The sequence below is a fragment of the Corynebacterium sp. ACRPE genome (assembly GCF_022347435.1).
Taxonomy (GTDB): Bacteria; Actinomycetota; Actinomycetes; order Mycobacteriales; family Mycobacteriaceae; genus Corynebacterium; species Corynebacterium tuberculostearicum_D.
Window position 1 is genome coordinate 1 of the sequence record NZ_JAKRNA010000004.1, and the last position, 115,343, is coordinate 115,343.

At 59.1% G+C, this 115,343-nt stretch carries 98 protein-coding genes (1 of these 98 running past the window's edge); 35 read left to right on the forward strand and 63 right to left on the reverse strand.

Features of this window, described 5'->3' with window-relative positions; translation table 11 throughout:
- Positions 1-335 precede the first annotated feature (335 nt).
- A complete protein-coding gene (locus tag MHY13_RS03205) occupies positions 336-923 on the reverse strand; it encodes a hypothetical protein (RefSeq protein WP_239280730.1) in 588 nt (195 codons plus the stop codon).
- Between the two features lie 272 nt (positions 924-1,195).
- Between MHY13_RS03205 and MHY13_RS03210 the strand changes: the two genes are divergently transcribed.
- A complete protein-coding gene (locus tag MHY13_RS03210; protein ID WP_239280732.1) occupies positions 1,196-1,564 on the forward strand; it encodes a hypothetical protein in 369 nt (122 codons plus the stop codon).
- A gap of 61 nt (positions 1,565-1,625) precedes the next feature.
- Here MHY13_RS03210 and MHY13_RS03215 read toward each other — a convergent pair whose 3' ends face one another.
- The 7 genes from MHY13_RS03215 to MHY13_RS03245 all read right to left on the reverse strand — a co-directional run bounded on the left by MHY13_RS03215 (position 1,626) and on the right by MHY13_RS03245 (position 10,933).
- Complete coding sequence (locus MHY13_RS03215) at positions 1,626-2,537, reverse strand: hypothetical protein (RefSeq protein ID WP_239280734.1); 912 nt, start codon at positions 2,535-2,537, stop codon at positions 1,626-1,628.
- Between the two features lie 138 nt (positions 2,538-2,675).
- Positions 2,676-3,803 (reverse strand): tyrosine-type recombinase/integrase, encoded by a 1,128-nt coding sequence (locus tag MHY13_RS03220; RefSeq protein WP_239280736.1) that lies wholly within the window; start codon positions 3,801-3,803, stop codon positions 2,676-2,678.
- A gap of 2,608 nt (positions 3,804-6,411) precedes the next feature.
- Entirely contained in the window at positions 6,412-7,059 is a 648-nt protein-coding gene (locus tag MHY13_RS03225; RefSeq protein ID WP_239280738.1) for a type I-E CRISPR-associated protein Cas6/Cse3/CasE, read from the reverse strand.
- Between the two features lie 15 nt (positions 7,060-7,074).
- Entirely contained in the window at positions 7,075-7,854 is a 780-nt protein-coding gene (cas5, locus tag MHY13_RS03230) for a CRISPR-associated protein Cas5 (protein ID WP_239280740.1), read from the reverse strand.
- Complete coding sequence (gene cas7e, locus MHY13_RS03235; RefSeq protein WP_239280750.1) at positions 7,847-8,941, reverse strand: type I-E CRISPR-associated protein Cas7/Cse4/CasC; 1,095 nt, start codon at positions 8,939-8,941, stop codon at positions 7,847-7,849. Before cas7e ends, cas5 begins: the two co-directional genes overlap by 8 nt.
- A 73-nt stretch (positions 8,942-9,014) precedes the next feature.
- Positions 9,015-9,542: a type I-E CRISPR-associated protein Cse2/CasB gene (gene casB / locus MHY13_RS03240; RefSeq protein ID WP_239280752.1), complete on the reverse strand. Its 528-nt coding sequence runs from the start codon at positions 9,540-9,542 to the stop codon at positions 9,015-9,017.
- The gene (locus MHY13_RS03245; RefSeq protein ID WP_239280754.1) at positions 9,539-10,933 is read right to left on the reverse strand and encodes a type I-E CRISPR-associated protein Cse1/CasA; all 1,395 of its coding nucleotides are present in this window, start codon (positions 10,931-10,933) and stop codon (positions 9,539-9,541) included. The genes casB and MHY13_RS03245 overlap by 4 nt, the downstream gene beginning before the upstream one ends.
- A 322-nt stretch (positions 10,934-11,255) precedes the next feature.
- On the opposite strand from MHY13_RS03245, the gene MHY13_RS03250 reads away from it, so the two are divergent.
- Both MHY13_RS03250 and MHY13_RS03255 read left to right on the forward strand, forming a co-directional pair.
- Positions 11,256-11,861 carry a toxin-antitoxin system HicB family antitoxin gene (locus MHY13_RS03250; RefSeq protein WP_239280756.1) on the forward strand — a complete coding sequence of 202 codons (606 nt, stop codon included), beginning with the start codon at positions 11,256-11,258 and terminating at the stop codon, positions 11,859-11,861.
- Between the two features lie 8 nt (positions 11,862-11,869).
- The gene (locus tag MHY13_RS03255) at positions 11,870-13,765 is read left to right on the forward strand and encodes a DEAD/DEAH box helicase family protein (protein WP_239280758.1); all 1,896 of its coding nucleotides are present in this window, start codon (positions 11,870-11,872) and stop codon (positions 13,763-13,765) included.
- Positions 13,766-14,491: 726 nt separating this feature from the next.
- On the opposite strand, the gene MHY13_RS03260 is transcribed toward MHY13_RS03255, so the two are convergent.
- The 4 genes from MHY13_RS03260 to MHY13_RS03275 form a co-directional block, all read right to left on the reverse strand.
- Positions 14,492-15,181 (reverse strand): hypothetical protein, encoded by a 690-nt coding sequence (locus tag MHY13_RS03260; protein WP_239280760.1) that lies wholly within the window; start codon positions 15,179-15,181, stop codon positions 14,492-14,494.
- A gap of 198 nt (positions 15,182-15,379) precedes the next feature.
- Positions 15,380-16,042 (reverse strand): hypothetical protein, encoded by a 663-nt coding sequence (locus tag MHY13_RS03265; RefSeq protein ID WP_239280762.1) that lies wholly within the window; start codon positions 16,040-16,042, stop codon positions 15,380-15,382.
- 237 nt (positions 16,043-16,279) lie between these two features.
- A complete protein-coding gene (locus MHY13_RS03270; RefSeq protein WP_239280764.1) occupies positions 16,280-17,545 on the reverse strand; it encodes a hypothetical protein in 1,266 nt (421 codons plus the stop codon).
- A gap of 300 nt (positions 17,546-17,845) precedes the next feature.
- Positions 17,846-18,865 carry a hypothetical protein gene (locus MHY13_RS03275; RefSeq protein ID WP_239280765.1) on the reverse strand — a complete coding sequence of 340 codons (1,020 nt, stop codon included), beginning with the start codon at positions 18,863-18,865 and terminating at the stop codon, positions 17,846-17,848.
- 471 nt (positions 18,866-19,336) lie between these two features.
- Between MHY13_RS03275 and MHY13_RS03280 the strand changes: the two genes are divergently transcribed.
- Positions 19,337-19,624: a hypothetical protein gene (locus tag MHY13_RS03280; protein WP_239280767.1), complete on the forward strand. Its 288-nt coding sequence runs from the start codon at positions 19,337-19,339 to the stop codon at positions 19,622-19,624.
- 52 nt (positions 19,625-19,676) lie between these two features.
- A complete protein-coding gene (locus MHY13_RS03285) occupies positions 19,677-20,000 on the forward strand; it encodes a hypothetical protein (protein WP_239280769.1) in 324 nt (107 codons plus the stop codon).
- A gap of 54 nt (positions 20,001-20,054) precedes the next feature.
- On the opposite strand, the gene MHY13_RS03290 is transcribed toward MHY13_RS03285, so the two are convergent.
- The 5 genes from MHY13_RS03290 to MHY13_RS03310 form a co-directional block, all read right to left on the reverse strand.
- Positions 20,055-20,630, reverse strand: coding sequence for a hypothetical protein (locus MHY13_RS03290; RefSeq protein ID WP_239280771.1), 576 nt, complete (start codon positions 20,628-20,630; stop codon positions 20,055-20,057).
- Positions 20,627-21,256: a hypothetical protein gene (locus MHY13_RS03295; protein ID WP_239280773.1), complete on the reverse strand. Its 630-nt coding sequence runs from the start codon at positions 21,254-21,256 to the stop codon at positions 20,627-20,629. The genes MHY13_RS03290 and MHY13_RS03295 overlap by 4 nt, the downstream gene beginning before the upstream one ends.
- 8 nt (positions 21,257-21,264) lie before the next feature.
- The gene (locus MHY13_RS03300) at positions 21,265-21,861 is read right to left on the reverse strand and encodes a hypothetical protein (RefSeq protein ID WP_239280775.1); all 597 of its coding nucleotides are present in this window, start codon (positions 21,859-21,861) and stop codon (positions 21,265-21,267) included.
- An 86-nt stretch (positions 21,862-21,947) separates the two neighbouring features.
- Positions 21,948-22,328 carry a hypothetical protein gene (locus tag MHY13_RS03305; protein WP_239280777.1) on the reverse strand — a complete coding sequence of 127 codons (381 nt, stop codon included), beginning with the start codon at positions 22,326-22,328 and terminating at the stop codon, positions 21,948-21,950.
- Positions 22,328-23,386: a hypothetical protein gene (locus MHY13_RS03310; RefSeq protein ID WP_239280787.1), complete on the reverse strand. Its 1,059-nt coding sequence runs from the start codon at positions 23,384-23,386 to the stop codon at positions 22,328-22,330. The genes MHY13_RS03305 and MHY13_RS03310 overlap by 1 nt, the downstream gene beginning before the upstream one ends.
- Positions 23,387-23,549: 163 nt before the next feature.
- Here MHY13_RS03310 and MHY13_RS03315 point away from each other — a divergent pair, with 163 nt between their 5' ends.
- Complete coding sequence (locus tag MHY13_RS03315) at positions 23,550-24,389, forward strand: hypothetical protein (protein WP_239280789.1); 840 nt, start codon at positions 23,550-23,552, stop codon at positions 24,387-24,389.
- A gap of 83 nt (positions 24,390-24,472) precedes the next feature.
- Here the strand turns inward: MHY13_RS03315 and MHY13_RS03320 are convergent, their stop codons facing one another.
- Complete coding sequence (locus tag MHY13_RS03320) at positions 24,473-25,324, reverse strand: RusA family crossover junction endodeoxyribonuclease (RefSeq protein ID WP_239280791.1); 852 nt, start codon at positions 25,322-25,324, stop codon at positions 24,473-24,475.
- A gap of 147 nt (positions 25,325-25,471) precedes the next feature.
- Here MHY13_RS03320 and MHY13_RS03325 point away from each other — a divergent pair, with 147 nt between their 5' ends.
- Positions 25,472-26,995, forward strand: coding sequence for a hypothetical protein (locus MHY13_RS03325; protein WP_239280793.1), 1,524 nt, complete (start codon positions 25,472-25,474; stop codon positions 26,993-26,995).
- Here the strand turns inward: MHY13_RS03325 and MHY13_RS03330 are convergent.
- Entirely contained in the window at positions 26,992-30,318 is a 3,327-nt protein-coding gene (locus MHY13_RS03330; protein ID WP_239280795.1) for a type ISP restriction/modification enzyme, read from the reverse strand. The two genes, MHY13_RS03325 and MHY13_RS03330, sit on opposite strands and share 4 nt — an antisense overlap.
- Positions 30,319-30,556: 238 nt before the next feature.
- Here MHY13_RS03330 and MHY13_RS03335 point away from each other — a divergent pair, with 238 nt between their 5' ends.
- From MHY13_RS03335 to MHY13_RS03345, 3 genes are read left to right on the forward strand one after another with little or no spacing between them, the layout of a single operon-like run.
- Positions 30,557-31,564 carry an iron ABC transporter permease gene (locus tag MHY13_RS03335; RefSeq protein WP_239281009.1) on the forward strand — a complete coding sequence of 336 codons (1,008 nt, stop codon included), beginning with the start codon at positions 30,557-30,559 and terminating at the stop codon, positions 31,562-31,564.
- A gap of 18 nt (positions 31,565-31,582) precedes the next feature.
- Positions 31,583-32,581 carry an ABC transporter substrate-binding protein gene (locus tag MHY13_RS03340; protein ID WP_239280797.1) on the forward strand — a complete coding sequence of 333 codons (999 nt, stop codon included), beginning with the start codon at positions 31,583-31,585 and terminating at the stop codon, positions 32,579-32,581.
- Positions 32,574-33,338 carry an ABC transporter ATP-binding protein gene (locus MHY13_RS03345; protein ID WP_239280799.1) on the forward strand — a complete coding sequence of 255 codons (765 nt, stop codon included), beginning with the start codon at positions 32,574-32,576 and terminating at the stop codon, positions 33,336-33,338. The genes MHY13_RS03340 and MHY13_RS03345 overlap by 8 nt, the downstream gene beginning before the upstream one ends.
- Positions 33,339-33,464: 126 nt before the next feature.
- Here the strand turns inward: MHY13_RS03345 and MHY13_RS03350 are convergent, their stop codons facing one another.
- Complete coding sequence (locus tag MHY13_RS03350; RefSeq protein ID WP_239280801.1) at positions 33,465-34,694, reverse strand: transposase; 1,230 nt, start codon at positions 34,692-34,694, stop codon at positions 33,465-33,467.
- A 19-nt stretch (positions 34,695-34,713) separates the two neighbouring features.
- On the opposite strand from MHY13_RS03350, the gene tnpA reads away from it, so the two are divergent.
- From tnpA to MHY13_RS03385, 7 genes are all read left to right on the forward strand, one after another.
- Complete coding sequence (gene tnpA / locus MHY13_RS03355; RefSeq protein ID WP_239280802.1) at positions 34,714-35,157, forward strand: IS200/IS605 family transposase; 444 nt, start codon at positions 34,714-34,716, stop codon at positions 35,155-35,157.
- A gap of 273 nt (positions 35,158-35,430) precedes the next feature.
- Positions 35,431-35,826, forward strand: a complete 396-nt coding sequence (locus tag MHY13_RS03360; RefSeq protein ID WP_239280803.1) for a hypothetical protein — start codon at positions 35,431-35,433, stop codon at positions 35,824-35,826.
- A 77-nt stretch (positions 35,827-35,903) separates the two neighbouring features.
- Positions 35,904-36,452 carry a single-stranded DNA-binding protein gene (locus MHY13_RS03365; protein WP_239280813.1) on the forward strand — a complete coding sequence of 183 codons (549 nt, stop codon included), beginning with the start codon at positions 35,904-35,906 and terminating at the stop codon, positions 36,450-36,452.
- Positions 36,453-36,750: 298 nt separating this feature from the next.
- Complete coding sequence (locus tag MHY13_RS03370; RefSeq protein ID WP_239280815.1) at positions 36,751-41,217, forward strand: FtsK/SpoIIIE domain-containing protein; 4,467 nt, start codon at positions 36,751-36,753, stop codon at positions 41,215-41,217.
- A gap of 114 nt (positions 41,218-41,331) precedes the next feature.
- Positions 41,332-41,553 (forward strand): hypothetical protein, encoded by a 222-nt coding sequence (locus MHY13_RS03375; protein WP_239280816.1) that lies wholly within the window; start codon positions 41,332-41,334, stop codon positions 41,551-41,553.
- A complete protein-coding gene (locus MHY13_RS03380; RefSeq protein WP_239280817.1) occupies positions 41,550-41,744 on the forward strand; it encodes a hypothetical protein in 195 nt (64 codons plus the stop codon). The genes MHY13_RS03375 and MHY13_RS03380 overlap by 4 nt, the downstream gene beginning before the upstream one ends.
- Before the next feature lie 102 nt (positions 41,745-41,846).
- On the forward strand, positions 41,847-42,626 hold the full coding sequence (locus tag MHY13_RS03385; protein ID WP_255726955.1) for a metal-dependent hydrolase: 780 nt from the start codon (positions 41,847-41,849) through the stop codon (positions 42,624-42,626).
- Between the two features lie 106 nt (positions 42,627-42,732).
- On the opposite strand, the gene MHY13_RS03390 is transcribed toward MHY13_RS03385, so the two are convergent.
- The 4 genes from MHY13_RS03390 to MHY13_RS03405 form a co-directional block, all read right to left on the reverse strand.
- Entirely contained in the window at positions 42,733-44,079 is a 1,347-nt protein-coding gene (locus tag MHY13_RS03390) for a hypothetical protein (protein WP_239280819.1), read from the reverse strand.
- A gap of 35 nt (positions 44,080-44,114) precedes the next feature.
- The gene (locus MHY13_RS03395; protein ID WP_239280820.1) at positions 44,115-46,802 is read right to left on the reverse strand and encodes a hypothetical protein; all 2,688 of its coding nucleotides are present in this window, start codon (positions 46,800-46,802) and stop codon (positions 44,115-44,117) included.
- Between the two features lie 18 nt (positions 46,803-46,820).
- Positions 46,821-47,795: a hypothetical protein gene (locus tag MHY13_RS03400; RefSeq protein WP_239280821.1), complete on the reverse strand. Its 975-nt coding sequence runs from the start codon at positions 47,793-47,795 to the stop codon at positions 46,821-46,823.
- A gap of 85 nt (positions 47,796-47,880) precedes the next feature.
- Positions 47,881-49,656, reverse strand: coding sequence for a hypothetical protein (locus MHY13_RS03405; RefSeq protein ID WP_239280822.1), 1,776 nt, complete (start codon positions 49,654-49,656; stop codon positions 47,881-47,883).
- 109 nt (positions 49,657-49,765) lie between these two features.
- Between MHY13_RS03405 and MHY13_RS12250 the strand changes: the two genes are divergently transcribed.
- A complete protein-coding gene (locus MHY13_RS12250) occupies positions 49,766-51,034 on the forward strand; it encodes an AAA family ATPase (protein ID WP_239280823.1) in 1,269 nt (422 codons plus the stop codon).
- A gap of 63 nt (positions 51,035-51,097) precedes the next feature.
- Here MHY13_RS12250 and MHY13_RS03415 read toward each other — a convergent pair whose 3' ends face one another.
- The 4 genes from MHY13_RS03415 to MHY13_RS03430 all read right to left on the reverse strand — a co-directional run bounded on the left by MHY13_RS03415 (position 51,098) and on the right by MHY13_RS03430 (position 56,166).
- Positions 51,098-51,331, reverse strand: coding sequence for a hypothetical protein (locus MHY13_RS03415; RefSeq protein ID WP_239280824.1), 234 nt, complete (start codon positions 51,329-51,331; stop codon positions 51,098-51,100).
- Between the two features lie 146 nt (positions 51,332-51,477).
- Complete coding sequence (locus tag MHY13_RS03420; RefSeq protein WP_239280825.1) at positions 51,478-53,880, reverse strand: AAA family ATPase; 2,403 nt, start codon at positions 53,878-53,880, stop codon at positions 51,478-51,480.
- 81 nt (positions 53,881-53,961) lie between these two features.
- On the reverse strand, positions 53,962-55,335 hold the full coding sequence (locus tag MHY13_RS03425) for a hypothetical protein (RefSeq protein WP_239280826.1): 1,374 nt from the start codon (positions 55,333-55,335) through the stop codon (positions 53,962-53,964).
- A 93-nt stretch (positions 55,336-55,428) separates the two neighbouring features.
- Positions 55,429-56,166, reverse strand: a complete 738-nt coding sequence (locus MHY13_RS03430) for a hypothetical protein (RefSeq protein WP_239280827.1) — start codon at positions 56,164-56,166, stop codon at positions 55,429-55,431.
- 630 nt (positions 56,167-56,796) lie between these two features.
- On the opposite strand from MHY13_RS03430, the gene MHY13_RS03435 reads away from it, so the two are divergent.
- A complete protein-coding gene (locus MHY13_RS03435) occupies positions 56,797-57,723 on the forward strand; it encodes a hypothetical protein (protein ID WP_239280828.1) in 927 nt (308 codons plus the stop codon).
- A gap of 63 nt (positions 57,724-57,786) precedes the next feature.
- On the opposite strand, the gene MHY13_RS03440 is transcribed toward MHY13_RS03435, so the two are convergent.
- Together MHY13_RS03440 and MHY13_RS03445 are read right to left on the reverse strand one after the other, a co-directional pair.
- Positions 57,787-58,101, reverse strand: coding sequence for a hypothetical protein (locus MHY13_RS03440; protein WP_239280829.1), 315 nt, complete (start codon positions 58,099-58,101; stop codon positions 57,787-57,789).
- Positions 58,102-58,180: 79 nt separating this feature from the next.
- Entirely contained in the window at positions 58,181-60,403 is a 2,223-nt protein-coding gene (locus MHY13_RS03445; RefSeq protein ID WP_239280830.1) for a DUF87 domain-containing protein, read from the reverse strand.
- Positions 60,404-60,609: 206 nt separating this feature from the next.
- Between MHY13_RS03445 and MHY13_RS03450 the strand changes: the two genes are divergently transcribed.
- Positions 60,610-61,725 carry a hypothetical protein gene (locus tag MHY13_RS03450; RefSeq protein ID WP_239280831.1) on the forward strand — a complete coding sequence of 372 codons (1,116 nt, stop codon included), beginning with the start codon at positions 60,610-60,612 and terminating at the stop codon, positions 61,723-61,725.
- Positions 61,726-61,893: 168 nt separating this feature from the next.
- Positions 61,894-63,084 carry a hypothetical protein gene (locus MHY13_RS03455; protein WP_239280832.1) on the forward strand — a complete coding sequence of 397 codons (1,191 nt, stop codon included), beginning with the start codon at positions 61,894-61,896 and terminating at the stop codon, positions 63,082-63,084.
- Here MHY13_RS03455 and MHY13_RS03460 read toward each other — a convergent pair.
- Complete coding sequence (locus MHY13_RS03460; RefSeq protein WP_239280833.1) at positions 63,081-64,139, reverse strand: hypothetical protein; 1,059 nt, start codon at positions 64,137-64,139, stop codon at positions 63,081-63,083. The genes MHY13_RS03455 and MHY13_RS03460 overlap by 4 nt on opposite strands.
- Before the next feature lie 606 nt (positions 64,140-64,745).
- On the reverse strand, positions 64,746-65,762 hold the full coding sequence (locus MHY13_RS03465) for a replication protein RepA (protein WP_239280834.1): 1,017 nt from the start codon (positions 65,760-65,762) through the stop codon (positions 64,746-64,748).
- A gap of 2,162 nt (positions 65,763-67,924) precedes the next feature.
- On the opposite strand from MHY13_RS03465, the gene MHY13_RS03470 reads away from it, so the two are divergent.
- The gene (locus tag MHY13_RS03470; RefSeq protein WP_239280835.1) at positions 67,925-70,906 is read left to right on the forward strand and encodes a cutinase family protein; all 2,982 of its coding nucleotides are present in this window, start codon (positions 67,925-67,927) and stop codon (positions 70,904-70,906) included.
- 88 nt (positions 70,907-70,994) lie between these two features.
- On the opposite strand, the gene mihF is transcribed toward MHY13_RS03470, so the two are convergent.
- The 18 genes from mihF to MHY13_RS03560 form a co-directional block, all read right to left on the reverse strand.
- On the reverse strand, positions 70,995-71,345 hold the full coding sequence (gene mihF, locus MHY13_RS03475; RefSeq protein WP_239280836.1) for an integration host factor, actinobacterial type: 351 nt from the start codon (positions 71,343-71,345) through the stop codon (positions 70,995-70,997).
- Positions 71,346-71,423: 78 nt separating this feature from the next.
- A complete protein-coding gene (locus MHY13_RS03480) occupies positions 71,424-72,125 on the reverse strand; it encodes a hypothetical protein (RefSeq protein WP_239280837.1) in 702 nt (233 codons plus the stop codon).
- Positions 72,085-72,957, reverse strand: a complete 873-nt coding sequence (locus MHY13_RS03485) for a DUF6882 domain-containing protein (protein WP_239280838.1) — start codon at positions 72,955-72,957, stop codon at positions 72,085-72,087. Before MHY13_RS03485 ends, MHY13_RS03480 begins: the two co-directional genes overlap by 41 nt.
- Positions 72,958-73,308: 351 nt before the next feature.
- A complete protein-coding gene (locus tag MHY13_RS03490) occupies positions 73,309-73,794 on the reverse strand; it encodes a hypothetical protein (protein WP_239280839.1) in 486 nt (161 codons plus the stop codon).
- A 100-nt stretch (positions 73,795-73,894) separates the two neighbouring features.
- On the reverse strand, positions 73,895-76,324 hold the full coding sequence (locus tag MHY13_RS03495) for an ATP-dependent DNA helicase RecG (RefSeq protein WP_239280840.1): 2,430 nt from the start codon (positions 76,322-76,324) through the stop codon (positions 73,895-73,897).
- 15 nt (positions 76,325-76,339) lie between these two features.
- Entirely contained in the window at positions 76,340-76,579 is a 240-nt protein-coding gene (locus tag MHY13_RS03500) for a hypothetical protein (protein ID WP_239280841.1), read from the reverse strand.
- The gene (locus MHY13_RS03505) at positions 76,579-77,988 is read right to left on the reverse strand and encodes an AAA family ATPase (protein WP_239280842.1); all 1,410 of its coding nucleotides are present in this window, start codon (positions 77,986-77,988) and stop codon (positions 76,579-76,581) included. The genes MHY13_RS03500 and MHY13_RS03505 overlap by 1 nt, the downstream gene beginning before the upstream one ends.
- Positions 77,988-78,473: a hypothetical protein gene (locus MHY13_RS03510; protein ID WP_239280843.1), complete on the reverse strand. Its 486-nt coding sequence runs from the start codon at positions 78,471-78,473 to the stop codon at positions 77,988-77,990. The genes MHY13_RS03505 and MHY13_RS03510 overlap by 1 nt, the downstream gene beginning before the upstream one ends.
- A gap of 1 nt (position 78,474) precedes the next feature.
- Positions 78,475-79,590 (reverse strand): ParA family protein, encoded by a 1,116-nt coding sequence (locus MHY13_RS03515; RefSeq protein WP_239280844.1) that lies wholly within the window; start codon positions 79,588-79,590, stop codon positions 78,475-78,477.
- A gap of 369 nt (positions 79,591-79,959) precedes the next feature.
- On the reverse strand, positions 79,960-80,274 hold the full coding sequence (locus MHY13_RS03520) for a hypothetical protein (RefSeq protein ID WP_239280845.1): 315 nt from the start codon (positions 80,272-80,274) through the stop codon (positions 79,960-79,962).
- Positions 80,275-80,372: 98 nt separating this feature from the next.
- Entirely contained in the window at positions 80,373-81,224 is an 852-nt protein-coding gene (locus MHY13_RS03525) for an LPD29 domain-containing protein (RefSeq protein ID WP_239280846.1), read from the reverse strand.
- Positions 81,225-81,439: 215 nt separating this feature from the next.
- Positions 81,440-81,988: a hypothetical protein gene (locus tag MHY13_RS03530; protein WP_239280847.1), complete on the reverse strand. Its 549-nt coding sequence runs from the start codon at positions 81,986-81,988 to the stop codon at positions 81,440-81,442.
- A 134-nt stretch (positions 81,989-82,122) separates the two neighbouring features.
- On the reverse strand, positions 82,123-82,527 hold the full coding sequence (locus tag MHY13_RS03535; protein WP_239280848.1) for a hypothetical protein: 405 nt from the start codon (positions 82,525-82,527) through the stop codon (positions 82,123-82,125).
- 187 nt (positions 82,528-82,714) lie between these two features.
- Complete coding sequence (locus MHY13_RS03540; RefSeq protein WP_239280850.1) at positions 82,715-83,017, reverse strand: hypothetical protein; 303 nt, start codon at positions 83,015-83,017, stop codon at positions 82,715-82,717.
- A gap of 223 nt (positions 83,018-83,240) precedes the next feature.
- The gene (locus MHY13_RS03545; protein WP_239280852.1) at positions 83,241-83,783 is read right to left on the reverse strand and encodes a hypothetical protein; all 543 of its coding nucleotides are present in this window, start codon (positions 83,781-83,783) and stop codon (positions 83,241-83,243) included.
- A 288-nt stretch (positions 83,784-84,071) separates the two neighbouring features.
- Positions 84,072-84,893 carry a hypothetical protein gene (locus tag MHY13_RS03550; RefSeq protein ID WP_239280854.1) on the reverse strand — a complete coding sequence of 274 codons (822 nt, stop codon included), beginning with the start codon at positions 84,891-84,893 and terminating at the stop codon, positions 84,072-84,074.
- Between the two features lie 271 nt (positions 84,894-85,164).
- Positions 85,165-85,356 carry a hypothetical protein gene (locus MHY13_RS03555; protein WP_239280856.1) on the reverse strand — a complete coding sequence of 64 codons (192 nt, stop codon included), beginning with the start codon at positions 85,354-85,356 and terminating at the stop codon, positions 85,165-85,167.
- An 11-nt stretch (positions 85,357-85,367) separates the two neighbouring features.
- Positions 85,368-85,742: a hypothetical protein gene (locus tag MHY13_RS03560; protein WP_239280858.1), complete on the reverse strand. Its 375-nt coding sequence runs from the start codon at positions 85,740-85,742 to the stop codon at positions 85,368-85,370.
- A gap of 100 nt (positions 85,743-85,842) precedes the next feature.
- On the opposite strand from MHY13_RS03560, the gene MHY13_RS03565 reads away from it, so the two are divergent.
- On the forward strand, positions 85,843-87,048 hold the full coding sequence (locus MHY13_RS03565; protein WP_239280860.1) for a transposase: 1,206 nt from the start codon (positions 85,843-85,845) through the stop codon (positions 87,046-87,048).
- 128 nt (positions 87,049-87,176) lie between these two features.
- Here MHY13_RS03565 and MHY13_RS03570 read toward each other — a convergent pair whose 3' ends face one another.
- The 12 genes from MHY13_RS03570 to MHY13_RS03625 all read right to left on the reverse strand — a co-directional run bounded on the left by MHY13_RS03570 (position 87,177) and on the right by MHY13_RS03625 (position 94,987).
- Complete coding sequence (locus MHY13_RS03570; RefSeq protein WP_239280862.1) at positions 87,177-87,641, reverse strand: hypothetical protein; 465 nt, start codon at positions 87,639-87,641, stop codon at positions 87,177-87,179.
- 222 nt (positions 87,642-87,863) lie between these two features.
- A complete protein-coding gene (locus tag MHY13_RS03575) occupies positions 87,864-88,595 on the reverse strand; it encodes a DUF2786 domain-containing protein (protein WP_239280864.1) in 732 nt (243 codons plus the stop codon).
- A gap of 391 nt (positions 88,596-88,986) precedes the next feature.
- On the reverse strand, positions 88,987-89,472 hold the full coding sequence (locus MHY13_RS03580) for a DUF4192 family protein (protein ID WP_239280866.1): 486 nt from the start codon (positions 89,470-89,472) through the stop codon (positions 88,987-88,989).
- 64 nt (positions 89,473-89,536) lie between these two features.
- Positions 89,537-89,917: a hypothetical protein gene (locus tag MHY13_RS03585; RefSeq protein ID WP_239280868.1), complete on the reverse strand. Its 381-nt coding sequence runs from the start codon at positions 89,915-89,917 to the stop codon at positions 89,537-89,539.
- A 340-nt stretch (positions 89,918-90,257) separates the two neighbouring features.
- A complete protein-coding gene (locus tag MHY13_RS03590; RefSeq protein ID WP_239280870.1) occupies positions 90,258-90,695 on the reverse strand; it encodes a hypothetical protein in 438 nt (145 codons plus the stop codon).
- A 250-nt stretch (positions 90,696-90,945) separates the two neighbouring features.
- Entirely contained in the window at positions 90,946-91,350 is a 405-nt protein-coding gene (locus tag MHY13_RS03595; RefSeq protein WP_239280872.1) for a hypothetical protein, read from the reverse strand.
- A gap of 365 nt (positions 91,351-91,715) precedes the next feature.
- Positions 91,716-92,138 carry a hypothetical protein gene (locus MHY13_RS03600; protein WP_239280874.1) on the reverse strand — a complete coding sequence of 141 codons (423 nt, stop codon included), beginning with the start codon at positions 92,136-92,138 and terminating at the stop codon, positions 91,716-91,718.
- Between the two features lie 364 nt (positions 92,139-92,502).
- The gene (locus tag MHY13_RS03605; RefSeq protein ID WP_239280876.1) at positions 92,503-93,144 is read right to left on the reverse strand and encodes a hypothetical protein; all 642 of its coding nucleotides are present in this window, start codon (positions 93,142-93,144) and stop codon (positions 92,503-92,505) included.
- A 306-nt stretch (positions 93,145-93,450) separates the two neighbouring features.
- Positions 93,451-93,933 carry a hypothetical protein gene (locus tag MHY13_RS03610; RefSeq protein ID WP_239280878.1) on the reverse strand — a complete coding sequence of 161 codons (483 nt, stop codon included), beginning with the start codon at positions 93,931-93,933 and terminating at the stop codon, positions 93,451-93,453.
- Between the two features lie 392 nt (positions 93,934-94,325).
- Entirely contained in the window at positions 94,326-94,514 is a 189-nt protein-coding gene (locus MHY13_RS03615; RefSeq protein ID WP_239280880.1) for a hypothetical protein, read from the reverse strand.
- Positions 94,511-94,741 (reverse strand): hypothetical protein, encoded by a 231-nt coding sequence (locus MHY13_RS03620; RefSeq protein ID WP_239280882.1) that lies wholly within the window; start codon positions 94,739-94,741, stop codon positions 94,511-94,513. Before MHY13_RS03620 ends, MHY13_RS03615 begins: the two co-directional genes overlap by 4 nt.
- A gap of 51 nt (positions 94,742-94,792) precedes the next feature.
- A complete protein-coding gene (locus tag MHY13_RS03625) occupies positions 94,793-94,987 on the reverse strand; it encodes a hypothetical protein (RefSeq protein ID WP_239280884.1) in 195 nt (64 codons plus the stop codon).
- A 238-nt stretch (positions 94,988-95,225) separates the two neighbouring features.
- On the opposite strand from MHY13_RS03625, the gene MHY13_RS03630 reads away from it, so the two are divergent.
- Positions 95,226-95,588: a hypothetical protein gene (locus MHY13_RS03630; protein WP_239280886.1), complete on the forward strand. Its 363-nt coding sequence runs from the start codon at positions 95,226-95,228 to the stop codon at positions 95,586-95,588.
- Positions 95,589-95,935: 347 nt separating this feature from the next.
- Here the strand turns inward: MHY13_RS03630 and MHY13_RS03635 are convergent, their stop codons facing one another.
- Positions 95,936-96,904 (reverse strand): hypothetical protein, encoded by a 969-nt coding sequence (locus tag MHY13_RS03635; RefSeq protein ID WP_239280888.1) that lies wholly within the window; start codon positions 96,902-96,904, stop codon positions 95,936-95,938.
- 2,395 nt (positions 96,905-99,299) lie between these two features.
- Here MHY13_RS03635 and MHY13_RS03640 point away from each other — a divergent pair.
- The 11 genes from MHY13_RS03640 to MHY13_RS03690 form a co-directional block, all read left to right on the forward strand.
- Entirely contained in the window at positions 99,300-100,580 is a 1,281-nt protein-coding gene (locus MHY13_RS03640; RefSeq protein WP_239280890.1) for a hypothetical protein, read from the forward strand.
- A 106-nt stretch (positions 100,581-100,686) separates the two neighbouring features.
- A complete protein-coding gene (locus tag MHY13_RS03645) occupies positions 100,687-100,953 on the forward strand; it encodes a hypothetical protein (RefSeq protein WP_239280892.1) in 267 nt (88 codons plus the stop codon).
- Positions 100,954-101,191: 238 nt separating this feature from the next.
- On the forward strand, positions 101,192-101,434 hold the full coding sequence (locus tag MHY13_RS03650) for a hypothetical protein (protein ID WP_239280894.1): 243 nt from the start codon (positions 101,192-101,194) through the stop codon (positions 101,432-101,434).
- Between the two features lie 100 nt (positions 101,435-101,534).
- Entirely contained in the window at positions 101,535-104,099 is a 2,565-nt protein-coding gene (locus MHY13_RS03655; protein WP_239280896.1) for a COX15/CtaA family protein, read from the forward strand.
- 67 nt (positions 104,100-104,166) lie between these two features.
- Positions 104,167-106,104, forward strand: a complete 1,938-nt coding sequence (locus tag MHY13_RS03660; protein WP_239280907.1) for a conjugal transfer protein — start codon at positions 104,167-104,169, stop codon at positions 106,102-106,104.
- 125 nt (positions 106,105-106,229) lie between these two features.
- A complete protein-coding gene (locus tag MHY13_RS03665; protein WP_239280909.1) occupies positions 106,230-106,553 on the forward strand; it encodes a hypothetical protein in 324 nt (107 codons plus the stop codon).
- A gap of 85 nt (positions 106,554-106,638) precedes the next feature.
- Positions 106,639-107,244, forward strand: a complete 606-nt coding sequence (locus tag MHY13_RS03670; protein WP_239280911.1) for a hypothetical protein — start codon at positions 106,639-106,641, stop codon at positions 107,242-107,244.
- A gap of 42 nt (positions 107,245-107,286) precedes the next feature.
- Entirely contained in the window at positions 107,287-110,421 is a 3,135-nt protein-coding gene (locus MHY13_RS03675) for an ATP-binding protein (protein ID WP_239280913.1), read from the forward strand.
- A gap of 119 nt (positions 110,422-110,540) precedes the next feature.
- Positions 110,541-113,852, forward strand: coding sequence for a hypothetical protein (locus MHY13_RS03680; protein WP_239280915.1), 3,312 nt, complete (start codon positions 110,541-110,543; stop codon positions 113,850-113,852).
- A gap of 26 nt (positions 113,853-113,878) precedes the next feature.
- A complete protein-coding gene (locus MHY13_RS03685) occupies positions 113,879-114,535 on the forward strand; it encodes a hypothetical protein (protein WP_239280917.1) in 657 nt (218 codons plus the stop codon).
- A gap of 363 nt (positions 114,536-114,898) precedes the next feature.
- Positions 114,899-115,343, forward strand: partial view of a hypothetical protein gene (locus MHY13_RS03690; RefSeq protein ID WP_239280919.1) — the 5' portion only. It continues 200 nt past the right edge of the window; only the first 445 of its 645 coding nucleotides appear in the window; the start codon lies at positions 114,899-114,901; its stop codon lies beyond the right edge, outside the window.

A 115,343-nucleotide genomic window follows, 5' to 3' on the forward strand; every position in this document is an offset into this window, starting at 1 on the left:
TGCGGCTTCACGCCGGTACTCCGGCGTGTACTTCTTGCGCTGTTGATTCACAATGAACATCCTCTCCTACGGACACAAGATCCGTACAAATAGGGTGTCCACTACTTGAGGGTAACCTCAGACCATAATGCGCGCGCAAAAAGTCCGCGTAGGTGGTGTAGCCCTCGGCGACCTCCTCGCCGTCATGCTCGTCAATTTCCTGGGCTATCAGGTCAGCTAACCGCTCATACCCACACGCTGCGCCCACCAAAGATGTGGGGGTCATGGATTCGTACGTGCGGTGCTGGTCGCAACTGTAAAGAAGATAGATTTCACTGTTCATGGTGAAGATTCCTTTAGTGGCTGACTGCGGGGCAAACGCCCAGCAGGTCAATATCGTGGGCTGCAAGGCGAGCGCAGGTGGTGTAGGCCAACGCCGCCAGGGTGTAGTCACAATGCGCGGGAACGTGGCTGCTGGAAACTACCTGCTCCACGTTGGGGATCTCGTCCTGGTATGACAGCACCACCCCATTCTGGCGGTCAGGAAAATACAGTTCGGCGTGGAGGTATTCGGCACAGCCACCGCTCCAGTCCAGCTCGCGGGTCTGGATAACTGGACGAGCTGCAAACAGGATGTTGTCGGCCAGCTCAAAATCGGCGGTGGCCTCCAGGATGGGGCGGGTGTCTTCAATCGCACAATAGAAGAACCGACCGTCCCACCACGGAGCAGGATCGAAATGCTTAAGGGCAGAGCTTTCCGGTTGGTACTCGGTGGTGAGGAAATGCGCGAGAGCGCGCAGCTCGACTCGTTGACCTGTGTAGCCTACGGTGGCTTTCCCGCCAGAAACTAGCTGGCCAACAGCAAACAGTAATGCTTGGTCGGCTTCGGTGTTATCGTCTGCGTGCAGTCTGTTGTAGAGAAATTCGATGTTGATGGATTCCACTGGTTTTTCTCCGTCGGCTGTGGGGTGAACACGGATTATGCTGCCAATACGTAGGAATCCAATGCCCGACTATCCTGCCTACCCGCGAGCGAGACCGGGGCTACAGTTGGCGGGGTTGGAGAAGAAATAGGAAACGACTCCGGCTCCGCGTCCATACGCAGTATTTAACATACCCATTTCATGTTCTAATATGGCCTGGTCAGAGACGTTTTTAGGGTGTATCCTCTTCTTATAAAAGAACCTATAAGTCACCGCCCACAATGGAGGAAAAGATGACCACCCAATTTGACCGTCAAGTAGAAGATGCAGAATCTAAACTTCGCAGCCTCATTCAAGAGGTTCGGAAAAACCACGACGACGCATTTGCTGCAAAATACCCACCCTACGACGATGATCCAGAGGTGTCGGCAACCAAACGAGCCATTGAGCTGGGAAAAATAGCTGCGGAGGTCAGGAAGCTGGAACAGGACAGTGTGGCACAGCTAGAAAACCTGCTTAACCTGTACCGCAAGCAGGTAGCAGCACGCCAAGCGCAAGGAGACGACAGGATACCCCAGTTTGATAAAAGCCTGCACTGCCTTAGCTGGTCACCACACCCAATTAAAAACAAACTGGAGTTTAAGCAAGAAATCACCGCTTAATCCCCAGTATGAATCCAGGATGACTAAGCGGTGCTGTAGATAGACGCGGGGGGGCAGCGGCCTAGAAGTCGTACTGCGCTTTAATGCGCCTGTATTCGTCTGCGACTTCTTCGGCCTTAGCCTTCGCAATGATGTTTTCGGCTTCTGCTTCTTGCTGGGCTAGATAGTTCTGCTTCTCGCGGTCAATCTTGGCCATCTGATCCGCATCAGCTTGATAGCTTGCGCAAGCAGCACGCAGCGATTCTGCCTTTGTTGCCATGTCCTCCACGATTGCATCGCGGGTGGGTTGGTCAGCATCCGGCCACAGCTTGGCAAACCTACTCGCCATACCTAAGTATTTTTCATGTTTTTCCAGCATGTGACGGGTGCTCTCGCCCGTATCGAGAATCATTGAGGATGCGCCCAAACCCTCCTCAAAGTCCTGTTTTTCATCAATCCCGGATTGCCTATTTTGCAAGGCAAGAATGGTGGTGCCGTACTCAACAAGCGGACTGTCTTTCGGAAACATCGGATGATGCAAATTAAATACCTGATAGGTGAAAGCAGCCCTAGTTGACCGATCACGTTCATCCTCTGCGCTGAAATTGTGCATAATTATGCCCAAAAGGCCCATAGCAAAAAATGCTGATGCCAAAAACGTCCACCAATTTTCGAGAAAATTCCCGGGTACAATCATTGCCCCTAGGGAACCAAACATGGAAATTGCCGAAATAAGGAAACCCAGCTCTAGTAAGGCTCCAACAATTGGCTGTCCCCCAAACGTGATTTGGAGTTTATCCGACTTGGCCTTTAGGGAGGAAACGTTTTTTCTCCAGCGTTGCCCCTCTTTCGCACTGGCAAACACTAGGTTCCCCCTTTCCCCAAACGGGTAGCAAACTGTGCCGTATTTCCCGATGATTGTCGGCAAGTCGTCATGTTCAAGATGAACAAAGGGGGTCTCATTAGGTGTGGTTTGATTGTTCAATTCCGTCATCTTGCCTCCATTGTATTAGCGGTTTGTTGGTTCCATTATCGCTATGCTCGGGTTCTCAATGCCCGACCGCATATTCCCGTGCCCAAACGTTCCCAACCGCCTACAAGTAACCCCACCTCATTTAGTCACTGTGACGTTCTATCCGACGGTGCTTCCTCCGCCCACAACCCGGTAAACAGGATTGCGTCGGGCCGCATCGCGGGTAGCTCTACCGGCACCAGCCGTGTAGCGCTCGGTGGACGATAGGGAAGAATGGCCCAAAAATTGCCGCAATTGAAACAACGTCACTTCCGGATCGTCTGCAAGGTTGGTGGCCAACGTGTGCCGGAGTTGGTGAACCAATGCGCCCTGTGCCCGGTATCCGTTAATGCCTGCCTCGCGGTAGGCCACCTCCACGCGGTAGTAGATCTGGTTGGTTGTCATGCGCTCGCCGTCGGCGGACACGAAAAGGGGATCGTCCATCTCCCAATGGCCCCAGGGGGTTTTCGCAGGTCTGCCTGTATGGGGTAGTCGTAGGTAGCGGGTTTCGAGGTAGTCTTCCAGGACTTTCACCGCAGGGGCCTCGATGCTTAGGAGACGTTCTTTGTCTCCTTTGCCGCGCACATTGATGTTGCGTGCCCCGTTGTAGCCGTAGGGTTCCACAATGTCCCCGAGGTTAACTCCACGCATTTCCGACTCGCGCATTCCGGTCACCAGGAACAACAGAATGAGCGCGTAGTCCCGCTCGCGCCATCGTTTGCGGACTTTACGGAGGTGCCCACCGTCGGCGTTGGGGTCAGCGAGGTAGGACAGTAGGGACTCCACGGCTTCTGGCGGGAGTGCTTTCGGGATGGTGCGTCCGCGTCGGCCGGAGATGGCGGGTATGCGATCCATCGGGTTTTTGTCGATGACTTCCTCGGCGGTAAGGAAACGACACAGGTTGTTCCATACGGATCGGGTTTGGCGTTGGGAGCTAATCGAGTGGGTGGCGGAGTACTCGGAGAATGCGTCTGCCAGGTCGTTGCGGTTTATTACGTCTAGTCCAAGTTGGTTGGGTTGTTGCTCGTTGAGGGTTCCGATGATGGAGCCAATGACGTTTATTCCGTTGCGGTAGGACTTAATGCTGTTGTGGGAGAGTTTCTGTGCCTGCTGTTCGGACAGGAACCATCGTGCGGCATCGCTAAGGGTTAGCACGGATTGTCCCCTGCGCCATCTGTAGCGCTCGTCCTCGGGTTGCTCCTCGATTACTGGGTGGGTGGTGTGCTGTTCTTTTTCTGTTTTAGTCATTGTCTCCGTCATTGCATTGTCGTGTGGTAGGGGCCATCGGAGGGGGTAATCGTCTGGTAACTATTTTAGTCACTGTTTGGGGTTTTGTGAAGCTCTATCGTGTTTGATGTTTCATTTACTATTAACCCCTTAGCGTTGCATTCATTAGTTAGTAACATCTGGTTCGCCGTAGCCTATCCAACACGTTATGTAGTATTTAATCTGTTGTGTCATATTTGTTTTTTCACGCCTAGAACATAGTGCTACGTGTCGCGCAACTGACGGTTTTTGCGGTTTTGTCTACCTTTGGGCGACCATGCGGCAGCGGCATTTGCGCGCCAATTGGAGCCTCGGCATGCCGAAGAAACAGCCATCGCCTTATACGGCCTTGCATCGCATTTGTGCTGGTCACAGGGTTGCATTTCTTGCCCCTTTCGGTACTTTCTGCCGTCGCCCCGGGAAGAAAATGGGGGACAGTAGGGGGTTAAGCAGGCGGATCTCTTAATGCAGGATAATTAAGATTATCCACTATTAAGCCGCTGTAGACAGTATTGTGACATTGAACACTGTTACATTACGTAATGTTTAGACCGTTATGTAGTAACTATGTCTGACAGTAATTATCTGAACTCTATGTGCCAACAACACCGCCACATGCTTCTATTGCCGCGTCAGTTTAGAAGCACTTACAGGACATAGTTATTTACCATGCGGTTGGTAACCTGTCCTGAAATAGCGAACGCCGAGCGAGTCCGCTAACCCAAGCACCCCATCGGCTCACACTCCGTCACATACAGCCCCTAAAGTGACATAACTACGCACACATCTGTTTATCACCACACAATGTAAATCAGAAAGCCACACCCCAACCTCGACACACCAGCATGCTGAATGCCCCGAAGATGAAACCCAATACCCAAAAAGAAACAACCCCACCATCACTAAAGCCACTACACAGATGACGATGACGCACACTCCTCCCCTCGAAGAATCCCCACGTATGTGAGGCAAACCGTCATCGGTCTGGGAACTGTATCAGCAACGGGACACCCCCACTAACGTGGGGAAATGCACGAACAGTGCTCCCGTCGCCTTACCCGACGTGGGCTATCCCCACGTGCGTGGGGCTTACGTGCGCGTTCACTACACCAGCTACCGCATTAGCCGAGCTATCCCCACGTGCGTGGGGCGTACTTTCCGAGGGAGAATCGAGAAGCCATGAAATCCGAGCTATCCCCACGTGCGTGGGGCTTACGGGGAGAAACGCGGCCTGCCCAAAGGCGGGGCGGAGTTATCCCCACGGTCGTGGGGCTTACCGCCACCCGGACTCATAATCCGTTGGCCCCGGGGAGCTATCCCCACGTATATGGGGCGTACCGGAAAATCTTAACGCATACGTGCGCGGAGTAGGCGTTATCCCCACGCATGTGGGGCTTACCAGCGCGGCCAAGGTGATGACTATGTACATTCCGAGCTATCCCCACGTGCGTGGGGCGTACGAGATGTTCCCACTCCCAGAGTTATTGATACTGGAGTTATCCCCACGTACGTGGGGCTTACGCTGATTAAGACCCTAACCTTCGGGTTGGGGTCGAGCCATCCCCACGTGCGTGGGGCGTACGTTTTCTATGCAGATGCCAGTTTCATCCGGTAGGAGCTATCCCCACACACGTGGGGCTTACGTGCTCGCGTCCTCGTCGTCATGTGGGTCAGTCGAGCTATCCCCACGTACGTGGGGCTTACTTTATGGTCTGTGTACTGCGGTTATGCGAGTGCGAGCTATCCCCACGTGTGTGGGGCGTACCCCCGTCTTTCGCGGCGGATTTTCAAAGGGCCTGAGTTATCCCCACGTGCGTGGGGCTTACATCCAAGCGGCCTGAATATCCGCGTCCATGACGGAGCCATCCCCACGTGCGTGGGGCGTACCTCCACAACTCCGGCGGCTCATTCTGATACTCCGAGCTATCCCCACGTGCATGGGGCGTACTTGCCCCTTTTCGACCCCCACGGGGTGGCCGGGGGGCTATCCCCACGTGCGTGGGACTTACGTGCACACCCTGCGTGGCTAGATTGTGGTGATGGAGCTATCCCCACATGCGTGGGGCTTACACGCCACTGACTGGACGACCCTGGGCGTCCACCGAGCTATCCCCACGTGCGTGGAGCTTACGATGAGGTCGCCGATGCGAAAGCGTGCCGCGTGGAGCTATCCCCACGTGCATGGGGCTTACAACTCCGCATTCTCATACGCGGCAGGCATCGGGTCGAGCTATCCCCACGTGCGTGGGGCTTACTCGTCGCTAGCCTGTTTGGCTGGGTGGCAGAGCGAGCTATCCCCACGTGCGTGGGGCTTACAACGCGCACCACGCGCAGACTCTCCGGAGAAAGGAGCTATCCCCACGTGCGTGGGGCTTACTGGGGAGTGGTCATCGCAATCGCGACAACGTTCGAGCTATCCCCACGTGCGTGGGGCTTACCCGCAGGGGTGACCCGGCTAGCCACCGGAAATAGAGCTATCCCCACGTGCGTGGGGCTTACCCTTGTCCACCTGCGGTGATGTTGGCGGGTGGTGTGTTTTTGATCCGACTTTTCACTGTTGAGTTTTCTTCTACTGCGTTTTGTCAACGTATCATCTGCCGGGCAGTGTGAGTAGGAGGCCGCAGCCGTAGGCTTTGCCGCGCCCCACCCCCTCGGTGAGTGCTTGGCTGAATTTTTCTTCGTTGACAACTGTTCCTACCCCGCCGATGCGGGCGGTGGCAAGCCGTAGTCCTGGTTTAGCGTGTGAGTGAAGCTGGCCGGTGGTGTGAATGTCTACGCGGTTTTCTGCGAGGTCGAGTCCGATTTTTTCGGCTTTGTTGCGCCACCAGTTCTCGATGTCGCTGGGGTTGGTCAGTGGTTGCCTGCTGCCGTGGTTGCGTTTGACGGTGGGGTTGGCCACGAGTTGGTAGTGCAGGTTTCCCTTGTTCGCTGGGGTGTGTTCGGTGGGGTGTGCGGGTTCGACGAGTGCGTCGGCGAGGCGGGTGCCCTCCCAGTTTCCGGGTATGTCGGCTTGCACCATAATCCACACGGTGCCGTCGTCGCGGTGGTCTACGGCGTGGAGGATGTGGTGGTCTGCGCGGTGTGTGGGGTGGGGTTTTACCCCGTCGGCCATGAAGTCGCGCTCGGGTAGGTGGTGGTCGAATCCTGCCATGACGGCCTGGTGCATGAGGTGTGCGTCGGCGATGATTTGTCGGGTTGTGCGGGTGGTGGGGTTGAGTTTGAGAACGTGTCGAAACATGGTCAAGGGTGTGTCCTAGAAGAAGTCGGATAGTTGGGTGTTGTCTCCCGTGGTGGTGGTTGCTTCCACGCGGGCGGTGCGCTGTGGTTGCGCCCCGAAACGGACGGGTTGGTCGTAGATGACGGTGCTGTCCGCGTTGTCGGCGGTGGTGGTGTACCAGATGCGGCGCGGCGAAGTGTTGTCTTCACCGTCGGTTGAAAGCGCGTCTACCGGGTCGGTGTGGCTGGTGATGCCAGCAAACAGTGGTGCGGCTGGTGGTTGCGCTTTTCTGCCCAGAAACAGTGCCCTGGCGGGGTGTTTGAGGGCGTGGGCCAGCTGGTCAATAAGGGTGTCGTCGCCGGTAAAGGCGGCGAGGAAGCTGGCATCGACGAGGTAGGTGTCGTCGATTTGTTTGGGGTTGGCTTTGCCTGCCGGTGGGGTCGCACCCGCGATGGGGGCGGGTTTGTCGGCGGCGACGTTTTTGACCGGCAGGTTAGCCGTCTGCGGGCGGTGCAGCCAGGCGGGTTTGTCGGCGGCAAGCCCGTGGTGGCGGTCGCGTGGTAGCGCGGGGTAGCTTCCTCCTCCTGCGGTGCGGTAGTCGCGTTCCAGGTGGCCGGGCCGGTCTGCTCGTACTGCGTAGGTGCAGGCGGCAATGTCGTCCACGTCGTCGTTGTAGTCGCGGCCTTGTGCGTTGGCTAGTAGGCCCACCAGGGCGCTTTTGGTGGGGCGCATGGCGGTGGTGCGTTGTTTGTTGCCGGTGCTGTTACCCCAGGTTTGTATCGGTGCTTCCAGTCGTATGAGCAGGGTTTTAGTCATGGTTGGCTCCGGTGGTGTTGACGGCGGTGACGAACTCGTCGAGGGTGTCTACCACGGTGGCTTCGGTGCTGTTTACTGCTTCGGCTGCGGCGGTAGATAGCGGCAGGATGATGGTGGTGTGGTTGACGAGCTTTGCGTCGTAGTCGAGCTGGGTGGTCAGGCGGTTAATGGATTCGGATACGGCCTCCTCGCCCAGGACGGGTTGGGTGTAGGCGTTGGCGGCGGATAGGGCGTGTTCGCCGATGGTGGCGACGAGAATGTCTGGGCGGGTGTGGGAGGCTGCGCTGCGGGCCTTGGCGGCGGGAACTGCCAGGGTGGTGTGGCGGATGAATGCGTCAATGGCGGGGGCGACCAGGTGGTCGGTTCCCTCCAGGTTGTGTTCGAGCTGGTCTACGTCGAGGTAGGCGTGGCGGTAGAGCAGTGGGGCGGTCAGGTCGGTAACGCCCAGGTTGCCGGAGACTGCTTCCCCGTCTGCGGCGCAGTCGTCTACGGCGGTGAAAAAGTCGGGTTCGACGGTGGTGGGGGTAACGCCGAACGGGTGGGAGTAGCCTGCTGCGCCGTCGATGCGCTTGGTGGGGATTTCGGCGAGCATGCGGCCGAACAGGGCTAGGTCTACTGCGCCGTTTACGTCGAGGGTGGCTACGGCTGCTTTCACCAGGGTTGGGTCGAGCTTGTCGCCGCTGGTGATGGCCTCGAAGTTGTCGTGGATTAGTTGTGCGAGTTCTTCGGCGGCGGTGGAGGCGGCGAAGATGGCGGCGGCGGTGTCGCCGTTGTCTTTGCGAGACAGCTTCATGGCCTTGAAGACGATGCCTACGGCGTGGTCGGCGGTGTCTGCGTCGTGGTCGTGCTGGTCGGTAAGCAGGGCGATGATCTGGCGTGGGAGGCGGTTGGTGCGGTTGGCCCATACGCCGCCGTCGATGGAGGTGGTGCGCATGGAGGTGCGTACTGCGCGCTTCCAGGACTGGGAGGAGATGCGGTCGCGGCGTACGTTGCCGATGGTGATGGCTTTGGCGGAGTTGTTGTCGTCGCGGTTGAGCAGGGAGGCGGGAACGGACTGGAGTACGTGCAGGTTGATGATGCGTGCCATGAGAATGGGGTTCCTTTCTTGGAGGGTGTGTGGTTGGTGTGTGATCGGGTGGGGATGCGGTGCATCCCCGGTGCTAGTCGGTGGTGACCGCCTCCTGTGGGGTGGCGGCTGGGGTGGCAAAACCTTGTCCCCAGGCCAGGCGTACCTGGTTGCGGGTGGCGGGGTTGAGCCAGTCCGCAAGGTCGGTGTGTAGTTGTTCCCAGTTGGGTGGGTGGTCAGTGTTGCGCAGCCTGTCCATGATGGTGACGAGGGTGCGGGCGAGTTGGTCGGCGGTGGCGGCGGCCAGCAGGTTGTCTGCCAGGCGGCGTGCGCCGGGGTCGTTGGGGCCGAATGCGCCGGGGCGGCCGAGTTGGCGCATGGCGCGGCCCAGGTTGGTGCCGGTTTTTCCGTAGTGCACTTCGCGGCGGGAGGTGTGCCAGATGGCGAATGATTGTGCGGTAAGTGCTGCGGCCTGAAACTCGCTGTGGGTGGCCCCTCCTGCCAGGCGGGTGACAGGGCCGGTGGGGTGGTCGAATTTCCAGCGGCGGATGTGGCTCATGTCGGAGTCTTTGGCGTAGTGGGCGACCGCCAGGCGGCGGATTAGTGGGTGGTGGGCGCTCATTTCAGGGTTCCTTTCCACGGGTAGCGGTTGGCTTGGGCTAGTCGGTTGGCTGTTCCTGCCGGGTGGGCGGTGGTGAAGCTGGTGGCATGGTCTCGTGCCGCAGCGACAAGTCGTTGGGCTTGGCGGTCGGCTTGTTCGGCGGTGACCATCCCGGCCATGCGGGAGGTGACGATGCGGCCGAGGTTGGCGGTAACTTCCGGCCGCATGGTGTCGGTGAGTGTGTCGCCAATGTTGGTGGCGGCAATGCTTCCCTCTTTGAGGGCGCGGGCGGTGATGTAGTTGTCTTTGGAGACGGCTTTGCGCACCTCGGATACCAGGCGGGAGAGTTCTTTTACTTCTTCCGTGCTGATGGTTGGTGTGGTGGCGTGCTGGTGGTAGATGCCGTCCACGCGGGAGGTGTAGGCGCTCATGGTGGTCAGCGTCAGGCGGGTTCCTGCCGGGAGGTGGCCAAGCAGTCCTGGGGTGTGGTCGAGGCTGTAGGCATCGAGGAGTTGTTGCCAGGCGGGGCGTGACAGGTGTGCTTTTCGTGGCTCTGGGCCTTTTTTGCCGACAGTCCAGGTGGTTGCAGGCCACAGTTCTGGGGTGAGTTGTTCGGCTTTTAGTCGCATGCCCTCGGCGTAGTGGGCGCGGTCTACCAGGCCGTCGGGGTTGGCAAACAGGCACATGGCGCGTGATGGGTAGGTCAGCACGTCGAGGATTCCTGGCTTGTCCAGCACTGTGCCCAGCGGCGCGTCGCTGTCTAGTCCCAGGTGGAGGGTTCCTAGTGGGGCATCACTGTCGGTGGCTGCCTGCGCCATGAGTTGGAGGTCTTCGGCAAGGGTGCCGGTGCGCGGCAGGATGATGGGGTGGTTTCCGTCGAGTGCGGCAAGTGCGGAGCTGGTGCCGCTGATGGTGCGGGCGGCGCGGGATTGGATGCCGCCGACGCTAAAGCGTTGGCGCACGAGGAGTAGTTGTGCTGCCTGGGCGGGGGTGAGTGTGGCGTTGCTGGTGGGGTTGGTCAGCGAGTCGTAGGAGGAAAACGCCACGTCTGCTGTGTCGAAGTTGTAAAACAGCGTGTTGATTTGCGGTGGGTTGTCCAGGTCTTTTTGTGGCGCGTATTGCGCGAATGGGCGGGTGGGGTCGAAAAGGTTGAGCTGGTGATGGTGCTCGTCTAGCCAGGTGTCGTAGCGGTGTTGACGCTCGGTGGGGTTGTCTGCCTGGTGTGCCTGGCTGTCCAGGGTGATGGCGAGGAGTAGTTGGGTGATTGCGGCATCGGCGAGGGGGTTGCCGGTGGCTATCTGCCTGATGGTTGGCAGGTTGGTCAGCAGTTCTCGCAGGGATGCGTCGTGGGTTCCGGTGGCATCGAGCACGCCCACCCACGCGTTGTCTGCGAGGTTGTATGCGTCTGTCATAAGCACCTCTGTGGTGTCTGTTTAGTGGTTTCTGATTTCTTTCTGGTTGCTATCTTTGCATATTTTTCTCGGTGATGCCCGAACTTGGTTTTCAAAACCTACCCCATATGAGTCACAATTTGCCTATATGGTGGCCTTTTGGGCTGCGTATGGGGCACGAAATGGGGGTGTTTTCTGTCTATTTTTTGGACAGTTGCAGCGGTGTGCAGGTGCTTTTTCTGCGCGACCAACGGATTTTATGTCCGTAGATGTGGTGTCCTAATTAGTTATTATGGTTTCACACCGGCTGGCATGTTTGAGTTTGTAAATGTAGGGTGGGGCTATGGCCCAACACACCCTGCGACTACCCGATCAGCTCCACCAGCAGTTAAGTGCCCTTGCCGCCGAGCAGTCGGTCAGCGTCAACCAGCTGGTAACCACACTCATTGAGCGCGCCGTTGGCGACCACTATGTCAACCGCGTTTTTGTAGACCACTGCGCCCAGCGCACCGCCTCCCCCACCCTTATCCCCAAGCACTGGGAGTTAACCACCACGACCATGCTTGATGCGGCAGGCGACTGTCTGCCGCATACCTCCATCTCCTGGCGGAATAAAGCGTCCATCACTCCCGTTGTCAACCAAGTCAATGAGTGGCTGCGGTATCGCCGACCGCACTCCATCGTCCGCGCGGCGGGACTGCTATTGACAGGGTGCGCTGCCTATTTCCCGTTTACCGAAGAAAACGTTGAGGTGGGGATACGCTTTGCTTTAGCCCTACTAAACGTCTACGGGCTGGAGACCATCGAACTGCGGGATGCAGACCTAGCCTCACTGCGCACTGTGGCTAATGCTGCAACCCATACGGGCGAGACCAATTCCGATTTGGTGGAAATCGCTTCCCGTACCCTGCTTCCCCTGCTGAAAAACCCACTCCCCGACACTATTTAGGAGCAGCAATGCCGACCCAGCTTCGTGACTACCAGGCCACCGCCCTCGACCAGATTCGCCTGCTACAAGCAGATGGTGTTTCCCGCGCCACCCTGCCGCTTCCCTGCGGCACAGGAAAGACGGTGGTGGCAGCGCACCTTATCCACCAGGTGGGTGGGTTGACGGTGATGTTTGTGCCCACGGTCGAATTGCTGGCACAAACGCTACGCAGGATACGAGTGGATAACCCCGATGTGCCCACCGTGGCGGTGTGCTCGGATAGTCACGTCGGGGAGGCTGTCACCGAGGAGGCGGAGGCTGCTGCCACGGGTGTGGAGGTAACCACCCAGGTCGATGACCTTGCGTTTTTATTAGAGTCCACACCTGACCAGCTGGTGGTGGTGTCCACGTATGCGTCTGCGCAGGTGGTGGCTGCCGCCACCGAGCGTGCTGGCCTGCGGTGGGATTTGATGGTGTGCGACGAGGCGCACCGCACGGCTGGCCTGTCGCGGCGTTTGTGGTCGCTGCCGGTTAGTGACGAGGCTATTCCTGCTGATTTCCGCCTGTTTATGACAGCAACCACCCGCACCATTCAGCCGCCGGTAGTGCCGGAGGATTGGCCTGATCCGGAGGATCTGGAGGTGGTGTCGATGGATTCGCTGGCTGATTATGGCCCGCACCTGTCCACCATCACCATGCGCCAGGCAATTGACCAGGGCATTCTTGCGGACTATGAGGTGGCGATTGTGGGGGTCTCCGGCACCGAAGTGCTGGAGCTTATGGCTGAATCCGGCGACAGTGGCAAGGGCGCGGAGTTGGACGTGCAGGCGGCTGCCTGCCAGTTGGCTCTGCTGCATGCGCGCGACACCCACCCCGAGCTGCGGAGCGTGCTGGCGTTTCACAATCGTGTTGCCGACTCGAAGCAGTGGTCTCGGCAGTTCCGCAGCCTTGCGGCCGTAGATGATCGTGCCGGTGAGGTTAACGTCTTCCACGTGGACGGCACCAGCGCCTCCAAGCACCGCACCCAGGCGCTTAACGCACTGGAACAGCCGGGGGATCGTATGACTGTGGTGTCGAACGTGCGCCTTTTTGGCGAGGGTGTGGATGTTCCCTCCCTGAATGCGGTGCTGTTTGCTGCCCCGCGTACCTCCACCAACGATATTGTGCAGATTGTGGGCCGGTCGCTGCGTAAAAACCCAGATAATCCTGCGGCGAAAGCGTTGATCGTGCTGCCGGTGGTCTTCGATGACACCTCCGGCCGTAATGAGGCTGTGGTAGCGGCCAACTCCTCGCATGCGGCCGCCTGGCAGGTGGTCATGTCGCTGGCGGATGTGGACGAGCACGTGCAGCGCTCATTGGTGCAGCTGCAATTCGACTTAATGGAGGAAAGCACTGGCCCCATCGCTAAGTCCGGCACGGTCAGTGTGGACACGTCCATGCTCGCGGTCGGCGCTTCCCTACCTTTTAGCCTGCGGATTTTGTCGAAAACCACCGGGCACCACCCGCAGACGGTGGCTCGTTTGAAGTCATGGGCGCAGGCGAAAGGCAACGCCAACCCACCTGCGCGAGCCGTGTGGCATGACTATCCGCTGGGGGCGCGGGTGAAGTCTGCCCGCGAGGCGAAGCGCCGGAACGATCTCGACGAGAAGATTGTGGCGCTCTACGAGCAGGTGCCTGGATTCCAGTGGGAGCCGCCGCGTCGTAGTGGGCGTAGCGCTGACAGCTGGATTGATTTGATGGAGCGCTATCTATCGGCCACGGGGGCTGCGCGGATTGAGAGGTTTTCGCAGGCGTTTGATCCCGCCACCGGGCAGAAGATGGCAATTGGGCAGAAACTGCACAGTTTCCGATGGGTGTCCGGCCTTTCCGTAGAGCAGAAACAGCGGTTACTTAAACTGGGTTTAGAGGTTCCCGGTTTGGGGTAAACGGCTTGGCCTACTGCTAGGATTATCCTCGTTAAAGTTGAATGAAAACTGGACAGTTGACCACCATTTGCGCCGGTAAAGAAGTATTTGCCCCACGTGCGTGGGGATGACTCGTCTCGACTGGATGGTGTGGAGGCCGTGACGGTATTTGCCCCACGTGCGTGGGGATGACTCCGCCACCAGCGCCTGCCAACGAGGAAGCAACCGATTTGCCCCACGTGCGTGGGGATGACCCCAGGCTCTGGGGTGTAGGCAGGCTCCGTTTCCAATTTGCCCCACGTGCGTGGGGATAGCTCCCCCTGCTCAACGAGCTCTTCCGCCACATGACAATTTGCCCCACGTATGTGGGGATAGCTCCGGCAGGTGCCAAGCAATCTGGATGATCGACCCATTTTCCCCACGTGCGTGGGGAAAGCTCGGCAGGGTGCCTGTCGATGACAGCGAGTCCCGAATTTGCCCCACGTGTGTGGGGATAGCTCTGCCCGCCATTTTCATCAGCATCGCAGCCGGGAATTTGCCCCACGTGCGTGGGGATGACTCCTTTGGCTTTGCACGCCATTCCAAGCATTATAAATTTGCCCCACGTGTGTGGGGATGACCCCCAGAATTATGCTTGCAGTTCGAGCTTGCAGCTGTGTGCCCCACATTCGTGGGGATGGCCCGCTACCGTGAGGGCACCTCCGCCCCAGGAGTATGTTTGCCCCACTCGCGTGGGGATTTGTTTGGCTATTCGGTTTCGCGCAGGATTTTGAAAATCGCGGATTGGGAAAGATGTGCCGTGCTGGCGATGTCGGCGCGGGGGATTCCCTCGCTGGCGGCTTCGCGGATTGCGGCGTAAAGGATCTGACGCTTGGTGTCTACCAGGTCGTCTGCCTCGTCGTAGTCGTCGCGGGCGTTTTGTACGGCAAGAAGTTCTGGGGTGACGGCGGATTCTTCCTCGGCCCACATTTTGGCGCTGGTGGCCAGGAATGTTGCGTCGTCGTCGGTGATGGCTTCATCGTCGATTTCTTTTTCTTCCAGGTCTTCGATCTGCTTTTTGTATGTCTCCAGGGTGCTGCGTGCGCCATCGTGGGTGAGGTCACAGCGCTCGGCGGTGAACTCGACTAGCTCGTCGAGGGTGGTGTGGTGGGCGCGGCCGGTGATGTGCGCGTGGGCGGTGTCCCAGACGCTGCTGGCTATGCCGAGGACGATTTCTTCCGTGGCTTCGCGCTGTTCGGGGGCTTTTTCATCATCGTCGAGGGTGAAGCTGTCGGGGTTGCTCCAGTAGACCTCTGGCCAGTAGTCGGCGGTGAGGTCGGCGCTTCCCCACCGGTCGTTGATTTCAATGAGTTGGCCTGCCAGTCCCTCCAGGTGTGGGGCGGCTAGTGGTTGGTAGCAGTCGTTGGAGTGGGCGGGGTGGCTGTAGAGGTAGAACATGGTGGTCTCCTGTGGTTGGTTTCTTGAACACCATCGACTATACCCGAGTGAAGTTCAATTAACTACACTCTGGTGGAGTTGTAGTGAGGTGAACCGTATTTGTGCAGGTAAACACACCAATAGAGCTAACAAACAGCGGACAGTCCAGCACCCACCCCTCATGTTGCCCAGCTGCGGTGCTGGGCCGAGGGCGTGCTTCTAGACGGAAGCCTCGTCGGGTTCCACCGCACCCCCGCAACCGAACTCGCGCAGGCAGGTGCGCACCAACAGGGCAGACCGCTCCACGTCGGCGATTACGCGATGCTGGGCGCACGTATCGGCCTGTGCTGGAAGACACTCGTGGGGGGTTGCCCCCAAGCTGCGCTCCAGCAGGAGGCACAGGGTGGTTGCGTCCACGCTGCGGTAGTGGAACTTGTCGAGGAGTGTAGGCATTTCCGCTGCTAGGAACATGCGATCCAGGGTGATGGAGCTGCCCAGCATGGGCAGGTTGAAAAACCCGTTGGATTCCACCCAGTCAACGGCGGCTGACTCTACTGCGGCTGGGGTGGTGTTGGCGGGGTTGTTCACGGTGGCCAGGTCGTGCCACAAGGAATTGTCGGTGTGCATTTTCTCCACCACCGCGTTGACTCGTCCTGCGGCGCGGTCGGTAAGGGAGGCTTCGGCGTTGACCAGGCGGGAGAACTGTGCGATGGGCTGTAGGCGCTTGTTGTAGGCAACCATGCCGATTTCGACGAAGATTCCCCCTTGCTCTCCGTCGCGGGCGAACTTTTTGGGGGTCAGTGCGGTGGTTTCCGCGTCAAACCCCAGGTAGGCTGCCCTCTCCCCTGCTGCGGGGCGGGTGGGAATGGTTGAGGTCTTCATGGTGGCTCCTTAGTGGTTGGCGGTGCTGTGGCTGGCTTAAACAGCTAAGCAGGCGGGGGCGACACATGCCCGATGTTTCCATTAAAAGAATGTTCGATTCATAGGTTGCGCTGCGCTTATCCCTAGTGTGGGGCGGACAGTTGTGGGCAGGGTTTGCCGGATATGACTATCCCCACCTGCCGGGGTTGTCGGGCAGGTGGGGTGCTGCACCCACCCTGTTTCCAGGGCGGGTGGTAGCTAGGCGGGTAGGCGGTGTGGCATCAGGATCTCGCGGTGGTCAACGGGGGCGCTGCGCAAGTCCAGTTCGCCATCTTCCAGCATTGCCACATTGTGGTCTGCATCGAAGAAGACTACCGGGCGGTGCGGGGCGGTAAGTGCCACCGCCATGCGCTCACAGTCAAACGCTTTCACCAACTGGAGCAGGAAGTCGGCAGCCAGGCCAAACGTGATGCTTTCTGTCTCGTCCACAGCAGCCAGGGTGGACTCCAGGTGGGTGGACGCGCGGCCCTTGCTATCGGTTTCCGTTGCGAGTTCCACTCGGTGTCCGCTGGAGTAGAACATGATGCGGGGGTTGCGGCCAGCCAGCTTGTCCAACTTTTTGGCGGCCGTTTCCAGGGTCTTGCGATCCACGGTGAACATGTGGCGGGCGGTGGCAGGCCACAGTGGGTAAATGTTGGGGAAATCACCATTGAGGTGACGGGCAATGACGGTGGTGTTGCGGGTGTCGAAACGCACTCCCGGCTTAGCGCCCATACCTGAAACGTTGATCAGGGAGATGGTCACCTCGGTGTCATCGTTGGGTAGCAGGGCGACAAGGTGCTTGTAGGCATCAGCGGAAATCAGGTGGGTTCCATGCTCGAAAGCGGCATCTTCCACGGTGGCATCCACCCTCTGTTCGGCGGCGCGGAAGCGGTCGGTGGCGTGGAAGACCAACTCCCCGTGGCGAAGTGTCAGGTTGATACCGCACAGCATGGGGAGGGTGTCGTCCGTGCTAACGGCGTGGTTGAGGCGCTTGTAGGTGGTATGCAGATCGGCGGCGGTGACGGTGGCAAGGGTGGCGACGTGCTCTGCCTTAGAGGTGATGCAGATGCCGTCTGCATCGGAATCATGCTCGTGCTGTGGGATGGACAAGTTCATGCCGTCAAAGCGGGTGGTGATCTCGTCATCGCGTACCGACAGCGGGAGGGTGGCGTTGTTGACGGCCTTGGTGTTGGAACCCAGCAGGTTGTTCAGGGTCTTGTTGAAATCGCGGGCGGTCACGCGCATGGTTCCGTTGGTGGCGTTGTCGGCGGGGAGCATGACCGAGGCGTGGAAGTCGATGCCGTCGTGGGCGACGGTGAGGGTGTCGTTGTTGACGGTGAGGGTCATTTCCTGGGAGGCCGTGGAAGCCTTGGGGTTGGTGGCGGCGGCGATGTTTTTGACGGCGGCGCGGAACTCACCAACGTTGACGGTGGCGGCGGTTGCGGTGGCGGCGGTTGCGGTGGTTGTGGTTGCGGTGGTCATGTGGTCATGTCCTTTCGGTTGGGGCCGTGCCCCGGTGTGGGGCGTTGGCCGTTGTGGCTGAACAATTCCTAGTGTGCCCCACCCCTTGAAAGTGATGCCCGACTTCGCTTTTGCAGACTCTGCACGATCGTCACCCCATTGTTCTTTTTATGCCTGTATGCAGCGGTATTGCCGCTTTCTTCGCGTGGTGTGTTGGCGGACAGTCGGGGTTTTAAGCGCGTGCATTACGCGTTGCACCACAGCGTGCATTACAGGGTGTAATTCACGGTGTAATGCAGGCTGTGGTGCACGGCGTGGTGTCTACTTGGGTGACTCCGCAAGGTTGCGCAGATGAACCGCCAGACGCTGCTCCCCCACCAACTCCTGGGTTAGCAACGTGAGCTGATATTCCCACCTGGGAAGATCACCGTCGGTGGCGATAACCTCCTCCAACTCCGCTAGATGCTCGTAGATGGCCAACTTTTTATCGGTGACTCGCTCCACAGCACTTACAGCGGCATCCGTTGGCGCATCGCCGGAAAGCAGCTCGGGGCGGCAGACCCGAACGGTAATGCCGGGAAGCTCCTCGCAGGCTTTCTCCGAGGCAATGCTTACCGTCGCTCCCCAACCGTTGTTTACCCACCCCAGCTGCGGGGCGTTGCGGAATGCGTTGTAGACAACAGCCGGTTCAGGCGTGGGGCCAAACAGGTCACCGTTAAAGTAAAACATCTTTTTCAGGCACGATTCTGCCGCATCCAAGGCTGCTGTGAGCGCGGCTGGCACATCGGCAATGAAGTAGCCCTTGTGCCTGCCATCGATCTCTTTCTCGTGGACGTGTGGCGCTCGTTGGGAAGCGATGACACAGCCGGGGGAGACGACAAGGGAACTAAACCAGTCTTGGGTGGCCAGCGGGTTGCGTGCCCCACTGTCGGTCATGGCGGGAACCACCACCCCAATGGAGCTTCCCTGACAGGGGGCGGTGGTGTTACCAACGTGCTCTGGCCACGGCTGGTGGGGTATCTCCCTCCCGTTTTCTGCACCTGCAAGCACCTCGTCGAGCGGGTCGTGCGGGAAGTGGTACTCCTCGCCAACGCTAACGCCCTGGAGGTGGAAGAAGTCTCCATCCTGGCTGGTCAGCAAAATGTCCTCCCCTCCGGTTGAGTCGGTGAGCTCAGCGACTTTCACCAGCCCCTTGGGGTTGATGGGAATGTCGGCGGTAATAACGGTGGTGTGGTGGGTTTCGCGGGCAACATTGTTGTGGTCGAGTTGGGAGGTGAGGATTACGGCCGGGGAGGTTACCCGCACTGTGTTGGTGTCCTCGATGTGTTCGACGTGGGCCACAAAGCTGATGTTGGGGCTGGTGTGTGGCTTCCGGCAGATGGGGGTTGTGGCGGAAAAAGACGTGGTTGGCATAGGTGTGTCCTCCTGTGGCTATGCCCCTGGGTGGGGCGTTGGTTGTTGTGCCTGCCAGTTCAGCAGGAGTCGTGGAGGGGATGCCCGAGACGAAGACGGCGGTAGTGCTGTGGGTATGGAAACACCCCGCTGGGGAGCGGGTGTCTCCAGCGGGGTGGCATGCAACAGCGGCTTCAAGGGTCTGTTGGCCATCCTTGATGCCGCGTCCAACACATTGTTACCGAGGTGCCGCAGGCGCACATTCTGCGGCACCGTTCAATTTTACTAACGGGGTGTGCACACTCTTTGTGGTCGCCAGGCTGCGGATAGATCCCCTTGGTTGATCTGGGGGTGGATCGGGGGACAGTTGGGCGCTATAATCCGTTTACCAGCACAGATTTTTGTATTACAATTTGTGCTATGAGTACACTTTCGTCTAAAGTATTTTTCACAGATTCAGCTTTTGAACATGGCTTCACCAAAGAGCAGATAGTAAACGTCTTTGAAAACGTCATCCGGTATCAAGACAATATGGAGCCAAATGAACCACATCAACCCCTCGTTAACCTAGTTATCGGCCCAGCAGGGCCAGGAAAAACCGGAAAAGAATTGGAGGTGATGTATTCCTTTGTGGACGAAGGGGTAGTAATTTTCCATTGCATGGAAGCCCGGGCACGAAACAAGTACACAGCTATTGAAAAAATTTAATTCCCTAGCGACATTCCCTACGAACACACAAACCAGAAACCGAGGATTAAAAATGCAGTACGACCAGGTTGATTTTGACAAGCTCGCCGCTTGGGCTGAAAGCGAAGATGGCCTGTCCGCCAGCAACAACACCCTGCCTGCCGACGATCTTAAGGAGGACTCGAATCTCGCTAAGGCACAACGCCTTATCCGCCGCGTAGGCCGCCCAGGCCTCAACGATGGCGACGAGTCCGCCTCCGGCGAGCCGTCCACCACCATCCAGGTCAGGGTGTCTTCCGACCTGTCCCGCAGGTTCACTCTTTTCAAGACGCGCAACAAGCTCTCCACTAGCAGTGCAGTGCGCCACATTCTCGACGAGGCTCTACCCTCCAGCTAGTACTTTCCTACCCAAAATGCGCCCTGGAACGGCTATTGTTCCGGGGCGCATTTTTTAGCGGAAGTCGGCGGTTAGGCAGTTAATGGAGTTGGCCACCATTGCGCTGGTGGCTTGGGAAAGGTCGCTGTCCATACTGGAGGCATCGGCAGTTCCTTTCGTTACGGACTTGAAGCTGTCGCCGTCTTTCATCCAGATAAAGTGCGGCTCGTCGATGGTTCCCTCACCCGAGCGCACCATGAGGGCTACCGCGTCGCGTTTTTCCCCATCCTCCTCCCCTGACCAGGCAGCGGACAGTACGGCTTCTGCCCCATCGTCGTCGAGGCTGTCGAGTAGTTTGTCCACGTCTTTGTCGTTGGGGTCGGTGCAGCCGTCTACTTTGTCCATGCTGGCGGTTGGTTTGGCGGCGGTGCGTTGGGTTCCGTCACCGATGTTGGAGCCGTCTTGGGAGCGTTGGCTGGCGTTGCGGGAGCCGCCTGGGCCGTTGTCCTCGTCTCCAAAGATGGAGTTGATGGCCAGCAGTGCGAAAAACACGGCGAGGGAGGCGAGGATTATTATTCCCCAGGTTCGTGGGTTAAAGGAGGGTACGCCGTTGTTGGAGGCTTGTTCTTCCTGCTCGTGGGGGGTGCTCATGCTGCTGCCTTAGTTTTTTCGGCGGCGTTTTCCACTGCTTTATACACGCGCTTTGGGGTGGCTGGGATTCCTTTCTCCAGATTGTGCACGATGGTGCGGTGTTGGAAGCCGGAGCGGTTGATGTAGTCGTGGGCTGCTTCTTCCCCTGCGGTGTCTACGGCGCGGGCCAGGCAGGTGTAGAACGCGTCGCGTTTTCCTGCCAGGCTCCAGCGGGCGGTGGGCCAGGTGGCAAAAGCGCTGACCACAGCGACGGTGGCGGATATGAGCAGGACGGCGTTGGAGCCGCCTGCGGTGGCGGTGACGATGGCCAGGAGTGCGGTAAACACTGCGATGGCGGCGGTGGCTTTCCACAGTCGGGTGGAGCGGTCGCGGCCGTGGGTTTCTGTCCATGCTGCGCGGTGTGCTGCGTAGGCGCACACCAGCTTCCCGCCTGGCGTGTCGCTTAGTTGTTGTGCGTGGTGGGCGGAGACGTTGAGGCGTGCGTGCGGCTGGGGGATGCGGGTGGTGTCGGCAAAGGTGGCGGATTGGTGGCTGCGCACTTCGCTGACGGATTGTGCGGCGGGGACGTTGGCGCTGATGGTGTTGTAGGTGTCTTTCCACCAGTCGAGGTTGTGTGTGGTCGGCATGGGTGCTCCTAGAGGTTGACGGTGGTGTCGAGGTCGCACAGGGCTTGGATGTGGGCGGCGACTGTATCCAGGCTTTCTACGGTGCCGTCTTCCAGCTCGTTTGCCATTTGTGGCAGGCGGTGGCGCATGTCGCGCAGGCGCACCTGGTTGGCTAGTGCTTCCACGTCTTCGGTGGGGTGGATGACGGACTTTTGGAGGCTGTCGGCAATGACGGCGCTCATTTTGTCGATTACGTCGTCGCTTCCTGGGATGGCGGTGGCTTTCGCGGTTTCCAGTTCCACGAGGGAATCGTCTACGGTGCGCATGGCTAACAGGCGCTTGTAGAGGTGGCCGATTAGGGAGGAGCGGATGGTGTCAGGGTTGCCCAGCCCGCCCGAGGCTACGGTGTCTGACCCCAGGATGGCTTTTACCGCTGCCACGAAACGTCCGGCGTGGTCGGCTACTGCTTTGTCGATGAAGTCTGTGGCTTTCACCGAGGGTGGCTGCATTCGCTGTGGGGGTTTGCCTAAAAGGCGGTGGTGCCAGGGTTGTGTCTGCGGGGTGTAGGTCGGATCGGCGACTGCTTGCCAGCCGGTCTGGTTTTCGATGATGCCGGGGATTGCCATGATTTTTCTCCTGTGGTTGTTGTGTGGTGCATTTTCCATTGTGCCGGGGCGTGTATTAGGTGGCCCGGACATGCGGCCCGAGTCCATTACTGCTTTTTCGTTTTTTGCTCCTCCCAGGCAGCTTGGCGGCGGGCTTCGTGCTCCAGGGGTGGGTATTTGCGTGCCACGTCAGCCAGCAGACGGATTTTGATGATGGCTCCAGCATCGCGGCGGGTGCGTTCATCTGTGATGGAGCGCAGGAAGTCTCTGGCGGAGTCGTAGTGGGAGCAGATGTGCCGCAGGTAGTTGACGGTGATGCGTGCTAGAAACTCGTTGGAGGAGTTGAGGTCTGCGTGTTTGCCGTCAGGGTTGCGGTGGTTGTAGTGCTTTTGGGCTTGGGCGATGGCGCGGCCGAGGGGCATTTCTTTAACGGATACGTCGATGCGCTGGGCAGCTTTCATTAGCTCTGCGCGTGAATAGTTGGCCATTAGCTGATTCGTCCCTCCGCGACGTAGCGGGCTGCGCCCATTGCGGGTATTGCCTGTGGGTAGTCCACTGCGCGGTAGGGGCCGATTTCGGTGCGGATGGCGCGGCCTACGGCCGGGTTGGTGCTAAACCCTCCGGCCACCAGCAGGGTTTTGGGGATTCCTGCGTTGCGGTCGTCTTCCCACAGTCCCTGCATGTCGGGGTTGTCTGTCAGGGTGCGCAATGCTTGGCGCATGAGGTCTTCCACCAGGTCGTTTACCTGTCCTGCGCGCACGTTGACTTTGCCGACTGGGGCGGACATGGAGGCGGTGATAAGGGAGTTGGGGGAGGTTGCTTTTTGGGAGGCGCGGAGGATGCGTTTTCCCACCTCGGTTGCCTGTCGCAGCCAAGCGTTGCTGGGCTTGTAGGTGGGCGCGATGCGGTTGGCGATGCTGACAACGATCTGCTGCGCGATGTAGCCCATGCTGCCGGTGCGGGTGAACTCGTAGGTTTCCCATTTGCGCTCGCCTTTCCCCTGCGGCATAGCCAGTGTGGAGGCGGCGGCTTGTCCACCAATGTTTAGGCAGGTGACCAGCCCGTCGGTGTCTACGAGTTCGGCGTAGCTGGCGAGGGAGTCTGCGGCTTCGACCGGGATGACGTTAAGGCCGGTGGTGGCCAGCGCTGCGCAGTACTGGTCAACGGTGTAGCTGGGCCAGTGGGAGGGCACAACGGCGGCAATGTCGTCTGGTCGTGCGTCCAGTCGGTCGGCGGCATCAATGGCGGGGCCAACCAGCATGTCGATAAGGCTGTTGCTGCCGTATGGTGCCCCGGCGATGATTTGGGGTGGTTGTCCCAGCATGGCGGTGAGGTTTCCGAAGCGGCTTTTTACCCGTCCCTTAAAGTCCGGTCGGCGCACCTCGTCCTCGTCGGAGATAAGTAGCTCCGACTTGTAGTGGGGAGCGGCGGTTTTTGACCTGACGTGCATCATTAGTGGCTGCGGTTCTTCGCCGGGGAAAGCGTAGCCTGCGGCCAGGGTCATGGTGCCAAGGTCGAGGCCCAAAACGGGGCGGTCAATGCTCACCTTATTTGCCTCCTGTGGGTTGTTTTGCGGTTGTTTCCCATTCTTGCAGCCGGGTGTGCACACCCTTGGCGAGTGCTTGTGGCGTAGCCAGATTTGAGTGCACACCCTAGTGAGACAATGAGTTGCGAAGACACAGACCACCCAGTACAGCAAGGAGTCCACTGTGGCCGACAACAACGGCAAGCGGCGCAACGTTCGCGGCAGAAACGCTGCGCCGAAGTATCGCAAGACCAGCACGTCCGCTGATTCGCCAGCCATCAACCTGTCTGGAAAAACCGGGGCCATTATCATCGCCGTCCTGGTGGTGGCGGCTATCGCTGCCACGTTTGGCTTATACAAGATGCTTACCGGCACCAAGATGGATGCCGAGGCCTACCGCGACAAGCTGGTGTCCGTAAACCAGGGCGATCTTCCAGCACCGCCGTTTATTGGCTGGAAGCAGGAGTATCTGGAGGAACCACCCGAGCCGTTGAAACCGAATGATTCCATCAAGGAGGTCAACAACGAGGAATGCACCCCTGGTGGTGAGCGTCAGGCCGAGGTGTCTGGGTTGATCATGAATGAGGCAACCGAGTGGTCTGGCACCGAGATGTATAACACGGCCTACAATGCGCAGATCCGTGTGGATGCGTCCAATGCGAATGTGGAAAGCAATGGCTTGGACTACGAGAAAGTGGACTCCTACCTGCGGGATTGTTCCTACGTAGAGTTTGTGCAAAACGGCGAAGATGATTCACGACGTGTGCGCATTACCCGCAAGCCGCTGGAGGTGAAGCCGGAGGCGTGGAAAATGAAAGATGGCCGCGCATGGTCGGAGACGATCGCGGTCTCCACGCCGGAGGGATTTAAGGGCACCTCCACGACGGTAAGCATGCTGGGGCATGGCAGGGGTGCCACGTTGCAGGGCCAGCTAACGTTCGAGGGCCGCCTGGATGACAATGCGGTCAACACGATGGATTTGCTGTGGACGGCGCAAACCGCCAAGGCTCTTGAAGAAGACTAGCTGCTGCATCTAGGACAGTTCTTGCACACCCCCACTGGGCGGCCCAGTGGGGGTTTCTTTCTGCCCTTATGCGGCCAGCCTGCTTACCGTCGTGTGCGGGCGCGGACTTGCTCTAGCAGCAGTGCGGCAGGCTCCGGCAACGGCTCGGGGGCTGACAACGTGGAGGTGGGCAGCGGGGAAACCTCCTGCCCGAGTGGGGAGACACGGATGACTGCCCCTGGAAAAGGCAGCGCCCACGGGTGTGTGTGGTGTGGGGTGGGGTAGGTTTTGCGCGCCGACGAGTCGATGATGCGGGAATCGTCGGCAAGCAGCCGAAATCTCCGGTCGCGGCCTTTGACGCTTTCTCCCTTCTTTCTATCGTCTCGCGGGGAAAGGGAGTCCTGTACGGCGCGCAGCAGCTTGTCCACGTCCGGTGGTGTCATGGGAGGGATGCGTGCGGGGCCATCGTCGCACACCAGTGGTGACCACCGTGGGGTGGTCTTTTTGTGCGGCACGGTAAGCACCACATCCAGGCGTACCGGCAGGTTGAGTGCTGTCCATTTTCCCTCGGTAAGGCGTAGTGCTTCTTTGCTTAGACTGTCTCGCCAGGCGTGGAGTTCTTTGCCGGAGGAGTGCTTCATTACCCCTGGCGCTACTGCGCGCATGGAGCCTTGGGTGACGGGTTTTCCGGCTGCCACAATCCACATGGTCAGATCATCAAAGCGGCTTAGGTCAGCGAGTGCTTCCTGGTGGATATAGGTGGTGGAATCTGCCAAGGGTGCGCGTGGTGATGTTGCACTGGTGGTGCCCTGGGTGGGCTGTGTGCGCGGGGTGGGTTCAGTAGCAGGGCGCAGGGCGCAGGTGTTGCAGCAGGCTTTCCCCACGGGGATGACTGCGGCCTTACAGCCTGGGCACCAGCGGTGGGTGCCTGCGCTGATCAGTTCTTCAACGTCCATGCCCCATACGCTACGAGGCGGGTGTGCAGGCTGGCCCGAAGTTTATTTACCTGCATAAACGTGTTTCGGGCATGGGGTTGGGCGGGTTTCATAGTCTGTGGTCACACAGTGAAAAACCACCGCATCCACCATTTGTAAGGAGTCTTCGTGAATCAGCCACAGTTTGTCCGCAACACCCACAATTCCTCGTTCATCGCCTACGATTCCAAGCCATCGAAAAAGCCTGTTGCTCTCACCGTCAACGGTGAGCCTGTCCAGGAGCGACTGCACCCGGATGTGTTCATCAACGAATACATGTCCATCCAGGTCAAGGAGGTAAAAGACGGCGAGGGAACGGTCAACGTTGTCTTTGATGCGAAAACCGCTGTCACCGGCTCCGACAAGAAAATGAAGTACGACTTCGGCGCAAACCTGCGCGCAGACTCGCCACTTGTGGGGCTGGCACGCCAGGCGCAGCAGCAGTCTCGCCCGGTCTACATCGGAATTGAAACCCGCAGGCGGTGGAAATCTAAAGATGGTGAGGTCATCCCCTACACCACCCCAATTCACGTGCTGCGCGGCTGTAAGGATGGCCCACAGTCGTCGGGTAATTCCAACGAGACGGGAAACAACTGCTCCAAAGTGCTGGCGGTGATTGGTTTTGCTGACGAGCCGGAAACCACGCTTGTCTCCGACGAGGCACGCTCCAACCCGTACAAGTGGGCAAACGTCCGCGACAACCAGGATGGTGACCTACCACCGCAGGGCACGGTTATTCCCAGCGGGCCGGAGGGCCAGCCGGTAGGTGGCTTCATCGTCGCCTCGGCAGCCCCTGCCGCTGCTGCTGGCACGTCGCCAGAGATTCTGGAGAAGTTGGAAAGCCTCACCAAGATGGTGGCCCACCTCCAGCGCTCCAGCTCCTCCGGTGGCGGCAGCAAGCCGTGGAATGAGCGCACCGCTGACGGTTCCATCAACCCCTCCTCCTACGCGGTGTCGCAGGTTCGCCACACGCGCCAGGATGCAGCGCGACTGGTGGCCGAAGTAGCGCCCCAAGGGTCTACCGGCCCGCAGATGCGCGGCTGGGAGTCAGATCTGACTACCGCGCTGTTATGGATTGCTGACTGTGTGCAGGAGCGGGTTACTGGCGTGTGTGACCGTATGGCGAAAGCGCACACCGAAGCTGGCGGGTGGGTCGCCCACGTCGTTGAGTTCGAGGAGCCGTTTACCGCTGACATGCTCACCGATGCCGAGGCAAAGCGCACGTGGGCTAAAACGGTTCGTGATGCGGCTGCTGAACGCTACATGGAGGCAGTGACCATGACCCAAAGCAAGCTGGATTCGCAGGCGGGGGTTGCCCCGCAGAACTCCCCGAGTGAACCGCGCGAGGAGGATAACGCCCCACAGCAGGAGGCTCCGGCGCAGGACGCGGAGGTCATGCTCTCCGATGATGCGCAGGCGCGTGAAATGTGGGATGGGCTGATTGAAACGATTGGCATGGCCCAGTACGTCGAGCAGCTTAACCCTGTTCTGGAAGCCCAGTTTGGCACCTACCTGTCGGCGCAGATTTCGGCCGCTGACATGCGCGCCGCCCTGTCCGAGTGGATGGCCAACCCGCAGGATTTCCGCAGCCTGGCGGAGCAAAAGTACCGGGAAAAGCAGCAGGCCGCCCAGCCGCAGGGGCAGGCCGCTTAGAGTAGGGTTCCCCGCTGCTTTTTGGGTGGGGCTTTCTGCTCCTGTGGGGTTGGCTGGCCCAGGTCTGCAACGCTGATTAGGTTGCTGGAGACAACCTGTTCGAGCAGCTGGCTGCCCTCTTTTTCGGCGTTGACCATGAACTCTATTTGCCACAGCAGCTCCAACAGTTCACCGTCGAGATGCCAACTGTCTGCCTGCATTTGATCCAGTGGTGAGGAGGATTTTCCAGCCGGGGTTTTCATTCGGTAGCCCAGCCAGGAAGACAGCACGTTCATGCCGGAGACCTCGAAGCTGGCGACCTGCGGGGAAACATGGTCAAAGCGTGCTGTACCCACCTGGAGTTGGTGGTTTTCCTCGTCGTAGTCCCAATTCTCGGGGTAGGTGCCCTCCGGTGTGGGGATGGCGATGGTGGCTGTTCCCTTAAAGCGGGTTCCGGTGGGCTGTCCAAACTGGTTGAGTTTTCCGCCGCGCTCACCCCAGGTTTGCTCAAAGATGATGCGGCGGCCGAAGTCTACGACCTGCCCAAACAGCGCGGTGTCGGTGGTAAAGGGGACGTGTGCGACAGCTTCGGACAGTTCCTCACCAAACCGCTGGGTGTATGCCCCGGTGCCCAGGAGTCCAACCACGTAGGCCGCAACCTCGAATGGCTCCACCTCGCGGTTGTACGTGGCGGTGAGCGCTGCGAGCAGTGCAGTGGAGATGTTGGGCTGGGTGGTTCCTGCGGTGCGGTAGAGCGGATGCACGTCCTTTGCGCCGCGATTCTTAAAAAAGTCCATGTCAGGAACGTACGGACTAACCGTTACTGCGGGGCCGTTCCCCAAAGTGGTTGCCGTGAGGGTCACCAAGAAAAGCTGGCTGTTTGAGTAGCTGTTCCACAAAGGTTGCCGGATATATGTGCCTACGCGGTGGTCGGGAAGACACCACTGGCGGTCGAAGCTACGGTAGCCATAACGTACAGGCTTTACCATGCTTTCCCTGCCGTCCTGACCGGCAAGCACTGGCAATGGTTCATCCGTGAGCACATCGTTTTTTCTCACCTGTGGGGCGCAATCTCGGTCTGGGGAAAATAGTTCCTCGTCCACAGAGCCGGAAGCAAAGAGCTTGTCCCAGCGCTTGTTTAATGCTTGTGGGTCGGGAGCAATAGGCCATTTGCGTTTGTACTGGGCACCAGAAACGCTCCAGGGGAAAATCATGTCGAGGGGCACGCCGTCAGATAGTGCGGCTGCTGTGGAGGGGACGAACTTGTCTCCCCAGTCTTTGTTCGGCAGCTCCACCCAGTCGTTTCCAGATTCTGGTGCGCATACATCGGCCATTGCGTCCAGTTTTTCTTGCCGGTTTCCCCCAATGCGCTGGTAGTAGACCGTGGCAGGATTCTTCATTCGGGTTGTATGGTGCCTGGTCTGTCCCCTGGAGTTCTTGGGATGTTGAATACCGAAGAAGACCGCGACCGGGGTTTGGATGGCAAAGACGTTTTCTTCTTTTCGAGCGCCGCGACCCTCGCCGCCTAGGTCTACGATCCAGATTTCGTCAAAGGTTCTGCGCATGTATTCGCGCAGGCCTGCAAAGCCTGGGCCTCGCAGGTAGGAGGAACTGGTGATGTAGCTGACGACACCTGTTTCGTTTTCGCGCTGTTCGCAGATTTTCCAGATGGCCCAGCGAATGAAATAAACATAGGTGTTGTAGAGGTTTTTCACCTGCCCACCCTGCCCTTTTTCGGTTAATGGAGAGATGAAATCATCTAGGAGTGCTGGGTGTCCGTTGTGTTCTTCCAGGACAATGTTGCGGTGCTCGGTGGAGCCACTTCCCAGGGCTTTCTTACGAGAGCCACGGTCGTAGGGCGGGTTACCAAGGATGACACGGATGGGGGTTTGGTCATTTTTGACCAGTCCCGCCTTGCGGGTTTCCTCGTTAATGTCCGCCATGACCTCCCAGAGGGTCATTTGATTGCCGTCGGCAGACACATCGCCTGGGTCGGTCAGCGAGTTTGTGAGGTAGACGTTAACACCGTCTTTGCCCAACTCAATTCCGGTGGACTCCAGCATCTGCGTAAGGCGCATGTGCGCCACCGAATATGGCCCCATAAGCAGTTCAAACGCATACAGGCGTTGAGCGAGGCTGCGGGCTGCATCCTGGGGTGATGCAGCTTGGCCCAGAACGTGGCGGGCTACTGCCAGCGGGTAGGTGGCTGTGCCTGTGGCGTTGTCGAGAACGCTGGTGGCATCGTCTCCCAGGCCGTCGGAGCGGCCGAAACGGGTTTTAAGGATCTCGTCGAGGAGCCTTACCTGCATTTCCACGATTTGTACCGGGGTGTAGTACACGCCCGCGTCGGCGCGCATTTTCGGATCGTAGGCTGCGAGGAAGTCTTCATAGAAGTACAGCCACGGGTCGGCATCAGAGGTGAACTTGTCTACATCCACCGCACCGATGACAGATTCCAGGAGGGATACCGGCCCCTCCACCAGGATGCGGTTGCTTGGCTGCGCCATTACCTCCAGGACAGAGCCGATAAGCCGGTGGCCGTTGTGGCGTAGGTCTGGGGTGACGACGGAAGCGGTAAAAGAATCGGCGGGAACGGTGGATTCCACGCGCGCCAACAGGAGCGCGTAGGTAAAAGTTTGGGCGAAACTGTCGGCGAAATCTTTGGCGGTAGCTCCCGGCATGAGGTCTTTGCGCCAGTTTGCGTAGAGGTTGTCGAGCGCATCTGGGGTGTTGTCTGTGATGACCTCCACCACTGAATCGCGCAGCAGGCGGGTAAGTGGTGCCAGCTGGTCGGCCAATCCTTTAGGGCTAGAGGGTGAGGTGGGTTTCCAGGAAAGGAATTGATCCAGCAGGTTGGATAACTCCTCCACCTGGTTTTCCGGCAGTTCGCCCTCGGGGTTGGGGGTGAGTTGGATGTGGGCGAGGGGTTGTCCTGCCCCGTGGCGAAGTAGTGTCCACTCCCAGCCGTTGGTGTAGATCAGGTTCGAGTGGTTTTCTAAGCGTTTCCACTGTTTCTTGTCGTGTTTCGACCATCCGCTTTGCCGGTATGGGTTGGCAGATTTGTTGGGGCTTTTCAGCTCCAGGTGGCCGGTGAGCTGTCCGCGACCGTTTTTAACGGCCATATCCAGGCGCACGCCCTCCACATTGTCGCCGGAGAGTTGACGGTGTTCAGTAAAGACGTTGACCTGATTGGAGCGGGCGTTTCCCACGGCCGTTAAGAAAGTGGAGATGGGGACTTTCAGCTGGTCTTCTGGGCTGGTTCGCCGGTCGGTGGCAAGCTCCCGCTCAACTGCAAGTAGGGCGCAGGCTAGGTCGTTGCAGGCTGTGGCGATGGTGTGGGCCATGATTCCCCCTGGGTGGAGTGCATTGGGTAGCTGTGTATCTGATGGATAAGTCTAGGGTGTCGCCGTGCACGGGGCATGAACTCGGGGCGGAGCTTTTCTGACAAGGGGTGCACACCCGGCAGGTAACGTTTTGTGCATGACAAACCTCCTACACAAACAGCATGACACCCTCCCCACGCTGGGGAAACCGTCTACTCGTTCAGTTTTACGCCACAGTCACCGCACAGGAGCAACATGGATTATTGCCCTCACCTGCGCTCTTGTTGTGGCAGTTGCTGCTGCCACCACCGTTGGGGCTGTGTCCATTCCGCCCGGTCAGGTGCTACAAGTGTTGGCGCATCATCTGTTCGGCGCGGGTCTTGATGGGGTAGCTGAACCCACCCGCGTCATTGTGTGGCAGGTGCGCCTGCCACGCGTTGTCCTCGGAGTGGTCGCCGGGGCGGGCCTTGCGGTGGCCGGTGTTGCCCTCCAGGTGGTGGTGCGCAACGTTCTTGCCGACCCCTACGTACTTGGGGTGAACTCGGGTGCCAGTGTTGGTGCCGCGTGCGCTCTACTGTTTGGCGCAGGAGTAGGGCTGGGAGAATACGCCCTACAATCAAGCGCTTTTGCAGGTGCGCTGATCGCTGCCGCCCTGGTGGTTACCGTTGCGCGAGGGGCAGGCCAGTTGACCTCGAATCGGCTTCTTATGGCCGGTGTGGCGGTCGGGTACGCATTGTCGGCGGCCACGTCGTTTCTGGTGTTTGCTTCGGACAGTGCGGAGGGTTCCCGGTCGGTGATGTTTTGGCTGCTGGGTTCCCTCAACCTGGCAGCGTGGAATGGCCCGCTGGCCGCCGCCACCATCGCGGTGTGCTTGGGGATTATCGCCCTATGGGTGCTGTCGCGTCCGTTGGATGCACTGGCGGTTGGTGACGATACGGCGTTGTCGCTGGGTGTGTCCCCCACGGTTATGCGCGGGGGGCTTTTGGTGATCACGTCCCTACTGGTGGGCGCAGTCGTCGCCGAGGCTGGCTCCATCGGCTTTGTGGGACTGGTGGTGCCGCATCTTGCGCGTCGAATGGTTGGCGGCAGGCACGCGGTTGTTGTTCCCGCTGCGGCCCTGTTGGGGGCCACGTTGATGGTGGTAGCAGATGTTGCTGCCCGCACGGTGCTGGCCCCGCAGGAAATCCCCATTGGGGTGGTTACCGCCTTGGTGGGCACTCCCCTGCTGCTTGTCCTTGTTCGCCGCATGCGCTCAACCGCGCACTGAAAAAAGGGGGATTTGACCATGAAAAAAGGCTTGCAGGTGTGCGTTTCCACCGTTGTTTTGGCGTGTACGGCTCTAGGGCTGTCAGGCTGTGGCCGCACCCAGGAAAGCACTGCGTCCATCGCGGGGACTGGTGAGGCTATCACCGTGGAAAACTGCGGAAACACCTGGACGTTTCCGCATGCTCCAGAGCGGGTGGCGGTGATTAAAAATACAGTTCCCCTCACCTTGTCCAAGCTGGGGGTTCTTGACCGGGTGACCACGCGGGCGGGCCAGTTCCCCGCTGACTACTACCCCGCCAGTGTTAACCAACAGTTGGCTAAAATCCCCTCGCTTACCGACAGGTTGAATGCAAGTGGGCATTTGCAGATCTCGCGGGAGACGATGATGCAGGCTGACGCTGACCTGGTGGTGGGTATTACCGATACGGTCAATGCTCACACCATGCAGGACACAGGGAAAGCCGTCATCGAGGAGCCGTCCCTGTGTGAAAACTCCACCCAACACCCCAGCTGGGATGCAGTGTTTGAGCACGTCAACTTGTACGGAAAGCTGTTTAACGTCCCCGACAGGGCAGACAACTACAACGAGCAGCTACGCCAGCGGATTGCGCAGCTAGAGCGCAACGCTGCGGGCGAGGGGAAAAGTGTAGCGGTTGTCTTCCCCTCGGTGGGTGGCGGGCCACTGTATGCCTACGGTGCCGAGTCGATGGCTACCCAAGTTGCCTCGTCGGCTGGTCTTCGCTCCGTGTTTTCCGACACGAAAAAGCGTGTGTTTGAAGTCTCCGCCGAGGAGGTCATCGCCTCCGATCCGGATGTGATTGTAGTGCTGCACTCGCAGGGTGATGGCCATGCGGAGGTAGAGGAGCTGAAGGCTATGAATGGGGTGGAGACTATGCGCGCTGTACGCAACAACCAGGTGCATCCCGTGCTGCTTAACAAGTTCGATCCGCCTACCCCACTAGCGGTGGATGGCCTGGGGGAACTCAACGATTTTTTGAAAGGACACGCTGATGCTTAACGCGACGAAAATCAGCCACTCTTTTGGCCGGACAGTCACGCTCGACGGGGTGGATCTGCATATTCCCGACCAGGGTGTTGTGGGCCTGGTGGGGCCAAACGGCTCGGGGAAGACAACGCTGCTGTCCACGCTGTATTCCGCACTGTCACCCAACGGCGGTGAGGTTACTGTAGACGGCCAACAGGTAGAGCGCATGCGGGCGAAAAGTCGCGCTAAAAAGCTGGCTGTCGTGGTGCAAGATGCCTCGGCCGAGGTGGATTTAACGGTCGCGGAGCTAGTGTCTCTGGCTCGTTTGCCGCACAAGACTTTTGGGGCTGGAATCACCACGCAGGATGCAGCAGTAGTCGATGAAGCCCTGGAGGCGTGCGGTGTTCTTGACCTTGCCGACCGGCAGGTAGGTCAGTTGTCTGGTGGCCAGCGGCAGCGCGTAATGATTGCTCGCGGCCTGGCCCAGCAGTCCACCCACCTCCTGTTGGATGAACCAACCAACCATCTTGACCTGCACTACCAGCATGAGGTGTTGAAGATTTTGCGGCGCATCAACCGAGGTTCAGTGGTGGTGCTGCACGACTTGAACCTGGCCAACACTTACTGCGATCAGATCGTGGTGCTCGACCACGGCAAGGTTGTCGCCGCAGGCCCGCCCTCCGAGGTGATGACCCCGCAGGTGCTGGAACCTATCTATGGGGTCATGGTGCAGCGCGTCGAGGTTTCCGGCAGGTGGCATCTCATTTTGGGAGAGGGTGCCGACAACTAGCACGGCGGGGTGTGCACACCCCGCTCATACGCTTGTGGGAAAGAAGTCAGCCACAACCCAAGGACACGCAACTATGGCCGAAGTTCAAACCCGTCTCAACTACTACTGTTGACTTCCTCCCCGCCTTTACGGACGGGGATTTCCGGCTATGCCGGAGGTAAGGATTTTCCCTGTGGGATCCTCCCCATCGTTTAAGCACAACGCGAAGTCCTCACGCGGTGCGTGGTTGTTAATAAGGGATGAACCACTTTCCCTGATATTAAGAGCAGCATTATGATCCGCATTATCAGTGTGTCCACACTGTGTGCAGGAGAAAACAGCTTGGCTTTTGCGGTTTTCAGCACTGATGTGTCCACAGCGAAAACACCGCTGCGATGTATAAAAAGCAGGACATTTCACAACGTTCATCTTGTCGCTTAGCCGAGTTTCTACCATGCGCCACGAGGCTGAGGAAATAGATCGATTAAGGCCTGTTTTCGCAGCCTGCCCATTGGGAAGATACTCGCCAGTTGGCGCTACCTTGGGTGGTACTCGTTTAGTCATAGACGACGTTTTTAGATCCTCCAACACAGCCCACGAGTAACGCCGAGCAAGGATTGTTGTGGTCTTTTCTAGCCAGTCTTTCCTCCTGTTGGCGATAGTGAAACGACAAGAGTCCATCTTGCGGAGAATTTTCTTTCGTCCCGCAGAGTTCTTATCCTTTCTAGATAACGCCTTGTTCAGGCGGTTGTATCTCTTTGATTCAGCCACGCTTTCGGGAATGGTTAGCGCATCTCCGTCGCTGGTCATGGCGGTAATTTTCACGCCACGATCAATTCCTACAATTCCTTCTCCTGCTTTCTTCTTGTCAGGAGGCGGTGTTGTAAAAGAGACGAACCATTTTCCATTAACACAGGAAATACGAGCACTTGTCGCTTTTTCTAACTGCCACCATTTCATCGAGATCCGGAACTTTACCCATCCCACTTTAGGGATGTGTACACCAGCATTTCTCTTGTTGTAGCGACGAATGGAGGCAGTCTTGATACAAAACGACTGCTTGCTGCTGCGCTTTTTGAAGACAGGATATTTGGTTCGTCCTGCGAAGAAGTTTCCGAAAGCTCTATCCAGGTCTCGAAGTGCAGATTGCTGCACTTCGGAGGATCCTTTACGAAGCCACTCCACATCAGAACGCAATTGAGCCAATTCTTTACATTGTGTGGCGTAGGTTACTTTTACTCCGCGCTGACGATAATTTCGTGTGAGTGCCTTGCGCTGGGAGAGTCCCAGATTATAAACGAAACGTGCCTGCCCACAATGAACCACAAGACCATGTTCCTGGTGTGGTTTGGGGTAAAGACGTTGTTTTATGCTCACATGGTCTATAATACAAAATATGCCCGTTGACCGCAATAAATATCGTACTGGACGGCATGTAGTATATAGTTTACAAGCTCACATCGTTCTGGTGACCAAATATCGCAGAGGGGCTATTACAGACAGGGTTTACAAAGAAATAATCGAAGCCAGTAAAGAGGTGGGAAACCGTCTTGATTTCTCCCTTGTTGAAGCTGATGGAGAAGACGATCACATTCGCCTGATTATTGATTACCCTCCAAAGATTGCTCTTTCCCGAATCATCATGGTTCTAAAGACGAACACAGCGCGGAGGGTAAGAGAACAGAAGTTTCCAGAGGTGGAAAAAGCACTGTGGGGAAACCACTTTTGGTCACCTAGTTACTTCGTGTGCTCTACCGGAGGGGCAAGCCTCGATAAGGTACGCAAGTATGTACAAAACCAGAGAAAAGAACCCAAGGGGCCGGGAAGACCGAGTAACTAGATCTCAGGCAAAGGTCTACCTTGCTAACCCCGCCCTTACGGACGTGGCTTGCGCAAGGCGTTTATGTCAAAAGGGCACTCCCCGGCCACACAGTTTGTTGTATCCGGTGTAGTTACCGACCGCACCCACCAGGTAATCGCTGGTCACAGCGTACGGGAGTATGCGTGAGGCAAAAGTTCGGGCTGGGGTGTTTTAGCCGTGGAAAAATCAGGGCCACAAGCAACCACGGCACCGCCCACACTGGGCGCACCACTTTTTCTGGAGGACTATTCCATGACCACCACCCACCTCACACCACACCACACCCCGGCAGAAGCGTTTGCCGAGCAGTACCGCCCTGCCGGGGCGGTCGATTCGGGAGACGATTGGCTTGACCACGACTTGGTGGCCCACCTGGCAGCAGCATGCGACCAGCTGGAAACCGCGCCCGCAGCCTTTGCCGGAAAAGTCTCCAAGCAGGCATTACAGCAGCACATTAACCGGCTGAAAGCCCAGATGGATGCTGCCGAGGCTCTGTTGGAAGAAGCTGGCCTCTTCGAGGACGGCGGGGATGGCTTCGACAGTATTACCGGGCGCACCATCCGCCTCATGTTGGCCGCGCGCGAGCGCTCCACCAGCAATGTGGCACGCGCGCAGTTTGTCCGCATGCCACTACAGCGCAGCGCCTAGAGCCTGCGGAATGGGGGCCGCGCATCCATCCCACGCGGAAAAAAGAACACACCACCCAACGTTGAAAGGAACCACCAATGGCACAGGGAGATACCCCAATTACCGTTACCGGCAACATTGTTGCCGACCCCGAGCTACGCTTCACCCCAGCGGGTGCGGCAGTAGCAAACTTCCGCGTCGCCTCCACCCCGCGCCGCTACAATTCGCAGACCGGCCAGTGGGAGGATGGCGAGGCTATGTTCTTGACCTGCAACGCATGGCGCTCAATGGCTGAAAACGTGGCAGAAACCCTGTCTAAGGGCATGCGCATCATTGTCACCGGCCGTCTAAAGCAGCGCTCTTTCCAAACGCGCGAGGGAGAAAACCGTAGCGTCTTCGAGATTGATGTGGACGACGTTGGCCCCTCCCTGCGGTATGCCACCGCGCAGGTAAAGCGCAACCAGTTCAACAACGGCGGCGGCCAGCAGTCCCAAGGCAGCGGCCAGCAGCAGGGGAACAACGGAGCTAACCCCCAAGGTGGTTTCGGCGGCCAGTCCAACAACCAGGCTGACCCCGGAAACGATCCGTGGAACTCGGCCCCACCGGCAGGTGGGTTCGGCGGTGATGCTGACGAGCCGCCGTTCTAAACGCTTGTCCCCGGCAGCGTTTGTGCTGCCTGATGGGAGAAACCCCCGTTCACCGTTTCTGTGTGGACGGGGGTTTCGCGCTCGCCGGTGTCTTAGATTCAGCTACAGCCGTCGTAGGTCGGTTGTGCTTGGCGAACATCGAAAACGATAGCGCCCTGGTGTGCACCCAGGCCCGAACGGTGTAGATGCCGGTCAGGCGGGTCGTGCACACTCACCCTTTACCCTGGTTGGAGACAGCATTTTCCATTCATAAGGAGGTTTCGTGGCACGTCGCCGGGGAAACACTATGTCATCGCGCATGGCTGACAGTGCGAAACAAACCGGAGGTCGCCTGCTGGCGGATTGGGCTGCGCTGACGTGGCGCGCGGACAGTGCCAAGTTGGGGCCGGTCAACCTATCTGTCATCAACTGGGTTCTTTTCGCTATCTGCCTGGTGGGCTTGTGGTTTTTGCCGGGGATGCGGAAAATTTTTCTCATTGCGCTGGCCGTGGGCTTCATCTTCACTTTGGGGCGCTCGGCAGCCATCATGCCCAAGCGCCGCAAGGCGCTACAGGCCATCTATGACCAAAATCAGCGCACCGCAGGACTCCCGCGAGGGTCTGCACGCAATCCAGCCGACCCGAAAGACCGCATCCAGGTGCGACAGTGGGGTAAAAACGCCGCACCGCAAGAAGTGGTGCTCACCGTCGGTGACTGCCCAGCAGCCATAAGCGTGTATTCCCACCATCTAGTCGAGCGCAGCCTGGAAGCGTCAATGGGGCCTTTGGGTGAGGGCCAGCAGTGGATTTTTGAGTGGCCAGACCGCACCCGAGTGCACGTCTACCCCGACTCTGCGGAAAGCCCCGCCGCACTGCGCCAGGCCTACAACACTAAGGTGCGCACCTCCACCAAAAACCTGCTGGGTATCCGCGAGCGCGACGCGGCGGACTACCATTTCGAGTGCTCCGAGTGGTCTTCGGAGGAGACCAAGAGGGGCACCATGTTGGAAATCCCGGGGCGTATCACCATCGACTACGGCGAGTTCGACGACACGAACCCCACTAATCGGGAGAAAGTCGAGCGCACCCTAGACAAGCAGCTCAAATCTCCAGGTGAGTGGATCTTCAACTGGGATGACGGGGTACTTGAACTAAATCAAGTGGATCGTTCCTCAACGGAGGCCAAGCAAAAGCGCACGCTGCGCAAAATCAGCGACGACGTTATTGGACTCACCCGCTCCAACGGCCGCAACGGTGACACCCCGCAGGTCACCGTAAATAAGTGGATGGCGGAAAAGCACCTGGTCAAACTTCTAGGGCGCGAGGATGTTCCCTCCAACTATCCGCAGCACATCACCATCAACTTCGGCACTCGTGACCTGGCAGACCGGAAGAAGCGCAGCTTTTTTGAAAACGGTTTTGACACCGCAATGGGCGCTACCTATCCCCAGGTGACCTGGCTTTACAACTGGGAGATGGAAAACGGCTCCACCGTCCTCTACACCACCTGTGTCGCTACCTCCTCGAAGCGCGCGCTACGAAAAAACACCGAGGCTCGCTTCCGCAACGTCGTGGAATCCAAGTTTGGTTCCTCCCGCAATTTCGTGGACTGCGACATGTTGGAGTGGCAGGACGAACCCGGCCCCTCGGGCGAACAGTTACCACAGACAGCACGAGTGCGCTTCGGTGAATACGACGTAACCAAGCGTGACACCCAGGAAGCATTTGAGCAGCACTGGGACAGTCTCACCGACGCGTGCGACTGGAACTACAAGTGGTCACCGGCGGAGGGTGTTGTCACCATGGACGCGGTGCCACCACTGCCAAAATCTGCACTATTCCCACAGGTGGGAACCGACGAGTTCACCTGGATTTGTGACCAGGCACGTAACGGCAAGATCATTTTCGGTCCCCAAAAAGGTGGCGGCTGGCTCACCCTGGATCTGAATGACGTTCCACACGCCCTTGTGGGAGGGGCCACCGGTTCGGGTAAGGCGGCTGACGTTGCAACGCCCATTCGCACCACCGAGGGCTGGTCGACGCTCGGCGACCTGAATGTTGGCGACACGATTTTCGACGAAAACGGCCAGCCGACCGCCGTCACTGGGGTCTACGACCAACCGCTGTCTGACACATGTTTTGAAGTGGTGTTCTCCGATGGTTCCACCATCGTCTGTGATGACCAGCATTTGTGGTGGACCGAAGACCGGTCGGCGCGCGTGTCCCGATTCCGTCACGACAAGTTCAAGGATTCTCGTTTACGGCAAAGCTGGCTGACTGACGACCAGATTGCTGCGGCGCAAGCGCTGGCAGCGTCAGCATCCCCGCAGGACACAGTGTCAATCCCCGAAGCGACCCAGGCGCTTGGGCTTACCGAAACAACCAATGGGCCGCTACGACGCTTGGCTGGCTCGCTCGGACCGGCCGAGGAGGTTCGTGCGCAGCAACAGGAGTTCCATTACCGCGGGCAGATTGTGCATCAAAAGCAGCGGGTCCGCGTTTTCGATGGACCTCAGCTTGCCGAAGCAATGATGGGGCGCGTGCGTCATCCACGACGCAACTCCAGCATTGGGGAGCATGCAGACGGGATTATGGCGGTCCTTGCCGAAGCTAAGCGCACTGGAGATGACGTTTGCGCAAGCAATTTCACTGAGAAGCTTGGGGTGGATCGAGAAACCGCACTCAACTGGCTTACGCCGTTTAAGTCTCAGGTCCCCAATTCGCTCCAGCAGCGAACGGTGCAGTTGACGGTGCCGGAGAAGACGGTTCGGCGCGCGGTATCCCCGGTCGTGCTCTATCCAAAGCAGGCGTTGTTTGAGGCTGTCGCCGAACATGGCGCAAAGCCCATGTGGGATCAGCAGGCCCTGCGCCCTATGGGGCAGGTCCGCACACTCAACGCGATTCGCCACAGCCTCACCACCGACTCGGGACATGTCAACCACAGTGTGCCGATGGCTAAACCACTGGAGTTTGCGGAAACCCAGTTGCCGATTGCGCCCTACACCTTGGGTGCTTGGTTGGGGGACGGCAGCTCGTGGCGCGGACAGATTACGTCTATCGACCCGGAAGTTGTTGACTTCATCCGCGACGACGGCTTCGTGGTCACAGGTCAGATGCCGGAAGATGGAGCTGGGCTTTTCACGGTCAACGGCTTGCAGCAGCTTTTGAGGAAATCCGGGCTACTCAAAACAGAGTTGGGTGCTGTCCGAAAGCGCATCCCGAGGGAGTATTTCAACGCGTCCATTGCGCAGCGCCAGGCACTTTTGGCTGGTCTTCTCGACACCGATGGAACCGTAGCCCCACATGGGGAAGCCCAGTTTTCCAACACGAACAAGCAGTTGGCGGACGATGTTCTGGAATTGGCTTTGGGCTTAGGGTTCCGCGCGACAATGCGCACCAAGGCAGCACACCTCAACGGAACCCAGCACGGCATCTGCTACACGGTGTCTTTCACCAGCCCCCACGCACCTTTCCGCCTGCCGCGCAAGGCACACGCACTGGAAGCTCGCTACACAGCTTCCAACGAGTCGCGCACAAACAGCCGCTTCATCGTGGAGGTGCGGAAAGTTCAACCGCGGCCCATGCGGTGCATCAGCGTGGACTCCCCCACCCGTCAGTTTCTTATCGGCGAGCAGCTTATACCCACCCACAATTCGGTAACGCTGACCGTCCTCCTGTTTTTGGCCATGTACAACCCCGACATGTTTGAACTGTACGTGTGTGACCCGAAGCGCACGGATTTTACCTGGACCCCTGAGTTTCCGAACGTCACCAAATTCGCTGCTGTTGACGAAGATATTGTGGCCACTGTCGCTGCCGCCAAGCAGGAAATGGATCGTCGACGAACGCTTCTTTCCCGAGTGGGTGTACGCAACCTACGTGAGTTGCGTGCCAAGTTTAAAGCCAATCCCGAACTGGAGCGCGAGCATGGACCTGCCCCGCGTCGACTGATTCTTTTCTTCGACGAGTTGGCCGCGTTTCTCGGCAAAAGCGCCAACAAAGACATTGAGGAGTTGAAAGACGAGGCTCGCTTCGACCTAGAGAAGATTGGCCAGTTGGGCCGCGCCATGGAAGTCAACATTATTTCTGCTGCACAGAAGCCAGACGGAAAAATCATCTCCACACAGCTACGCGACCAGCTTGGTTTCCGCCTGTGTGTCGGCCCAGTCAACCAATACACCTCCGAACAGATCCTTAACAGCAACCACGGCACCCGCTTCCCTGCACAGGGCACGCCGAAAGGTCGCTCCTGGGCAGGGGATTCCAAGAATGGTTACCGCATGGCCCAATCATTTTTCATCCCCGACGAAACCGGCCCCCTGCCGTGGGACCCGACGGCTCACGTCATCGGTTCGAAAGACATGATTCGCCAGCACCTAGAGGATCTGGGCTACGCACGCACCCAAATCACCAACCGGGACGGCGGTACAGAACCACGCTGGGTTCCTGTCGAAAGCGAGGAAATGAACGACAGTTTCGACGACAACACCCCAGCCCCCGAGCAGTCAGACCCCATAGAAGATCAGGGCGAAGACGCACAACCTGACGACGAGACAACTTCCGCCCCTGTTGTGGAGGAGGAATCCGCCCCCGAAGAACCCGCTCTACCAACGATGGATGAGCCGGAGGAGGAACCCGAGGAGCAGTCACCCGTCGCGGAAGAGTCCTCCCCGGTGGATGCTGCGATGAACGCCGCTACCACCCCGAAGCAGTCCCCTACTCGCCGCTCTACGCAGCGAAAGGTGACAGCTTTTATGGATGATGACGATAGCGCCCAGCCGTTCTAGGACAGTTCCCACCAACCCGCCGATTCCTGAAAAAGGGTCGGCGGGTTTTGCGATCGCAGGGGTGTGCACACCCGCCTGGCACACTGTAGGGGCGAGGAAAAGACTGGAGGAAAAATGCAAAAACTTATCGGTGGTGTTTTGTCCATACTCGTCTCCATCGGCGTGGCCTGGGGGATTATCCAATACGTCGGTGAGGGCAGCCCATTCCTCTCCGAAGAGTGGTTTGCCCATTGGGACGAAAAGTGGAACACGCTTCAAGGCGAGACCTCCGACAAGATTGGAGAAAACCTCCCCAACCCCGACGAAGTAAACGATGCAGGAGCAGGTGAGCAGTGAAAACAATTAGCCGGGTAGTCAGCTGGGTAGTAAGCGCCCTTGTGTTTATTGGCGTGGTGAAAGGGCTTAACGCCTCCGACATAGACGGAGCCAGCCTGGGGCAGATTATGACCGCCATCATCAACGGTGTGGCAGACCTGACCATTTACCTGCTGCCCAACCTGTGGGAGGCACTGTCTAGCGCTCTATAGCGCCGTTGCAGGCCCACCTGCACACAGTTCAGGCATTCATGCAGCGCCGTTTCCTAAGCTGGCGGCATTCCAACCGCAACCACCGTTGAAAGGACAACCACTATGGTCATGGGGCCAACGCACTCTATGAGCGGCGCAGCCGTGGGCTTGGCTGTCGCACAATCCATCCCGGAAGCCTGGGGAGGGGTGAAGTCGCCTACCGAAGCATTCATCTACGCCGGTATCTGTGCGGGTGCTGCCCTGCTGCCTGATTTGGATTCCCCGCAGGCTACCGTCTCGCGTAGTTTTGGCCCCCTGTCGCTGGGCCTGTCGCATCTTATTGAGAATGCGGCACAAGCCCTCGTTAACCTCACGCGTGGCCCCAAGGACGAATACTGCGGGAACGGCCACCGTACCGCCACCCACACAGTGTGGTTCGCTCTGCTTATGGGTGTGGCCGCCACAGCGCTCATAGCCGCCTTTGGTGCTAATGCCGCCATTGGTCTGCTTTTCGTGTTCCTAGGCTTAGGGCTTAGGGGCTTGCTGCCGGAATGGTCGAAGAAGAAAGACTGGATAGCTGTCACCGCCGTGTCGGCAGGATTGGCGCTGCTGGCGTGGAAGCTCATGCCCGCAGGAACCTCCGGCATTGTGATGGGTTCAGCAGTCACCGTAGGTGTGCTCACCCACCTGTTGGGCGATTTCGTCACCAAGCAGGGCATTCCTGCACTAGCCCCCATCATTCCGGTAGGTAATCGACGCTGGTGGGATTTCGGTCTTCCTGGCCCGCTGCGCATTTCCGCCTCCGGCCTGGCCGACCAGGCTTTGCTCGGTGTGTTCTCGCTTCTCACGGTGGCCCAAGCGTTTGTCATCGCCACCTCGGGTGACCTTTCAGCGGCACTGTAGAAAACACCCCGCCCCATGATGGGGCGGGGTTCTTTCATCGGAATGTCTCATCGAAACCCCGCCCGTGAGGGCGGGGAGGAAGTCAAGCCTAAATCAAGGCGCAGGGCTAGTAAAGAAAGTCCATTTCCTCCAAAAAGCCCTCCAGGTTTTCTACCGCCGCGTCCGCTTCTTTTGTCGCTTCCGCTGCTTTATCCAGGTTGTCGGGGGCTTCGGGGATTCCCTCAAAGCCGGACAGTAGACCACCGGCTGCCTCAATGAGCGCTCGGGAGGCCACAGCGGTTTGCACATCCTCGCGCAGCTTATCCAGCTCCTTGTCGTCGAGCGCATCGAAAAGGCCCTCCGCGTCGGAGATTTTGGCTGTGCTTTTCACCGAGTGGCAGACCTCCACGACCCCGTTGACGGTTTCTGTCACGGCGGCACACAGTTGGGTAACTTTCTCTGCCATATCCCCAAACACCTGCGGGAATGTGGCCATTGTCTGCACGTTGGTGGTGACAGCCTCCGTGGAGCGCACCGCTTCTAGGGCATCCTCCCACGTCACACGCTGCTGGGGGGCTTGCGATCCTGCCGCAAATTCGGCATCAAACGCATCAGTCGCGGAAGTAAACTCCTGCCCCTCACCAGGCTTGTCCCCGGCATTGTCAGGAGTGGAATTGTCCTCCCCTGCGAGGGCGTTGTCCTCTCGGGTGGATTCCACCTGGTTTTGCCAGTCTTCGGCCTCGTCGGCCTCCCCGTAGCGGGCTTCCATGCCGTCTTTAGGTTCAGATGCGCTCGCGGCACTGTCGGAGGTTGGAGCATCCTTTTCTGGTCGGGAACCCTCCTCTGGTGTTAGGTCTGCTTCCGCCTCGTCTACCGCTGCGGTGACCTCCTCACCGTCTGGCTTGGTGACCTCGCGCTGTTGGCTGGAGGTGGTCAGGTGGGAGTCAATGACGGCGTTGATGCCCTCCACGCTGGTGATGCCGCGCTGCTCAATGTCGGCCATGATGTTGTCCACCAGCTTCTGGTGCTTGCGCCCATCACCGCCCGAGGGGATGCGGGCCAACACGCTGGTGACCACGTGCAGTTCGGATGGTGGAACGTCGCATAGTTCGGACAGTGACCACACCATCCAGGCACTATTGGACATGCGGCGCACATAGCCCCGGTCGTAGGGGTTTCCGGTGTGGGGGTTGATTAGTTTTCCGGTGAAGCGCTCGCGGATCATGTCGCGCGGGTTGCTATATCCCAGTGCTGTCCAGGCTTTACGATCCAGGATTTCCTGCATCACGTCGGCGAACGTGGTGGCTGCCTTAAACGCTTTTTGCAGCAGCTTTTCTGCTTGCTCTTCGCTTAGGGGGCCGTGTTCCCCGCCTACTGGCTCACCCCTGCGGGAGTCATCGACAGCAGGTGCCGTTGCGGATTGGGCGGTGTCGCTGGTGGCGGCCGCCATCGCTTCATCAACTGCGGTGGTCATGGGTGATTCCTCTCAAATAGGCGGGGCAGGGCGGGTTAAACGTTGGTGGCACCAGCGTAGGTTTCTCGCTCACGGCTCCAGTCGCGCGAGGTCTTAATCTGCGGGCCGGTAATCCGTCGGGTCTTCGGGTTTCCGGCCGAGCGGTCAAGAAATTCGGCGCGGGAGCCTGCGTTGTTGGGGACGAAAACACCGCCCTCGCGGTAGGACGTTTCGCTCACCCCAAGGTGGTTGCACAGTCCTCGAACGGCTGCTGCACGCTGGGAGGCGGATTTCTTGTCCCAGTTCTTCGGCAGGGCAATGGTGAGGCCTCCCTTGCGTCCACGGGTAGATACGCGGCAGTGCAGCTGGCCCTCCTGGCCGTCAGGGGTGGTGTAGCTGACGTGGCTTAGGTTGTCGCGCATAGCAGACGCGCAGGAGCTTACATCGTTTACGTCTACAACCTTGCCGGTTCGTCCGCGCTGGTTGCCGTTGTCCAGCGTGGGCATGGCCTGCCAGGTGGCGGGTGCTTCTGTTTCGCGGCCCTCCGCGTCGGTGGTGGGCACGGCCACTACGGGGGTTACCCCGGTGTCTGCGGCGCGCGAGCGGACGAACTGATCCATGTCACTGTTGATGCGCTCCTGGCGCAGCTGGCGTAGCTTGTCGTAGTCCGTGTGCGTTTCGTTGAGAATCAGCATGTCTGGTGCGGTACGCACGCCCTCCCCGCTGCCTTGTGGAGATGTCGGGTCGGGGCGGGAGGAGGTAAACGGGTTTTCTCCGGGGACAAAATTGTCTGGGGCCAGCTGGACTCGACGTTGGGTGTAGGTGGTTGCTTTTCTGCCCACGACGTTGAGGCTGTTGCGAATGTGCGAGCAGTTTCCGTTCTTCTTGTATTGGGCGCAGTTGCATTTCAGGCCGGTGCGCTCAACGCCAACGTTGTGGGGGGACATGAACGTTACCGTGCGGCTATTGCCGTCAGCGGTTTCTACCTCCTGCTGCCACATGGATACGTTGCCGGACACTTCAATTCCGTTGTCGTAGGTGTGGGTGATGCGTGGGGTGGCCAAGTCTCCCTCGGCGAGAACATCGTTGAACCCCTTGCTGCTCCAGTGCGGTTCTACGGCAGCGCGCAAACCTCCCATTTTTTGGGCGGCCTCTGGGGAGTAGCGGTGGTGCTTGCTGGGGTAGTTCAGGTTGTTGCGTGGGCGCAGCAACCCAACGCCTGGTTCCCCGCCCTCTTTGCGAGCTTCGCGCTCACGCTTGCGCTGATCCATGCGGGCGGCACGGTTTTCCATCTCCAGCTTTTCGGAGGGGCCACCAGATACAGGGCACTGGTGGGAGGTGTTCATAGATGCCCACTCGCCGCAGTTAGGGCAGCGTACCTCCTGGTAGGCCTGCTCCATGTCGGCTTGGTTGGCGAACTTGTTTCGGTCGCCACCGGCATGTTGGTCTAAAGCCTCGTTAAGACTCTTCTTCTCGCGGAGGGCTTGTACCACGTCGTCGGCCTGTTGTTGGCTGCATCGGCGTGCCAGGTGGTCATCCGCGTCAGGGTTGTCGGGGCTGCCACCGCGTTTGGTGATAACGAGGACACCGGATTCAGGGTTGTAGTGAATTGCGTCCACTTCATCGTGGTACAGCTCGGCGTTGCTGTCGATGTTTTTCCACTGGTCATCGCGGCGCTTTTCGTAGCGCGCCATGTTTTTGCGGGCTTTTTCCAACCCTCCGTTGTCTCGCGCAGTTTCATAGTCGGAAATCTGCTGCTTGCGCCACTGGTCTACGTCTGCATCTTCCGGCAGGCGGTAGGAGCCTCGGATGGCTTCATCGGTGGCGTTTTGAGCATAGGTGTGGCGGCGCTCCAGGCGGACGGCTACATCGCGGGCTGCTTCATACTGCTTGTTAGCGTCCTGGGCTTGCTGCACGGCAGCAGCGTTGGGGCAGTCGGGTTGTTCGTGTCCGAACTGGCCACAGCCCTTATTTGGCCCTCGGGTGAGACATTGCAGTTGTCCCTCTGCCGAGTCCTGGGAGTGCACGCCGCCGATTTTAGTGTCTGGGGACAGTACCGAGCGGCGGGGTTGGGTGGCCAAGTATTGCTGGCGTTCTGCTTCCATGACCTCGACGGCGTGAACGGCGCGGCCAGACGTGCTTAGGTTCATCTGGGTTTGGGCATCAATGCCTGCAACTTTCAGGTTTTCACGTACACCGTCGGAAACCTGGGTCTTTTCCGTCCACTCGCTGTGGTGACTGGGCTTGGCCTCGAAGATCTCTTTCCAACGCTCATTGGCGTCCTGGTAGGTGCGCCCAGTGTGGCGGGCGTAGTTTTCCAGGTACTTTTCTTTCGCTGGCTGCATGCGGCCAATTTCTTCCGACAGGCGCATGGAGGCATAGATCTGCGCCATGTTGTTTTTCTGCGCAGGGGTTAACTCCTGGCCGTTTTCGTGCTTGCCGGTTTGCAGTCGCTCGATTTCTTGGTCGATGCGGGTGACGACACCTGGCCTTTTGAACGATTTACGGTACTTCTGGGATTCGGATAGGGTGTCGTCTTTTTCGATGTGGGACTTGTACTCGCGCCACATTTGGATTTGGTCTTCGACGGTCATTGCATCGTAGTTAAGACCCTCCACCTCATGCTGGATCTTGTGCTGCAATCCCTGCATCTCGGCATCACTAAAAGCCTCGCCATGCTGGGACTGGACGTGCTTTTCGTACCCCATTGTTGCGGAGCGGCCCTTGTTTTCGCGGCATACCATTAGCTTGTCTCCCCTCGCTTATGCCTCTGGCTGGTTGGTGTCGTTGTCTTTGGTGGCTGCTTTTTGACGGTTGCGCTCAACGCGACGCTGCGTGAAGTCGGCGTACCAATCGCGGAATGGTTCACTAACCGCGTAGTCCGGCCGGATGGCCATGTTGATAACCCCCAGCTCGCGCAAGCGGAAAAGCAGGTCGTGGGAGTCGTCTACGGGGATGACCGCTAGGTTCAGCTCGGAGATGGTGTCCTGGAACGTTTGCTCCGTCTCGCCATCCTCGGCGGTTGTTGTCACCGTGGTCGAGGACAGGGGGCGGGGGATTTCCTGCCAGGGGAAGTAGTCAATTTCGTTAATGACCAGTGGAACATCGTTCGAGCGCCATACCCCTCGGGTGACAGTGAACGTGTCGGTAGTTCCGTCGGGGTTGGCTTCGGTGGCTTCTGCTTCCTCCAGCACGCCGACTGGGGCGGTGTCAGATTCTGTGTCTGCGGCGCGGGTGAGTACGTCTTTTTCCTCGTCGCTAAGGTTGTCCCACGCGCCGTCCTCGCGGGCTTTTTCGTTGATGATGCGTTGGGCTACTGCGCGGGCTTTGTGGGCGAAGCTGCCGCGAATGTAGGAAAGCAGCCCCACTTCGAGTGCGAACTGTCCGTCAGCTTCGAGTCGTTTGCTGCGGTCTGGGTCGTTGTCGTCGTTGAGAAGTTGGTAGTCGTCGGAAAGTTGGTGACAGCGGTTGAGCTGGTCACGGTAGGGCTTTCCGCAGATGACTGCCATGATTTCATCTGCATCATCTGCATAGATTCGGGTGTTTCCACCGTCGAACGGGTGGAGGGATACGTCGTAGACGGGTGGGCGGATGGTGCCAATCATGGGGATGGTGCGCCCGTGTGCGGTTCCTACTGCATCCACATCGCCGTCCTGTGTCACCAGCGGCGGGATGTGGTCGTAGTCCGGGTGCAGAACCCAGTAATCCTCCGGGTTGGCAAGTTGTTCTGCGCTCACAGTGTCCCCTTGTCGGTTGGTTAATGTGTTCTCACATCCACTGTAAAGGCCGGGTGTGCACACCAGCCCGACTCGGTTTTTCTGCTTACGCTGCCATGTAGGATTCGATGATTTCGCGTTCGAGTACCTGCGCCATTGTCTGCGAGTCCATACCACCGTTGATGATCTTGGCGGAGGTTATGGCAGATGCTCCCCCTGGCCCCACTTGGAGGAGGAGGGTTGTCACGCCTGCCTTTTTGAGGTCGGCAAAAACCGCGTCGAGGGCTTGGGACTCTTCACCGTTTCCCCTGCCCTGGTCAAGTGCGGAGTCGGTAACCACGACTGCTACTCGTGCTCCGGCGCATTCTTCCAGTTTCACAGCATCAGCCGCGCGGGCCAGTGCAAGCGCTGCACCCTCGGAAGTGGAGCCGGAGTCTACGGCTACTGGCACTTTCACTGGGCGGGTGTTGGCGCGGATTAGCTCGAAAGTGTCTCCACCAAAACCCCAGGTGGCGATGGTTCCGCCTACGGCCGTAACAGCCTGGGCAAACACCCAGTTAAGCGACAGTATTGCTTGGCGCACCATCCCCATCGAGGCGGAGGTGTCAAGCACGATAGCGCCGGTCAGGCCAGGCTGTTCACTGGGGGCAGCGTAGCGGCGCTGCCACGGGGTTGCGGTGATGGTGGTGCCGCGAGCACGCTGTGCAGTCATCTGCACCAGCTGACGCGTATCGAGGCGACCTCCTGGGGTTTGCACGCCTTTCAGCGCACCGTTGGGGCGACGGTAGCGCAGGCGTTTGAGGGTGTGTGCCAGGTCAATGGCTTGCCGCTGTTCCCGTTCGGTGGGGTTTCGGTATTCCACGTGTCGGGAGGCAGGGATGCCCAGTCCTGCCAGTCGTGAATCATCTTCGGGGTCGTCCCCGCCGTCTCCCTCGGAGTTCGGGAAGTCGGGGGAATCTTCCTGTTCGTCGTCCTGCTCGTCGGAAAGCTGGTTGGCCCACTCGCGCATGTTCAGCGGGGTGTGCTTTTTGTGGATGGGGGCCACGGTTGGAGGGTAGGCCAGCTGGAGGGTGTGCACCTCCTCCGCATTTTCATGCTCCAGGCTGTTGATTAGGGCGTGCAGCCGGTCGTACAGCTCCTCTACGTCCAGTCCGGTGAGGTCAATGTCTTTTCTTGCGTCGTGCCAGCGTTGTCCGTAGTGCAGCATTTCGGCTGGATTGTTGCCGGTTGCTTTTCCCACCCCGTCCACGATGGCGTTGAGTTTGGCCAATGCGGACTCCCCTACGGTGTCGGCGAGGTATCGCTGTGCGTCCCGCAGGCTTCGGCGTGTGTCGTGTACGCGGATGGTTCCTAGGCGCAGGCGGGCGTACAGGTCGAGAAAATACAGGTCGAAAAGGTAGGCGGCGACTTCATCGTCGTGAAGTTTGCGTTGCGGCTTTTGCTTGTCGCGGAGATAAACCGCGAGGAAAGCCCCAAGCGGAATACGGGCAAAAGGCCGCTTGCGGATTTCTGCCGCCTCCACGCGTAGCTGATCAAGTTTCTGCGCAGCAGTCAGGTGGTCTTCCTCCGGTGTGGGGCCTGCCTCAACTGTGTCACGCCAGGGGGAATGAGCACTGCGGCCAAAAAGGTAAATGAGGGTTCCCACCAGTTCTGGCTGCTGGAGTTGGTACTGCGGCTCCCCTATCGGGCCAAGTGGTGGCGGGTAGTCAGCGTCGCGTACGTAGGGCGGGTTGATAAAAAGCTCCTGCCCGTCGAGGTGGAATCCAGGATGGGTGGAGTCTTCTTGTGCAATGTGCACAGCTTCCACGTGTGCGCCGAATCGGGAGTTGATTACGCGACGGGCCTGCCGTCCCGCCAGTGTCCAGGCTTTATGTGGTGTCATGGTGGTGTCCTTGTGGTCGGTTTTATCACTTTAGGCATTGATAACACAGCATCTGGTTACATTGCCTTAAACCAACATCCACACGACATGACGAAAGGAACTCTCCCCCGTGCTCACCTATGGCTTCATCTACAACGACAACCCTGACCCGTATGCCGCCGACGGCAGTTTCGCCAACAGTATGCAAGCTGTGCTTGTCACCGAGGAGGGGCGCATCCTCTCCGGCAATGACACGAGCGTTTCTGTAGAAGAATCCACCCTCCCCCTTGGGCCTATCATGCTGCGGCAGCAAACCGACACGGTAGAAGACAAGCACCGTGAACTTACCCGCCGTTACAACGAGGCCGTCCGCCGCCCGGTGGCTCTTACCGTTTCCGATGGACTTAGCGACCAGGCGGTGGTCACCGAGTTTGTCAACGGGGTTAGCTTAGGCGAGGGACGCGACATGACGGCTCGACGATTCGCACAGTTGTTGGGTTTGGATAAGGAAACTGATGCCCGCCACGAGGGGGAAAGTGACAATAGCGCGCAATACGCTCCGCAGCAGGAGGAGGATGCAGCCCCTCTCAACAAGGAGTACGTTCCCCGTCGCATCGGCGGGGTTGTGGATGTAAATGTGCTGCGCCGCGCGCGAAAAGCGCACATGCCGCTGCTTTTGTCAGGTGAGCCTGGTACAGGCAAGACGACTCTCGCGGTCGCGGCATTTGGCGAGGAGCTAATTACCATCTCCTGCCATGAGGGAATGCGCCGCGAGGATTTGGTGGGCCAATGGATGCCGATTCAAGACAAGCCAGGTGAGTTCGAGTGGAAAGATGGCCCCCTGGTGGAAGCAATGCTTACCGGCAAGCCGGTGCTGGTTGACGATTTTGGTTGGGCTTCCCCCGAGGTGCAGGCAGCGTTGCTTCCCGTTGCGGATCACCGGCGCACCATTTCAGTCATTGACCGGCCAGAACAGTCAGATATTGATGCTGTAGATGGGTTTAGCCTGGTGCTTACCCACAACCCCAATATGGGCGTGGGCATCATTGATCCGATTATGGATCGTATGGCTTTTGAGGTGGAGGTTCCCACTGATTTGGAAACGGCCGACAAGTTGGGGGTTGATCCCACCTTGCTCCAGATTGCCTATCAGCTGGAGGACGAGGCTAAGCACGCCGAGTCGGAGGGTTCATCTGGTTGGGTGCCCTCGATTCGTACCCTGTTGGAAACCACCCGCATTCAGCAGGTGTTTGGCACCGAGTTTGCAGCTTCTGCATTCCTGGCAGCCTGCCCCATTGATCAGCTGGAGTACCGCCAGCGTTTGCACCGGATGATTCAGGCACAGATGGGCAAGGATGCTCGCGTTAGCGATGGTCTCCGTTCCGTAGCTTCCGACTAGAAACTAACCAGGAAAAATCCCCCGGCACACGGCGTGCTGGGGGATTTTGCGCAGGTTAGGGGTCTAGCGGGCTACATCGCCGAGCACTTTAAGAACGGCGTAGACAGCAATGGTTCCACCGCCCAAAAGGGCAATCAGGCCGAATGGGCCTGCGTTGGAGATTAGCTGTGGGGCCTTGGAGGACAGTTCAGTCAGGTTTGCAGGGGCTGGTTCGGCAGCGGTGGCGGCAGGGGCACCAGCAACGGTGCCAAGGGTGAGGGCGGTGGCTGTGGCAATGGAAAGCAGGGTCTTGCGCATGGTTGCTCCTTTGAGGGGATCGAGATAACGACGCTTTCCCACCCCATCGTATAGGCAGGGTGTGCACTGCCCAAGGGTGTGCGCTGCACTAACTGGGAAGACATGCGAGAACCCCCGGAGGATTCTCCGGGGGTTGTCTTCTTTTCCTAGGCTGCTTCCTGCTCCTCCTGGGGGCTGTCAGGGTGTGGGGTGTCCGCCCAGCGGGTTGCCCCCAGCTCGGGGCGCACCACGCCGTGTACCTCCGTGGCGTAGTCCTGGGACTCGTCTGTGTGGCTTACCAGGATAACGCTCGGGAAAATCTTGTTCAGCAGGGACAACACGCTGCGCCTGCCTGCTTCATCCAGGTAGTTGGTCACCTCGTCGCCGATGATTTGCTCCGGTAGTCCACCGCCCGTGATGTGCAGGGTTACGCCGATGCGGAAGCTAAGGCCCACCAAGGCTGCTTCGCCACCGGAGAGGATGGAGGTTCGCACCAGGGTGCCGTCGGCGAGTTCGGCGCGCGGAATAAAGTCATCATCCAGGTGGAATGCGACGTATTCCCCGCCGAAACCGGCCAGCATGTCAGAGGCGCTGCGGCAGATGGAGGCGGTGTATTCGGCTAGGAGGTCAGAGCGCAGTGCGGCCAGTACGTCCGCTTCGCCGCGTGCGGTGGTGGCTTCGGCTACGGCGGCCGTCTTTCGGTTCCACTCGGCGGTTGCTTCATCGAGCTGGTGTTGGAGCATGGCTTCACCAGTCTTGGTGGAGGCCAACTCCTGGGAGGCCTGCCGGTAGGCAGTGTTGGCCTGCCTTGCTTCCTCCCGCAGGGTTGTGGCCTTTGTGGAGGCTGCGTCGATTTCCTCCTGCTGTGGGGCGTGCAGGTTTTGGGCTTCCAGCTCGGATAGTTCAGTAGTGGCGCGGTCTGCTTCCGCGATTGCCTTAGTGTGGCGACGGCGGATTTGTGCTGCTGATACTAGGCGGTCACGTTCTGTTTTTAGGCGCTTATACAGGTCGCGTCCGCTTTGGAGCAGGTCATTTCCTGGGGTCGCGTCGTTGTCGTGGAGGAGGTTGCGCAGTGCTTCTTCTGCTGTGGCGACCTGTTGGCGTTGTGCTGTTTCTGCCTCGCGTACGCGGTCGAGGTCGCGCTGTGCGGCATCAACAGCGTTGCGCGTTTTCTCCAGGTTGGAGCGCTTGGTGGCCAGGGTGTCTTTTTCTCCCTTGATTTTTTCCAGCTCGTTGCGGCACTCCACCCCGGTTTTGCGGGCTTTGTCCATGCTGTCGCTGTCGCGTTGCTGTGCGGTGCGTAGCTCGTTGACCAGCTGCTCAAAGTTTTCTACCTCCTGCTGGCAGGTTGGGCAGTGGTGCTTATCCTTGCCGTTTCCAGACAGGGTGGTGATGGCTTTTTCCAGGCGGTTGTAGTTGGCCTCGGACTGGCTGTAGACCTCGCGGGATTCCTGCCACTGGTTGGTGATTCGGGTTTCTTCCTCACCCAGTCGCTTTTCCGTCTCGTCTAGGCTGCGCGCTTGAATAGCTGCACTTGCTGCGGCCTCCTGGGCTGCTACAAGTTCACTATCTGCACGGCGGGTGGCTTCCTCGGCCTCGCCTACCGCGCGGGTTCGATTAGATAGGTCTCCCCCGGCTTGGGAGATGGCCTCCATCTTGGAGTCCACTCGCTGCAAAGCGTTGCGGTCTGCATCTTCTGACTCGTCGAGGTTGATTCCGGCAGCGCGGGCTTCCTCGGCCACATCGTGGACGTGCTGGGTGCTGCTGCTGTTGCGCTGGCGGGCGGCGGCAACCTGTTGCTTCCATTGCTGTGCTGCTGTTTCCGCGTTTCGCAGAGTCGTTAGTGCTGCATCTGCTTTGTCGGAAAGATCGTTGGCTGCATCAGCGCGGTCTGCGGCGGCTTTTTCTGCCGTCTGCTTTTCCTGCACGTCTCGGTGCGCATCGTTTAGCTGCTCCTCCAGGTCGGCGATGCGCTCCGGATCGCCCGGCAGGGCTTCGGCCTTGGTGGCAGCTTCGCGGGCGGTCTTGCGGGCTTCGTCGCGGGCTTTAGTCAGCCCGTCCAGGCCGGTGTGCTGTTCGATTAGTGCCTGTACTTCGGCGGGGGCAGCTTTCATCAGGGTTGCTACCTCACCTTGCGGGATCATGGCAGCGGAGGTGAACGCCTTAGCGCTCATGCCCAGCACTTCCTCCATTTGGCCGGTCAGCTTGGAGGGGGTGATTCCGTCCATCTTTTTGCCGTTGACGGTAAGGGAGGCTTGCGCCTTTTCCACGGGGCCGTTTTTGCGTTCAGATCGGCGCAGCCAGCGGCGTGCTACGTAGGTGTCTTGGCCGTGGGTGAATGTGACCTCGCAGCCTGCATCGTCTTTGTTGCTTGCTCCTCGGCGGCGCAAGTCGAGGTTGGTTCCTGCTTCGCCGTTGTCTCCGAATAGGGCAAAGCGCATGCCGGTAAGGAACGAGGATTTTCCTGCTCCGAAAGAGCCGTAGACCAGGTGCATGCCGTCGGCGGTGGTATCTAGCGTGAGGTCTTCGACGCTACGGAAGTTGAACAGGTGGATTTTGGTTACACGCATTGTCTTCTCCAAAAAAGGGGGGTCTGTGGTTGGTGTGTGTCCACATGGTGCCAGCGGTGGGGATTGTGCGGCCCGAATTGGCTAGGTGGTGCTGTTGATGCCGGTTAGCGTTTCGGCAACGCGGGAGACCACTTCATCGTGGATTTTTTGATCGTTCATGGCGAGGGTGCGCAGTGTGGCACCCACTTGGCCGGTTTCCCGTCGTTTCTGAAAGGCTTTTTCCAGGTTGCGGGACTGGGGAGCTTTAGCAATGTGGGCGGCAAACCCACCCTCGTCGGTGTTGTCTTCCTCGTCGTTGTCTGCGTTTCGTTCGTCCACAGTCACAGACAGCGGCTTGGTGTAGTCCGCCGACCAGTAGGCCGCATCGCGGGCTGCTGCGGCCCACTCGCGGCGAGAGGAGGCCAGGATGCGGCGTTGGTGCGGGGTGGTGTGGGTGATGCGCTGGCGCAGAATGTAGCCACCGTCGCCGGTAAGTTGGGCGGATTCTTCATCCCACATGTCTTTCTTTGCCAGGCGGTCGCGCACTAGCTCGTCAATGTTTTCTGCCGACATGGTGCGGGCATCAATGGGTGGGAACTCTACTTGTGGGCGCTGCCAGATGGTGCGCAGTTCCACGGTGATGCGGCCATCGTCGTGGAGGGTGACAAGTAGCCATCCGCGTGGGCTTTCCTCGTCGGAAAAGCCTCGGCGTACCGCAGAACCAGTCATCCATACTTGGCCGCGCTGGCGGCCTCCATCTTCCCCGAAACCAGGAATGGGGCCAGGGGTGTGGTAGTCGGAAAGGAGGAGCTGATCAAAGCCCCTGTTGGCCCATTCTTCGGGAATGACGCGCAAAGCTCCGTGGCGGTCTTCTGCTCCGAATAGGCGGCCGTCAGCGGAGAAGATGCCGTGGGAGAAGAGGAGGTTTACTGCCCCATCAATGGGCTGTGGGTCGATGATGATTCCGCGTTCAGCCAGCTTGGGGTCAAGTCCGTTGTGGCTTACCACGTGCAGGTAGAGATCCAGGTTGGGGTCAGGCTGGTGCACTTCATAAAAGCCTGGGTAGGGGCCGATTTGTTCAGCGGTAGGCTTATCGTCTTCGGGGAATACCGCTCGGGAGCCGAGGTGGGAGCGGTGGATGTGGGAGACGGCGGAAAGGTGCGCGGAGGCTCCGTTGTCGTGGTTGCCGCCGTTGGTGATGCGCCAGACTGGTTCGCCGGTAGAGCCGAGGGCTTCGACTCGCTTGTTGTCGGCTTTGATGGCCTCGTTGATGGTGCGGTTGGAGGGGTGTTCCACGTGGGAGAGGTCTCCGCCGTCGAAGATGCCGTCTACGCCCTCGGCGAGTGCCGCGTCGATGATTTGGTTGTGCGCGATGTAGCCATCCACCTCGCGCATGTTTACCCCGTCGATGGTGCGGTTCATTCCTTTTTGGGCGTAGCCGAGGTGCTGGCATCCCATTACTGCGAGCTTGTACATGGTGCGTTGTCCTTTGTTGTTGACGGTGGCCCTGTGTGGGCTGGGTACGTCAACGATGAAACCATGCTGGCCATGCTGGTGCCCGAAGTTGTTTTATCCCTGTTTAGTGAATTTTTCTCCTGCGCCGCTGGCGATTTGTGCGTGCAGGATTTGGGAGCGCCTGCGCCGCCAGCCTGCTTTCCATACACCGGCTAGAAATAGGGTGCGTTCGTTGGGTTTTTGCCGGTTGTCTTGGAGGCAGGTGCTAATTGGGAGGTTGCTGTCGCAGGCTTCGGCCCCAGTGGCGTATTCGGTAAGGATTTCCCGGTATGTCGCGGGGTATCCGTTGGCTCCTGCCGAGGGGTAGCTTTTCTTTCCCCTCCACGGGGTTTCTTTCGGTGTGGTTGGGGTGGGGGTCTGTTCGGTGTCTGCCCCGGTGAGGGGGAGGTATTTGTGGTGGGTTTCCTGGGCTGCTGTTTCGGACAGTTCCCCACGGCGGATTAGTTCGCGGGTGATGACAATATCGGCCAGTGGGTCGTTGAATAGTCCTTTTCCGACTAGGGCTAGTAGTTCTTGCAGCGGGAGGTTTTGCAGGGTGGTGCGGTCGTAGTCCTCGATAACGCTGTGGGAGGAGGGGTCGGCTCCGAAGCTGGCGTGCACTCCCATGCGCCGGTAGGCGGTGGTTAGTGCCTCTTCCAGTTTCTCCCTGGCGTGGGTTTCTTCCTCTTTGTTTTCGGTGAGGATGGCGTGTGCCGCGCGGTCTGTCCAGTACCCCACGCGTCGGTAGGCAGCATCGAGTGGCCGGTGGGAGGTGAGGGGGGATTTGCGCCAGGGGTGCCCGTTGCTTTGCATGTTGAGACCGTCTTTAGTCTGTGGGCTGGCTGTTTTCTACCTGGTGGGTGTGGCGCGGCGGTAGGATTTTTATCCCCTTTCTTTGGGTTGTTTGTGCTGGCTGGAGAGGTGTTGTGTGGTGCGTTTATGCTACGCCATTCTTTTCCTACGGTGGCGGAAGTACACACACCGCCTTATTGATAGTCATTACCAGTGCATTATTCAGATCGTCCACCACCGCTTTGTGCGGCAGTCGCAACTGCGCTTCGCGCCGTTACCCATTAACCCCATCTGGGGGGCCTTTTGCTTTATTAGGTGTGTACATATCTAGGTTTTTCTGAATTAAACCGTATTGCAGTGCAATTATGGACAAATTGCCCAAACTGTGTGACAAGTCATCATCTCAGTCAACATTAAGGTTGGAATAATTTTTAGTACATTCACCCCAAACTAATGTAAACTCCCGGCAACCAGCAGGTTAACAAACGGTTAACGAGTCGAATTTTGCAGCTCACAGCACGTGATAGGCGCGATACGCTGCTACAATCGCCCACAGACAAACGCGGGACATTTCGCAGAAGTCAACCAAAACCCTCCCCACAGGGTCCAGCGCACAACAAGCCACATGCAACCAACACCGAGATCTTGCCCATGAAGACACCATGCAGCACAGACCAGGCGGCTTTCGACGCCGCCGACCTCACCCCCGATCTATACAACGATGCCAAAGGCAAAGCGGACAAAAACTTTGAGCTAGGGATTCTCAACGAGGCGGTAGACAACACCAATGAAGCCATCGTTGCCTGCTCCCACTGCCCGCTTCTAGAAAAATGCCGCAAGGCAACCCTTGCAGCGATTGACGACTCAACGCCACCATGCGGAGTGGTTCAAGCCGGTATCTACTGGGGAGCAGACGCGCGCCCCGACTTCACCCTCAACGGGTGCCTTACCGAAGATGCCGCAGCAGATTTGGAGGAGCGCTCCAACCACTCGGAAGCCATCGCCACCCGAACGGACGACGATGGGCGCGAATGGCCGCTGACCGTTCCGGTCTACAGTGACCTCCCCAACGAACAGTCCGCAGAAAAGCATGGCCCAGTTGAACACCAACTTGAGCCTTGGGACACGTCGTGGATTCCCGCCATCCCCGAGCCAATCAACACCCACACGGTGGAGCTTGTGTGCAAGAAAAACGACCCGCACGATGCCATCCCAATGGCTCGCCTGTACCGCGAGCATGATTTCCGCACCGACGGCTGCGAGGTACTAACGGACAGTGACACCTGCGAAGTACTGCGCCAGCTGCACGCCCAGGGCGTGACCATCCGAAAAATCAGCCAGCGACTCCACCTGCACGCCCGCACCATCAAAAACCTGTTTTCCGCACTGGGTCTTCACTACGAAAACTCGGAAGCGCACCGCAGGAAAGCCGTGCTGCGCGAGCGCCGGAAAGCCGCTTTGCGGAAACAGCGCGAGGTTGTGGGGCATTCACAAAAAGCCTGGGATAGCACCAACGATGGAGACCAGCTGGACTTGTGCGCGGCTGTCTTTGACCAGGAACTCCTGAAAACCGCTTAGACGTTCTTTTTGTTCCGCTAAAAAAGGGGGCCACACTACGTGGCCCCTTTCCTTTTGCCGTTTTTACTGCGCCATATCAATCGTCTGGTGCATAAGTTCTAGCGCTTCGTTCATCTTATCCAAAAGCTCGTCCCGAGCCTCGGATTCCGGCAGCTGTTCCAGGGTGCTTTTCAGCTTCTCCAGATCCTCTCGTGCCTCCTCCAGGGTCTCCTTATCAGTCTCGCCGGAGGTGGCAATCTTTCGGGTCTTTTCCGCCATTGCTTTCAGGTGGTTTACAAAGGGCTTTGCTGCATCCCCAATAGCCTTGCCACTGGAGGCGTTTTTGAGCGTGTTGGACTCAACTTCATCGAACGCTAACAGCGTCTTAAACCGTGCCACTGTCTAATCCTTTCAGCAGGGTTGCTCGTGCTTCCCCAACCACTTTAAGGCCCGGGTGTGCACACCCCCGCGCGTCGCATCAGAACGCAGGGGGAGCATCAAACCTACTTGGGGTCTGCACCGGCACCGGAGTGGTGTTGGAACGCTGCCAACGGCGGGAGGGTGAGGTCGGTTCCTCGGCTGGTTTTCGTGACGGTTTGCGGCGCGCAACAGACTGCACCGCAGCCGCATTAGCCTTACCGTGCGCCAGCCGCTGGCGAGCCTCGTGGATGGCTTCTCCACCATCGAGTGCGGGGCGTGCAGGCATCGTTTCCAACGGGCCGCCCGTGTCCCCTGGGGGCAGGTGTTTGACGTAGGTGCGGCGACGGTCATTGACCCATTCTCGGTTGGCGTGCAGCCATTGATCTCCTGTGTTGAACATGGATAAAAACACTGGGTTTGAGCCAAAGGAAAAGCCGGTGATGTTTCCTCCCACCAGCATGAATGAGAACTCTCCTGTGGCATCTGGTGGTGGGGTGGCTTGGTAGAGCTTTAGGTGGTTGTCGCGCACGCGGCCGGAAAGTCTTTTTAGCTCCGCAGGTTCGTACAATCCGTGGCCGACATAGAGGGCGGAAAGCTGCTTGAAAATATCATCACGCAGTCCGGTAGAGGCCTGGAGGATGAATTGGAAACCAATACCCAGTTTTCGTGCGTCACGGGCTGCGCCCGCCAGCCGGTTGGATAGGGCGATTACTGCTGGGGAGTGAACTTTCGGATCGGGTTGTGCGGCATAGGCCCACGCCTCGTCCCAGACGGCTTGAATGTTGAGGGGAGTGCCTTTAGAAAACTCGCGCTGGCCCGCCAGCAAAAGGGTGGTTAAAAGCTGGTTGATCACGCGAGCTTTAACGTCAGTGTTGTCGAGAATGCGGGCTGCTTCCGCAGCGTCCGCATTGTCCTCACCGGAGCTGTCCAAATCGAGGTTCATACCCGACAGATCTGCCGATAGGTCAAGGATAAGAAGCGGTGCTGGCTGGCCTGGCTGTGGCGACATAACTTCGCGCATCATTCCCCACGCGTCACGGCGACGATCCGCATCGTCTAGTTCATCGTCTTCTGCCCCGTTGAGTATTTTTCGCATGCCGGTGGGAGACCACGGTGACCACAGCGAGGCGAGGGGGCCAAAGATGGATAGAAGCTCACCAAACCTGTAGTCACCGTCGCTGTCTAGAGCGCCTGGCATCATGCGTGAGACCACGGCATCATCCAAGGCGTTTCCCTCGGCATCCTCGGTGGGTCGGTGAATAGTGGCAGCCACACGACGTTGTGGGTCTTTGGAGGCGTAAATCATCCCGGCTGGAAGCTGCTGGTATAGCTCTTCGAGCAAGAATCGCAGCAACTCGTCAGGGCGGGAGCGCGCCCAGTCATCAATTCCTGCTTGGGCAAGTATGCGACGGTTGTTGAGGGTTGCGGCTAGGGTTTCTTTCGCTTGGGCGACGTTATCGTCTGCGCCCGCGCCAAAGGCGAGCTTGCGGAAAAATCCTGCCTCCTCCAAAAGATCCATCAACAGTGGAGCGTCTTTACGCAAACGCAAAGAATGGGAAAGACGCGCAACAGTAACCTTTCGCCCCAAAGCGCGAGCCAGCCCTTGCAGCGACCATAGGCTTCCGTGTTCGGTGGCCCACTGCCCCTGCGGGTCAAAAATGATGTGCCCCTGTCCGTCATGTCGTAGTTGGGAGCACAGGAGGGATGTGGCAAAGGCAGACTTACCCGAACCGGACTGGCCGAGGCAGGCAGAGTGTCGTGCGCCGCGAGCGCTAGAGAAGTCGCCAAGCGTGATGGGGATAAGCACATCCGATCCTCGCAGGGTTCCGATGTAGGCATCATCGCGGTTGTGCCCCAAGACTTCATCCACGGTGTCTTGGTCAAGGATGGTTACTTCGGTTCCGGTTGCAGGCGAGTTGGAAAGTGTGGAGGAGTGCTTGCGCCACTCCCCCTCGACTTGTCGAAAGACTGCTTCGACCTTGACGCTGACTGCTCGGGTGTCGGCGGCATCTCCGGATCGGTTTCCTGCGGTTCCGGTGTCGGCGACGTGTCGTGCGGTTTGGGAGGTCGCGGAGTGCATCGCGTTGATGGTCTCCACCCCGGTAACCGTTGCTAGGGCCAGTTCTGTTTCCCCATCTTCAAAGGGAGCGCGGAAAGCCAGCATGCGGCCGAGCAAGGGCAAGCGGTAGGCGCGGGTGCGCAGGTTGAGGACGGCGTTTTCACAGGAGGAGGGAGCGCCGATGACGGCTATTCCCTGTTTGTCGGTTGCGGTGTTGTTCATGCCCACAGAGTAAAAAGTGGGGTCTGGAGCAGGCCCGAATAGAATATCTGCTGGTCACGGCTTGTCGCGGAGGGGTGTGCACACCCTGCCTTTATGCTGTTTTATGACCGTCGGGGAAGTTTACGCACCAAGATTTAGAAGAAAGGAACAGGGCCGCACCCGCAGCCTACCGACGGACAGTTGCTGGGTAAGCCCCTATGTGACGTATGAGCAATTCCGTACGTAGCAACCGTTTCCGCACTCGTGTTATGGCCGCCGCCGCTGGTGGTGCTTTGCTTATGGCAACTGGCTCCACAGCCGTTGCGTCTGCGCAGCCCGGTTTGAACACCACTGAATCCAACAACGCAGATTCCAAGCCTGACTCCAAGCCTGATTCCGGCAATCAGACCTCCCAGCCGGGTCTGAACACCACCCCGGCCGAGGAGTCCCCGGCACCGCAGGGCAACCAGGGCCAGGGCGAGGGCCAGGGCCAGGGTAACCAGACCCCCCAGCCGGGTCTGAACACCACCCCGGCCGAGGAATCTCCGGCACCGCAGGGCAACCAGGGCCAGGGCCAGGGCAATCAGACCCAGCCAGTAGAGCCGCAGCCAACCACCCCGGCACCGTCCTACGAGGAGCCGACCACCCCAGCGCCGTCTTACGAGCAGCCAACCACCCCAGTTGAGGAGTCCCCAGCACCGCAGGGCAACCAGGGCGACAACCAGGGTGGCAACAGCTTTGAGGGAGTCTCCGACTCGAACACTGACTACATCGAGGAAGCCCCCCAGGCAGACCCTGCACCGCAGGAAGCTCCGGTCGAAAACCAGACTCCGCAGGCTCCAGAGCAGCAGGCCGCACCGCAGCCAGAGCAGCAACCTGCGCCGCAGTACCAGGATCAGGCTCCAGCCGTCCCTGCCCAGCCACAGCCAGAGCAGCAGCCAGTCGAGCAGAAGCCGGTAGAGCCGCAGCTTAGCGAGTATGAGCAGGCCGTTCACGACCTGACCTCTAATTATGAGCAGGTTTCCCTCGCGGCCACCGCGCCACCACAGTGCGGTGAGGGCGCTACCCCAGCATGCGACGCTGCAAACGGTGCAGCCCAGGCAGCAGAGAAGTTCACCCAGGTAATCAACGCAGATGGCATGATTGCCAACGCCGCAGCGGCACTGGAGACCAACTCCACCACCAACCAGGCGGTCATCGACGCGTCCCACACGGCAAACGCTAATGCTGACCAGAGGGTTGCACAGGCACAGCAGTACGGCGACACCACCAACGCTGCTATTGCTGGCTTCGACCAGAACGTCATGGGTGGTCAGGGAGACATGGAAAGCTACGGCCTGTAGTTCCATAAACTAACTTTCCCCAGTTCAGAGAGGGTGTGCACACCCAGCCGTTAAGGTTAAGACCGATTGGATGTGCAACCCCGAAAAGGCGAGGTTATAGGCGCACACCAGCGCATTAACCTCGCCTTTTGTTGCACTTCGGGACAACCAGCGCACAGAGGAGACACAATGGCACACGATCCGGACAGCTTCGACCCCTACGCAGGCCTTGATAGCGGTTCCAACGCCAAGGAGTCGCCACAGGACTCCGATCCATTTTTCGACCACGTAACAGCACCCAACCGTGACAAGAAGCAAAGCGCCTCCCCTGCCTCCAAGCAGGAACCGCCAGAGGTTATCAATGCCGACGATGACACAGCGGAGGAGGACGAATGGATTGACGAGGCGCTGGAAACCGAGTTCCACGACTACGCCCCCCGCGCGACTCGCTTTGCTGCACCCCGAGCCGAGGACGTAAGGGTCGATGATGGTGGAGCCTCCTCCAAGGCGGAAGCAAAGGCAGAAAAGCGCTCCTCTAAGGCCGACGACCGCCTAACCCGTCGCCAGCAGCGTGAGGAAGAAAAGCGGCAGCGAAAGGCAGAGCGAGACGCTGCCAAGGCCGAGGAGGCAGCCAAGCGCAAGGCCCGCAAGGCCGAAGAAGCTGAACGTCGCCGGGAGGAAAAGGAAGCAAAACGCGCAGCAAAGGCAGAAAAGCGCTCCCAACCCCCGGCACCGGAACCATCCGCCCCCTCCCCGGCAGAGGAAGACACCCGAACGCCATCTAACCGCAAGGCTAAGGGCGCGCTTGTAATCGCAGCAGCTGTGGTGGGTGTCGTTGCCGTTGGTGGCGGCTGGGCTGCCGTGAAAGCCGTAAGCGGCGGAGACGACGATAAGGAACAGGCGCAGGCGCAAAGTACGGCCCCTGAACCCCCAGATGAAAAGTCCCCGTCCGAGAACTCCCCCAGCGAAAAGACCGCCCAGCAGGAGCCAGATTTCCAGGCTGTAGCAGCCAAGCAGTGTAAATCCTCCGGCGGCACCGCAGAAGATGGCGATGGCTCCAGCCCAGAGGGTGCCATTAAGGCATTCAACCACGCTTACTACGTGGACAAGTCCGCTAAGGAAGCCGTGAAGTACTTGGACAGTGCCATGTACGACTCCGAAGATGCCTTGCAAAAAGGCATTGATGATGACGGCAACGGTGACGCGTATTGCCTCAAAATCGACAAGGGGCAGGAAGATAATCAGTTCAAGGTCACGCTGACCGAGTTTATGGAGCCTGCCAAAAAGGGTGACAAGCCAGAAACGCGCAAGACGGATCAGGTCATCACCCTTGCCAAGGACGGCAAGGACTGGAAAGTGAAGACCATTAGCGTCGGTTAACTGCGGTAAGCGTTTACCGCTTCTGGGTGGTGGCCGCCAAGGTGCTGTTCGGCGATAGTCATAAGGTTCAGCATCTCGGCGGTCACCTGTCGTTTTGCCGTCGCGTCCACCAAGAACTGTGGTAGCGGTTCCACGATTTGTGCGCCGGAAATGTGGCTTGCTGCTACCTCCACCGAGGATTGCGCGGCATCGTTAGCATTCTCGTCTTGGCGGATGGTGAACTCTACTTTGACGGGTCGGCCTGGGCCGCTTTCTGGCATGCCGTAGGTGACGTAGGCGTGTACGTGGTTGCGCCATTTTTCAAACTGGGGGTTGAGTTTTTCTACCCATTGGGTCACTGCATCACCTGCCTGGTCATTGGTGCGGATTTTCACTCTTTGTGCTTCTACTGCGCGGCGTGGGGCTAAAAATTGCCCGGGGGTTAGCACCGAGTAAGCCAGCGCTCGGTCGGCGCGGTCTCCGACCCACAGTTGGGTGCTGTCGTCGAGGCCGGGAAGCTGTTTCCATTTTTCGGCATATCCGGTCGCGGTGTCCTGCTTTGGTAGTGCTCGCAACCGGCCGCTTTGGGCTAGTTCTGTGTAGTGGTGGATGATTTTTGGGGCATTTGTGCGCTCCAGGAGGGCATCGAGTGCTGGAACCGCGCTCAAATCGGTGCCTGACAGCGCCGTGGAGACGGAAATAAGGGGCGTGCTAAGTCCACCATCCATCCAGACGGTTTCGGCGCTCTTAGAGGCGTATAGGGCCATATCCATTTCGCATAGGGCCATCATGGCCGACCGGAGACGGTCGGTGGAGGGGCCGATGGGTGCAACCCCTTGGTGGATGATGCTGTGGTCGTTGTCCGAGTTTGCGGCGGTGGCGGCAGTCCACAGCAGTACGTCTGTCTGCGTGCTTGCTACAGCCCCGTCAACACAGACGAGGGGTTGGGGAGATAGTGCGCGGTGGGTTTTTATTAAGTCTCGTGCAGTGAGTGCGGTGGTGAGGTTTTCTCGGGCGTTGGGGTCTGTGCGGCCAAGAAGTTTGAGTGCGTCGTCAATAACGGGGGTTGTGTCCACGGGTTCTCCTAAACGCGATGTGGTTGGTGTGGTTTCTTTTCATTTTTCAGCCAACCGAAGTTGCGGTGCCCGAAGTGGAGTCTGGTGGATTTTTGATAGCGGTGACCACATCAGTCTGGTGTGTTGCGGGAGGGGGTTTGGAGGCAAGGAAATCGCGTGAGCGATTTTCGCGGCAGCCCAAGCGAGCGCAGCGAGTGCGGGAGCCGATTGCTGGTGTGTCTGGTGTCACAGTGGCGGTTTTGGGGTGTTAGCCCTATAGGGATCTATATAGGGATCTATACAGGCGACTCCGGTTTTTACTGCCTGTACTGCCTTTTCTTGAATTGGATGTACCCAAATATGTTGTTTTGAGCCTCCGAAATGTACCCAAATATGTTGTTTTGAGCCTCCGAAATGTACCCAAATATGTTGTTGCTGCGAACAAAAAGCAGCAATGTACCCAAATATGTTGTGGATAACTTTATGACACGTCTACATTCTGTGGATAGGTCTAAATGTACCCAAATATGTTGTCCTTAAACTGCGAAAACGTAAAAACCGCCACTCCTGTGCAGGGTGGCGGTGACGCAGAAATAAGGGGCAGGAGGCGCTTTGGAGCACTTCGCCTTAACCGCGACGACGGGGTTTCTTAGTCCTGGAACTCTTTTTAGGGGGAACGCTGGGATTCATTGGGAAAACTCTTAACCCCTTTCCCCTCGGCAGTACTTCGAGTTTCTTCTCGCCGGTTTTCAGTTCTTCACTGGTCTCCGGCCAAACCTTGTGCATCTTTTTGACCGCCTTTCGCATGTTCTTCATAAAAATTCGACGGTCTCCCGAATCGTCGGGGTCAAGGCTGGTTCCAAACTGTTCCATCAGTGCAGGAACAGGAACGATAAAAGGACGGCGGGCGTAAAAGGCCCTGTGAGTGAGCCAGACGTACAAGTCGAGAGCCATAGCGCTGGATTTAAGTTTGCGCAGCACTCCTAAATCCACTGGAACTGGGCGGGATTTCAGGAAGTCGAAGAACTCCTCCGACAGTACGACGTAGCTATCTAGCAGGGAGTACTGGTCGGGGGAGCTGTGCTTGTCCCAGTACAGTTCCAGGTTCTGCGAGATAAGAGTGTTGGTGTAGGACTCGACCGCTTTATCTTCAAGCTCGTACAAGGATTCGATGTTGATGTTGAGGTTGAACACGCGCCGTATCTGCTCCGCTAAGCGCATGGAGTTGGACTCGACTACGTTGCCCTTAAAGTCCGTGTGTGAGCCGTAGCGCGCCTCAATGCCCAGCTCTTCCATGAAAGTGGATAGGTGGTTGCCGAAGAAGATTTTTCGCCGTGCCGGGTCTTCCGGATCGAAAGAGTGGGCGTTTTCCACCACTTTTCCGGTCAGCCAGATCATGAGCAGGCGCGGGTAGGTGCCGTATGGCAGGCCATGCTTTCTGGATAACGCGGTGATGGTTACTGACATGCCACCGTTCGTGCTTGTCCATTGACGTTCCCCGGTGTCCCTGTAGGGGAAAGTTGCTTGAATGAGTTTACTGTTTGCGAACCCCATGTCGTCGCGTTCGTAGACTGACAGTTCTTGCAGCCGTGCGACTTCGGCAGCGTCTTTCAGTTCGCGTAGTTCTCGTTTCTTGTCGGCCATTAATGAGTGTTCCTGTGTACGTGTCCCAGTGGTTGAATTGTTTGCCCTTGACGGTATCAGCGGGGTGAGCCACCCTGCCCGAAGTTAAACGGGTGAGAGCGAAAAATGGGCGGTGTGCAGCGGCGAAAACGGGGTGTTGTGGTTGGTGGCGGACAGTGAAAACTGCCGCGTTCCCCAGCAGGAACTTCTTGCACCATAGGGCGCAAAGACGATGGCGTGGTGGTGGCGAAATTATTTGGGTTTTGCGTAGAAAAACACCCCATCGTGGGGAGGTGCAGGGCAAAGCATTGGGCCGCAAGCGAAACGGGTGTGACAGGTGGGGTGTGTGAGGTTAGCTGGTTGGGGGATTTGGATCATGGTTGGGCGTGATCTGGGTGATTGTTGCTAACCTTATGGGCTATACCGCAACCCAATTTTTTGGAGGATTCTACGAAGCAGACAGATTGAACGGTTTAAAGTTAAACGTTCAACGTTCTGTGGATGGGTAGATAAAAAAGAAGCCCCCGGCGGCAACCAGGAGCTTCTTTTCTTCCCAATTCACTGACGTGAACATCAAAGGTTAGGGAATCATGCTTAACGTTAGTGATTCCCAGGTTAGTCCTACCCAGAATACTTGCGCAACCCCTGCGCAAAAAAGGGCTACAACCTGGGATTATTCATGTTCAAAAGGGGATAAAACCCCGCAAAGCACCACACGTTGCATTACACAGTGCATTACAGGCTGTACTTCACGGTGGGGTACACACTGCACCACACCCGCGAACCACGCTCATTGCTCACCGCAGCGTGACCGAGAATCGCGGGAGAGGGCCATGCTTCAAGTCTTGATCGGACTCAACATGGCCGATCGCATCTATCAGCGCGAGTACCGCATCACCAAGTCCGCCGAACTGGCCCACGATAGTGAGCTACGCTTCCAGCGCTCTTTCCACCACCTCCCTGCCTCCACCCCGCTACACAAGGTGGAGGAAAAGATCGCCGCCTCCCTGCGACTGCTAGACGGTCTTCCCGCCCTTGCCGAGGAGGCTGCTCGCCGGTGGAGTGCCGCAGGACTGGAGACGCGGTGCGTGCCCGAGCAAAAGGCACTTCTCCTCCCCTGCCCTGCTTCAAGGGAATCGACGCGGTGGCGCGGGAAGGTGGCCTGGCGAGTTAATGCTTTGGCCGATCCGAACTTTCGCTCCCATCCGCGCATGGCTCGTGTCTCCCGGCGACATACTGCGATAATCCTGGCGACCATTGCGGCTGCCTCCGAGCGTAGTTCTGGGCGGTGGGTGGCTGTCTCTGCGCGCACGGTGGCCTACCGTGTGGCGCGGCGGCTTGCCAAAGCTGGGGGTCGTATCCCCTCGGAGTCAACGTTGGTTTCGAGCGTGCGTGCCTGCTGGGCGGCGTTGCGGGCTACGGGGTGGGCCGTGGAGCGCGCGCGGGGTCGGCATCTGCGACGGGATGAAAGGCTGGTGGCCTATCACCGGCATGGAGTCGTGCAGGATAGGGCGGCATCTGTTCACGACTTGTCGATGCCGCAGGCTGTGCATGATGCCATTGTGGATTCACTGCGCCGTCAGCAGAAGCGCGCTCGACCCGCGTGGGCCAGGCAATATGAGCAGCATTTGTCTACATCGGGCGATTTACTGCATACCCATCAGCTTTGCTGCACGAGATCAAGATCCTTTAGTAGATCAGTTGGTAACTCACGCGCACGCGCACGCGTGCGGGGAAAGAAACCCCGGCCCTCCCTAGCGGCTCAAAAGCTGGTGGCCCAGGTTATTTACGCAATGCCCTGGATAACCAGGGGAGGAAGAATCCACCCGTGGAGTTTGGCGAGAGCCGTGGAGGGTAGTGGAATCCTCAATCGTGGGTGGTCTGCCCGGCAGGTGATGGACAGGTGGGATGCGCTTTTGTCTGCTCGTTGGTGGGAGATTGAAGCCTCTGCGATTCGTCATCCTGTCCCCTGGCTTCGAGCATGCTTGGAGACGCTTAAAGGCGACCACCCTAAACCAGGGGTAGTCCAATAAGCTGTAGGTTTTTCCAACCCGACGGGAGCGTGCACACCCCGCTGCTAGTGTGCGAACTTGGGTACACCTATCAAAAACCAGCATTACGCGCCTTTGACCAGTTCCCGCCGTCCTGCAAGCCAGTAGCAACTTCGCAGAAAGGAAAACAAGTTGTCGAAAATCAACCGGCCTGCCCGCGCGGTCAGTTCGACGCTTGCGGCCGCCACGCTCATAGCAAGCGCCGCATTACCCGTCGCTCCGAGCGCACAAGCGCAGGAAGAACAGGCGGTTCAAGCCGCCCTTGATGCAGCCAATATCCCCGGCTCCCCCCAGCTTCCAGACACTGGGGGAATCACGGATAAAGCCAAGGAAGCAGCAATGGGCCACCCGCTGGTCAAAAATGCCCTTGACCAGCAAACGGATACCCCAGAACCAGCCAATGAGGAGTCCACTAATCCGCAGTGTGCGCCTGTCGTTATGGTCGCAGTGCCTGGCACTTTCGAGACCAACCGTGACCGCGACCCCAATGAGCCGGTAGGTGCAATCGCTGACCTTACTTCGCCATTGCGCGACAAGCTCGGAGGCGACCTTTCTGAAACCTACGTCAACTATGCTGCCGACGCTGGCGTAAGCGGCACCGCCTACGCCACCTCGATTCAAAACGGTGCAACCAAGACCATTAAGACCATCGAGGATGTGCAGGATCGCTGCGACGGTTCCCGCGTCTTTTTGACCGGCTTTTCGCAAGGTGCGGACGTGGCAGGTGACGTAGCCACGATGATCGGTCAGAAGCAGACCGGCGTTAATCCCGACACGATGGCTGGCGTGGTGCTGTTTTCCGACCCGAGCCGAACGGAAAACACTAACTTCATCGCGGATAGCTCCGAGCCAATCCCAGGACTGCCAGGGGGAATGGGGGAAGCTGTTTCGGAGATGACCGACGAGAAATCCATTGCTCAAAAAATGGATGGCAGCAAAGCCAACGGTCTTGCCGAAGCTCTAATGGGCGGCGATATGGCCAAGGCCGGAGAAGAGAGCAAGGACAGTAAGGAAAGCACGTCCGCGACCTCTGAAAAGAGCGAATCAAAGCAGGCTGGAGAGGACTCCAAAAAGGACTCCACCAAGACCTCGGAACCCTCCTCGTCTAAGGAGTCGGGGTCGAAAAAGTCCGAAGAATCCGACTCCGAACCAAGCGAAAAGCCCAAGCAAGCTGGTGAGGAATCCAAGGACGAGGGGGACGTAGAAAACCACGCCCTTGACGGAAACCAGGTGAAGTCCACGGGCGGAATCACCCTGTCCACTGATGCCGACACTCATGTTCTGGCAGCCGGAGCAGACTCGTTTGTCGTGGCAGACGGCGAGGATGAGCCAGAAAAGACCGAGGGCAGCGAAAACGGCGCTACCGAAGTCCAAATGCAGGAAGAGGTAAGCGACGCTTACCGCAATGGCCGCTGCGGGGACATGACGTTCGAGGACTGCTTCAAGAAGTTCAAGGAAGACCCCAACTCGCTTGCAGCCACCGAAATGGGCGTGGCGGGAGCTATGCCTGCCGGAAACCTCATGGAAACCGAGTGTGTGGACAAGCCAGCCAAAAGCTGCACTGTAGGAGAATCCGGATCCAATCTTCCGACCGTGGACAAGCCCTCCCCCTCGCAGGGCGAAGAGGGCACCACTGACGCGGAAGATGAAGAACAGTCCGCCGATAGCGACTCGAAGCAGGGTGCAGACGACTTCCAGGACGGCGACGAGTCCGCAGACAAACCCGGTGCAGACAGCGCAGGCAATGAGCCTGGCAGCAATGCAGAACAAGGCGACGGTGAAGACGGTGCAGACTCTGACAACGGCGCAGACTCCACCCCAGCCAACGTGGGCGGCGCTGTAGCGGCCGACAAGGAAGAAAAGGGCGAGGGTGACACCAAGCCAGAAGCGGACAGTGACGGTTCTCCGCAGGCCGGTGAGCAGTCCAAGGCAGATGCCGACAAGGGCGCAGATGCTGACGCTGCGGGCGACGAATCCAATAACGCTGATGGTGAGGACAAGGAAACCTCCAAGGATAAGGAGGGCGAGAAGAACTCCACTGGCGGCGATAAAGACAAGTCCAAGGACTCCACCGAGGAGGGCAGCTCCGAGAAGTCTTCCGCCAAGGAAACTTCGGAGAAGTCGTCGGCGGCCGCTGGGGACAAGGAAAAGTCCTCCAAGTCGAACAAGTCGGAAGATTCTTCCTCTGCTGCTTCCAGCTCCGAGGAAAAGGAACAGGCTGGAGACGGCTCGCGCTCTGATGCCAACAAGCCAAAGAAGTCCGGCTCTGGTTCCGGTTCCGATAAGGAGCCAACCTCCGAGGACAACGCCCTGGAGGATGTGGAGCCTGTGACCATGCCTGCTGTTGCCGGTGGCGGTGTTGCAGGCCAGCGTGAGGAAGACTTCGGCTTTATGACCGGCTCGGTTGTCTCCATGTGTGTCCCTGGTGACATTGTGTGCTCCCTGCCGGAAAACTCCGAGCTGGCCCGTGATTTGGTGCAGGTCGGTGAAAAGGTCACCACCAATATGGCCGGTGTCGCCAAGGCGGCAATGGCTGGCGATACCCGCATGGGTGGCCTGATGGCCGTTGAGGCCACCAACACGGTGTTTTCCCTGTCGGGTCTGCCGCCGCTGAAACTGTCGGGAGATTCGATTATGGCGCTGGTTTCCCTGGTGTCTGGCGCAGCCATGCTGCACGCTGGCGACCCCACCGGAAAGGGCGCGGCGTTGATTGCTGCTGCTGTCCCGAAGCTGCCAAAGGTGCTGCCGGAACTCTACGAGCAGATTAAGGATCTGCCTGCCATTATCGAGGCTCTGCCGGACGCGGCGGATACGTTCGCCCACAACCTGGGGATCGACAAGATCCTGGGTCGCCTGTCTGATGGCTATGAGAATGCAGGAATGAACGACCTTACCGATCTGGCCAAGATGCCGTCGGCGGCTGTTTCTGCCTCCATTGACCTGCTCAACGACAACTCGGGATTGATGGAGCTTGCCACCAACCCTGACTACCTAAAGCAGGGTGCCCACTCTGCTGATGGCTTCCGCAGCATTACCGTTACCGACAACGACACCAATGCAGCTGATTGGTATGTCCAGTACGTAGATGCTGTAAACCGTAAGGTGGCAGCCTAGATGTAGAAAAAGGCGCGTAAAAGCCCCAACCGGAAACATTGTCCGGTTGGGGCTTTCGCTTGTGGAATCCGCCGAGCTTATCGAGGCGCTAGGCAGACTTTGCCGCTGCTGCGGCGCGCTTGTCGATGCGCTTGCACAGGTCAACGATCTGGGAGTGCTGCACCTTACCTAGACCGCGCACGCGGCGAGTCTCCGCGATTTCGAGGGTAGCCAGCGTCTCCTGGGCTTTCGCCTTACCGATGCCCGGTAGGGTGCGCAGAAAATCCGCAATCTTCATCTTGCACAGTGTCTCGTCGGCCGCAGCGGTGGCCAAGGCCTTTTCTGCGGTGAGCTTTCCGCTGGAAATCTGGTCTTTGAAGTCCGCACGCTTGCGGCGGGCTTCAACCGCCTTTTCCAGGGCTGCCTTACGTTCCGCGTCCGTCAGATTAGGCAATGCCATGTGGTTGTCCTCCAGTAATGGTTGATGTCTCGGGGTCAACTAACAGCGTATAAGCAGGGTGTGCACACCCCGCCGAAATTAGCCGGTTGGGCGGTCGAGAAAGTAGCCGTCACCTTGCTTTTTCACGCTCACAAGGCCGGTGTAAATGGCTGCTAGAACAGCATTGGCTTGCTCCACGAGAGACGAGTGGCCCTCGGTGGTGTCGGTGGCTGCGGAGGCAATAATGCGAGCTTTCCACTGCTCTAGTCCAGGGTCGTCTACGGAGAGTGCTTCATCGCCTGCGGGGTTCCACGGTGGCAGGGTGAGGTCAGTGGTGTCGAGGAGGCGTTGGATGCCGCCGGTAAAGTCCAGATCTTGGGTGGGTGACCACTCAATCATGCGCTGGTTGTCCAGGTCGAGGGTGATGGCACAGACCGTGTTTTCCCCAGGCAGTTCGCCGGGGCCGGTCACGCTGTAGGTGCCGTAGCCGTAGTGGGAGCTTGACCAGGCAAACGTCAGGATGGGGGGAAGTGCCTCTGGTGCCGGGCAGGGGTGCGTGAATGCTCCAGTAGAGGCCAGGCGTTGCGCAACGGTTGCTACATCGCCGTGGACGGCAATAACGCCGGAGTCTTCGAGGCGCTGGGCCTGCCACTGCCGAAGCCTGCCTGCCTCGCGTGCGGCGGCGGTAACGGAGTCGAGGCCAGTGGCTGGGGGGAGATCGCCGTATCGAGAGTTAATCCAGTCTCGTAGGCTGTCAGCGTCATCCTTGCCGGGGGTTAGACCCGCTTCCCTGCCCCGCATCTGTTCGTCCATCTGCGCCATCGTGGCTGCCTGCGGAGTGCGTAGCCAGGCGGCGGTGTCGTCCCGGTCTTTGAGGGCTTTGTCTACGTGCTTGTTGGTCATGCTGTTTAGTGTCCCATTGCGGTGTGCACTCCAGCCCGACTCCATCGAGGCGTGGGCAATCCTCCCAGGACAGTTCCACGGTTCCGTTGCTGGGCATGAGTCGGATGTGGGTGTGGTCGCGGTTTTCTTGGTGGGTGATGCCACGCAGGCGCGCATACGAGACAGCGGCGCGTCGGAAACGGGTAATGGGAAACAGACGGTGGGCGGTGGTGATGGTCTGGCGAATGGAGGCGGTGGAGGGGTCTGGAAGTTCGAGGGTGGGTAGGTGAATGGCGGCGTAGAGGCGTGTGGAGTCGTCGAGGGGGAAGATGAAATGCCGCCAGATGCGGTGCACGTTTTTCGACATGGCCACCAGCTGCTCGGGCGTGATGCGGGTGCGTTGTGGGGTCAGCGGGTAGGTGCTGCGGGCGAGCATGGCGTTGTCGTGGAAGCGTCCGAAGTCGCGGACTTGGCGGGCTGCTTCGGAGCGGTCTTCGCGGATGCGAGAGTCAGCCCAGGCCCATGTCCACGTGGTGCCGTCCATGATTCCCAGCGGGTGCACTGTGGCGGTGATGATGGTGCCGTGTCGGGTGATGAACTCGGCGGTGCCGTTGTCGGTGTGTAGTCGCCATTTGGGGTGAGCGCCGAGGGTGCTGGCGAGATGGAGCTGGTGTTCTGTGGCGGTAAAAGCTGCATCGTCAATGCCTTGGCGCAGCATGGTGTAGGTGCTGGCGGAATGTGTGGGTGGCATGGGTGCTTTCTTTGGTGCTTGGTGGGCTTTGATTGTCAGCCTATCGGCTGTGTGTGCACGCCTTTTGAGGGTGAAAACGTAAGAGGGGGCGGCCCCTTTTTACGGGACACTCGGGGCCGCCCCAAAAAACCAGCGCTTTTCTGGAACCAACCACAGTCGCCAGAAAATTTAAGGAGGCCAACCACAGCCCCCCGGGGAAACGAGTTCAACCCGAACTGGTCAACCCCTAGTCTAGCGCGGTTTTTGCTGTTTGGGGAGAGTGCATCACGCCGGTGCATTACAGGCTGCATTACACGCTGTGGTGCAAGCTGTGGTGCGCTGCGAAGATGGGAGCGGGCGTTCAGCGAAAAATTAGAAAAACGATGTGTACGGAGAACACTTCTGTTTGGGGTGGCCCAACACCGGATCTCCGAGCCGGTTGGTGGGCAACCGCTTCGCATTGTGCACGGAGGGACTATCCGGCTGGATATGGTTTCTCCGGCCGCGCAAAGTTCCTGCCACGGCTTTCTTGACGGTTTTATCCATCAACCGCCAAATACGTTGCGGGATGACCCCTCCCCTATCGAATCGACCGGCAACGTATTCTCGGTATAGCTTTTTGAGTCCATCATCCGGCAGGGCGGAGTAGGTGGCATTAAAACTCACCCCGGCCTGCTCTGCGACTTCACTGCGGCGCATCCGGTCAAACTCGCGGAATCCGGGGATGCGGCCGTTTACGTCGTAGGCCCCGAGGCGCACTGCCTGGAGGTAGCTCGTGTCATCAAGGAAGCGCAGCTGGCGAGCAATGGGAACTGGTGGGTGTTGGCGGGCGTGCGAGCGTACAAGCGTCAGGCTCATAGTGGTGTCCTGTCTGTCGTACCCCTGGGTGGGGCGTGGTCATTGGGTACAGCCCAATTCCACCACCCGCGCCACAGGGCATGCCCGAACCGTCAGGAGATCAGGATTTAAGCATGTAGGCCGCATCATTCCCCAAGGCGGCGCGCACCTCATTGCGCAGCGCGGAGTTGCGCAGCAACTGGGGATCGCGGGACAGGATGCCTTGCGCGTCGGCGCGCGCAGCCAAATGGATGTGCTCGTCGGCAATCAGGTTGGCGACCTGGAGGCCAGATTCTTTACCGGCCTGCGCGGTGGAGGTCAATGCGCCGGGGCCACGAATCTGCAAATCCATTGCCGACAGCTCGAACCCGTCTGTCGTTGAGCACATAGCCTCCATGCGCTCCCTACCGTCGCCTGTAGCCTCGCCCACCAGCCAGCACTGGCCAGGGTGGCGGCCACGCCCCACACGTCCGCGCAGCTGGTGCAGCTGGGCTAAGCCGAATTTCTGCGCGTCCAGCATGACCATCACAGTGGCGTTGGGTACGGAAACGCCCACCTCGATGACGGTGGTGGCCACCAAAACGTCAATCTCCCCAGCGACGTAAGCAGCCATGCGCTCGGTGCGCTCGGCGGGTTTGAGTTTGCCGTGCACCACCCCGATGCGCAGGGTGGAGAGCGCACCGTTGGCTAGTTCCTCGGCAGTGGCCTCGGCGCTTGCAGCCATTTTCGTCTCGGAGGCGTTGCCGTCCTTGTTGGTGACAAGGGGGCAGACAACGAACGCCTGTCGGCCTTGTCGAACCTGGTCATGGATGGCTTTCCACACGTTGCAATCTGCATCAGTGATGGGGGCAGACTCCACCCAACGGGTGACAACCTCGGAGCGGCCTGGAGGCTTTTCATCCAGGATGGACACGTCCATATCGCCAAACTGGGTAATAGCGCTGGTGCGCGGAATGGGCGTTGCCGTCGCCTGCAACACATCAGGGGCTTTCCCCTCTGGCCCAGCATCAGCCAAGGCGGCACGCTGATCAACGCCAAAACGGTGCTGTTCATCGACAATCACCGCCCCCAAAGCCGCATACTCCACCGTGGGCTGGAGCAGCGAATGCGTGCCCACAGCCAGCTTGCACGTACCGTCTGCCAGGTCTGCCAGAACCTGCTTGCGGGGGCGCGGCAATGATTTCGACACCAACAAATCCACTTGGATTCCCAGCGGCTGCAACGCCTCTGCCATCTCCTCAAAGTGCTGGCGGGCCAAAATCTCCGACGGGGCCACAATGACTGCCTGGTGTCCTCCCTCAATGACCTGCAAAGCAGTTCCCACCAGCACAGCGGTCTTTCCGGCACCCACATCACCCTGGAGGAGGCGATTCATCGGCCGGTCGGCGCGCAGGTCGGCGGTAACCTCCGCGATAGCACGGTCTTGCGCCCCGGTAAGCGCATACGGCAGCCCCTCGCGCCATTGAGACAGCAACGAGCCTGCGGCCTTATGCGCAATGCCTTTTTCTTTCTGCTTGGCATGAGCCATAACCCCCAGCGAAAGCTGTAGACGCAGAAACTCGTCATAAACCACGCGCTCGCGGCCCCAGTTGGCCTCCGCCGCGTTGGCAGGCACGTGCATGGCGCGGAAAGCGTCTAGACGACCCAACAACTGACGGTGGCGCAGCAACGCCTCCGGCACAGGGTCGTCGAGACGGGGAATGCGGCGCAGCGCATCCAGGGCTGCACGGCGCAAAAGCCACGTTGTCACCCTATGGGTCGCTGACTGCGGATAGACCGCGACCATCGGGGCGGACGTATCCTCCAGCGTTTCAATAATGGGATTGCTCATGGTGAGGGAGCCGTTAAAATCCGTCACGTCACCATGCACGAGCACCGTATCGCCCTTTTTGAAGCGCCCGGCCATCCACATGGCGCGGAAAAACATGCACGACACACGCCTGCCAGCATCAGCAACCGTGTAGCGCACATAAGGGGTACGACCCCGACGAACCGTAAAGTCTGACACCACCCCGGCAAAAGTCGCGTCGCGCATACCGGAAGACAGGCCAGCAATAGGGGTTAGTTCAGTGCGATCCAAATACCGCAGCGGAATATGGTGCAGCAGGTCATACACACTGCGCACACCCATTTTTTCTAGGCGCTGCTGGTTCTTTTCCCCCACCCCGTCTAAGTCTGCAAGGGGAACGCCTTTCAGGGAGTCGAGCTGCCCATCAAAATCTAGGGGCACTCCCCGTGGGGAGACGACTTCTGCCGCTGATTGCGGCATACGCACCGGAAGCTCCAGGGTGGGTTCCGGCTCGGCAGGCTGCCCGATGGTTCCGGCTTGGGGAGCATTATCTGGAACCGGGGGCAAAAGGCCGGTGTCCACCCCAAGCTGGGAAGCAATAGCGCTGTGGTGGTGCACATCGACTACCAGCTGTGTTTCCAACATGGGCGGCCATTGTTCGCGCCGCCCAGCTTCGTCGATGGCAGGGGTGTGTACCCCGTGGGAGGCTAACAGGCGCGCTGCCTCGCGCAGTCTGGCGTGGGTAACAGCGGTGAAAGCCATGCCCCTCCTTTCGGTCTAGGTGGTTGGTGTGGCCTCCCCAGACTCGTTGGAGGAGGGAAGCCGTGCCGCATCGCCTGAACCGGGTTCATTGTCGGGAGACAGGCTCACCTCTGGTATCTCGTACTCGGAGGGGCTGCTGCTGTTCCCGTCGTCGCGCGTGGTGGCCCACGCGGCAAACGCAATGGCGGCCAATGCGATAGCTGACACGATAATCAGGAGCCAGGCTTTCAAGCCCGAAGTTCCGCGAGAAGCCATTAGCGACCACCCTCCTGGAATGCGTTGGACGTGGTGATGGCGGTAGCTACATCCAGTCCTGCTTGGAGCGTGGACTGCGCTACATCGTCTAGGGTGAACGCGCCGCCGCCCTCGATTGCCTGGTCATAGGGAAGCTCAACAACCTTGCGGGCGAATGTGCGGAAATGGTCTGCCACCTTGCCCATATCGACGTTGGACTGGGCGGTTCGCTGCGTGACGACAACCACCATGTCGTCTACCAGGTGGGCGTACCGATCCCCGTAGGGGCCGTTTTCGTCGGCGAGCTGGGAGGCAACCCACGTTGCCGAGCGCATACCGTCTGCACCCTCGGAAACCAGAACCAAAACATCTGCCTCGTCGAGCACAGCTTCCATCACGGGAGTGTTAATCCCCTGGGCACAGTCGGTGAGAATGAACTGGTAGTAATCACGCATGACGCTCATTAGCGCGCGGTACTCGTCTGGGGTCAGCTCCGGCTCCCCCACTGCTTCGGGGTCAGACCCTAAAACCTCCAGGCCCGTCTGGTCTTGGGAGGTGTGGGTGCGCACGTGCGAGTAGCGCTTTACCGCGTCCAACTGGCGGATCAGGCTACGCACACTGCCGTACTGTTCCCGCTCCACGCGGTCACCGAGTTCGCCGCCCTCGGGGGAAGCATCCACGGCGATCACGTGGTCGTTGCGGTGGTGTGCCAGCGTCATGCCAGTCAGCGTGGTGGTCAGGGTCTTTCCCACGCCACCCTTGCGGTTAATGAAAGCCACGTTGATGGTGCCGGGGATGGAGCGCTGCAAGCTGCGCATCTCGTCGTTGACCGGCTCCTCGGTGTTTTTACCTCGGAAAAGGCCCAGGATGCGGTCTTTCCAACTGCGGTTCGCCTTAGCTGACACCTCTGGTGCCGGGGTACGGTGGCGCGGCTTCGGCGGCTCACTGGCACGGGATACAGGCGCGGGTGCAGGGGCAGGGTCTTGGGGCGCAGGTGTTGACAACGAGGAGGAATCCACCTGCACTGCGGAGGGAGCAGGGCGCGTGTGAGCAGGGCGCTCCGGCGTTTCCTTATCCCTAGCGGTTGCGCTCGCGGTGCGGTTGGCTGCCGTGTCTGGGGTTACCGTTGGCTCCCAGTCCTGCGGCTCGTCCTCAAAGTCGAAGTTATCGGTCTCGTCGCCGTCGAGGTCGTAGGCAGAATCCTCCGGCTCGGGGCCGAATGGATCGTCATCGTCATCGTCATCGTCTTGGGTGGTGGGCGCGTTGGTGTGGTTGTCGTCGGTGTCGCCGAACGGATCGGCGGCATCGTCTAAATCGGTTCCGGTGGACTCGTCCTCCCAGTCGGAGTCATCGGAAATGGGCTGGTTGTCGGGGGTCTTCTTGGGGCCGAGGTAGGTAACTTCCTCCTCGCCAAATGGATCGCGGCTCATTATTCACCTCCGGTGTAGCTGGCTCCCTGCCAGCTCAAGATTTCCTTGATTTCGTCCACGTCGTTTTCGCTGAATGCCTGGAGTGCTTCGAGCATGCCGCGCTTAGCAAAAGCCCTGAACATTGGTGACCGCTTGATCTCCACGTCGGAGACTTCGTTGAGCTGGCGTAGCACCTCGGTAATTGCCAAATCCAAATCATTCGGGATGCGGATCTGAACGGCAGTGCTTTTCTTTACCGCCGAAGATTGCTTGGCAGGCTTGGCAAGCCCACGCATCAAATCATCAGATACAAGAGGGGCGTTTCCCTCCGTGCTTTCCCCAAACGGGTCGGCATCTGGTGCGTTGTTAGCAGCAGAATCCTCGGCAGTGGCGTTTGATGGCTGCGAGGGTTCTGGCTTTGAGGCGCTGCCAAAACTGAAACCGTTTTTGCTGGTATCGGATGTGGGGGCTTGGTTGGGGCGCTGTTTTATGCTGCGGCGTGCCATTCTAATTCTCCTCGGATGTGGTTGGGGTGGAATCGGCGTAGAAGTTGGAGTCGTAGTAACGCGGCCCGGTGATGACCTCACGCCATTCATCCGGCATCTCCTGCGAAAGAACAGCCTGCGTCATAGCGTCCACGTCATAGTCCACACGCTGCGCGGTATCCGGATCATCCGGGTCGGGGCGCATATCGGACAGCATCGTGAGCAAAGTGCGGGTTAGTGCGGCAGGAACGGTGCCCAGGTCGCGGCGCTTACGCTTGGAGCTGGCAATGGTGGAAACCGGGGCCGACTCGCTAAAAGCGGCGGGAATGGCGGTGCGGCGCTCAATGCCGGGGGCGAGCATCCGGGTGCCAATGTCGCTGTAGGTGTCCTCAATCCACAGTGCGGACTGGTGTAGCACTTCGCGCTCCTGCGGGTGGCGGCGCAGGTTCGGGGGAACACCGATGGGAACCCCGCCCAGGTAATTGATGGGCTTTCCGGTTGCCTCAAACCACGCCATGAGTCGGCTTTCCAGACCGTCTAGCGTGCTAAGTGCTGCACCCTCCGAATAGATCGGCAAGGCCACGTGCTCGGCGGCGTACAGGATGGCCGAGAGCATGTACGGGTCGTCGGTGCCGCCCATGTCGATGACTACGAGGTCGAAAAAGTCGCGGTTTTCCTCGGTGTCTACCTTGCGGGCTAGGCGCGGTTCCTCGGTTGTTCCCGGCTTGGAGAGCACGGCACTAATTGAGGGCTTGTCGCCGTCGGGATAGGCAGCGGGGACGATGACGATGCTTCCACCCTCGACGGCGGCACCGCCCTCCATCCAGGGAATGTCCGTGCGGGGAACCCATGCGCCCTCGACGTTGTATCCAACGCCGTGGCCAATGAAAAGCTCCTCGTCCACAACGAGGTCGCGGGAATCCTTTGATTCTGCCGTCGGGTACGCATTCATCATGGCCGACATGCCTCCGCTGCCGTCGGCATCAATGGCAAGTACGCGAAGTCCAAGGCGTGCGGCCTCGAAAGCGAGGTTGCTGGTGAGGGTGGTCTTTCCCACACCGCCCTTTTGTGATAGTGCGGTGATTGTGCGCTGTCGCATAACCGAGGTGGTCGGCGGCGCGATTCGGCGCTTCGACATAAACGCTCCTTTGTGATGGCTGTATCGGTGGTTGTGTAACGAGGCGGTCTATATCCCTCGTAATGATCATGAAGTCTATCAGCAGGGGTGTGCACACCCTTGGCGGGAAACGCTAAAAGTGCTGGTAAAGGTGAATAAACGTACTTTTTGAGTGCACTACACACCTGTACTTCATGGCTGGAAAAACGAACTTGATGGCACGGGATGAGGTACACGGTGTGGTGCACGCGCGTAATTCATGCTGTGGTTCAACGTGTGGTGCAGACTGTGGTGCAGACTGTGGTGCAGGCCGTGGTTCAACCTGTGGTGCAAGCTGTGGTGCAAGCGGAGGAGACACCTCCCCCACCTGCACGAGAACGAAAAATATGCCTACCCCTGCAACGCGCCCACAGCGCGAGCTAAGGCCTCCCAATCCCGCATCTGTTCGTCACGCTCAACCTCCGCATGGTCGGAAGAGCCAGGACGTGCGGCACGCTTGTAGGGAAACAGCAGGGACGCTAGGCCCATGCACACAAGGGCCAGAACAAAAAACGTGGAAATCTGAACGGTAGATTCCCCGAACGCATAAGAGGCGGCAGACAGGGCACCCCACACGGGAACCTGTGCGGCAAAAATCTGCGAGAGGGTCAACGCATCCTTATTAGAGGAATCGGGATTGAAAAAGTAGATGCTATTGGCGGACATGGGCAGTTCCTTTCGGTTGGTGTGGAACGCTTGCAAACCCTGTGTGGGTTGAAGCTGCCCTAATCGTCACATTCCCCGACTACCGCATGCCCGAACTCCTAAAACCGGCACCCAGCAACAGTGGTGCGCAGAAGCTGCCCCATCTCGGCAAGCATGCGCCGATGCGGTGCAACGGTTGGCTCGAACAAGCTAGGCTGCGTGGTCTCCAGGTCAGGGAAGACAAGCGTGAGGGCATACCGGCCATGCTCATAAGTGTCGTAGTCGCCGTTGCGGAAAGCTACGTTGACCACCTCTTCCACCAGGTCAGTTATCTGGCCGGGGACGGGAGCTTCATCGGACAGTGCCGACACGACCACTGCCTTGCCATCCGGCTCGCACAGAACCTCCCCAATGAAGCCGAAATCATCCTCACTAAAGCCAGCAGGGTTGCTGCACCACTGATTCAGCAGATCGCACAGTTGCATAATTCGCTTGTCTTCACTGCTGGTGGTGACCACTTCTTCGGCAATAGCCCCAGGTGGAATGGGCGTGGAGTATTCCTCTAGTGCTGCGAGCGCAGCAAAAGAAACCTTGTCTCCTGATTCGGAGGAAAAGTCGGGTCTAACCTGCACCCCACTGTTGCCCAGGTGTGCGGTAACGGCATCGGCGGTGCTGGGGCTGACGGTGCGACAGGTCTCCAGATGGTCAAGGCCGGGGTAGACCGCAGTGAACTCCCCGTTGGGGGCGGAAAGAATCACGGTGTTGTCCCACGGGGTGGCATCCGGTGAGGCGATGTAGGCATCGGCGACGGTGCGCACATCCTCCGGCCACGGGCCGTCTGTCCAACTGATTTTCAACGAGGTGTCAGCTGTGGTGGCGGTGAAGTGAACGTTGGGCCACACGGCAGATAGTGCCGACCGGATGATTTTTGCGGTGGCGGCTTCTGTCAGTTGCTCTACGTCAAAGTTCATGGCGACCTCAAATGCGCGATGGGATGGATGGGGTTCTCCCCTAGTGTCTCATGCTCCTGTGCACACCCTATGAGCTGGAGAAATGAAGAAACCCGCCCGGTAGAGCCAGGCGGGTTTGGTCGGCGGTAAACAGTGATAGGCAGGCTCGCGGTTAAACAGCCCCTGCGGCGTTTTACCCCCTATACCCTGGGTGGGCTGTGGGGGCGGTGCGCGCCCTACTCCTGCTGGCTGGTGCCCTCCGAGGACGGGGTGTTGGTTCCTACATGCGGGGTGGCTTCCTCGGACAGTGGTGCCGCACTGTGGTTTTCTGCGGGGTGCTCTCCTGGCTCGTGGGCGGTGGAAAAGTCGTCCGTTTCAGCATCGGCTTCCTCGTCGGTGCTGCGCTGCTGGGCGGCGGTTGTCCACCACACGTTGTCCGGCACGGTGGCAACCTCATTATCTTTGGCCATCCAACGGTTGATGGCGTTGGTGGAAACCCCAGCGGCTGCGGCTGCATCGCGGAGGGTGGAGCCGGTTTGCACGGCCTGCACGGCGGTGAACTGGCGGGCGGTTTCCAAAAGCTCCCCGGCGATGGTGGCGGCTTCCGTGATGCGCAGTAGGGTCTCGCACGTTGCCTCGGAGTTGTCGATTTCCTGGTTTGCCGCCTCGGTTGCGGCAGCTACCTCGTCGAGAATGTCGCGGGAAACAAACTCCAGCAGTTCAGCGTTGATTTGCTGACTGGCCTCACGGAGGCGGGCGGTGAGGTCGCGTTGGTTGAACGCCATGAAAAGTCCTCCCTGTTGGGCGTGGTTGGGTTTTCTCCAAGTGTATTTCACTGGTGTGCACTACCCCACCAGCGGCCGGACAGTTGGGGCTGATGGCGCGCAACCGCCCCAGGGGTTTCCTGGGGCGGTGAGGTTTAGGCGGCGAATCGCTGCATGGTTCCTGCCATGTCGCTTACGCGCGTGTTGTGGGCGCAGTTGATAAACGTCCACAGTTCCGAGCCGGTGGGAACGTTGGTGCGGGCAGCGTAGTCGGCGATGGTGTCAAGGGCTTCCACCCAGCAGCCGCGCTTGTCCTGCGGGGTGAGCGAGACTGCGGTGCGCAGCCCCAGTTGGGCGGCAAGCATGTTGGCTACGTAGGGGGAAGACTGTGGGGTCAGGGAGCGCGCGGGCGGCATGTCCGGCCAGAAGAACAGGCCGTTGGCGGGGTTGTCGGTGCGCAGTTCCTCCTCGGTGGGGCTGGCCGTCCAGGTTAGTGGGGTGAAGCTGTGGGCGGAGAGGAGGTGGCAGACCAGGCGGTTGATGGCGGCGTGGAGTTTCACAATGGTTCCTTTCGGCTGGCCCCTGTGTGGGGCGTTTGGTTGGTGTGGTTGCCATTGTGCTGTGCCGTGGCGTGCGGGTGCCCGACTTTGCCGTTAAGGGTGTGAGTGCTGCTGGTGGCAGGTGGTGTGGGGCGGACAGTCGGTGCGGGTGGGCGCAGGTGGCAGTGTCCTGCCAGCCTGCTGTGGGCTATTTAGTGTCCTCCTGTCCCTCGTTGATGATTTGTCGTTCTGTGTATTGCTTGACGATGGTTGCGGTGTCGCGGTCTAGTTTCGTGCAGGGCATGCAGGCGGTGCGGTAGAGGAGCGTTAGCGCGGTGCGCTTAGTGTCCCCGGTGCTGTCGTGGGCAATATCCCACGCCCATTTCATCGTTTCTAGCCACTGCTTGGAACGTCGGTCGAGGATTCGGTTCCATAGCGTGCCTACCCCGACGATTGCCCCGATGATTGCGACGATTAAGCCGATTACCATTTCAATGTTTGCTGTAAACATACGTCTCACACCCTTTCAGTTGTCATACAGCGTCAGCCTTTGTGGCTGTACCCCTATTATAACACAAAAAATTTATACGTGCAGGTCAGGGGCATTATTAAGCCCGAATCAACCCGACATTAAACCCCGCAACGGCAGGTAAAAAGAATCCCAAACCGGACAGTGCCCACACCACAAGAAAAATCCCCCACCCACCACGGGGCGAGGGAACACAGGGGGCGGACTACGCCCCTACGGCCGAATCCATACGCGCAACCTCCCCCACGCGCCCAATGTGACTACCAAACCCGTCAACAACACCGAACGTGTCCTCCCCCGCCCCGACTAGCGCGCGATAGACAGCAGCAGCCGTTTCCACCAGACGCTTAACACCAAAGCGGGCCACCGTCTCCGAGGCGTACAGGGTCGAAGTGCTCCACGGCGAATCCCCCATGCCAAAGCGCATGGCGTAGCTGTTGTCGGTAGTCTCCACCAGGCGAACGTCCACACAGTACTGGCGCTGTTGCGTGTAGCTCACCTCCAGATCGGCGGTTACTCGATTGCCGGGGTTGTCGATGGACTCTCCATGCAGGAGGTCGAAGCGGAACGAAACGCTGCGCCCGTTGTCGCTTACGATGATTGCACCCACCCCATCAAACAGTGGGTGTACCTGCGCGCGGGATTCCCCCTCCAGCTGGGCAAGCAACTTGCCTGCGGTGCGTTCAATGGCTTTCTCGTTGCAAAAAGCTGGAAACTGGCACGAGATGGTGTCTGCGGTGATGGTCATGGAAACCTCCAAAGAATTGGCCCCACCGTGGGGCGTGGTTGATTGCCCTTAAAGGCTCACATTTGACGCTCGGTAGTGGCCCGACGTGTGCACATTGAGAATGTGAAAAAGACCAGGTTAAAGGACGGGTAACTAGCGGACAGTTAGGGCATAAAGCGCGTGAAGTACATGCTGTGGTGCAGCGTGCATTACACCGTGCACCACAGGCGTGGTTTACGCGCGTGTGGTGCAAACTGCCGGATAAACAAGGTTATCCGGCACTAAAAGCCATGTGACCTGCACCAACGATTAGAAGAACATCACCAGAACAGGAATGGCTTTCGGATCTTCGCAGGGGCCAGTGTCGGTGGCGGCGAAGAAAACACGGTTTCCCACGCGCCCTTTTTCCAGGTCGCAGTCATCACCGTTGCACTCAATGTAAAAATCCAACGTATCCATCATTTCCCCCGGCGTGACGTTGAGCTTCTCCAGAATGGTAGTCAGCTCGAAACAGTCCAGGTTCGCACCGGCCAACGCTTGCAGCGTCGCATCGGTGTAAGCCCCAGCGGTAACCTCCGACCCCAAATCCATATATGTTGAGGGGACATGCACATCACTGACGCTGGCAGGCGTTTCCGTGGGCGTGGCCGTCATATTCTTCGCAGGGCGGTCAACGGAGTTGGATACGTCCCACAAGTCCTCCTCCAGGGGGTCGTTGATTCTAAACCCGAGCCGGTTGTTGCCACAGTTGTCCAGGTCTAACTCTTCGTTGGCGGGGCCTAACGCTCGGGACGGGGAAACCACTCTGGTTGTAATGTCGTGGCTAAAAACAGGCAGTTCCGCATCAGTTACCTGTGCAAAGAAATGCTCCAGTTCACGAACCGTTAGACGTGAATAAGCGCTAGATGGGCGGGGATATAGTGCGGTGTCTTTTGCCCAGTGCAGCAGAACCTTATCGTCCCGCAGCGTTGCCCCGAGAACCGGGTAGTAATCCTCATACTCATTGCAGATCCACAGTGGAACCACATGGTTGGCGTGGCGCAGTGCAGCGACGACCTCCCCCACTGTCAGTGCTGTTAGCGGTTGGCCCTCCCTGTCGGCGGAGTCGGCGGAAATGCCTTTCATCTTCATGCGTGTGTCCTTTCGGTAGCGCCCTGTGTGGGCGGTGTGGTGGTTGTAGTCCCCGTGGGGGACGCACCCCAGGCTCGCAGGGGCGGTGTTGTCGGTGCCCGACTCGACAGAATGGCCGCAGGACACGCTGGTACTACAGCGGACAGTTGGGGTTGCCAGCGCGTGCATTACACCGCGTAAAGCACTCTGCACCACACCCTGCACCACACCCTGCACCACACCCTGCACCACACGGTGTAGTACAGGGCGTAAAGCACGCTAAAGAACCTGGCTACAGCTGCAATTCACGCAAAAGCGCCCGGTGACTTTTTTCCAAAGCAACCCCCTTGGGCAGACCTTTGTTGGCTTCCAACTGGGCACCAAACCATGCGTTGTAGCCGTCTTCCCCCATCTGCTCGGCCAACGTCTCATGCAGGCGCAGCCGTGCCGCTGTGATGATCTCCGACGCGGCTATCTCCCCCACCTCGAAACGCCTTAGCGCATCGCGGATTTCCCGTGGGATACCTCAACGGTTTGCTCCAGCGTGCACGATTCAATGAATACGGTCGCGTGGTGGCGAACCGCCCCCAGTGCCCCCGTAAAGCAGCGTTCACCGTTGGGGCTTCGGTTGCCGGGAGGGAACCGACGATTCACCTCCGCTAACACTCCGCAGGCTTCCAAGACGTTTGCGGTGTTTTTGAACACCTCCCCCTCGAAGACGTTGCTGAAATGCAGCCCCACCCTCCGGCGTGCTTCCTCTGGATCGCGGGCGGCTAGGGCGGTTAGCTCTTGATTCTTATTCCGCTTGTCGGACTCCACCCGCAGGCTTGCAGCCTGCACGGCTTTGGCGAAACGCTCGTTGGCTTTCATCGAAATGTCTCATCGAAACCCCGTCCGTAAGGGCGGGGAGGGATTGAGACGACCCTTTCTTGTCTTGCCATTTACAAATTAACTAGTTAGTATGTTAACTATGTCGAACACGAAAGTAAAGCGGGCGTTTAAGTTCCGCTTCTACCCAACCCCAGAACAGGAGAAAGAACTTCTCCGAACCTGGGGTTGCGTTCGGCTTGTCTATAACAAGGCGCTAGATATGCGTCATACCGCCTGGTATAAGAACCATGAGCGAGTTAACTACTCTCAAACAAGCGCGGCGCTGACCCAGTGGAAAAAGCAAGACGAGTTTTCTTTCCTTAAAGAAGTATCGTCCGTCCCGCTTCAGCAATGCCTTCGACATTTACAGTCTGCTTTTGCCAACTTCTTTGAAAAAAGAATGGGGTATCCGAAGTTCAAGTCACGCAAAAAGTCACGGCTTGGTCTTGAATACTCGAAATCAGGTTTCAAGTTCAAAGGCGACAATCTGCATATTGCTCGGCTCAAAGAACCTCTTGCTGCCCACTGGTCGAGGGATTTTGATCGAGACAGCGTTTCTACCGTGACAATCACTAAAGACAAAGCTGACCGTTGGTTCGTCTCTTGTCTTGGTGAGGTTGTGGTGGAGAAACGTCGTATTACAGGCAAAACTGTAGGCCTAGACATGGGCGCCAAAGACACACTTGTTCTTTCCACAGGTCAGAAACTTTCTCCCCGAGACGATCGGGATATGAAAAAGAAACTGGCTAAGGTAAACAAGTATCAGCGCCGCTTGTCGAAGAAAAAGATCGGATCAAAAAACTTTGCTAAAGCGAAAACCAAGCTAAGCAAAGCCCATGTTCAGGTAGTAGACGCTCGTAAGGATTGGATTCACAAAACCACTACACAACTCGTAAAAGAGTTTGATGTCGTGTGTATCGAGGATCTTAATGTTCGCGGTATGACCACATCGACACGAGATAAAGGACGAAAAGCTAAAGCTGGCCTAAACCGTAGAGTTCTAGAGCAGTCTTTTGCTGAAATACGTCACTGTCTGGAATACAAAGCCAAAGACAGTGGTGGAGAAGTTGTCGCCATAGACAGGTTCTTCCCCTCGTCTAAGACATGTTCGTCTTGTGGCTATATCAATGATCTACTTACCTTAAATCAACGTTTCTGGACATGCCCACGATGTTCTACACATCTTGATCGAGATATTAACGCAGCGAAAAATATCCAAGCCGCAGGACTTGCGGTTATAGCCTGTGGAGACGGTGTAAGACCTGCTAAAAAGCCAGTGGCTTTACAAGCAGGCACCCGTCAATGAAGCAGGAATCCCCGCCCGTGAGGGCGGGGAGGAAGTCAAGGCATGATCCTTTCCCAGTGTGGGGGGTGATGGTGAAAGCCCCGTGCACGCAGGCACAGGGCAGAAAGTGACGACTGTGGGGCGCTTGCTTAACCCAGCATGACCTCCTCTGGGTTGCGGCCTGTACGGCGCAGGAATTGGCCGCAGGTTTCAAACTCGGAGCTAAACACCTCGCTGGAGGTAACGATCTGCACACCCGGCACCTGGTCGGCGCGCAGTGGCACCACAATGTCCTTGTCGTCGTCGCTCCAGTCCTCCCACGCAGTGTCGCACACTATTTGGCTCTTGCGGTCGTGGTGTTTAGTGAGGGTGTCTACAACCTCTTGGGGAACGGTGCCGGTGCTGTCTAGCGCGATTACGTAGAACACATCGCGGCCCACAACCTCGGCAGTGCGGGAACCAAAGGTCAGGGTGGAGTTGACGGCGTGGAGGGCGTTTTCTTCCTGGAATGTGGTGAAGTCGAATAGCTCACCAAAAAACTGTGGGGCCAGTAGGCGCACTTGGTTTTCGCGCTCGGCGACGGTTTGGGGGCGGTTATCTACGGGGGCTGGCATGGTGTAAACCTCCAAAGCGGGTGGTTGGTGTGGTTGCTTCTCCCCTGTGGGGAGTGGCTTTAGCATCGCACCGGCGCAACGACTGTGGCCCGAAACGTGTGCGGCCGACAGGCATGCGCCCAGCGTGCAGGTGGTGTGGGGCGGACAGTCGGGACGTGGTTAGCAAAAAGCCCCTCCCCTGCCCTGGGTTGGTGCCAGCTCGGGCGGGGTGGGGCTGGATTCTTATTGTCCGATGGCGGCGCGGGCACCACCCATGCGGGCCTGGCCAAGGTCGGCGCGGTTGGCGGCGTTACTGCCGTTTTGCATGGCACCCTGATCGGTGCGGTAGCTGGAGCGCGCATGACCAACGCGCAGGCCTTTTTGGTTGAAGTAGTCGCGTAGGGCGGCTTTCGCGGCTTCCGCGTCGTCCACCAAAGCTACGGCGTAGCGGTTGCTGTCTTCGGTGCCGTCGGCGGCGGTGTTTTCCATCTCGGTCAAACGGTTGGTGATGGTGGTGATGTAGCCAAGCATGAAAGAACGGCGCTGGGTGACGGTGCTGGTGAACATGTTGTCAGAAAGTGAGGGGTTCTTCGCCTGGGCTGCCATCTGGGCGTTGAGCAAGGGGAACAAAATGGCCACGCGCTCAATGTGGCGGCGCTTTCCGAAAAGGGTCAAGCTGTTCCACTTGGTGGAGCGGTGGCGCTTGCTTCCAAAGCTGTCGCAGTGCAGGGCCTTGGCAATGCCGTTGAGCAGGCGGGCCTGCATATCGGTGTAGGAGCCGGAGAACTCGAACGTTTGGGAAGTGATTTCATCACCAGCGTCGGCGTTGTCAAGGTCTCGTTCCTCAAAGCCGTACTTGGCCATAAGTTCCACCGCGCGGCTCATAAAGGCCTCGGCTTCCGGCTGGCCCTGGCGGTCGTTGGCCTGGTTGATGAGCTTTTGAACCTTGGTCTTGATCTTGTCGATGTTGGTCATGGTCTTGCCTTTCTTGGAGTGCCCCGGGAGGGGCGTTGTGTGGTTGGTGTGTCCCTGTCTGGGATTGATTTAACTATCGCATGGGCCGGTGAAGCAATGCCCGACACTCAATAAGTTGGAAGCGAAGCGGATAATAAAAAGGGCAGGTAGATGGGGTTAATGTGCTGTTTGTTTGAGCGGACAGTTGGGGTGTAATGCGCGTGCACCACACCGTGAAGTACACTGTGTAATGCAGCGTGAAGTACACCGTGTGGTGCAAGGCGTGGTGCAGAGTGAAGTACAGCGTGTGGTGCACATCAAACAGGCGTTAGTAGCGTCAATGGGGACGTGCTCCCCCACAAAAAAGAACCACGCCCCGCAATGCGAGACGTGGCGTAGAGCGTGGTGCGGACTAATCGAGACACGCGGCCATGTCCGGCCAAACGAAAGGCACGTCGGCCTCGTGCGTGTCCTCGTTGAACTGCCTAATGGCTTCCTTGAATCCCTCGTAGGCGCTTGCACGTAACCGCTCAAAAGGAAACCCTGCGTTAGCTACGGAGAACAGGATCTGGGTCAGACGATGGTGGGCATTAGTCTCCAGGGAGCGAGCCAACCACTCCAGCCCATCATCGTTAGTTTCGGCGGAAAGCGCGGCCAGGCACAAAGCGTTGCAAATAGCGTCCACTGTGGCGTGGGGCGCGTTGGCTACTGCGCGCCACAGCAAGTTCACTGTCTTGTCTGGCGCGGCCGGAATGAGGGTGTCGCGCACTTTGGTGTTGTGAACCAGCGCCGCCAGCGTTTCAACCTGCGTGCGGCGGGTAAGTGTTTGCTCGGCGTGGAGCGTAAGCGACTGGGCTAGTTCTACGGCGTGTTTGAGGGTAAAGCCGTTTGTGGTCATTGCGTAAACCTCTTTTCATGCTCGGCCCCTGTGTGGGGCGCGGGTTGGCTTGGGTGGTTTCTATTTAGGCGGCGGTGGCTTTGCGCTGCTTTTCGCGGGCAGCCCTGCGGTACTTGGTGGGCATGGCCGGGAGGGTGGAGGTGCGCGGCGGGCGACGATCCAGCATGCGGCGTATTGCAACGGCCAGGTCTTTAGGCTTTGTGCTGTCCGCGTTATCTACGCGCAGCTCGGCCGCGTCGTCCAGGCTGTGGCGGGAGTTGCGGTGGATACGGCGCATTTCCACACGTGCGGTGAAGTCGATGGTGATTTCCCACAGCCAGCCTTGACCGGCGTTGAGGTAGAGCACGGTATCCGGGTCGTGGTCTCCTGCGTGGTCAACAGTTACGTGCTTGCGGGTGCGTCGCAGCTCGGTGACAAGTTCGTCGGGGATTGGCATGAAAATCATTGATGGTCTCCTTTCGGGGTTGTGCCCAGGGTGGGCTGTGCGGGTTGGTTTGGGGTTAGTGTCGCAGCAACGAATTATCCGTGCCCGATAGTGGGGAAAGCAGGGCCGTAAAAATGGTGGTGTGCAGAACAAACGACCGTGCAGCAAAGCGGACAGTCGGGGCTGTAGGCGCGTGCACCACAGCATGGTTTACGCGATGTACCCCACGGCGTAAACCACCCTGCACCACAGGGCGTAATGCACGCTGTAATGCAGGGTGGGGTACAGGGGCGTAAAGCACGGTGCACCACACGGTGTGGTGCACAGATCGGCAGTGGGCTAGACAGACCGTGCAGGCGGTCTAGTGAGCGAGGAACACAGCCACCAGGCGGTCGAACGCGTCCTGCTGCTCGGCGGGGTCTTGCAGGCGCTCGGCGGCAGATTCCAACGCCTCCACCGCTTGGTTGGGCAGGCTGGTTTCGTTGCCGGATTCAAAGTCGAAGCGGGTGACAACACAGTTGCCGAGATAGAACTGGCGCAACACCGCATCGGCTGGGGTGAGGGAGTCCATCAGGTAGGTGGCCATCAGGTTTACCTTGGAGTCGGACTTAAACAGTGATTCCTCGTCGAACCAGAACGTCAGCGTGTGGTCGCCGAAGTCAACACTCACCGGCTCAACAATCTGGCATTCCAACGCCTGCTGGAGGGCGGTGTAGATGCTACCGGATTCGTCGGTGGCTAGTTCGATGCGCTTTGCGGTCATGTCGGGCTTGGCGAGAAAAGCGGAAACAGTGGTCATGGTTGCTCCTTACAGGGTGGTTGATGTGGCTGTAGCTCCGTGGTGTGGAACTGGTTTCATCGTCGCATGTGGCGGCGTTTCACCGCCCGAAATCCGCTGGCATGAGGTTGCTATAAGTGCAGGTAAAGACCGTGTACGGCGGGAATTAAGGGCGGACAGTTGGGGCAGACAGCCCCGGTAGCGCAGGGCGGTTTACACAGTGCAGCACAAAGGCCACCACGGGCGGTGGTGGCCTGTGCGGGGTGAGGTCTTAGGCGGCGACCAGTTCGCCGCAATCCTGGGTGGCGACGATGGCGCAGGCGGCGTTGACAATCAGGGTTCCCAGCTCGACGCGAGCGTCCATGAGGCGTTCAAATCCGTCGAAATCCTCAAACTCGCAACCGACTCCGTAGTCGTCGTAAGCGTTGTTTTCTTCGAGGTTGGCCTCGGAGATGGCGCGGGCGGTGTCAGCGTCGAACAGTTCGAGCTTTTCAGGGGTGAGGGAATCAACGTGCAGGCAGTCAATAGCGGTGCGGTGAACATCCTCCAGGAACTCGGAGGGGGCCGGGTCGCACGGGTCAGCGTCGGCAAAATCTGCTTCCCATGCGCGGTAGTCGTCAACGATGGTGCGGGCGCTTTCGATGGTGATGCCGGTGAAGAAATCCTGTGCGGTCATGGTGTGAACCTCTTTCTGTGTTCGGCCCCTGTGTGGGGCGTTGATGTGGTGTGTGCTCCCTGCCTTGGGAACGATTTAATCTTCACATTCGGCGGGCAACCCCGGCCCGATACTCGGTATGGGTGCTGTCGGCGGGGTGGGTAAATATGCAGGTGCCAGGGGGTAAAACATGCTTGTCTGTGGCGGACAGTTGGGGGCGTCGGCGCGTGCATTACAGCCTGCACCACACCCTGAACCACACGCTGTAATGCACGGCGCACCACACGCTGCATCACATGCTGCATCACACGCTGTAATGCAGACTGTGGTGCACGGTGTGGTGCAAAGAAGAAGCCCCGGCCTTTCAGCCGGGGCGGGGAGGGGGATTAGTAGCGCAGGTCAGTCTTTTCAACTGGCTGTCCATTGACCAACAGGGACTTGCGGTAGAAGCCAGCACGCGCCCAGCTGCCTACTTTCAGGCGGCCATTCTTGGAGAGGCGCACGCGGCGAGTCTCGCCGTCCTCAACGGGTTCGATGGCGGTGAAGAATACGGTGTAGCCGCTGCCGTTGTCTACGCGGTCATCCTCGTAGCACACGGTCTTGCTCTTGCGGGTCTCGCGCAGGGTGACCGTCTTGGCAGTGACCTTGACGACCTCTAGGACTACGGTGTCGGTGACCAGAGTGTGCTCCAGGAAGTCGCCCACCTTGATGTGGTCGCGCAGGTCATTCATCGGGGTGTTCAACTTGTCGCCGGGAGTGATGGTCTGCTTGGAGATTGCCGGGTGGTTGGAGATGGTCGCTGCGGTCATGGTGTGAACCTCTTTCTGTGTTCGGCCCCTGTGTGGGGCGTTGATGTGGTGTGTGCTCCCTGCCTTGGGAACGATTTAATCTTCACATTCGGCGCGAAAACCCGGCCCGATACTCGGGGCGGATGCCGTCAGTAGGGTGGGAAAACGTGCAGGTGGAAAGGGGTAAAACGTGCTTGTTTGTGGCGGACAGTTGAGGGCGTAGGCGCGTGCATTACACGCTGCACCACACTATGCACCACACTATGCACCACAGTGCGTAGTGCAGGCTGTGGTGCAGGCTGTGGTGCAGGCTGTGGTGCAAAGAAAAAGCCCCGGCCCAAACAGGCCGGGGCACACACATCACACCGTGGCAGCAGGCAGCACGCTAAGCCGCCGCGCGGGAGAAACCCTCCTCATACTCAGCCCGGGTGCCGCACAACTTGTCGGCCTCCTCCTGCGACATAAGGAACCCGTCGGCTTCCGCCTCATGCAACGTGTCCAGTGCCGCTTCCAGTGCCTCGCGGCCCTCGTCAATGTCACGCCACGCTCTAACTGTTTCGCTGTACCGCTCTAGGTATTCGTCGGCGGTGACGACAGTTGCGTTATCCCGGCCGCCGTTGATGAAACCAAAAGCGAAACTGTTAACCCGGTTGTCTTCCTCGTCTGGGGCGCTGGCGTGCAGCTGGATTAGAAACATCCCGTCGTTGTTCTCGAACTTCTCAATGCCGCTTTTGTTGAGCCGTTCGGTGACTCCCTCAACGTTGTCCAAGCCCTGAATCGAGCCGGAGACCTGGTTAACCGCATAGGTGGCGCACTGCGCGGCCAGCGCATCTTTTGGCTTCATGTGCAGAAACTCGTCCTCTACCTGCTTGCGTGCCAGGCGTACCGCCTGTGCGGCGCACACAATCAGATGCACGCCCCAGCGCCACTGGCAGTGCATTGCACGGCGATCGCGGGTGGGGCCGCTAAATTCGCGCACCGGCTCGGCGTTGGTATATCCGACGATCATCTTTGAGCGTTGACCCATGATGGTGACCTCTTTTCTGTGTCTGGCCCCTGTGTGGGGCGGTTGGGTGCTCCCCTTGTTGGGAACGATTTAATCTTCACATTCGGCGGGAAAGGCTGGCCCGAAACGTAGGGTGAGTGTTTGCGACAAGGTGGGTAAATGTGCAGGTGATAAGGGGTGGTTCGGGTTTGTCTAGGGCGGACAGTTGGGGCTGTAGGCCCGTGCATTACAGCCTGTAATGCACGCTGCACCACACGGGCGTAAAGCACGGTGTAATGCACACAAAGAAGCCCCGCCGCACACTGCGGCGGGGCGGGGCCGCGTGGGCTACCAGGTAGCAACCTCCACAGCCTGCGGGGCGGTGTTCTCCCCAATCTCCCACAGGTTGGTCTCCTGCATCTGCGGAGTCAGGGACACCATGCGCTCAATCAGATCGCTAATGAACCGCTCGGCTTCGCTTCCAGTCCAATCCACAGCGTCGCACGCCTGATAGCGGTAGCACTGGGCGGCGGAGATGATCTCAAACGGCGACCACTTGGTGTGGCGTGGCAGGGAATGCTCGTAGGGGTATTCCTCCTCCTCGTCGTATCGGTCGAAGACGGCGCGGAGGTTAGCGTCTCGCAACATTTGCCCAAACTCGGCGGCGTTGGAGTCGTCAACCTCATGGAACTGGCCATCTGGGGTGTAGTAGCGCACCTTGTTTCCCTGGGCTTCCCGCAGGGACGTGGGGGCAATGTCGAGCTGTTCCGGGTGGGCGGCAGCGTGGACTAGGACTCGGATGTGCTCGTCGCAGACAGTGAAGCAAGACATGGTGTGAACCTCTTTCTGTGTTGGCCCCTGTGTGGGGCGTTGGTGTGTTGTGTTCTTCCCTTGTTGGGAACGATTTAATCTTCGCACCTGGCGGGAAACCCCGGCCCGATACTCGGTATGGGTGCTGTCGGCGGGGTGGGTGAACGTGCAGGTGAAAGGGGGTAAAACGTGCGTGTCTGTGGCGGACAGTTGGGGGCGTAGGCGCGTGCATTACGTGGCGTAAAGCACCGTGTACTACACGCTGTAAAGCAGGGCGTAAAGCAGGGAGTAAAGCAGGGAGTAAAGCAGCCTGGGGTACGCGGGCGTAAAGCACGCTGCACCACAGTGCGTAATGCGGCCTGTGGTGCAAAGAAAAAGCCCCGGCCTTTCAGCCGGGGCGGGGAACTCGGGGGCTACTGGTTGCCGTCTTCGAGAAAGTCATTGAGCTTGTTGCGGAGGGTTACGGCTTCCTCGCGGCTAATGTTCAACACAGACCATTGACCGCCGCCGTATTGCCCACCGCCGATTAGAATTCGTACATCAATTTCGTACTCTTGCCAGATCTGCTTGGCGGAACAGACCTCAATCGGGCGGGTGCTCACTGCTGCTCCTTTGCGTAGTTGTGGGCGGCTGCCAAGGCGAGGGAAATAGCTTGCGCTTCCTCTGGACTGCGAGCGGCCTGGCCGTGACGGTCAGTAAACAGCACATCCCCGCCGAGTGCAGCACCTACCTCAACAGTGTCGGTGCGCCAGACCCGATATTCCACGCCGTTGAGGGAAACAACATCATCGTGTGCGGGCAGGGTGGCAGTCTGATTCTGATTGGTCATGGTTTCGTTAAATCCTTTCACTACTTCGGTGTTCTGGGCGTGGGGGCGAGCCTAGGAGGCCTCCGGCTCGCGGGTGTTGTCGGCGACGAAGAACTCCTCCCGGTTCAGGTTGGTGAGAATGCCGCGCAGTAGGCGCTCAACCTGGCGCTCGGTGTCGCCGGTGACGTTAAACGATTCGGCAACCTCACCCGTGGCGATGCTGGTGATTTCCAGGAATCGTTGGGGCTGGGTGGTCTTGGTGGTCATGGCGCGTTCCTTTCTTTGTTTTCTTCGGGGTAAATGATGTGGTGGCTCCTTGTCGTTGGGAACGGTTTAATCTTCGCACGGTAGCCACGTGCGGTGCCCGACACTTGGCGAACGCACTCACGCCAGTGCGAAAAGCGTGCAGTTAAGAAGCAGTAGCGCGGGCTTGTCTGGGGCGGACAGTTGAGGCTGTAGGCCCGTGCACCACACCCTGTAATGCACGGTGCACCACAGGTGCGTAATGCAGGCTGCATCACGGGGTGTAAACCACGCTGTAAAGCACCGTGGGGTACACCAGTGGCGCGAAAACCCGGCGTTGTGGGGAAGTAAAAGCACCCCGGCCGAAACAGGTCAGGGTGCTTTGCGCTGTGAGTGCCTAGTTAGCGTCCACAACGATTGGGTAATAGTCGGGGTGGTCTTCGGTGGTGGCTTTGCCCTCGATGTGGAGTCGGCCCCATTCAAGGCATTTCTCGTGATGGGCGGCGTGTTCTTCGCAGAGGACGTATTCAGTGTTGGTGGCTTCCCTGTTGCAGTGGCTGGATCGGCATTCCATGATGTTGGCCCCTTTTTTGGTGGTTGTGGGTGGATTGTTTTGCGTATCTAGCCCCCAGGCGGGGCGTTGGCTCCCTCGGTGGGAACGGTTTAATCTTCGCACCCTCCTGGAAACCCTGGCCCGAGACCTGGGGGAGTGCTGGTACGCGGGTGGGTGGCAGGGCGTGGGCCATGCCGGACAGTTGGGGCTGACAGCCCGCGCACCACGGGGATGTAAAGCACGATGCAACACACAGCGCACTGCTCCGAATGTAGGGCGCAGCCTGCACCCCACGAGGCGGCTGGGGGAGCACCCACCCTACTGCGGCGCTGTGTGGCCGTCTAACGGGTTGGGGCACTGCCGGTGGCCCACTGGGCGGGTGTGGGGCTGTTAGCGCCTCCAGTGGCCGTGTGGGCGGGCTAGTGGTCTTCGAGCTGGCGGGCGGTCTCGGCCGCGTCGGAGGGTTTGAGCACGGTGGAGGTTCCCCCGTAGTCACCTGCCGGGTCGCCACCCGTGGCCGACGAGGTCTGCTCGGCTGCTTCGGCCGCATACATCGCCGCTGCCGGGTCGGTGGCCTCCAGCCCGGCCAGGTGCATGTCGGCAAGGGCTTGCACGGCAGCGTCCACAGCGCGCTGCCGGGTGTCTTCGGCGGCGGCAACCACGCGGGATGCCTCGGCAAGGCTGGGGCCGTCGCCGGTGTTGAACATGCCTGCCAGCCGGTTGCGCACGGCGGTGGCCACACCCCGGCTTAGAGCTTCGGCGACCTGCTTGTGTCGCCACAGGGCGGCGGCCTGGCCGGTTAGTTGGGTGCCGTGTCGGTTGTGGTCGTCGCGGGTGTAGTCGGCGGCGCGGGCGGGGCTGGGCACGGCTGTGCGTGCCCCGTTGGCGTAGGTGCGGTTGAGGCGGGCGAGTTGGGATTGGCGTGACATGCCGGTCGCGTCGTTGATGGTGGCCCAGGTGTGGCCGATGGTGCGCGCAATGGCGATGGCTGCGGCGGTGGTGTCGGTGGCCTGTTCCTGGGCGCGGCGTGCGTCGTGTTCGGCGGCGTGGGTGGCGCGCAGTGCGGCGCGGGCAGCGTCCCACTTGTCGCGGCGTTTGGTGTTGGTTGGCGGCAGGGTCAGACGGGCGCGTTTGACGCGCTCGACAGCGGTGGAGCGGTTGATGCCGCCCAACTCTTCGCTGATGGCGTTCCACGGTAGGGCAACCGCACGGGCGGCGTGGATTTCGCGGGCGGTGTCGCCGGTGGCGGCGCGGGCGGCGGTGCGGGCGGATTCCTCCGCATCGAGGGCGGTGTGCAGCCAGGGCACCACGCGCTGGCGGGCGCGCTCCAAAGCGGTCAGGGTGGCGGTGGTGTCGGTGTGGTTGCCGCTGTCTGGGGTGTGGGACATGGGCTGGCCTCCTGGTGGTTGGATGCGAACACCCGCCAGCCTAGACGCTGGGTGTGCACTACACCCCGCATGTGTGGTGCAGCCTGCACCCCACATCACCCCGGTAAGGCCACCCCACCCTCACTGCGAACCCACCCGCCCATGACGGGTGCAGCCTGCGCCCCACACCAAGCGCCGCGAAGCCAGCCCCACACGCCAAGGCCACCGCCGCATGAGGTGAGGCCGCGCGGCCGGCGGAGCGCACGCCCCAGCGGCTCGGAGCGACCCGACAGGCAAAGCCTGCAACCAACCCGCCAGGCGGTTGGTGGACGCTCGGAGGGTAGGCCCCGCCAGGGCACACCACAGGGGGTGGTCTTTGGCCCTCCCGGCAGGGAGCCTGCGCGGCGAGCGCGCACACCACTGGTGGTGGGGGAGTGGGGTGCACCCCACGGTGGGGAAAGGGGGTCTGGGGCACGCCCCAGTAGTTGGCGGCGCGACCGCACACGCCAGCGTCGGCGTGGCCAGCGCGGGCGACCGGGGTGGTGCCTAGTTGCGGCCGAAAGCGACGGTGACCTGAACGGGTCTTTGTCGGGTACGTGGTTACTGCTTTAAGCACCCGTCAACCCCGTGGGGGTTTTGGGTGCTCTCGCAGGACGGGCGGTGCGGCACATGGTGCTGGCACGTGGCCCGTCCTGCTCGATGCTAGGGGTTTCGGTCTGCTGGTTTTGGTGCTGGTGTGTGGGTGGTTGACACACCCGCCCCGCAGGGGGTTGGGTGTGTCCGCTTCGCGTCGGGCGGTGGTCGGTTGGTTTCGGTGGAAACCGTGTGGCCCGACGCTTCGCGCGCTGGTGGTTTCGGTCTGCCAATTTTTTGGTGCTGGTGTGTGCGGGGTGTGCCAGCCTTAACCCCCGTGGGGGGTTGCGGCTGGTGCCCCACGGTGGAGGGGTCGGGGTGTGCCCTTTTTCGCAGGGTGGGTTGTCGGTCTTCTGGTTGGTTGTTGGTTGAGGGGGCACACCCCTCCAGGCGGCATGGCGGGTAAAAGGGCGTGGGGCAGCGCGACCGCACACGCCAACGACGGGTTTTCTTTGCGGGCAAAAAGGTTGGTGGGTAGTTGCGGGAGTCCCCAGGCGGCCTTTGCGGTGAGGTTCGTGGTCGTGCGATTGGTGTTGTTGCGTGGTGGGGATCGAAACCTGGGTTTCGGTGTCTGCGCGGCGTGGCCACGCCAACGACAAGACTTCCCTGCGGGCAACAGGGTTGGGTGCTGGTAACCCCGTCTGCTCCGGGGGTGTGCTTCCAGTGGCTAACTACTTGTGGGAGCCTACTGGGGAACACCCCAAAAGGCGGCGCTTTTCCGTTGCGCAACCCACTGGGTCGCCCACCCAAATCGGCCGGGCGCGGGGGGCGCGGGGGCGCGCCCGGCCGAGCCGCAACCACCGTTTCGGCACAAGCCCCCAATGGCCTAAACCAGCCGAGCTGGCGCACCCACCGCATGAGGCTTTCTCCAAGAAGCAACCCACGGTGGAACACCACCGAAGAAAACCCCCAAACACGCCCACAGTGATCACGCCCAACCAACCCTATCGTCGGCGTGAAAACCAGGCGCAACATCCACCCCGTTTCGGCCTCTTTTCCAAAGCCCTGCGCCGTCGCCGCACAGCGAACACCAACCACCAAAAAGACTGCGACTCCCGCAACCACAACACCACCCAGTTGCACGCTGTCCAAGCCTTAACGTTGGCGTGTGCCGCCGCGCACGAACACCCCACCGGGGTGTGAGTCCTGACACCACCGTCCACGACGGTGCGTGACAGGCCCGAGTCCCCGCCCGGCAAGGCAGGGAACTTGGCACAGCGAAACCCCCACCAGGGGTAAGCCGTGCCGACCCTGCCGCGCCAGGGGACGAGTCGGGAACTTTTCAACCACAGCCAACCCGGCACCAGGCGCAGCACACCCCGATGAAGCCAACTTTGCCCACAGGCAAAAGCAGGCATCACTCGGGGGCAGCAAGCCCCGGGTAGGCAAGGGCGCAAAAGGCCCGAATCCGAACCACCAACCCAACAAGGGCAACCCAACGTCAGCCCAAAAAAGGCTGCTGGGTTTCGTTGTTGGTGGTGGTGAGGATAGTTGTCTGTAATGCGGGGTGTGGTGCTGGCCGTGTTTGTTGGGTGTTGGTGCTGGTGGTGGCGTTGACCTGGTGTGTTACGGTTCCGGCCAGGGGGTGGCCGGGTGGGTGGCCGGGTTTGAGGTACACTTGTGTAATGTTCGTTGGGGTACACCGCGTGCTGCGCTGTGTAGTGCGGTGTGTGCCCCGTGGGGCATTACGTTGTGCGGTGGATGCGAGTCTGCTGCCAGGGTGGTGCACTCGTCTGAAACGGATCGGTTTTGTAAGCGTCAACAGTGTTGGATGTGAGGTTTCGTGGCTCGAATAATCACCGTTAAAGAACAGGTGGAGCGTGAGGTTCCTGCCGTGCCCACAGAAGACTTTTTGGGGCGCATGAAACGTAAGGCTTCGTCCTCGTCTTCGCGTGCCGAATACTCGGGTCTTCACTACAACGACGGGTGGCGCAGAAACAGTGACGATCAACTGCTTTTAGAGTCCGTGACACGCCTGGGTGCCATGTCCATGCGGCAGGCTCACCGATACATCTATCCCACCTGTTCCTGGCGTACGGTTCGCAAGCGAATCAACTACATGGTGCAGGCCGGTTTGCTGGCTCGAATGGACTCCGTTCTGTGGGCCGGAGTCATCATCTATCCCACCCCGGCAGGCAGGCGTGCAGGAATCCCCGACGAGCACTCACCACTGCGCTCAATGGAACCGCCCGCAGAGTCGTCAATGATGCACCGACTCCTCGCCGCAGAGTACGCGCTGACCTACATTGCAGCGGGTGCCACCATCATCACTGAACGCGAGGCGCGCGCCTTTGAAAACGGTGATGCAATCCTCAACACCGAAGCCCGCGATCACTTCCTCTACAACCTTGGTGTGGTGCGTGGCGGCAACGGTGAGCGCGGCGTAAATCCCAGTGCCGATGTGGTCGGCAACAAACAGGTGGATCGGTGGCTCACCCTGCCGTTGAAAGACGGCCACACCAACGTTCGCATCCCTGATTTTCTGGTTGTCACCAAACGCGGTGAGCTTCGCGCCGTGGAGGTCGAGCCAACTCCTAAAGCGCCATCACGCGCCCGCTCGATTCTTACCGGCTATAGGGAGCATTGCCTACAGCACAATCCGGTGCCGCGCGGGGCGGACTACACGTTGAAAACCGCTGGCGCACACTACGGTCAATTCCAGTCCGTGCAGTGGATTGTCAGCGACGCGGTAGACACCCAAATGCGCGGTCACTCCTCCGGTTTCAACCCGATTACCGGAAAGCCGGATAAAGGTCTGGTGCGCGAGGTGTGGGACGCATCCTCGTCCACCCACCTGTTCTTCCAAAACGAGTCCTCCTGGTCGCTGGACAACCCCAACTGGCCGGTGTCGGTATTGCCTTTGGATGTAAGCGCAGACGCGGGCCTGGAATACGCCGTGGCGCAACGCAACCTGCCTGCCACCTACCGCACCTCAATGGTGTCGTGGCGCGTGTGGCGGGAACTGTGGCAAAAGGACATGGCAGGCGAGGAAGATCCAGTCCCGTTTACCCAATGGATTCGCTTCCCCGGCGTGCTCGCTGAATGCCGCAAACACTCCGCATAACCCCACCCACCGTCTCCAGCACTATTGCCGGGCCGGGCGGTGTCGCCGGTTTGTAGGGTGGGTGCCACACACCAGATAGCCACAGCAGAAAGGACACGCACCCTTAATGTTCAACCGCGACATGAATACCGACCCGCTAGGCGAATACCGGCCCCCGCTGCGCAACATCGCTGCCGGTGTGCACGGCACGCCAGCCCAGGCAAGCGTGCTTGTCGCAGCTGCTGCCGTAGCAGTCTTGGTAGCACTGACAGTGGCCTATGCGGCCGGGGCCATCTCCCAGCCGGTGGCATGGGTGGTGCTGGCTGTCGCGGCCGTGGCAATGGTGGGCGGCTGGTGGCTGTCCTACCGGCTGGTGGATGCGGCAGGAAACTAACCGCACCCGCCCGGGCGGCACACGCGGAACCCACCCCAACGAGCGCGTGTGCAGACCGCTTCCCACGGGCGGCAAACCTGTGTGACAGCCCCTGTGCGGTCAGGGTGGGTTGGCCAAACACCCCCCGTGTGCACACTGTGCTGACACACTGAAAAGCACAACCCAACAACCACTACAACCGGCACCGTCGGGCGGACAGTTCCCGCTTCGCGCACCGCGTGCCAGGTAAGGATTCGCCATGAGCCGTGAAGCCAGAAACACCGTCATAGCTTTTTGTGCCCTGATGCTATTCCTCCTCGTGGAGGGAGGCCTTTTCGTAGCAGGCTTTGCCGAAATCATTGACACCGAAACCGCCATCACGTGGGCGGCTCGCCTGGTGCTTGTGCCGGTGGCCGCAGCAGTAATCTACGTGGTCTACCGACTGCTCGACGAGGCGTACCTGACGCTGAAAATCCACCGCGAAGACACCGCCGAGCACTAAACCCACCCTCGTATCGTTGGCGTGGTTGCCCGCGCGATGCGCACCCGGGGAGGGTGTGCACACCCTCCTGGGAGACTAGACGGGTGAGAAGAATCGTTGAGTGGAAAGGCAACCAATGGGCTTAATGGGCTTGGGAAGTTCCAAAGACGACAAAGAGGACAACAAAGACAGCTCCAACGGCTGCGCCGGAGTGCTCCTGGGCGCTGTGGTGATTGTGGCGCTGCTGGCCCTGGTGCCACTGGCAGTGTTCCTTTTTCCCATCTTTGCAGTGGTGGGTGAGCGCCGACTGGTGCGCCTGTCGCGCTGGTGGATGGCAACCGGCATCGCCACCGTCATCGGGTTGGCAGCAGCCGGATTCAACCTCACCCGCTGGCTCGGGTGGTTTTCCTCCGCCCCCGCCCTACTGTGGGGCAAAATGCTAGGAGCGGACAGTCCCATCGGACTGTTTGCCCACTGGGGCAAGGTCAACGCCCAAGAACCGCACCTCAACCTCGCCCTACAGCACATTTTGACCTCCGTGCCACTGGCACTGTTTGCGATGTGCTTTTGGTGGTGGTGGCGCAGCTACGCCATGAGCCTGCGCGCCGAGCATGAGGGCGAGCAGTACTCCAACCAACGCCCGGTGGGTTGGCTGGACAAGCGCCGCATCGAGCGCAACACCGCCGCCCTCCAGGAGGGTTCCTGGTCGAACAAAAACGACGGGAAAGTCGCTGTTGGCATCGGAAAGTACGGTGAAGTTGCCGACGTTGACCTGGGCGAATTGAAGAAAACCGTGCTGGTGGTGGGTACTTCCCAGTCGGGTAAAACCCGCCAAGCCAACTCCCTGGCCGCCCAGCAGGTAATGAAACTTGGCGGGGCCAACATCACCATCGACTGGAAAAACGATGAAGCGTTAGCGCAGGCGAAAGCCGAGCTTGCCCGCCAGCGGGGAGTGCCGTTTTTGCACTTCAAGATGATTCCCCGCGCCGGAGGAAACTACACCGCCCCGCACCCGTATGCGCCGGATAGGCCAGCCCACTACGACCCGCTCATGCACGGCAACGGCTCGTCCAAGGCAGCCATGCTGCTTGACTCGGTTGACCGCGAGGGCGACGCGGCAGCCTACGCCCGCACCGCCAATGAGGCGGTAAAACTCGCCTACGATATTGCTGCGCTCAACGGCTACGACCAGCGCCGCGACCGGCGTGGCCACCCAATTGGTGGCTTCATGCTTCTAGCGCGCATGCTGGAGCCAGAGTTCCTGGTCAAAGCCGGTAGGGCCGTGACCATTGAGAAAGTAAAAAAGGTTAACCCGTTCCTATCCGACCAGGCTGCCGAAGCCAAGGTTGATGCCATCCACGACCGCATTGGCTCCTTTGAGCAGGATCTGAAAGAGCGCGGCTCGCTGTTGTCCAACTCGCTCAACAGCGTGCGCTCCACCGTCTCCAGCTACATCAACGACTCCTCGGTGGGGCCGTTTTTGTCCCCCGGCTCAATTCCCAGCCTGCGCATCGACTTGGTGCGCGCCATTTTGCGCAACGAAATCATCGTGTTTTCCCTCGACGCCCAGGAAGACCCGAAAATGGCAGCCATGATCGGCACAATGGTGCTCCTCGATCTGCAAAACGCGGTATCCACCCTGCGCAACAGCCACACCCTGCTGGCTGACCTGGAAAACGACCCCGATGCAGACTTCGATGGGGAGGAATCCGTGTGGAACCCGGTGGTACTGCAAATTGAGGAGCTGTCGGCGGTGCAGTCGCCAGCGGCGGCCACCGCAATGCTGGGGCTTTTCAACAAGTCCGCTGACGTGGGTGTGCGCCCCATCATCTCCACCCAGTCGCTGGCAGATATTGAGGCTGTAGACGGCACCGGCGTGTGGCTGCGCCAGCTGATGGCCCAGCTTGACCACCTAATGACGTTGCAGCTGTCGGAGGCGAAAGACGCGGAGAAAGTCGCCGCCTTTTCCGGCATGGTGCAAAAGAAGATCGCGATGGAAACCAAGGAAGTCTCCCACAACCGCACTGGCCTGTTCCAGGGCGCGGCAGCAGCAGGCACCATCCGCTCCACCACCGAAGACCGCACCCGCATCGGCCAGGCGGAAGCACTGCGCTTAACCCGCGTTACCCCAGACAACCCGGCCGAGTTTTTGTGGGTGTCGAAAGTGCCGGAGTTTACCGCCGTACACACCAACACCCCAGAGGGGCCAAACAACTGGGCAGAACACTTGAAGCTGGTGCCGGTACACGAGCGGCCCCACAAGTGGAAGTCCTGGGGCAGCCGTGAGTTCGTCGAACAGTCCCGCCAGCAGCGCGACGAAACGTTTAGCCACATGCTCGACGATTTGCAGCACAACCCCGTAGTCCACCGCCTGACCAGCACCGCGCGTGCGGAGGAAGCAGTGCAGGTGGAACAGACCATCGGCCAAGCCCGTGCAGCCAATGCAGCGCCAGAGCCTGTAGCGGACAGTCAGCTCCAGGAGCCGTTCGGTGAGGATGTGGCCCCACAGCCGGAGGAAGAACACGATGATGTGTTTAGCCCAGTTGATGATGGTGGCGACGATGACTTCGACTTCACCGACTCCGATCGCGACGATTTCCCAGACCCGCAGCCGCGCCAGCAGTCCCGACCGGCACAAACGCGGTCTATTGCGGACACGCTCGACGACGATGACGACCCTTTTTAGACGCTGCCGGGGTGTGCACACCCTACCGATACCCTGATGAAGCGAAGCCAACCACGAAAGGTGCCTAATGACTCGACCACACAACAGTGCCGTTGACGGTCTGGAGATACCGGACGCGTTTGTGCTGCCGGAGGGTGTGCGACTCTACAGCCCACCCGGGGCTATCCGCATGCCGGAGACGACGTTTAAGAAGTTTCGTCCCATGCACGAAAACTCCCAGCACACCAAACACGTCTTTGACACCCTGCTGGAACCGTCCCGACAGGCCGCTGATGCCGCAGCAGCAGCCCAGACGGTGGAGTTCACCCCCTACCAGCCAGACGAGCGCGACAAGCCCTCATTCCCCAACAAGGCACTGCCGGTCAAAGACCCAGCCGACAACGCTGGCAACCTCGTTGAGGGCGTGCTGTTTATTGAAGACGATGGCACCCACCAGTATTTGAACCTGGAGGAAAACCCCAAGCGGCAAGGCACCTACATCGCCCTTGGTGAGGACGGCCAACCACTCCTCGATGGCACCGGCCCCAGGGCCAAGCACATCATCACCGACGCAGACGGCCACGTCCTACCACCCAAAGAAACCTGGTTTAACAAGGTCAAAGGCAAACTAGCCAACAGTGATGGTGCCCAAGGCGACGACGATCCGGTCACCGTCTACACCAAAGAGGGCATCCCCCTGGGAGACTTCGACGTTGTAGCCCCCGGCCACACACCCTCCGACGGGCGGGGCAGGCGCGGAAACCGCATCGCCGCCTACCTGGCAGGCGCTGGAGTCCTGGCGGGCGCATTCATCGCCGTGGCAGGCGTGATGGTGGGCCGCTCCGCTGTGCCCGCAGAGGGCCAAATCACCCCAGAGGAAGCCGAGAACTTCCACCTTGCACAATTTCCCACCAACGCCGCCGCCGCATTCGGCGAACACTACCTCACCTTGTGCCTGACCCACCCGCAGTACAAGGAAGACATTGAATCCCGCAACGAAATGATGGCTGGCATGGAAGCCGAGGGCGTTGCCACCAACTGCGGCTGGGAGAAAGGCGGCCAAGCCGTGGCCGTTAACTCGGTAACATTCAACGGCCAGGTCGAAGAACGCGAGGAGTTCACCCGCGAAGACGGCTCCCGCGTGGCCTACATGGGCTTTTTCGTCACCATGAGCGACGGGCGGCACTTTACCGCCACCCTGCCCATCTGGTCTGGCACCAACGAGCAGGAGCGCCCCGCCTACTCGATTGTTGGCCCCGTGGGCATGTCCGCAGCCACCGCCGTGGGCACCAGCCCTGACATGAGCTTCAACCAGCCAATGGATCGTGCTTTGGCAGGTGAGCTGGAGCCAACGTTGAGCACATTCTTCGACGCGTGGGCAGATTCTGACGCGCAGGACCTTGACGCTATCCTCTCCACCGACGCAACCGGCGAGGCCCGCTCCGGCATGGATGGTGCGCTTGCAGATCCCGAGTTCACCGACATTAAGGTCTACCCAGCCCGCCAGCCAGACAAGACCGATGGTGATACCGCCATTTGGAACTATCAGCAGGGAGACCGAGTGTACGCATTCGTCAACCTCACCTGGAATGTGTCTGACGAGGCAGGCGGGCATGAACAGCCCACCGGCTACCGCATAGGTTTGGTCTACAACGGTGGTAAGTGGGAGGTTGAATCCCTGGACTCCGGCGTGGTTACCACTGGCGATGGCGGCGGGGACAGCTCCGGCAGCAAGGGCAGCAAGGGCAGCAAAGACCCCAACGCGAAAAACGACTCCGGCAACGTTGGTGGCGGATTCAGCGGCGGGTTCAGCCCTCTAGGCGAGGGGGACTCCGATAAGGCGAAGCCAGTGGAAGACAGCGACAGTGAGGACTCCTCCTCCGGTGGTAGTGCCGCAGACCACGGGTTTAGCGACACTAAAGACAGCTCGGACAGTGAGGACTCCTCCTCCGGTCGTGGTGATGGCCCCACCCAAAAAACACCGGGGGCTACCGCCAATGAATCGTTAGGGGGTGCCACTGCGTAATGGATGGCTAAAACGCAGGTGTAAATCGCATCCCCGCAGGTCGGTGGGGGTGTGCACACCCATATGACACACTTTTACATGCAGGAGCCGAACACCCACGATCATCCGAAAGGAAACCTCCAGATATGACCTTTGCACCCACCCCAGAAATGGCCAACCGATTCATTCTTGCCCAGTCCTTTGATTCGGGAGCCGAGGGCAGCGGCGATGCTGGCTCCATTGTCGGAGCACTTGAGGAACTATCCCAGCAAGCAACTGCTATCAGCGTTGCTGCCATCATCCTTGCTTTTATCCTTTCCGCCTTGTGGGTTGGATTTACTATGTTCAAGGGCGGTTCCATCGGACAGGCCTTTACAGGAGTTGCCGTCATTTGTGTGGTCGCCCTCCTCCTGGGCATAGGCCCCCATCTGATTGGTTGGTTTGTTGGCATGGGCAATTCTCTCACTTAGCAGGCTGGCACCTCCGCACAGCAAGAACCATTGGGGGAGGGGCTTTAGGCCTCGTCCCCATTTCTATATCTAAGGGGACTATGCAGTGAACGAAGAGTATTTCGACTACACCGCAGTCAAACGCCATCGAACGCGTATTTGGCGAATTTCTGACTCGATCAGCCTAGCCAAGTGGGGCGGACTCGACCTCTTCGCCGTTGGCGCTGCCTTTGGTGCTGCTATTGTGCCCACCCTCCTCTTAGCGATCCCCGTAACGCTGCTGCGATTTCCCACAATGGTTATTTGCAGCTTCTTCTTCGTCGGCTTCGGCTACTGGGTGTACTCGAAGCTGACCCAAGAAAACGTCAAAGACACCCCGTTTACCATCGGCAAAAAATGGTTCATGCGCCGCTTCCAGCCGCGTAAATACATCCAGGCTATCGGCGCAGACTTTGCCCCCGATGACCTCCAATGGCAGGTCATTTTGTGGCGGCCACACTGGGCACCTGTACGCATTGGCGATATTCGACGCTGGGAAAGCTACGACCCAGCTCCCATTGGTGAGGTGCTGCGCGAAGACCTTGATGTAACCGGAGCAGGTGAACTGGTGGACTGGAACCGCCACTTTTACTTCGATGAAGAACCCGACTTTGACGACGAACCTGAAACTGTCGATGAACAACCGGCCCACACAGGGCGCGACCGTTCCTAAACCACGCACACACTGTCAACCACCACAGAAAAGGAACACCTAATGACTACCACCACAGCAGACCAGGATAAGGCAAAAAACAAGGCGTTTGAGGACAGTAAAGCCCGCGCCCGCGAGGCACGTAACGCGCGAAACAAGCACGAGAACGAGTCCAGCCTGGGTGAGAAAGTCTCCGACTGGTGGGATAAAAAAGTCGCCAGCAAAAAAAAGAAAAAGGAAGCTAAGCCCCGCAAACGCAGGCAGGATAAGCGCCGCATTGACTACCGCTACGCCCAGGATGATCCGTTCCTTTTCATTAAGGGAAAGTCCGTGTGGACAGGCGTTATCCTCAACACTACCTCCGACGATTTCACCTCCTACGCCAAGGAACTCTCCCTAGCCAACACCAACGTAGGGCCGTGGCGAGCATTATCCATCCATTTCGCCAACCAGCACAACGACAGTCGCGTCCAGTACCATTTGGTAACCCGCTTTGTTCCCCTCGATGTGTCCCGCTGGCGCGACCAGTACGTTAACAACATGTGGAATCCCACCGAACTGTTTAAGGGACTGGTGGATGAAAAAGTCGTCCCCCACATCGCTGAATCCACCCCAGAGCGCCGCCAGTACCTCCTGATCCGCTTGGGTGATTTCAAAGTGAAAGGCCGCAAAGACCCCATCAGTGCCGTACTGGGGACTACCGCAGCAGTCACCGAGGAAATCTTCGACCAGCGCGACCTGGCCCCATTTCGTGAAAAAGCTCGCGGTGTGCAGATGCTTATGGAGAGCCACGGCGCTACCGCAATGGAGCGAGCCGACCTGGCCTGGCTTATCCGAAAAGCCCTCATGGGGCACTATCCGGTAGAAAACGGCACTGGCGTTTCCCGCACCCGGCCGTGGCGTGGTGGCTATTTCGACGAGATCGTCAACTCGGGGTTGGAGGTATTCGACAACTACGTCCGTATTCCCAATCCCACCCCCAACAACGGAATGGGGGAGTACTCCTACACCACCACCTTGACCATCAACTATATTTCCCCGGTCATTCACTACAACTACTCCAACGCGTGGGGTAAAAAGCTACGCTCCATGCCACGCCCGGTAGACGTGTCCTGGCGCGGAACCATCATCTCCGCAGACGAGTGGAAAGCCCTCTCCAAGCCAGACATTGGCCGTTTGGAGGATGAAGCCAAAGAGCGCGACAAGGTTGGGGCCGCACCCTCATTGGCGTTTGACCAGAAATACGAAACCGCCGTCGGGTTGAAGCAGAAAAACGAAATCCAAGCCCAGCCCGTGTTGGTGTCCCAGCAACGTATTACTCTCTCCGCTCCCAGCCCAGACGAACTCAACTCCGTGGTGGGCGAACTGCAAGGACTTTTCGGAGACGATGCCACCCTGGAGCGCACAAAAGGCGTGCAAGGATACCTCCTGGAGGAGCAGCTACCTGGTGATATGACACCGCCACGAGTTGGCCCCGGTGGTTTGGGGCGCAACTTCCTCAACAAGTTCACCAACGGCGTAGACGTGGATGGTGAGCGTTGGACAGACCTGGAAGCACTCGCATTCGCCCGCCTCGACTCCAGCCCCTCGGTGGGAGACGATGTACGCACCAAGGGCGGACGCATGCAGGGCTGGCGCGGGTGGCCCATCGGCTACACCCTGTCCAACGGCGCGGTCGTGCACTTCGACCCGATTGTGCAGATGACTAAAAACTCCGGCGCAGGCACCATCATTATTGGTTCCTCCGGTGGTGGCAAAACCTCCCTGTCGCTGCTGCTGTTTTTCGTCGAATCCGAAGCGGGCGTGCAGTGTATTGCCATTGACCCGAAAGACGACTTCCAGAACTTTGTTTACTACCTTTCCTTTGGCGACCAGGTGCGTGAAGATGGCTTTATGGAGGCTGCCCGGGATGGCTCCCTGGGTATGCCAGGATCGCCGTTCCAGCCGGTTTTGCCGGAGTTCTGGGAGGAAACGTCCATGATCCACTTGGGTAACGGCACGCCAGGCATGCTCGACCCGTGGGCGATTACCAATGACTACAACTCGGGCGAGACGGCTGCGCGCGAAATCGTCAAGCTCGTCTTTGATGAACGTGACCAGGATGCACTCGACAAGGCTTTCCAAGCGATGCGTAAACGCTATTCGGAAACCGGCCGCATTCCGCGACTAGCGGAAATGCCGAGCTACCTGGGTGAGGAAATCGAACGCCTTGACCGTATGGAGCATGAGGCAGAAGCCTCCAAGGAAGCCCAAGCATTCCTCGCGCTGCGCGATGCGGTGGCAGCTATGCGCCGTGTGCAGGGCGCATTGGAGCGCGCCGCCTATCGCCAGTTCGGCAAGCTCATGTTCGGCCACACCCCCAATGCGGAAACCTTTGAGATTGGCCGCCGTCGCCGCGTCATCATCACGCTTATCGGCCTGTCTATTCCCGATGATAAATCGCCCGTGGAGGAATGGACGGAAGACCAGCGAGATGCTGCGGCCGCTCTACTATCGGCTATCCGCCAGCTGAAAGAAGTGTTTTCCCTTTCCAAGGATGAATACTCACCCCACCTAGATCGCAAGGGCGCACGTCCCCGCCTGCTCTTTGTGGACGAGGCCTACTTCATTACCGCATTCAAGGCTGGGCGCTCGATGCTTAACGTCTTTCTCCGACAAGGACGCTCCCGTTTCTTCGGCGTTGTGTTTATCTCCCAGCAGGCGAAAGACGTGAACGTTCTTAGCGACGAGAAACGCGACGATGACGAGGCAGAGACCAACCAGTTTCCCACCAAGTTTGTTTTCCGCCAGATGGGTAGCTCCGAGGCTCGCGACGCTTTGAAGCTACTGCGCTCATCCCTGGCGGACGAGGACAGCGAAGCTATGTCTGACCTGTCCGCCCAGCTGCTGCGACCGGAGGACGGCGGGCAGATGGAAGCTGGTGTGTGTGTCATGTCTGACGCGGACGGTCGAACCTCCATGTTGCGTGTGGATCGACTGTTTAGGGAACTTGTGGCCGCTGCCGAAACCAACCCTGGTGCGCGCTCCGATGCGCAATCGGTCTCGCTGTCTGCGGTGCCGAGCGACTGGCAGATCGACAACAGCACACGCGACGCGCTGCGAACCGGCGTTATCGCCACCGAAAAGGGCGAAGTACGCGAGGCTTTGACCCGCTACGAATACGACGAGTTCCAATACATTATGGACGGCGCAGAATAAACACCGCCCCAAAGCCCCGGTATTCCCGACCGGGGCTTTTTCATGCCCAAAGGGTGTGCACACCCTAATGAGACACTAGAACCCGAACCGAATAGACGGCTACACCGAAAGGACTGTGCATGTCCCTAACGCTTGCTCCCCAGCAGGAGGACGCACCCACCGCCCCCAGTAAGCCGCGCTGGCATAAACGCTTGTGGCAACGCTTCGCCGGAGACGACCCGATAGCGGCGTTTGCTTCGGCAGGCTCCTACGCGCTTGTTATCGGCTTGGTGGCAGTCGTGTTCAATCTCGCGGCGGCGTTGATTGTTACTGGCCTGGTGGCCACGTTCCATGCCCTGCGGTTTGGCTCCCGCCGTTGGCCGCAGGTGGTGGGCATGGCGATCTCTACTCTTGCGCTCCAGGCAGCGGTGGTGACTTTCTCGCTGCTGCTTACCCCACTGTTTGCTGTGAATGACAGCGAGGAGCTGGCAGGTGCTTTCCTTATCGCCCCGCTTGTTACAGCGCTGGCTGCCAAGATTGCGCCCCATAGGGGAGTGCATCTGGGGTGGACGGTAGCGCTATCCCACCTGCCTATGTGGGCGGGGTTGATGGCTTCCCCGTGGTTCCCCGCGAGCGTGAGCTGGTTGGCATGCCTGTCCACCGTTCTGGGTCTTCTGGTGGTGGTGATGCGTTCACGGTTCGCGCAGTCCGCACCATCTTCGGAGCGTAGGAAAGTTAAGCGACGTATCGCTAAAGCTGTCTCCGTCGGTTTTGTCGGTATTTTGTCGGCCTCCATGTTGACGTTGGCGACCTCCAACAATGAGGCGAAAGCCTTTGATATGACGTTCGGCCTTGGCGACAAGATGCTGTGCGGCATTGTCTCCCCATCCTTGTCTCCCGAGCCGGTGGGAACTGGCCCCGAGGGTTTCTTGGCTAACGGCAACCTAGCGGGACTAACCCCCAAGGATGGGGAAAGCACCCTGATGAACGTAGAAATGGAAGAATTTGAGGGAGGACAAGGACTCGACAAGTACACGCTGTTTGAGGTCGCCGGACTGCGTGGGTTGAACTATGTCAACTGGACTAGAGACAAAAAGGGCGAAAACACTAACTGTGCATTCCAACCGTGGGTGAGCGTCACCATCGGTGGATTCATCAACGGTTTGGGTTTGATGGGTCTGCAAGCTGTTATTGCCCTTAAAGAGTTTTCGCAGGTAAAAAACCCGTTTGAGCCGTTCTATTCTTCGTTTACCCCAGCTGTCTCCATGATGGCTAACTTGATGATCGGGTTTGCCAGCATTGCTTACATTGCCGGTCTCGTAGTGTTTGCTTTCCGCATGTTTAAAGGCAAAAACAGCCTGCAATACGCCTCGCGTAATGCAGTCGGCGCGGTAATGACTGCTTTCATCGCCGCGATAGCGTATGGCGGTTTGAGTGCTGGGGCCACCTGGAATGCCCCCAAGGGCAACGGTTTCTATACAGTCATGTCATGGCTGGATAAGACAGCAGGCACCGTCAACGCTGGAATCTCCAATGAGGTGTTGGGAAGCCTTGACACCGGCCGCGAGGCAATGTGTATTAAACCGTCTGGTGGTAGCGCTCTGCAAGATGGGCAGCGTTATTCCTCGTGCCTGTTGGCAGAGGCGATGGCGTATGAACCGTGGGCGTTGGCAACGTTCGGCCCCAAGGGCAAAAACGCTATTGAGCCGGAGGAGGGGAGCGTGGCCCCCGAAGAAGCGCAAGCCAACGAAGATACTTTGGAGGACGAAGAAAGCGCTACGCCGCTGCCGTGCTACAACGATTATCAAGACTGCAACGACATGCGCACCTACCTAATCTCCCAGATTGGTGGGCCAGATATTTCTGCGCGCATGCAGGACTGTCTAAATAAAAATGAATACGATCCGGAAGCCGACCAGGAAGACAACTACGCAGCACTGGTTGCCTGCGAACCCTACACTGCGGTAGCTAACGATCTTTTTGCCAAATCTAACAATGACCAGGGATCTTTCCTCAACGCCTACCGCGCCCAAGGCAGTGGAAGCAATCACTTCACACAAGCCTTTGTCAGCCTCATATCCACATCAACAGTCGGTGCAGGCGTAGCAATCTTTGCCACCGCCACCGTGGTCTTCCACGCACGCCTGCTCATGTTGTTTATTATGGGGCCAATCACCCTGGCGATGGCTTCATTTAAGGGTGTGGAGCACGCGACTAAGTGGGTTTCTAATCTGGTTCAAACCGTGGTGGTGCGCGTTATCTACGGCATTATGACGACGATCATCATCTTCACCGTGGCCCAGATTTCCGCAATGGAAATGGATGCAGGATACCGCCTGCTTATGTTGGGTCTTATCCTTTTCATCGCATTCAAGATGGTGCGCGAAGCTGATCAGATGTCGCAGCTTGGTGGAGCCGATGGAAGCTCCAACAACTCCGCTTTTGGCGGCGTTCTGGCCGGAAACCTGGCTTCTAAGGCAACCAGCAGTGTTCTCCGCACCGGCAAGAATGCGGTTGTGGGTGGCACAAAGATGGCTGCCGTCGGAGCCGGAATGGGCGCTTACCACGGTGCACGCATCGGGTCGCGCCCTGCACGCAACATGCAGGCTGACCGTCAGGCCAAGCGAGCTGGTCGCCGAGTTGAAAAGCAACGCTACCAGCAGGAAACCGGAGACGGATCGAACTACGCAATGCGTCAGCAAGACCGCGCTGTTGAACGTGGAGATGCCGCAGCAGCCGCAAGTGGTGGCCGAATTATGAATCGTCAGCAGGCAGAACAGAATGCTGCATCCCGAAAGGCCTCCGCCTCCCAGGTGCAGGGAACCGCAGCTCCAATGGGCGGAACCTCGGCTGGCACTGGCGGCAGTGGCGGCAGTGGCGGCAGTGGCGCTGGAGGCGTGGCCGGTGCGGCAGCAGGTGCAGCAGCAGGTGCAGCCGCCGCAGGCGGAAGCACACCATCGGTCAAGGGTTCCTCCTCCACGTCGGGAGCACCTACCCCACAACGTTCGTCAAACCGACCCTCCAGTGCCAACATGAGCCGCAAGCGTGATCTGCCGCGACGTGCGGCAGGAGCAACCCGAAGCGCATTCTCCGACCCTAATGGCCGTTCCCGACAAATCACGCAGAGTCGTGAGGAACTGTTCCAACAGATGAAGCGTGAGGAAAATGCTAAGCGCAATGAGGCTGGCGAGGATGTGTTGAGCATCCGCGAGCGCCGCCAGATGCGCAAGCAAGTCAGCCAGGCCACTCCGGTTCAGGTTGTCGAGTCACTGCGAGGCCTTACCCAGGAGGAGCGTCTTGCCCGTCTGGGCAATGCGGAACATGAAACCCGAACCAGCCCGTCTCGAAAGGCCACAGCCCAGGAAAAGGCTGACGGTAAGACCGCACAACAGCAGCAAGACCAACAGCGTGCTAACCGCACCCGAACTCGTACCCGTAAGCGCCGCCGTTAATCACCAACCCCTGAACGGAGAACGAAATGACTAACCCAGCGACTGGACACTCCGAAGAAGTCCCCACCGTTGATCTGACCGTGCCACCCAAGGAACAAGACTCCCAACCGGAAGAAACGATAGAAGAAACCTCCACCGAGGAAACCACGGCCGATGCCCCAACCGTGGAGGACGGGGAGGCTATCGAAGACGAGGAAACCGTCGAGGACTACGACGAGAACGACTCCAGCATGGAGTGGGAGTCCGAGGGTGAGAACCTGGTGGTGGAACGCGCCGATGCCACCACAACTGAACTGGTCATCCTGTCGCATATTGGTGAGCAGTCCGGTCTGGCGGTAATGCAACTTGACCCTGCTGACCTACGGGAGCTGTACGCCCAGCTGGGGCAGGTCATCGAAGACCAAAATTATGAAATGTGGGTGGCTTATGGAAACAACCCCGATGACTACCGCCCCACCGAGCAGTCCATGCCCTACAGCGAGCAAGTAGTTGACGATGATGAAGACGACGATGTGGAGGGTCGTACGCGGTGGCAGCGTGTAAAAGATCCAGTCAACATGACCAGTCGCCTTGGTTTTCTCGATGAACCCAGCCCGGTATCAGGGTTGAACTGGAAGCAGCTGGTGTTTATTGCTTTTATCACCCTGGCCATTGTTTCCCTTGCCATTTCAGGCGTGATGTAGACATGTCTGCCGGTGTCGTAACAAAAACGATTGGGGCTGTAGGAAACACCGCCAATAGCCCTAAAGGGCGTTTGTTTTTCTACGCTTACCTCTTGGCAGCACTGTGGCTAACCCCAGCATCATCACAGTCAGGGCAAACCATTCAAACGGTTGTCGCGTCATTGCTTATTGGCGTTGCCACCGCAGATAGCTCCATACACCTGTGGGGCAGCGGGAAAAAGGGGATTTCTTGCTTATGCGCCCTGGTAGGAGTTGGTTTCTGGGTGGTTACCGTCGGCGGGTGGATGGTGCAGTAAGCGCAGTTCGGGCTGGTGTGCACACCCAGTTGAGACACTTAAACAGTAGCCGACCAAGGAGAAACCAATGCGCAAAACAATCACCGCCACCGCCGCAGTGCTTGCTGCTGCCTGCATGCTTTCGGCGTGCGGGAATGACGAGGAGGAAGACACCCCACACGGCCCCTCGGCAGCACCATCGGCTGAACGTTCTAGTGAGCAGGAATCCAGCACAGTAACCGCCACGGTGCCTGCTTTAACGTCGATGAAAAACGCCCCTAACATTCCCGATGAAGCAGGGGAGGAGGCAGTATCTGCCACCGCCCAGAACTTTATTGAGCAGTGGCAGACGTTTAGCCCCTCCGACTTTGAGCCAAAGGAGGAATGGTTTAGCCGGTGGGATCACATGACCTCCACCAAGTTCCGCAGCAAGATGCGCTCCCAGGCCGACCAGATGTGGTCGTGGACGTGGAACCAGGATAAAAAGTGCAAGTTCTACAAGTTTGAGGGCAAGCCAGAAGTCGCACTAGGCC

What these genes read in the sequence shown, in the direction of transcription:
- MHY13_RS03210 (WP_239280732.1), top strand. Translation starts at nt 1,196, where the DNA reads ATGACCACCCAATTTGACCGTCAAGTAGAAGATGCAGAATCTAAACTT.
- MHY13_RS03215 (WP_239280734.1), bottom strand. Translation starts at nt 2,537, where the DNA reads ATGACGGAATTGAACAATCAAACCACACCTAATGAGACCCCCTTTGTT.
- MHY13_RS03220 (WP_239280736.1), bottom strand. Translation starts at nt 3,803, where the DNA reads ATGACTAAAACAGAAAAAGAACAGCACACCACCCACCCAGTAATCGAG.
- MHY13_RS03225 (WP_239280738.1), bottom strand. Translation starts at nt 7,059, where the DNA reads ATGTTTCGACACGTTCTCAAACTCAACCCCACCACCCGCACAACCCGA.
- cas5 (WP_239280740.1), bottom strand. Translation starts at nt 7,854, where the DNA reads ATGACTAAAACCCTGCTCATACGACTGGAAGCACCGATACAAACCTGG.
- cas7e (WP_239280750.1), bottom strand. Translation starts at nt 8,941, where the DNA reads ATGGCACGCATCATCAACCTGCACGTACTCCAGTCCGTTCCCGCCTCC.
- casB (WP_239280752.1), bottom strand. Translation starts at nt 9,542, where the DNA reads ATGAGCGCCCACCACCCACTAATCCGCCGCCTGGCGGTCGCCCACTAC.
- MHY13_RS03245 (WP_239280754.1), bottom strand. Translation starts at nt 10,933, where the DNA reads ATGACAGACGCATACAACCTCGCAGACAACGCGTGGGTGGGCGTGCTC.
- MHY13_RS03250 (WP_239280756.1), top strand. Translation starts at nt 11,256, where the DNA reads ATGGCCCAACACACCCTGCGACTACCCGATCAGCTCCACCAGCAGTTA.
- MHY13_RS03255 (WP_239280758.1), top strand. Translation starts at nt 11,870, where the DNA reads ATGCCGACCCAGCTTCGTGACTACCAGGCCACCGCCCTCGACCAGATT.
- MHY13_RS03260 (WP_239280760.1), bottom strand. Translation starts at nt 15,181, where the DNA reads ATGTTCTACCTCTACAGCCACCCCGCCCACTCCAACGACTGCTACCAA.
- MHY13_RS03265 (WP_239280762.1), bottom strand. Translation starts at nt 16,042, where the DNA reads ATGAAGACCTCAACCATTCCCACCCGCCCCGCAGCAGGGGAGAGGGCA.
- MHY13_RS03270 (WP_239280764.1), bottom strand. Translation starts at nt 17,545, where the DNA reads ATGACCACCGCAACCACAACCACCGCAACCGCCGCCACCGCAACCGCC.
- MHY13_RS03280 (WP_239280767.1), top strand. Translation starts at nt 19,337, where the DNA reads ATGAGTACACTTTCGTCTAAAGTATTTTTCACAGATTCAGCTTTTGAA.
- MHY13_RS03285 (WP_239280769.1), top strand. Translation starts at nt 19,677, where the DNA reads ATGCAGTACGACCAGGTTGATTTTGACAAGCTCGCCGCTTGGGCTGAA.
- MHY13_RS03290 (WP_239280771.1), bottom strand. Translation starts at nt 20,630, where the DNA reads ATGAGCACCCCCCACGAGCAGGAAGAACAAGCCTCCAACAACGGCGTA.
- MHY13_RS03295 (WP_239280773.1), bottom strand. Translation starts at nt 21,256, where the DNA reads ATGCCGACCACACACAACCTCGACTGGTGGAAAGACACCTACAACACC.
- MHY13_RS03300 (WP_239280775.1), bottom strand. Translation starts at nt 21,861, where the DNA reads ATGGCAATCCCCGGCATCATCGAAAACCAGACCGGCTGGCAAGCAGTC.
- MHY13_RS03305 (WP_239280777.1), bottom strand. Translation starts at nt 22,328, where the DNA reads ATGGCCAACTATTCACGCGCAGAGCTAATGAAAGCTGCCCAGCGCATC.
- MHY13_RS03320 (WP_239280791.1), bottom strand. Translation starts at nt 25,324, where the DNA reads ATGGACGTTGAAGAACTGATCAGCGCAGGCACCCACCGCTGGTGCCCA.
- MHY13_RS03330 (WP_239280795.1), bottom strand. Translation starts at nt 30,318, where the DNA reads ATGGCCCACACCATCGCCACAGCCTGCAACGACCTAGCCTGCGCCCTA.
- MHY13_RS03340 (WP_239280797.1), top strand. Translation starts at nt 31,583, where the DNA reads ATGAAAAAAGGCTTGCAGGTGTGCGTTTCCACCGTTGTTTTGGCGTGT.
- MHY13_RS03345 (WP_239280799.1), top strand. Translation starts at nt 32,574, where the DNA reads ATGCTTAACGCGACGAAAATCAGCCACTCTTTTGGCCGGACAGTCACG.
- tnpA (WP_239280802.1), top strand. Translation starts at nt 34,714, where the DNA reads ATGCCCGTTGACCGCAATAAATATCGTACTGGACGGCATGTAGTATAT.
- MHY13_RS03360 (WP_239280803.1), top strand. Translation starts at nt 35,431, where the DNA reads ATGACCACCACCCACCTCACACCACACCACACCCCGGCAGAAGCGTTT.
- MHY13_RS03365 (WP_239280813.1), top strand. Translation starts at nt 35,904, where the DNA reads ATGGCACAGGGAGATACCCCAATTACCGTTACCGGCAACATTGTTGCC.
- MHY13_RS03370 (WP_239280815.1), top strand. Translation starts at nt 36,751, where the DNA reads ATGGCTGACAGTGCGAAACAAACCGGAGGTCGCCTGCTGGCGGATTGG.
- MHY13_RS03375 (WP_239280816.1), top strand. Translation starts at nt 41,332, where the DNA reads ATGCAAAAACTTATCGGTGGTGTTTTGTCCATACTCGTCTCCATCGGC.
- MHY13_RS03385 (WP_255726955.1), top strand. Translation starts at nt 41,847, where the DNA reads ATGGTCATGGGGCCAACGCACTCTATGAGCGGCGCAGCCGTGGGCTTG.
- MHY13_RS03390 (WP_239280819.1), bottom strand. Translation starts at nt 44,079, where the DNA reads ATGACCACCGCAGTTGATGAAGCGATGGCGGCCGCCACCAGCGACACC.
- MHY13_RS03395 (WP_239280820.1), bottom strand. Translation starts at nt 46,802, where the DNA reads ATGGTATGCCGCGAAAACAAGGGCCGCTCCGCAACAATGGGGTACGAA.
- MHY13_RS03405 (WP_239280822.1), bottom strand. Translation starts at nt 49,656, where the DNA reads ATGACACCACATAAAGCCTGGACACTGGCGGGACGGCAGGCCCGTCGC.
- MHY13_RS03415 (WP_239280824.1), bottom strand. Translation starts at nt 51,331, where the DNA reads ATGCGCAAGACCCTGCTTTCCATTGCCACAGCCACCGCCCTCACCCTT.
- MHY13_RS03420 (WP_239280825.1), bottom strand. Translation starts at nt 53,880, where the DNA reads ATGCGTGTAACCAAAATCCACCTGTTCAACTTCCGTAGCGTCGAAGAC.
- MHY13_RS03425 (WP_239280826.1), bottom strand. Translation starts at nt 55,335, where the DNA reads ATGTACAAGCTCGCAGTAATGGGATGCCAGCACCTCGGCTACGCCCAA.
- MHY13_RS03430 (WP_239280827.1), bottom strand. Translation starts at nt 56,166, where the DNA reads ATGCAAAGCAACGGGCACCCCTGGCGCAAATCCCCCCTCACCTCCCAC.
- MHY13_RS03435 (WP_239280828.1), top strand. Translation starts at nt 56,797, where the DNA reads ATGAAGACACCATGCAGCACAGACCAGGCGGCTTTCGACGCCGCCGAC.
- MHY13_RS03445 (WP_239280830.1), bottom strand. Translation starts at nt 60,403, where the DNA reads ATGAACAACACCGCAACCGACAAACAGGGAATAGCCGTCATCGGCGCT.
- MHY13_RS03450 (WP_239280831.1), top strand. Translation starts at nt 60,610, where the DNA reads ATGAGCAATTCCGTACGTAGCAACCGTTTCCGCACTCGTGTTATGGCC.
- MHY13_RS03455 (WP_239280832.1), top strand. Translation starts at nt 61,894, where the DNA reads ATGGCACACGATCCGGACAGCTTCGACCCCTACGCAGGCCTTGATAGC.
- MHY13_RS03465 (WP_239280834.1), bottom strand. Translation starts at nt 65,762, where the DNA reads ATGGCCGACAAGAAACGAGAACTACGCGAACTGAAAGACGCTGCCGAA.
- mihF (WP_239280836.1), bottom strand. Translation starts at nt 71,345, where the DNA reads ATGGCATTGCCTAATCTGACGGACGCGGAACGTAAGGCAGCCCTGGAA.
- MHY13_RS03480 (WP_239280837.1), bottom strand. Translation starts at nt 72,125, where the DNA reads ATGCGGGGCAGGGAAGCGGGTCTAACCCCCGGCAAGGATGACGCTGAC.
- MHY13_RS03485 (WP_239280838.1), bottom strand. Translation starts at nt 72,957, where the DNA reads ATGCCACCCACACATTCCGCCAGCACCTACACCATGCTGCGCCAAGGC.
- MHY13_RS03490 (WP_239280839.1), bottom strand. Translation starts at nt 73,794, where the DNA reads ATGAGCCTGACGCTTGTACGCTCGCACGCCCGCCAACACCCACCAGTT.
- MHY13_RS03495 (WP_239280840.1), bottom strand. Translation starts at nt 76,324, where the DNA reads ATGGCTTTCACCGCTGTTACCCACGCCAGACTGCGCGAGGCAGCGCGC.
- MHY13_RS03500 (WP_239280841.1), bottom strand. Translation starts at nt 76,579, where the DNA reads ATGGCTTCTCGCGGAACTTCGGGCTTGAAAGCCTGGCTCCTGATTATC.
- MHY13_RS03505 (WP_239280842.1), bottom strand. Translation starts at nt 77,988, where the DNA reads ATGAGCCGCGATCCATTTGGCGAGGAGGAAGTTACCTACCTCGGCCCC.
- MHY13_RS03510 (WP_239280843.1), bottom strand. Translation starts at nt 78,473, where the DNA reads ATGGCACGCCGCAGCATAAAACAGCGCCCCAACCAAGCCCCCACATCC.
- MHY13_RS03515 (WP_239280844.1), bottom strand. Translation starts at nt 79,590, where the DNA reads ATGTCGAAGCGCCGAATCGCGCCGCCGACCACCTCGGTTATGCGACAG.
- MHY13_RS03520 (WP_239280845.1), bottom strand. Translation starts at nt 80,274, where the DNA reads ATGTCCGCCAATAGCATCTACTTTTTCAATCCCGATTCCTCTAATAAG.
- MHY13_RS03525 (WP_239280846.1), bottom strand. Translation starts at nt 81,224, where the DNA reads ATGAACTTTGACGTAGAGCAACTGACAGAAGCCGCCACCGCAAAAATC.
- MHY13_RS03530 (WP_239280847.1), bottom strand. Translation starts at nt 81,988, where the DNA reads ATGGCGTTCAACCAACGCGACCTCACCGCCCGCCTCCGTGAGGCCAGT.
- MHY13_RS03540 (WP_239280850.1), bottom strand. Translation starts at nt 83,017, where the DNA reads ATGTTTACAGCAAACATTGAAATGGTAATCGGCTTAATCGTCGCAATC.
- MHY13_RS03545 (WP_239280852.1), bottom strand. Translation starts at nt 83,783, where the DNA reads ATGACCATCACCGCAGACACCATCTCGTGCCAGTTTCCAGCTTTTTGC.
- MHY13_RS03550 (WP_239280854.1), bottom strand. Translation starts at nt 84,893, where the DNA reads ATGAAGATGAAAGGCATTTCCGCCGACTCCGCCGACAGGGAGGGCCAA.
- MHY13_RS03560 (WP_239280858.1), bottom strand. Translation starts at nt 85,742, where the DNA reads ATGAAAGCCAACGAGCGTTTCGCCAAAGCCGTGCAGGCTGCAAGCCTG.
- MHY13_RS03565 (WP_239280860.1), top strand. Translation starts at nt 85,843, where the DNA reads ATGTCGAACACGAAAGTAAAGCGGGCGTTTAAGTTCCGCTTCTACCCA.
- MHY13_RS03570 (WP_239280862.1), bottom strand. Translation starts at nt 87,641, where the DNA reads ATGCCAGCCCCCGTAGATAACCGCCCCCAAACCGTCGCCGAGCGCGAA.
- MHY13_RS03575 (WP_239280864.1), bottom strand. Translation starts at nt 88,595, where the DNA reads ATGACCAACATCGACAAGATCAAGACCAAGGTTCAAAAGCTCATCAAC.
- MHY13_RS03580 (WP_239280866.1), bottom strand. Translation starts at nt 89,472, where the DNA reads ATGACCACAAACGGCTTTACCCTCAAACACGCCGTAGAACTAGCCCAG.
- MHY13_RS03585 (WP_239280868.1), bottom strand. Translation starts at nt 89,917, where the DNA reads ATGATTTTCATGCCAATCCCCGACGAACTTGTCACCGAGCTGCGACGC.
- MHY13_RS03590 (WP_239280870.1), bottom strand. Translation starts at nt 90,695, where the DNA reads ATGACCACTGTTTCCGCTTTTCTCGCCAAGCCCGACATGACCGCAAAG.
- MHY13_RS03595 (WP_239280872.1), bottom strand. Translation starts at nt 91,350, where the DNA reads ATGACCGCACAGGATTTCTTCACCGGCATCACCATCGAAAGCGCCCGC.
- MHY13_RS03600 (WP_239280874.1), bottom strand. Translation starts at nt 92,138, where the DNA reads ATGACCGCAGCGACCATCTCCAACCACCCGGCAATCTCCAAGCAGACC.
- MHY13_RS03605 (WP_239280876.1), bottom strand. Translation starts at nt 93,144, where the DNA reads ATGGGTCAACGCTCAAAGATGATCGTCGGATATACCAACGCCGAGCCG.
- MHY13_RS03610 (WP_239280878.1), bottom strand. Translation starts at nt 93,933, where the DNA reads ATGTCTTGCTTCACTGTCTGCGACGAGCACATCCGAGTCCTAGTCCAC.
- MHY13_RS03620 (WP_239280882.1), bottom strand. Translation starts at nt 94,741, where the DNA reads ATGACCAATCAGAATCAGACTGCCACCCTGCCCGCACACGATGATGTT.
- MHY13_RS03625 (WP_239280884.1), bottom strand. Translation starts at nt 94,987, where the DNA reads ATGACCACCAAGACCACCCAGCCCCAACGATTCCTGGAAATCACCAGC.
- MHY13_RS03630 (WP_239280886.1), top strand. Translation starts at nt 95,226, where the DNA reads ATGCAGGCTGCATCACGGGGTGTAAACCACGCTGTAAAGCACCGTGGG.
- MHY13_RS03635 (WP_239280888.1), bottom strand. Translation starts at nt 96,904, where the DNA reads ATGTCCCACACCCCAGACAGCGGCAACCACACCGACACCACCGCCACC.
- MHY13_RS03645 (WP_239280892.1), top strand. Translation starts at nt 100,687, where the DNA reads ATGTTCAACCGCGACATGAATACCGACCCGCTAGGCGAATACCGGCCC.
- MHY13_RS03650 (WP_239280894.1), top strand. Translation starts at nt 101,192, where the DNA reads ATGAGCCGTGAAGCCAGAAACACCGTCATAGCTTTTTGTGCCCTGATG.
- MHY13_RS03660 (WP_239280907.1), top strand. Translation starts at nt 104,167, where the DNA reads ATGACTCGACCACACAACAGTGCCGTTGACGGTCTGGAGATACCGGAC.
- MHY13_RS03665 (WP_239280909.1), top strand. Translation starts at nt 106,230, where the DNA reads ATGACCTTTGCACCCACCCCAGAAATGGCCAACCGATTCATTCTTGCC.
- MHY13_RS03675 (WP_239280913.1), top strand. Translation starts at nt 107,287, where the DNA reads ATGACTACCACCACAGCAGACCAGGATAAGGCAAAAAACAAGGCGTTT.
- MHY13_RS03680 (WP_239280915.1), top strand. Translation starts at nt 110,541, where the DNA reads ATGTCCCTAACGCTTGCTCCCCAGCAGGAGGACGCACCCACCGCCCCC.
- MHY13_RS03685 (WP_239280917.1), top strand. Translation starts at nt 113,879, where the DNA reads ATGACTAACCCAGCGACTGGACACTCCGAAGAAGTCCCCACCGTTGAT.